This is a genomic window from Vibrio parahaemolyticus (assembly GCF_900460535.1).
GTDB lineage: Bacteria > Pseudomonadota > Gammaproteobacteria > Enterobacterales > Vibrionaceae > Vibrio > Vibrio parahaemolyticus.
Genome location: NZ_UHIL01000001.1, coordinates 2,594,675 through 2,710,017 on the forward strand (window position 1 = coordinate 2,594,675; position 115,343 = coordinate 2,710,017).

A 115,343-nucleotide genomic window follows, 5' to 3' on the forward strand; every position below is an offset into this window, starting at 1 on the left:
ACCAAGAAAAGTACGGTATCGACATTCCATCTATCCCAAACAAACCAGTGCTGACGTTGGTCGATCCGAAAGAACAACTGGATCTCGCTATCGCTGCTGATTACGCGGGCATCGGGGTAAAAGAGCTGCAAAGCTACAACCCTGCCTACAACCAATGGTCCACCGCACCAGAAGGGCCTCATCAGCTTCTTATTCCTGTGGAGAAGAAGGATGCGTTCTTAACTCAAGTTGAGAGCAATCGCGGTAAAGGCATGAAAGTCGCGCGTTACAAAGTCAAATCTGGCGACTCGTTGAGTATGTTGGCGAAGAAATACGGTACGACCTCAAAAGTGATTCGTCGTGCTAACGGCCTGTCGAACAACAACATTCGCATTGGTCAGTACTTACTTATTCCGACGTCAACCAAAGACGATTCAAAGTACGCACTTACAGCGCAAAACCGTTTGAACAAAACGCAATCGCAAGCTCGTGGCCAACTGAAACTGTCACACGTTGTGCAATCGGGTGAAAGTTTGTGGTCTATCGCTCGTGACAACAAGGTTTCACACAAATCGCTAGCAAAATGGAACGGCATGGGACCAAAAGATACCCTGCGCGTCGGTCAAAAGCTGGTGATTTGGAAAAAATCAGACCAAGGCGCCGTGATTCGTACCGTGTTCTACAACGTTCGCTCTGGCGACACCATCAGTGGCATCGCAAGCAAATTCAAGGTGAAGAGCAACGACATCGTAAAATGGAACTCGCTGCATAAGCAGAAGTACCTAAAACCGGGTCAAAAACTTAAGCTGTACGTAGATGTAACTAAGGTAAGTGTATGAACCCGTCAAGTAACCCACTCGTAATGTTGTTAGATATATTCCGTTCTCCAACCTCTTGTTTTCTTGCGCTTTATCAGCGTGGTGGTTGGGGATGGCAACCTTTCATCTTTTTGATGCTAAGCCCATTCCTATTTTGGGGCGCGTACTTTTCGAACGTTGATTTTACGTGGTTAAGTGACCAACTCACTGTACAGTTCCAACAAATCGACCCACAGCAGATTGAGCTATTGGAACCAAACACGTTGATGGCAAGTGCGATCATTAATGACGTGTTCAATCGCTTTGCGACGCTTTTGTTGCTTGCGTTTTGGTTCTTCCTTGCGACTAAAGCAAGTAAACAACAATACGGTTATTGGAAATGGTTTGCGGCATCGTGCGCCATTTTGTTTCCAGCGGTATTGGGCGACATTGCAAGCTACGCAAGCTTACTATTGAAACATGGTCAGGTAATGACCTATGCGGCGGATCTCAACAGTCTCAATGGCTTACTGAAGTTGCCACTCACCAATGAATGGTCTCACTTTGCTAGCTCACTGCCACTTCTGTTGCCTTGGTACATTGTTCTAGGTTACGGCGTGGTATTAACGTGGACTGAATTTGAACACGGACAGGCTCTGGTGATTTCGAGCCTGCCTTGGATCGCGTTTTACGTGATTTGGGCGTTGTACATCGTTATCGCTTAAGCTGACTAACGCTAATCGTTAAGCGTAAACGACACCAGTAATGGATTATGATCGGAAGCGTCGCTCTGCGGCGCTTTCGCATTTTTCAGCGTTAATCCGCGGTAGAACACATGGTCTAGCGGCAAGCCCGTAATAAACTGCGTACGATGATCTGGCGAGAATTGTACTTCTCTCAAATTTGCTTCCCTCAGGGCCTGCTTCATGGCCGTAATCCGATATTCGCTCCAACTATTAAAATCACCAGCAAATACGATTGGCCCGCTGTGTTGTTTAAGTAGCGTCTCAAGCGCAGAAAGTTGCGAAGTATATTCTTCCGTTCCAACGGTAAAGTTGATCGCATGCACATTGATAACGGCCAAGCTCTCACCATTACTTAAACGATACTGGCTGTACAACGCCGATTTTGGCAAACGCAACCACGGTTCTTTTGATGTGTACGCGCATGCTTTAACTGGCTGCTTTTGAGCAATACTAATCACGCCAGCTCCGCTGCCTAACGCTTTAAACGCGCTGACTTGGTTGCTGACCCAGCTGCCATCTACCAACCATTGTTTAAAACTGTCTGTCATGCTGGCTTCTTGCAGCAATAACAATTGCTTATCTGCCGAGAACAACTCCAGCTCAGATTGCCAGTTAGCGCGATTTTGCTTGTAGATGTTCCAAACTAAAAGGTTGAGTTCACCGTTATCGTCCAGAGCTTTTGCTCCGCTAAACTCTATACATCGAATATCTTCGGTAATTTCAGAACCAGTTTGTGTGATGATCTGTGGGTGTTCTGGCACGGTAAAGATGACTTGAAAACTCACTACCGCAGCCATGATTAGAAAGGCTAAAGAGAGAACAAAACGCTTAAACATGAGAGCGTACCTGAATGCATGAAATAAAAAAGGAGCCTTATTGGGCTCCCTTTTAGCTTAATCAAAAATGCAATTGTAGTGAAATCTTAAATCGCGTCTTCGTCTTCTTCACCAGTACGGATACGAACCACACGCTCAACATCCGTTACGAAAATTTTACCATCGCCAATCTTACCTGTTTGCGCGGTTTCGATGATGGTTTCTACGCATTTGTCTGCTACATCTTCAGTAACAACAATTTCCAGTTTCACTTTCGGTAGGAAGTCCACCATGTATTCCGCACCGCGGTATAGCTCAGTGTGGCCTTTCTGACGACCAAAACCTTTCACTTCAGAAACCGTCATCCCTGTGATGCCTACTTCAGCAAGTGCTTCTCGAACATCATCCAATTTAAATGGCTTGATAATCGCTTCAATCTTTTTCATGTTCATCCCTTGAGCTTCAATCGTTTGCGCATATTATCGTTTAGCGTCTCATAACATTCAATGTTTGTCTCTGCTTCATCGGCTAAAATCCTGAGCTCAATAAGGTTTATTAACTCGAGATAAAACAAAACCAGAGCAATGCTCTGGTTTTGTAGAAATAAGATAACGACGTGTTAATGCACTTTTTACTTACTTCAAACTTGAGTAGTAAGCGGCAAGGTTTGCAATATCGTCATCAGAAAGCAGCGACGCTTGAGCCTGCATTACCGCAGCAAGACCACCGTTACGTTCTTTGTTTTTGTAAGCTTTGATTGAGCTCACGATGTACTGCTCGTTTTGCCCTTTCAAATTTGGGTAGCCTGGAATCGTTGCGTTACCGTCTGCGCCATGACATGCCGCACATACTGCAGCTTTAGCTTGTCCCGCAGCGGCATCACCCGCCAGAGCTTGGCCACTCAACATGGTTAGTGCAGCCACTGCACCGATCATTACTCTCTTCATTGCTTCACCTAATCGTTTTTTATTTGAGATAGTTATGGTCGATATTGTGACATGAATTACAAAGGCTTGCGCCAAATGAGTTCACAGTCTTGGCCACTAAATGTTTGATCCACAAACAAGTCTGCGACTGCAACAACTTGGTCTTTGTACATCAAAATCGGGATCTGACGACGTAACCAGCTTGGCACATTGTATTCTTGGAATAACTTTTTCAGTTTACGACTGCGACTACGTGTTGTGGGGTGTGCCGACAAACCTTCGGGATTGAAAGTAACCCTCAATAACTCGGGGTGTGATGGCAGCGAAATATTTGGCTGATGAGAACCCGAACTAAGCGTTAACGTCCCCAGACTCTCTGGTAAAATCAGTGGCTCATCGATTTGGATATGGCCTTGCCAACTCGTCACATCGGCATGAGGCGTAACCCAGTACAATTTGTTTTGGAAGCGTCGGATCTCTCCTTGTTTGAGTTTAAGCTTTGGATTGGCATCTTGTTGCGCCAATGCCACTTCTTGCCAAATCAAGCGCAATTGAGTTTGACTCGGCATATTGGCATTCAATTTACTCAACCACATACGAATCAAACGCGCTTGAGCTAATTCACTATGGATAGCTAACTCATCAATACTTAAGCTCAAATCCGCCTGTAGAGCACGCGCAAACACCGAACCTAGGAGCTCATCCAATAACGCTTCTTGCTGAGCACATAAGCTTGCGCTTCGTTGCACCGCTTGATGAATACTCGGCCAACGCTCAGACAACTCAGGGACGATACGATGACGTAAAAAATTTCGATCGTAGCGCGTGTCTTGGTTACTTTCGTCTTCTACCCATTCCAAACCAATGTTCTTCGCCGTCGCTTCTATCTGCTCGCGCTTGATGTTAAGTAGCGGACGAACTAATGTGCCACCAGCAAACGGCATAGTTTCTGCCATCGAAGATAAACCCTTAGGTCCACTTCCACGTTTCAACGCGAGTAAAAAGGTTTCGACTTGGTCGTCGGCATGCTGACCTGTTAGCAATAAGTCGCCACGATTGATATGACGAGCCAGAGCTTCATAGCGCGCTTCACGTGCCAGCGATTCAATGCTCTCACCACTATTGGTATCTAGGTTCACACGCTCTACCGAGCACGAAATACCTGCTTGTTTCGCCCATACTTGACACTTATCGGCCCAAATGTCCGCATTTTCACTCAAACCATGATGAACATAAACCGCGTGGCAAGAGAGGGAGTTTTCTTCTCGATAACGGCGAAGTAACTCAAGTAACAAGCGCGAGTCCACACCACCACTAAACGCGACAACGACCTTCGTTTGAGGTTGATAATAGGTGTTCAATACATGAGAAAACTGCTGGTAAAGCGATTCCATAAGCGATCCGATAGGTACAAAAAAGGGTTAGACATATGTCCAACCCTTTCTATTTTATCCGTTATCTCGCGAGATATCAGCAGTAACCGTAGTTCATTAGACGTTGGTAACGGCGTTCACGTAGCGATTCTTCATCTAGCTGCTCAAGCTCTTCTAGCTGACGAAGTAGCGTCGCTTTCATGTTTTCAGCCATTTTAACGTGATCGCGGTGCGCGCCACCTAGTGGCTCTTCGATGATCTCATCAATTAGCTCAAGTTCTTTAAGGCGAGGAGCAGTTAGACCCATTGCTTCTGCTGCTTGAGGCGCTTTGTCAGAATCACGCCATAGGATTGAAGCACAACCTTCTGGAGAAATTACTGAGTACGTAGAGTACTGAAGCATGTTCACGTAGTCGCCTACACCAATAGCTAGTGCACCGCCTGAACCACCTTCACCTACAACGTTACAGATTACTGGAACTTTAAGGCCAGACATCACTTTTAGGTTTTTCGCGATAGCTTCAGATTGACCACGCTCTTCTGCACCAACACCTGGGTATGCCCCAGCTGTGTCGATGAATGTGATGATTGGCATGTTGAAACGCTCGGCCATTTCCATCAAACGTAGTGCTTTGCGGTAACCTTCTGGCTTTGGCATGCCAAAGTTACGTCGTACTTTTTCTTTTGTCTCACGGCCTTTTTGGTGACCAATGATCATCACAGGACGACCTTCAAGACGTGCAATACCACCGACAATCGCTTTGTCGTCTGCGAATGCGCGGTCACCCGCGAGTTCGTCAAACTCTTCAAATACGTGTTGAACGTAATCAAGCGTGTACGGACGTAGTGGGTGACGAGCCAGTTGAGCTGTTTCCCATGCACCTAGGTCGCTGAAGATCTTCTTCTTAAGTTCTAGGCTCTTCTTCTCAAGCTGTTCGATTTCTTTATCCAGGTCAATTGCAGAATCACCACCATGACGTGATACGTCACGTAGTGCTTCGATTTTCGCTTCTAGTTCTGCAATTGGCTTTTCAAATTCAAGAAAGTTTAGGCTCATCTATGAATCCTTGTTGACTCAGCGTCTGACATATTGCGCTGAATTTTTTAGTTAAATTCGAGTTCTACCTGGCTTTTGCCAAGCAACTGTTTTAAATCGTCTATTAATGTATCACTTGGCGTTACTCGCCATTCGGTGCCCAATGTTAACCGCGCTCTGGCGTCGGCACGCTGGTAGTATACATTGACGGGTACGGTTCCGGCTTTGTGCGGTTCTAAAATACGACTAAACTGCTCAAAGAATTGATCATTGATCTGGTTCGCATCAATTGATACCGACAGACCACGTGCGTATTTTTCGCGCGCGCTGCCGAGATCCATAACTTCACGCGCCGACATTTTAAGGCCACCGTTGAAGTCATCAAAGCTGACCTGTCCCGAAACCACCAAAATTCTGTCTTTTTCGAGAAGTTCAGCATACCGATCAAGTGCATCGGAGAACAGCATTACTTCCATTCGACCACTTCGGTCGTCCAACGTCATGATACCAATGCGAGTACCTCGCTTGGTTGTCATCACTCGCGCAGCAATAACTAAACCTGCTACCGTTACCGATTGATCGCGACGTGTTGGGGTCGCGTCCTTTAGTCGACAACTGGTGTATTTGTTTAGTTCCTTTAAATACGCGTTAATGGGGTGCCCGGTCAAATATAAACCGAGAGTTTCGCGCTCCCCTTCTAGCCAAACCTTTTCTGGCCATGGTGGCACTTGCGTGTATTTATTCTCAACTTCTTCTGGTGCATCGGTCAACACACCAAACATATCGCCTTGGCCAAAGGCCTCTGCTTGGTGATGTTGGCTGGCCGCTTTAACGGCATCGTTCAGTGAAGCCATCATCGCCGCTCGATGAGGGCCAAGTCGGTCAAGTGCACCTGCATAAATCAGCTTTTCGATGACGCGCTTGTTAACACGTTTGAGATCGATACGAGCACAGAAATCAAATAGATCTTTAAAGTGACCACCTTTGTTTCGCGCTTCTAGTATCGCATCGATAGGGCCTTCACCCACACCTTTGATTGCGCCGATACCGTATACAATCGCACCGTTTTCATCAACGTTGAAACGGTATAAACCGGAGTTGATGTCTGGCGGCAACACGGTGAGTTTCATGCGGAAACATTCGTCCACCAGACCAACTACTTTTTCGGTGTTATCCATATCGGCAGTCATTACCGCCGCCATGAATTCAGCTGGATAGTGCGTTTTAAGCCACAACGTTTGGTAAGACACCAGTGCGTAAGCCGCTGAGTGCGATTTGTTAAAACCGTAACCTGCGAACTTTTCTACCAAGTCGAAGATTTTCATCGCCAACTCGCCATCAACACCGTTCTTCACTGCCCCTTCTTCGAAGGTTGCACGCTGCTTGGCCATTTCTTCCGGCTTTTTCTTACCCATCGCACGACGCAGCATGTCCGCACCACCAAGGGTGTAGCCAGACAAAACCTGCGCAATCTGCATTACCTGTTCTTGATACAGAATGATGCCGTACGTCGGATCGAGGATTTCTTTTAGTGACTCGTGTTGCCACTTTTCATCGGGGTAAGAGATCGCTTCTCGGCCATGTTTACGGTCGATAAAGTTATCTACCATGCCCGATTGCAACGGACCCGGACGGAACAAGGCCACCAATGCGATGATGTCTTCAAAACAGTCAGGCTGAAGTCGTTTGATCAGCTCTTTCATACCACGCGATTCAAGCTGGAATACCGCAGTGGTCTCTGAGTTTTGGAGTAAGCGAAACGAAGCCGGATCTTCCAAAGGTATCGACTCGATACGAACAGGAGGTTTACCTTCCTTCTCCAAGCGCGGGTTAATCAACCCTAATGCCCAGTCGATAATGGTTAGAGTACGTAGGCCCAAGAAGTCAAACTTAACCAGACCAGCAGTTTCTACGTCGTTCTTATCAAACTGAGTTACGGGGAAATGCCCTTCCGCATCCGCATAAATTGGCGCAAAGTCTGTAATCGTGGTTGGTGAAATTACAACACCACCCGCGTGCTTACCGGCGTTACGTGTACAACCTTCTAATAGGCGACACATATCGATGAGTTCTTTAACTTCCTCATCGGCCTCATAAAGCTCAGGCAGAGCAGGCTCGGCTTTAAACGCTTTTTCTAGCGTCATACCTGGATCTGGCGGAACCAGTTTCGAAATACGGTCAACGAAACCAAATGGGTGACCAAGAACACGACCAACGTCACGGATTACCGCTTTCGCCGCCATCGTACCGAATGTGATGATCTGAGATACGGCATCGCGACCGTACATTTCGGCAACGTGATCAATCACTTGGTCACGCTTATCCATACAAAAGTCGACGTCGAAATCGGGCATGGATACACGTTCTGGGTTCAAGAAACGTTCGAAGAGCAAGTCATATTCAAGCGGATCAAGATCGGTGATTTTCAGCGCGTAGGCCACCAAAGAACCGGCACCCGAACCACGACCAGGACCGACTGGAATCGCGTTGTCTTTCGACCACTGGATGAACTCCATTACGATCAAGAAGTAGCCTGGGAACCCCATTTGGTTGATTACGTCGAGTTCGATTTGTAAACGCTCGTCGTATTCTGGACGGCGCTTTTTGCGTTCTTCTTCATTAGGGAATAGGAACTCTAGACGCTCTTCCAAACCTTCTCGCGACTTCATGACCAAGAATTCAGTTTCTTCCATCCCTTCTGTTGGGAAGGCTGGCAAGAAGTATTCACCCAAACGAACGGTCACGTTACAACGCTTGGCGATCTCGACACTGTTTTCTAGCGCTTCTGGAATATCAGCAAACAGCTCACACATTTCCTCTTCAGTGCGAAGGTACTGCTGCGGGCTGTAATTTTTTGGTCGGCGTGGGTCTTCTAGTGTGTAACCATCATGAATCGCAACACGAATCTCGTGCGCATCGAAAAGGTGTGCACTTAGGAAAACCACTTCGTTTGTCGCGACCACGGGCAAGTCATGTTGCTCAGCGAGATCGATGGCAAAGTGCAAGTACGTCTCTTCATCAGGACGGCCTGTACGAATCAATTCTAGATAGAAACGGTCCGGGAAATGCTGTTTGTAAAACTCTACACAGCTTTCAACCAGTTTACGGTTACCTTTAAGCAGCGCTTTGCCGATATCGCCATTTTTAGCGCCAGAGAGAACGATTAAGCCTTCTGACATCTCGGCCAGCCACGCCCTATCAATCACAGGTTGGTGCTGAACGTGGCCACGTAAATACGCTTTGGAAATCAGTAACGTGAGGTTCTTGTAACCTGCATTGTCGGCAGCAAGTACTGTCAGCTGGGTCAGTTCTTCACCAAATTCATCAGATTGCATTTTGAAATCTGCACCGATGATCGGTTTAACGCCGGAGCCATGCGCTGTGCCATAAAACTTCACCAAACCACATAAGTTGGTGAAGTCAGTCAAAGCCATGGCAGGCATACCAAGCTCGGCGACTTTCTTGACTATCGGTGGAACTTTATTGATACCATCCACCATCGAGAAATCACTGTGAATACGAAGGTGGACGAACTTGGGATCTGACATTAACAGGTACCGTGTAACTCTATTTTGTTTGGGATTCTAACCTAAAGGGGGCTGGGTTTATAACACCAATCCACCCAATTTATTAATCTAAGCCTAAAGCTTTCTTTACTGGTTTGAAGCTCTTACGGTGCTCGCTTATCACACCATGTTGCTCAATTGCTTCAAAGTGCGCTTTGGTTGGATAACCTTTGTGCTTCGCAAAGCCGAATTGCGGATATTGTTTATCCAGCTCTTCCATCTCTTGGTCGCGCACAACTTTAGCAATGATGGAAGCGGCACTGATTTCAGCCACTCTTAAATCGCCTTTCACCACAGCTTGAGAATCCATCGGTAGCTCAGGGCAACGATTACCATCGATCAGCACTAAATCTGGCTGTACCTTCAGTCCAGCAATCGCACGTTGCATAGCAACCATGGTAGCTTGCAGAATATTCAGTTCATCAATCTCTTCGGGAGAGCAACGGCCTACCGCCCACGCTAGCGCTTTTTCTTTGATTTCAGGAAGCAGTGCCAGACGCTTTTTCTCGCTCAGCTTCTTAGAGTCATTCAAGCCTTCGATTGGGTTATTGGGATCGAGGATAACTGCAGCGGTGACGACATCTCCAACCAAAGGGCCGCGTCCAACTTCATCGACTCCGGCGATCACTTGGTAACCTTGAGGGTATTCAAACGGAAGGAGCTCTACTTTTGCTTTTGTCGTTTTTGCTTTCGCGACCATGGTACTTCTCTATTTTTCAATCAATTTCAATACTGCATTCGCAGCTTGTTGATCCGCGTCTTTACGAATCCAATGATGCATTTCGGTGAACTTATCAAGCATTGGCTTATTATCACTCTCTAGCAAACGAGAAACTTCATTGAACAAGTTGTCTGGTGTGCAATCGTCTTGAAGATACTCTTTAACCAGTTCGTCATCTGCGAGAATATTGGGTAGTGACACGTACTTAGTTTTCAATAGGCGCTTGGCCAGAAAGGCGGTAAAGGCATTGACGCGATAGCCAACAACCATAGGACGTTTAAGCAACATGCACTCTAACGCTACCGTTCCAGATGCTAGCATTACCGCATCAGAGGCTGTAATAACATTGCGAGCCGTATCATCCACCAATTTGAAATCAAGCTCGGGCGCATGCTCTTTCCACGCTTGCTCAAATTGCTCTCGACGTTTTTGATTAACTAGCGCAACTACAAAGCCCAAACCTGGGTATTTTTGGTGCAGAAGCTTGCACGTCTCAATGAATGGTTGAGAGAGCATCTTGAGCTCACTACCACGGCTACCCGGTAAAACTGCTAACCATTTTTTGTCTTGTTCAAGTCCTAGCAGATCTCGCGCAGGCGCTTGCTCAGATTGCAAAGGAATAGCATCCGCTAAGGTGTGGCCGATAAACTCACAAGGCACGTTAAATTTATCGTAAAACGCCTTTTCAAACGGTAGAAAAGCCAGTACCAGGTTGGTCGCAGCCTCAATTTTGAAGATACGCTTTTGACGCCACGCCCATACTGAAGGGCTCACGTAGTGCACGGTTTTAATGCCTGCTTGCTTTAAATCTAACTCTAGACGCAAGTTAAAATCTGGCGCATCAATACCGACAAAAACATCTGGCGGGTTCTGAGTGAAGTACTTAACAAGCTCAGCTTTTACTTTTAACAAACGAGGTAATCGTCCAAGCACTTCAACTAAACCCATTACAGCTAACTCTTCCATATCAAAAAGAGATTCACAGCCTTGCGCGATCATCTTTGGCCCACCGATGCCAACGAACTCTGCATTCGGGTATCGTTCTTTCACTGCCTTGATAAAGCCTTCCCCTAGCGTATCACCAGATAACTCGCCAGCAATGATGCCAATACGTAATGGTTTTTCCATATCGATTCCGCCCTATGTACTATGGATAAGGGATTCCTTATCCATAAAACACAAAAAGACCGCAGCCCTAATTGGGCGCGATCTTTTCCACTTATTGATTCATTCACGAATTAACGAATGATACCACGTTCCGTTGTTTCTAGAATGTCAGAAAAACGCTTCACTGCTGGCCATTCTTGTGCCATTTCTGCAAGAATCGGTTTCACTTCTTCTAGCGTTTTACCAGAGCGGTAAATTTCTTTGTACGCTTTTTGTAGTGCTCGAATTTCTGGTTTCTCAAAACCATTACGCTTCAAGCCAACTAGGTTCAAACCAAACGGCGTAGCATGGTTACCTTGAGCAAGTACGTAAGCAGGAACGTCCTGAACAACCGCAGAGCAACCACCAACGTATGCATAAGCGCCTACCGTACAGAATGGGTGAATAGCAGAAAGTGCCATTACACCAGCGTGATCTTCTACTGTTACGTGACCACCCAGAATCGCATTGTTACCAATGTGAGTGTGGTTTCCTACTACGACGTCATGCGCGATGTGCGCATTCACGCACAGTAGGTTGTCGTCGCCAATCACTGTTGTCGCTTTGTCTTGCACAGTACCACGATGAACCTGAACCGCTTCGCGAATCACATTACGGTCACCGATAACCACGGTTGTATCTTCGCCACCATACTTCTTGTCTTGGTTTTCTTCACCAATCACTGCATGTGGGAAAATACGGTTATCTTTACCAATTTTGGTATGGCCTTTGATTACTACGTGAGACATGACTTCAGTACCTTCACCAATCTCCACCGTTGAGGTGATGTAGGTAAAAGGACCAACCGTCACGTTAGCGCCAATTTTTGCGCCTTCTTCTACCACCGCTGCTGGGTGGATTTTAGCGGTTTCATGAATCATATTAAAACTCTCGACGAGCACACTTCAGCTCTGCTGAACACACTACTTCGCCGTCAACTTTTGCTACACCGCTAAATGCAGCAATGCCACGACGCTCTTTTAGAAATTCAACTTCAATAACCATTTGGTCACCAGGAACCACAGGTTTACGGAATTTCGCGCCGTCTACACTCGCAAAGTAGTACAACTCGTTTTCTGTCGGTGCACCAAATGATTTAAATGCTAGTAGGCCAGTAGCCTGAGCCATAGCTTCCAGAATCAACACACCTGGGAATACTGGTAGTTGAGGAAAGTGACCTGTGAACTGAGGTTCGTTAACCGACACATTTTTAATTGCGTGAAGGTACTTCGCTTCTTGGAAGTCAATCACTCGGTCGATCAATAAGAATGGGTAGCGATGAGGTAGTAGCTCTTGAATTTCAGAGATGTTCATCGTTTTCTTTTCAGTAGTCAAAGTCGTCTTCCTATATCAATTCTCTTAACCAAGATGGCAAGGCAGCGGCAAAGGCCGCAAACTGGGAAATGCCTGCAAAGTGTATACCAGCTTGATAATAAATCTACTAATAGCGCGTCATTATAGAAGAAAAAGACCCGCATTTCGCGAGTCTTTGTTCAGAATATGGAACTAAGATTCTTCTTTCTGCTCCAGCTGTTTTTCAACAGCTTTCAAGCGTTTGTTCATCTCGTCAATACGGTGAACACGAGTGGCCGTCTTGCGCCATTCTCGGTTCGTCTGTAATGGGATACCTGATGAATAAAGACCCTTTTCTTCGATACTGCGCATTACCATGCCCATACCGGTGATGGCAACACCATCTGCGATAGTGATGTGGCCATTTAGAACCGACGCGCCGCCGATCTGACAGTACTTACCAATTTTAGTACTGCCGGCGACAATAGTACCACCTGGCATCACGGTACCATATCCGATCTGCACGTTATGTGCGATTTGAAGTTGGTTATCAAGAATTACATTGTCTTCAATAATGGTGTCTTCAAGTGCGCCACGGTCAATCGTAGTACATGCACCAATCTCGACGCGGTTACCAATGCGCACAGAACCAAGCTGAGGGATTTTAATCCACTCGCCTTTATCGTTCGCATAACCAAAACCGTCAGAGCCAATGACTGTGCCAGATTGAACCAGACAGTCATCGCCTAATGATACTTCATGATAAATTGTCACATTAGCCCAAAGCTTGGTGTTGTTCCCCAGCTTCGCGTTTTTACCGATAAAGCAACCTGCGCCGATAACAACGTTATCACCCAGTTCAACTCCCGTTTCAATAACCGCGTTTGCGCCAATTGCAACGTTTTCACCCATCTTCACATCGGATGCAATCACTGCACTCGGTGCAATGTCTTCAGCAGGTTTTGGTGTGGTATCCATAGCCTGAACAACACGAGCGAATGCAACATAAGGGTCAGCAACGACGAGTGCATTACCAGCACACTGGTCCTTATGCTCTGCCTTCACCATCACCACTGTTGCTTTACATTCAGGTAGATGCTTTGCGTATTTTGGGTTAGACAAGAAAGTCACATCACCTTCTTGCGCTTTATCCATTGGAGCTACACGGCCAACGACGAGTGACTCGTCACCAAATAGCTCACCCCCGGTAATTGTCGCCAACTCGGCTAATGTCAATTTTTTCATAACTTCTTATTTTAGAGCTTTAATTACGTCTTCTGAGATATTGTATTCTGGTTTGCCATATTGCAGTGCAGAAATATCAATAACTAGGTCGTAACCTTTTTTGTCTGCTACTTTCTTCACAGCATCTTGGATTGTTTTGAATAGCTTCGCTTTCTCTTCTGCTTCACGACGAGCGCTTGCTTTCTCTAGAGCTTGAGCTTTTACTTTGTATTCGCTGTCTAGCTTCGCGATGTCGATACGCAATTTCTCAATTTCTTCCTGACCTAGAAGCTCACCATCACGTTGTAGTTTTTCAATCTTGGTTTTAGCTTGCGCTTGAATTGATTTCAGTTCATCAGCTTTGCTCTTAAAGTCTTTCTGCATTTTTTGTAGAACGACTTCACGTTGAGGAAGAGCTTGGAAAACTTGAGCAGTGTTTACGTAAGCGATTTTCTGTGCAGCTTCGGCTGCGTTTGCAAACATTGAAGAGCTCAGTACAAGAAGGCCAATCCCAGCCGCTTTGATCATTTTATTCAAAATATTTTCCTCTTTAGAAAGTTCTACCGATAGTGAATGTGAAGAACTCTTCATCATCGCCATCAAATTTCTTAATTGGTTTCGCTAGTGAGAAGACTAGAGGCCCCATTGGAGACATCCACTGCAACGCCGCACCATAAGATGAACGGTAGTTGGTTGGATCTGAGTAATCGTAGTAGTAACGGTCACCATATTCTGCACCAGAGTCGCGATAGTCAAACTCGGTATCCCAAATACTTGCCATATCGAAGAAAATACTGGTTCGAATTTGGTTGCGAACTTCGTCCGACGCAAATGGTGTAGGAACAATAAGCTCGATACTTGCTAGCGCTACTGCGTTACCACCAACAGAATCGTCTGTAGCAGTATCAGCACCATTGTTCGAGCCAGAGTAATCACGATAAACCGCTTTCGGACCTACGCTGTTAGAGCCGAAGCCACGTAGTGTCGTAAAGCCACCTGCGTAATAGTTTTCGTAGAATGGGAACAAGTTATCGTTGCCATCCGTCTGACCGTAACCGTTACCATAACCTAAGCGACCACGGAACAAGAGCGTGAACTCATGCTTCTTAGTCAAAGGCACGTACTGACGCACATCGTACTGCATTTTGAAGTATTGAACGTCAGAGCCAGGTACGGTCATCTTGTAGAATGCACGTTGGTGGTTACCCGCTGTCGGGAAATAACCGCGGTTCAGGTTGTTACGAGTCCAAGAGATATTGAAATCAAAGTCGTTGGTGTTTAACGCACCGCTTGAGTCGATATTGTCTGCTTGAGCTTGCAAGAATTGCTCTACCTGCAAGTAAGGTGACAAGTTACCGATCTTGTTGTGGGTATAACCAACGCCGAATTCAAAACGGTTCAGTTCATCAAATGGGAAACCCCATGTCAAACTTGCACCATAACTTTGGTTGGTATAGTCAACGATACCCGCTTCCGATGCTTCAAATTCATCGTAGAAAATCTTACCGCCCAAGCTTACACCATCAAGGTTCCAGTATGGGTCGCGGTAGTCTAAGCTCACGTTCTTTTGATAGTCGTTCATCATCGCGTTGATACCAACGCGGTTACCGCTACCTAAGAAGTTGTCTTGTTGCAGACCAACTTGGAAGCTGACGCCCGATTCGGTACCGTAGCCAACACCAAAGTTTACACTGCCTGAGTTCGCTTCTTTAACCGAGTAAACCAGATCAACTTGATCATCACTACCTGGTACACGAACCGTTTGTACTTCTACGTTTTCAAAATAGCCAAGACGGTTAAGTCGTGTCTTACCAGTTTCAATCGACTTGGAGTTTAGCCAGCTACCTTCCATTTGGCGCATTTCACGACGCAGCACTTCATCTTTCGTTGAGTTATTACCAGTAAAACGAATGTCGCGAACGTAAATTCGATTACCTGGATCAACATTCACAACCAAGGAGACTTGTTTGTTTTCATCGTCAAATTCAGGGATGGTGTTTACTTGAGGGTAAGCGTAGCCAGATTCACCAAGCACACGCTTGATGCCTTCTTCCATCGAAGTCACAAGAGAGCCGTTGTACGTTTCATTGTCTTCGAATGGAACGAGTCGTTCGAAGGTCGCTTCTTCACCAATCAGGTCACCGCGGAATTTTACATCTTTAACGGTGTACACTTCGCCCTCTTCCAAGCCAAGAGTAATGTATACCCCTTTCTTGTCAGGAGAGATCGCAACTTGTGTAGAATCAACGTTAAATTTCAGGTAGCCGCGGTCAAGATAGAATGACTTCAGCGCTTCGATATCACCAGCAAGCACTTGCTTTTGGTATTTTTCGTCCGCGAGGAAATTCCACCAAGGCACATCAACGTTCAAGTTGAAACGAGAAAGAAGTTCTTCATCCGAAAAGACTTCATTACCGATAAAGTTGATTTGCTGAATTTTTGCCGACACGCCTTCCGTGAAGACAAATTTCAAGTCAGAACGGTTACGTGGCAATGGAGTCACAACCGCTTTCACTGTTGCGTTGTACTTACCAACACTGTAGTAAAAATCTTCCAAGCCTTTTTCGATGTTACTTAGCGTAGTACGATCAAGCGCTTCACCTTCACGAACGCCAGATGCGTTCAGGTTTTCTTGTAGCTGCTCGTCCTTGATCGCTTTGTTGCCTGAGAACGAAATGCTTGCGATAGTTGGACGCTCTTTCACTTGAACCATCAACACGCCACCATCACGCAGCACTTTTACATCTTCGAAGTTACCAGATGCGTACAGTGCGCGGATAATCTCTGCAACATCGCCTTGGTCAATGGTATCACCGACACGTACAGGCATTTTTAGCAACGCCGCACCAAGTGCTACACGTTGCAATCCATCGATTTCAATATCTTGAACTACGAAGTTCTCTGCTCCGTTTGCAGATACACTGGTCGCCAGTAAACTTGCAAACAGAATTCGCTTAATCGCCATACTTGTTCTAATTATTCCTTGCTACTGCTTTTGTCTCTGAACTATCACAGACGAGTAAAATCATTAAATAGCGCTAACGCCATGAGCGAGAAGATGATTGCACCACCAATTCTAAAGCCCATTTCCTGTACTTTTTCTGGGACTGGGCGTCGGATAACGGCTTCAATTGCGAAGAACAATAAATGACCACCATCCAACATAGGTAACGGAACGAGGTTAATAATACCTAGGTTAACACTAATTAGAGCGAGAAAACCTAAAAAGTAAACTAGACCGTAGTCCGCCGTCGCACCCGCACCTTTTGCAATCGAAATTGGGCCGCTCAGATTGTTAAGACCGACATCACCAACAATCAGTTTTTTCAACATGCTGACGGTCAAACCAATCACTTGGCCTGTCTTATCAACCGCTTTACCAATTGATTCGAATACACCAAACTGCAGCTCGAAGCGATAACTTTCTGGCCATTCTGCGACTTCAGGTGCGATACCTGCAAAGCCAACCACTTGTTTGTTAGCCAGCTCACGACTGTCTGGTGTTAATGTTAGTGATTGCTCAATGCCTCGGCGTAATACCGTCAACTCGATTGGAGTATTTGGATTTGAGCGTACAGCATCTACGACTTGTTTCCAGTCATTGATAGGCTCACCACCAATCGCGATGATTTCATCTTCTGGAAGCACACCTGCTTTCGCGGCTGCACCGTCTTCAGAAACTTGCTTAATAACGCGATAGATTTCTGGTGTATATGGAGCAAAACCAAGTGAATGCATCGCAGATTCGGTTTCTGGATCAAATTTCCAGTCACGAAGGTCCAGCGTTTTCGTCACTTCAGCGCCAACTTCTGAGTCTGACGTCAGTGTTAGCGTCATAGCGTCATCACCAATATGAGAAATTAATCCCATATTAACTGATTCCCAATCCGGAGTTTTGATGCCTGATACTGCTTTTAGTTCCATTCCAGATTCAATTCCTGCCTCAGCAACAATCGAATTGGGCGTAACTTCACCAATTACGGGTTTTACCGCTGGTACACCAATCAGGAAAACCAACCAATAAGCAAAAATAGCAAATAAGAAATTAAAGATAGGGCCAGCTGCAACAATAGACGTTCGTTTCCAAAGCGGCTTTTGATCAAAGGCTAAATGTTTTTCACTTTCTGGCACATCGTCAACACGGCTATCTACCATTTTGACGTATCCACCAAGAGGAATCATTGAGATAGTGTATTCGGTTCCGTCTTGACCAACTTTTCGCCAAATAGACTTACCAAAACCGATGGAAAATCTTTCAACCTTCACGCCACAACGACGAGCAACCCAAAAGTGCCCAAACTCGTGCACGGCAACGAGAATGCCCAGTGCAACGATAAAAGAAACAAGATTCCACAAAATACCAGTCATTAGCTACGCTCGCGTATAATTTCTAGGGCGATAGTTCGAGACATTCTATCTAGCTCTAGCAAGCTTTCCAAGCTATTCGCATTCTCAGGTTTGCAGCTTGCGGTGATTTTATGCAAAACCAATTCATTGATGCGAGCGATATCTGTAAAACCAAGGCGATTATTTAGAAACGCATCAACAGCAACTTCATTGGCTGCATTTAGAGCAGTAGTCGCATGTTGCCCTTCGTAACACGCGTCAATCGCAAGTTTCAAACAAGGATAACGAGCAAAGTCTGGTTGCAAGAATGTCAATTCACCTACTTGAGTAAAGTCTAGCGGTTTTACACCGGCATCAACACGAGAAGGATAAGACATTGTCAGCGCAATTGGTGTTGCCATATCTGGCTCTCCCATTTGCGCCAGTACCGAACCATCACGATACTGAACCATTGAATGGATCACGGATTGCGGGTGAATAATCACTTTTAACTGGTCACGAGCCGCATTGAATAGCCATTTTGCTTCAATGTACTCAAGACCTTTATTCATCATAGTCGCAGAATCGACCGAAATCTTTGGCCCCATAGACCAGTTAGGGTGCGCGATTGCCTGTGCTGGCGTTACACTGTCGAGATCGGCAATGTCAGCGTAACGGAATGGACCGCCAGATCCGGTTAACAGAATACTAGAAATGCCATGCTCATCTAAGTTACAGCGGCCAAGATTGGTTTGAACTTGCTGTGGTAGGCACTGGAAAATAGCATTATGTTCACTGTCTACTGGCAGCAACTCTGCCCCATATTGTTCAACGGCATCAATAAACAACTGTCCAGACATGACAAGCGCTTCTTTATTCGCCAGCAATACGCGCTTACCCGCTTTAACGGCCGCCATGGTTGGCAACAAACCCGCTGCACCAACGATGGCTGCCATTACGCTATCTACTTCTTCTAATGAAGCCACATGACAAAGTGCATCAACACCACCTAACACTTCTGTATTTGGTGAAATGGTGTGGATTTCTGATTGCAGAGCAACAGCCGCAGCCTTATCCGCCATTACTGCGAATTTAGGCTGCCATTGGCGACAAAGTGCCACCATCTTTTCAACGTTAGTGCCAGCCGCTAGTGCGACCACAGAAAACAGCTCTGGGTTTTGTTCAACCACTTTTAAGGTGCTTGCACCTATTGAGCCTGTTGCACCAAGAATCGTTAACTTTTGCATGATGTAAGACCGTTAGAAAAATTCAGGAGCGATGAAGCCGCTCCCGATAAATTAGAATACGTAGTATAGAAGAGCAAAGACTGGAAATGCAGCAGTCAGGCTATCGATGCGATCTAATACGCCACCGTGGCCTGGAATGATGTTACTGCTGTCTTTGATGCCAGAAACACGCTTAAACATGCTTTCGACTAAATCACCTAATACAGAAATCACGACCGTGATCAACGTAATGATGATCATATGAATTGGGCTCGTGAACTGGATATTGAACCAATCGGCAAACAACCAGCCAACAATCAGTGCCGCGATGATACCGCCAATAAGACCTTCAATCGTTTTGTTTGGGCTAACATGTGGTGCCATCTTGCGCTTGCCTAAACTTTTACCAGCGAAGTAAGCACCGCTGTCTGCAGCCCATACCAAGAAGCAAACGTACATTACGAGCTTTGCACCGTGGTATGGATCTACCGAAATGTCTGAGGCTCTTAGAATGATTACACTCCAAAGAAAAGGGAGTAATGTCAGAAAACCAAAAACATGTCGTAAAACAAGATTGCCTTGCCAAGATTTTGTGGTTTTCGGGTAAGTAATTGCCATCAAGCTCGCAATAATCCACCACACAAAACCAAGCCCTAACACAACATAATGAGGTGTACTTAAATGGTTTAAGCTATGTGCGTCAGGTGAGATAAAGAGAAAACTAAGTCCGGTAACAACGGCTGCCGGAATCAGTGCAGCAATGCGAGAATTGCTTTCTGTAAATTGTGTCCACTCCCAAAAGCCTAACAGTGTTATCGCCGTCAACGCGATAATAAAGCCCATTAGGGGTAACTTAAAAATGCCTAAAATAACCAGGGGAGCTAAAATTAGTGCTGTTATTATTCTCTGTTTCAAACTAATTAGTCCTTATTGAGCCGTCATCAATGCCTTTACTTGTTCACCAGTACAGCCAAAACGACGCTCACGGTTAATAAACCACGTCACAGCTTCAACTAAGCTGTCTTCGTCAAACTCTGGCCAAAACTCTGGCGTAAAGTACATTTCAGCATAAGCCATTTGCCACAGCATGAAGTTGCTGATGCGGCATTCGCCACTAGTACGGATCAAAAGATCCACCTCTGGTAGGTCTGCCATGGTCAAATGCTCAGTGATTAACTGCTCATTAATATCCTCTACACGAATTTCACCGTTACGAGCTTTAAGCGCTAGTGCTTTAGCCGCTTCTGTGATGTCCCATTTACCACCATAATTGGCCGCAATGTTAATCACCATACCAGTGTTGCTTGCCGTTAGATTTTCCGCTTCTACAATTTTCTTTTGTAGGCGCTCACTAAAGCGGCTTGTGTCACCAATAACACGTAACTGTAAGTTGTTTTTATGTAGCTTTTTTACTTCACTAGACAGGACTGTGATGAACAGTTCCATCAAAAGACCAACTTCTTCCTCCGGACGACGCCAGTTTTCACTACTAAAAGCAAATAATGTCATCGCTTTAATGCCAAGTTTGGAAGCCGCAGCAACGGTCTTACGAACGGCATTAACGCCTTTTTTATGGCCAAATACGCGAGGTTTTCCTTTGGACTTAGCCCAGCGACCATTACCGTCCATGATGATGGCAATATGCTTAGGGAGGGAGTCAGAGAAGGCTTGAGAATTTTGCATAGGGAGTTAATTGAGTTCCATCAGTTGGATAGATTAACACAAAAAAACGCTGCACTGTGAGCACAGCGTTTTCCAACAGTGATGTAGGTGGGAGTATTAAACTTCCATCAACTCTTTTTCTTTTGCAGCAAGAACTTCGTCGATCTTCTTAACTGCTACGTCAGTCAGCTTTTGGATCTCTTCTTGTGCTTTACGATCTTCGTCTTCAGAGATTTCTTTATCTTTTAGAAGCGCTTTTAGATCGTTGTTTGCGTCACGACGGATGTTACGTACTGCAACACGACCACCTTCAGCTTCACCACGAACGATCTTAACTAGGTCTTTACGACGCTCTTCTGTTAGCGGTGGAAGTGGAACGCGAATGATAGTACCAGCAGACATTGGGTTTAGACCAAGGTCAGACATCATGATCGCTTTTTCAACTTTTTGAGTTAGTTCTTTGTCGAAAACTGTGATTGCTAGTGTACGTGCGTCTTCAGCTACAACGTTCGCTACTTGGTTAAGAGGAGTAGCAGCACCGTAGTACTCAACAGAGATACCAGATAGTAGGCTTGGGTGTGCACGACCAGTACGAACTTTAGAAAGGTTGTTCTTTAGCGCTTCAACGCTTTTGTCCATGCGCTCTTGCGCGTCTTTTTTGATTTCGTTAATCACGGTTTCACCTTAAAAATGTCATCTTTCCTGAAGAAAGCTTAAAAGGGTTGAGCAAAGCGAAACGCCATCCAACGTTGCTTGGATGGCGTATTAGAATTATGCGTCAGAGTTGATCAGCGTGCCTTCTGCTTCGCCCATCACCACGCGACGTAGTGCGCCTGGCTTGTTCATGTTAAATACGCGGATAGGCATTTTGTGGTCACGAGCAAGTGTGAACGCAGCCAAATCCATTACTTTAAGCTCTTTATCCAGAACTTCTGCGTAAGATAGCTTATCATACAGCTCTGCGTCTGGGTTTGCTACTGGGTCAGCAGTAAATACGCCATCAACTTTCGTTGCTTTTAGAACTACGTCAGCTTCGATTTCGATACCACGTAGACACGCAGCAGAGTCTGTTGTGAAGAATGGGTTACCAGTACCTGCTGAGAAGATTACAACGCGGCCTTGACGAAGTTCGCGAATTGCATCAGCCCAATTGTAGTCGTCACATACGCCTTTAAGAGGAATTGCAGACATTACGCGCGCATTTACGTATGCACGGTGAAGAGCGTCACGCATCGCAAGGCCGTTCATTACTGTAGCAAGCATACCCATGTGGTCACCCACTACACGGTTCATACCAGCTTCTGCAAGACCAGCGCCACGGAACAGGTTACCGCCACCGATAACTACACCAACCTGAACACCCAGTTCAACAAGTTCTTTAACTTCTTGTGCCATACGATCAAGGATCGCAGGATCAATACCAAAACCGTCTTCACCTTGAAGAGCTTCACCACTCAGTTTTAATAGAATACGTTGATACGCTGGTTTAGGGTTCGTAGTCATGGAGTTTACCTTCCAAAGAGAGTTGTTGATTAACAGTCATGAATAATCACAAGCTTGCTTATGGTTATTCATCACGGCTAATCGTCTACTGCTCATAAAAAGACCGCAGCCAAGGCCACGGTCTAATCTTTGCACAAGTCTCTAAGGATTAACCTTTTTGAGCTAGTGCTACTTCTTCAGCGAAGCTTAGGCCTTCTGCTTTCTCGATACCTTCACCAACTTCTAGGCGAACGAATGTAGCAACTGAAGCACCTTTTTCTTTCAGCATTTCACCTACAGTTTTCTTAGGTTCCATGATGAACGCTTGACCAGTTAGAGAGATTTCGCCTGTGAATTTCTTCATGCGGCCAACAACCATCTTCTCAGCGATCTCAGCTGGCTTGCCTTCGTTCATAGCGATTTCAACTTGAACTTCTTTCTCTTTAGCAACTACGTCAGCTGGTACGTCTTCTGGGTTTACGTACTCTGGCTTAGAAGCAGCAACGTGCATTGCTACGTGCTTAAGAGTTTCAGCGTCGCCTTCACCAGCAACAACTACACCGATTTTCTCACCGTGACGGTAAGAAGCGATAGCAGTACCTTCAACGTATTGTACGCGACGGATGTTGATGTTTTCGCCGATTTTAGCAACTAGAGCAACGCGAGCTTCTTCGAATTGCGCTTGTAGCTCTTCAACTGTAGCTTTTGAAGCTAGAGCTGCAGCTGCAACTTCTTGTGCAAACGCAGTGAAGTTACCGTCTTTAGCAACGAAGTCAGTTTGGCAGTTAACTTCAAGAAGAACAGCTGAACCGTTTTCTTCTTTGATGATGATCGCACCTTCAGCTGCAACGTTACCAGCTTTCTTAGCTGCTTTCGCTGCGCCAGATTTACGCATGTTTTCAATTGCTAGTTCGATGTCAGCGTTTGCTTCTACAAGCGCTTTCTTACATTCCATCATGCCAGCGCCAGTGCGCTCGCGAAGTTCTTTAACTAGAGCAGCAGTTACAGTTGCCATTCTCTATTCCTCGTTTGATTCGAAATAAGGTAAAAAACAGGGGCCTACATTGTCGGCCCCCGATGCTAACTATAACTCAGTCTATGCTACAACAAGGTTTCACATAAACTAAGTGTGACACAGAGCCGCTATTATTCAGCTTCTACGAAGCCGTCTTTTTCAGCAACTACTGCAACGTCTTTGTTGCGACCTTCAGTTACTGCAGATGCAGCAGCGTTTAGGTATAGTTGAACTGCGCGGATCGCGTCGTCGTTACCTGGGATGATGTAGTCAACGCCGTCTGGGTTAGAGTTAGTATCTACCACAGCGTATACTGGAATACCTAGGTTGTTAGCTTCTTTGATTGCAATGTGTTCGTGATCAGCGTCGATTACGAATAGAGCGTCTGGTAGGCCGCCCATGTCTTTGATACCACCAAGAGATTTCTCTAGCTTCTCCATTTCACGAGTGCGCATTAGAGCTTCTTTCTTAGTTAGTTTGTCGAAAGTACCGTCTTGAGATTGAATCTCAAGTTCTTTTAGACGCTTGATTGACTGACGAACAGTTTTGTAGTTCGTTAGCATACCGCCCAACCAACGGTTGTTCACGTAGAACTGGTTGCTAGCGATTGCAGCTTCTTTAACAGCTTCAGATGCAGCGCGCTTAGTACCTACGAATAGAACTTTACCTTTTTTCTCGCCAACTTTAGCTAGTTCAGCTAGAGCTTCGTTGAACATTGGTACAGTTTTTTCTAGGTTGATGATGTGAACGCGGTTACGAGCACCAAAGATGAATGGCTTCATTTTTGGGTTCCAGTAACGAGTTTGGTGACCGAAGTGAACACCAGCTTTCAGCATATCGCGCATTGATACAGTTGCCATTTTAAAATCCTCTATGGGGTTAGGCCTCCACATCCCCCATAATTCCGACCAAGCTTCTGCTCAGCACCCCGGAACATGTGACGGAATGTGTGTGATTTAAAGATAAAAAGGTTAATCGGATGAAGCTTGCTTCGCCGCTTAGCTTTTGCAGAGCGAAGAGAACAGTCCTCTATTCCGGCGCGCTTTATATCATATTTTAGCTCAAGATGGCTAGTAAAAATTGTTTCTTATACTTGTCACATTAGCAGGAATGCTACCCTACTCTCGGCCAGATTCTATTACTACACTTCAAGTAAGAATGACTCATATTCTTAACTGGCTTGGGTTAACCGCCAGATGTCTGATAGAATGCGGCCATTCGCACGTTTACGTGCTTACGAATAAGTAGAGAAAGCCAATGTCAATCAAGATTAAAACTGCTGAAGAAATCGAACGCATGCGCATTGCGGGCAAGCTGGCCGCAGAAATTCTAGAAATGATCGAACCACATATTCAGGTGGGAGTTACGACAGATGAACTGAACAAAATCTGTCATGAATACGCTCTAGAAAAAGGCGCATACTCTGCACCGCTTGATTACCATGGTTTCCCTAAGTCGATTTGTACGTCTATCAACCATATTGTTTGTCACGGTATTCCTGCTGAAAAAGACGAGATTGGTAGCAACGGCCAAATGAAGCCGGCGGTACTAAAAGATGGCGACATTCTTAACGTTGATATCACTGTAATCATCCCGAACGATGAGAATGCAGACCTAAGCGTACGCCCTCAAGGCTACCACGGTGACACATCTAAAATGTTCCTAGTCGGTGATGTTTCACCAGCAAACAAACGTCTATGTATGGTTGCTCAAGAAGCACTTTATGTCGGTATGCGTACCGTTAAACCAGGTTCAACTGTTGGTGATATCGGTACAGCTATCGAGAAATACATCAAAGAAAACAATAAGAACAACCCTCGCAACAAGTTCTCTATTGTTAAAGACTTCTGTGGTCACGGTATCGGTGATGAGTTCCACGAAGAACCACAAGTGGTTCACTACAAGAACAAAGACCGCCGCGTACTTAAAGAAGGCATGTGTTTCACTATTGAACCAATGATCAACGCAGGTAAATTCGGTTGTACTGTTGACGCACAAGACGACTGGACTGTATACACAGGTGACGGTAAAAACTCAGCGCAATGGGAACACACTATCGTGGTAACCAAAGATGGTTGTGAAGTATTAACGCTACGCAGTGATGATACGATTCCTCGCCTAATGAAAAATGCGTAACCAAGAATGACTTCAATATCCCCGCTCATGCGGGGATATTTTTTATCTCCGCGAGATTTGTTAAATTAGAAAGGTTTGTAGATCTTTACTTTTAGCTTGCACGGATAGCAAATATGCCACTTCAGTCCCCTCTTACGTTTTCCGACGAACAAATCAATATCGGCGAACTAAAACAAGAGTTAGAAAAATTCAGCTCAACCCAAAAACAAGAGTTTCTTAATCATCACCCTGTGACCAGCTTAGTATTGGCTCGCGCAGAGTACATGGACTTGTTGCTGACGCGTTTATGGCAATACTTCGGTTTTAATGACATTTACAACATCTCATTAGTGGCCGTGGGCGGATATGGTCGCGGTGAACTGCATCCGTTGTCCGACATAGACATTCTCGTTCTTTCTAACAACAAACTGCCGACTGCGTTAGAAGCGAAAATCAGCGAATTTATTACCTTACTATGGGACTTAAAACTGGAAGTTGGCCATGCGGTTCGCACTGTCAATGAATGTGCACAAATCGGTCGTGACGATCTAACGGTTGCCACTAACCTACAAGAAGCACGTCTGCTTTGTGGCAGCGAAGACACATTCCAAGCTCTAAAAAAGGTCGTGCTATCCGACTCTTTCTGGCCGAGCGAAACCTTCTACCGCGCAAAAATCCAAGAACAACGCGAACGTCATGCTCGCTACCACGATACGACCTATAACTTAGAGCCCGACATCAAATCGACCCCAGGAGGTCTTCGCGATATTCACACTTTGAGCTGGGTAGCGCGCCGTCACTTTGGCGCCACATCTCTGCTAGAGATGAGCCGTTACGGCTTTCTTACCGATGCGGAATACCGCGAACTGGTGGAGTGTCAGGACTTCTTGTGGCGTGTCCGCTTTGCGCTGCACATTGAACTTCGCCGATACGACAACCGTTTGACCTTCGCACATCAAGCACAAGTGGCCGAAAACCTCGGTTATGTTGGTGAAGGCAATCGCGGCGTCGAGATGATGATGAAAGAGTTTTATCGCACACTTCGTCGCGTCGCAGAATTAAACAAAATGCTGCTCAAACTGTTTGATCAAGCCATCATCAATGGTGGTGCAACTGAAAACTCAGAAATTTTGGATGCAGATTTTCAACGTCGTGGGTCGTTAATTGAAGCCAGAAAACCTGCGCTATTCCAAGCCAGACCTGAAACTATTCTTGATATGTTTTTGCATATCGCAAACGACTCAACCATTGAGGGGGTAAGCCCTCCAACCCTGCGACAACTGCGTACTGCACGTCGCCGCTTAAACAAGTTTTTACACACGATTCCAGCGGCTCGTGAAAAATTCTTAGCGTTATGTCGACACCCAAATGCACTTCATAAAGCATTCAGTTTGATGCACAGACTTGGGGTAATGGCCGCATATTTACCGCAATGGAGCCAGATTGTTGGTCAGATGCAGTTCGACCTGTTCCACGCCTACACGGTTGACGAGCACAGCATTCGCCTACTCAAACACATCAATACCTTTAACAATCCAGACAACCATGCGAAGCATCCGATTTGTTGCGACATATACCCGCGCATGCAAAAGAAAGAACTGCTGATCATTGCAGCAATCTTCCATGATATTGGTAAAGGTCGCGGTGGTGATCACTCAGTGATTGGTGAAGGTGAAGCGTACGATTTCTGTATTGAACACGGGCTGTCGAAGCCAGAAGCTAAGTTAGTGGGCTGGCTGGTGAGGCATCACCTTCTCATGTCAGTCACCGCACAACGACGCGATATTTACGATCCTGACGTCATTACAGAGTTTGCGAAACAAGTTCGTGACGAAGAATCTCTTGAGTATTTGGTGTGTCTCACGGTTGCGGATATTTGCGCAACCAATCCAGAGCTGTGGAATGCTTGGAAACGCACGCTGCTTGCCGAACTCTTCTACTCAACGCAACGCGCACTACGTCGCGGATTAGAAAATCCGGTTGATGTGCGTGAGCGTATTCGCCATAACCAACAAATGGCTTCCGCATTGCTGCGCAAAGAAGGGTTTTCTGCACGCCAAATTGAAGTGTTGTGGCAACGATTCAAAGCCGACTATTTCTTGCGCCATACTCACACTCAAATCGCTTGGCATTGTGCGCATTTGCTGCGTATGGATGATCCAAAAAAGCCGCTGGTACTTATCAGCAAAAAGGCTACGCGCGGTGGAACAGAAGTGTTCGTCTACACCAAAGATCAACCAGCGTTGTTTGCTACCGTGGTGGCGGAGCTCGACCGTCGTAACTTTAACGTTCATGACGCACAAATCATGACCAGCAAAGACGGCCACGTGATTGATACCTTCATGGTGCTCGACCAACATGGAGAAGCCATTGACGAATCTCGCCATGCTGCCGTGATTAAACACCTCACTCACGTACTGGAAGCGGGTCGTCCGACGAAGATTAAAACGCGCCGCACCCCAAATAAACTTCAACACTTCAATGTGAAAACCAAAGTCGATTTCTTACCAACAAAAGGGAAGAAACACACCTTGATGGAGTTTGTAGCACTCGATACTCCGGGACTACTAGCCAAAGTCGGACGTACTTTTGCCGATTTGAATATCAACCTTCACGGCGCAAAGATCACGACTATCGGCGAACGTGCAGAGGACTTATTTATTCTCACTAGCGAAGCTGGCGGTAGACTCAGCGAAGAACAGCAAAATGAATTGAGAGACAAACTGATCGAGAAGTTATCTGACGCCATCACTGCCTAATTCGAAACTGCCAAAACATCCGGTTCAGAGTGAGGGCGATCTTGTCCACAAGTTGAGCAATTTGACTAAATATCAGCTATCTAGCTCATACATAGGCTGCTACAGTTATATCAATATCAATTAGATGTAACAGAGGTAGCCTATGTATCCCCACCTCACTGGTTTGGGTATTCATGATCCCAAGCAGATTGAACGTTATTCCCTACGTCAAGAAGCACATAAAGACGTGCTCAAAATCTACTTCCATAAGCAAAAAGGCGAGTTCTTTGCCAAAAGCGTCAAATTCAAATACCCACGCCAAGTAAAAAATGTCTTAGTTGATAGCGGTAGTCATAAATACAAGGAAGTGACGGAAATCAACCGCAACCTTACTTTGGTTATCGACGAACTCAACAAGATCACAAAACCAACGAAAGTGTCTGAATTGGATGTAAAACAAAAGATTCTTTCTGATCTTCGCCATTTAGAAAAAGTCGTTTCTAGCAAGATCGCCGAGATCGAAGCGGATCTAGAAAAACTCAAATAGCCTTTGAGAATCGGTAAACAACAAAAAGGGTTGGTAAACATGCCAACCCTTTTCTATTTCTCTTCGCTAGAGCAAAGCCTCTTTACTTAACGAGTTCTTCGTCCCACTCAAATCGAGTAAACAATTGCTGCCACGTATCGTCGATACTCGCTTTCATCACTAGCTCTTCATTTGTAAACGGATGCACAAAACGCAGCTCCGAAGCATGTAACAGCAAGCGGTGTGAATCAAATTCGTTACGGAACAATTTGTTGTGTTTACCATCACCGTGCGATGTGTCCCCCACAATTGGGTGACGTAGGTGGGCCATGTGACGACGCAATTGGTGCTTGCGACCAGTCTTGGGCTTCATTTCCATCAAACCGTAGCGCGTTGTTGGGAACTTGCCCGTCGAATAAGGCACTTCCACTTTCGCCAGTGGTTTGTAAGCGGTTACGGCCTCTTGAGCTTCTTTTTCTTGTGAGGCGAACTTATCTGCAATTTTGTCTAATTCGACTTTTAACGCGTAATCTAAAACGCCCTCTTCCTCAATCCAACCACGGACAATCGCGTAATAGGTCTTTTCCATTTTGTGCTCAGCAAACATTGGCATCACTTGAGAAGCCACTTCACTGGAGAGCGCAAACACCAAAACGCCAGAAGTCGGACGATCCAAGCGATGCAATGGAAAGACATGCTGACCAATTTGGTCTCGCAGAGTCTGCATGACAAACTGAGTTTCGTGTTTATCTAGCCAACTGCGATGAACCAACATGCCGGCGGGCTTGTTCACCGCAACAAAATACTCATCTTGATAAACAATCTCCAACTCTACTGGAGCCACGGTTTGTGATGTTTCTTGTTCTGACATTGAAGTTACTTACATAGTTCGTCGATAGTTCGAATCGTGTTCAAAAGCTCTGCGTACTGCGGCTCTTGCTTCCACGCTTCTGCAAAATAAGGTTCAATAGAGAAACCTCTTGGCAAAGGTTGGCTACTTTCTACTAAAGCGTGCATTCGAGCAATAAAAATCCACTGCAACCATTCATGTGGATCAAGCGTATCTATCGCGAAAGGCTCCACACTTTGCAACGCTTCTGGCGACGGCATGGTTTGTTGCCATAGCTCGTGCTTTTGAAGTTGTGCTTCAAGTTGGTACAGTAATTCCACCAGTTTTGTGCTTGTAGTCATTAACTTTTACATCTCGAACCTTGAATTAGCCGAGAATGATACCATTTCTTGTCAAAAGAACGTTAGGACGTCGTATTTAATGGAAAACATTCAAACCCTCACCCAGTTACTGAAAAACAGTCATTGTGAATATCAAATCTTCGACCTTGGCCGACGCATCAAAACGATCGATTCGCAATTGTTCGCCGATGTTGAAAAAGGTCAGTGCCCTTACCCATATCCAATGCAGCGTAAAGCACATTTAGCGATTGCTTATTGGAATGAACAAAAACAACCTTGGATTTGGTTTTTAAAGTTTGAACTGGATGAGCGCGGCTTACTCAAGCAATCTGATATTGGCAACTTCATTAAATACGTAGTTGAAGCCATGGGCACTCGTCTAAGCGAAGAGATGTCTGAAGAGCAACAACAAAAACTCTCCAATAATCCATACACGTTCAAACCTTCTGAAGACAAAATGGCGGTATTCCACAGCCAAGTTCGTGCAAATTTGGATCTACCCACCAGCCAATATTACGAACATACACAGCACTACTTCACAGGCGGTCTAGGCTGGGAAAACTGGCAGACGGTTGGCCTGCAAGGAATCACCGATATCGCCGCACGCCTTGGTAAAGAGCAAAATGCGGTCACTCTGCGTAAAGCTCTTAATCATTTACCTAACGAGCCTCTATACGCACTGCTTGGTGCTCTTGAGCATGTCGACTTACAAGAACGACTAGCGCAGCGTATCGCAGAAAAAGCGCAGCAAGAGATTCACAGCCCTGAACCAGATTTGTTCTTGCTATCGGCATTAACTCGCGCGTTAGCAGGCGCTCCAACTGAAATCTCTTTGCCAGTACTAGAAGCGATTTTGCAAAGCCCTCGTTTAAGTCACCAAGAAGTACTGATCGGCATTGCGGGACGAGCATGGCATCTTCTTTCTGATGCAAAAATCGCTGAACAATTTTTGCTGCGACTCGCACAAACAGGTAATCAAACCCTGTTCAATCAATTATTTGCCGATTTAGTTATGCTGCCAGAACTAAGAATGGTATTGCTACCTTTGCTGCACTCTAGCCCATCGGAAGAGCTAGCCACTGCACTCATCAAATTGCAGCAAGCCACAAAGGGATAAGAAAGGATTAAGGATGATAGGAGATCTACTGGCAATACTTGGACTGTGCTTTTTCTGTTTTCTATTTTGGCAACAACGACGTCAATCTGAGTTAGCCAAAGTTGCCATCTCACGAAAATGCGAGCAATTAGATCTTCAGCTCGTTAGCATCGCTTTTGGAGCACACAAACTGAAAACGCCAGACGGAGTCTGGCGTTGGCATACAGTGTATCAATTTGAGTTTTCATCTCTTGGCGATGACTGCTATCAAGGCCAATTGACTATGGTTGGATTCAGGCCGCAGAGCTTTCACCTACCGCCACATCGCTTGTAAATTCCATTTCAAAGTAAGGGCCGAATAAGTCCTTACTTTCTCTTGTTTTAACAAATCCCAGTTTTTCCAATACCGCCATTGATGCTTGGTGATTGCTGTTTACATTCGCTTTCACCTTATGTAGTTCCAATTCGCGGCACGCTTTAGGGAAAAACGCTTTTAGCGCTTCTGTCGCTAACCCTTTACCCCAATACGCCTTATCAAAAATAAAACCTAATTCGGGTTCGGAATCGAGATGGGAAATGAATACATGCCCCATATAGTCACGGCTCGTACTCTCAAGTACCGCCATACTATAAATATTTTCGTCATCCAGTATTTTCTCAAACAATTGTTTGGCAGAGGCTACTGTATGAGGACCATTCATTTCGGCACGGTTTTTCGCACAGCAATTAAGCATAACGAATTCTAGTTGCAACGACTCATTGTAGGGTAGAAGAAGCATTCTTCTGGTTACTATGGCCACATCTGTTCCTTGATTACAGCAAACTTAATTAATCCGCATATCACAAGCTAAGCGAAGCTGAGCCTGCCAAGTGACTGCGGGAGATAACGCCTTGTAGAGAAGCCGAAAGTTAAACCAACTGATTGGAAAGGATATTGATCTGGATTGTTTTTTATTAAGTGTTATTAGGATTTTATAAATTTTGTGACATTGACGGTTTTACCATCGAAAATAAGAAAGACCCCGACACGAATGTATCGGGGTCATGGTCTTACTCGCAGCAGTCCGGCTACTAAATAGTGCTCCATGCATCATCCATAATAGTGGCTGATTCCGTCAGCTCAGTCCTTACGTCGCCGTCCTAGCGGTGTCCTTATCATCCTGATAGCTAACATTCCCCGTTAGCGCACATCACTTGTTCCTTGAGCGGTGTCCCTTGCATCTTCCTGATGCTGTCCATAACCTCAATCCTATGAGGGGTCCATTGTCTATCCTTAGTCATCAACATCCTATTGATGATTGCTTCCTTACAATGTCCTGCGCTCCATGCTTGATCAATCATCCTGATTAACCAAATCGTCTTCCTGACGATAACCAAATCCTTGGTGCTTTCCTGTTCCGTGTCTGCTTCCTGCCGACAAGGTTAAATTTACGCTTTTCCTTAGCTTTCACAATCTACCCTAAAACAATTTTTTTTATTCGCAGCGGTTAATAATATGTTAAATCATTATTTATCAAAACCTTACGAGCAAGCTTTTCTTTAAAACTGATGACGAAATCGTTTTCTCTTACACGCTATGTAAGAGATCTCTCACAACCCACTACCGAAATTGCTATTCGCTAAATCCCACCTCTCAAAGTATGATGACAACTATATCGTTATTAAGGATTGAAAATGTTAACTCAAGACGTCACGAAAGAGCTGGAAACTGTGATGGAGCAGCTGCAACGAGAAGGGAAAGAGCCAACGGTTGCACTAGTGAAAGCACGTATGAAGACACCAGTCCCAATGCCTGCACTCATTACTGTTATCAAAAGCTGGAAGAGCGCGAATCACGTTCCAAAAGTAGAAGTCACTGTGCCACTATCGAAAGAAGAAGATCGCCTGACGGCACTTGAAAACACAGTCGCAAAATTAACCGCTCGTATTGAAGAGCTAGAAGCAAAACTGGGTGAGAAATAAGAATGAAGTTATGGGTAGATGCAGACGCTTGTCCTAAAGTGATCCGTGAGACCATCGTGCGTGCCGCAGAACGAACCGGCGTAGAGTGCACCTTTGTCGCTAATCACGTTGTACCAGTGCCAAAAAGAGCCAACATTCACTCACTTCAAGTCCCTGCAGGTTTTGATATTGCTGACAACGAAATTGTTCGTCGTGTAGAGCCAAATGATTTGGTCATCACATCCGATATCCCACTTGCCGATGAAGTCATCACTAAAGGCGCTCTAGCGTTGAGCTCTCGTGGCGAGCTTTACACCAAAGACACCATCAAAGCGCGTCTTAATATTCGTGACTTTATGGAAACCATGCGCTCAAGCGGTATTCAAACTGGCGGGCCTGCGGCACTTTCGCAAACCGAACGCCGAGAATTTGCAAACCATCTGGATAGAATCCTCGCGAAGCGATAAAGGGCTTTCTTTCAAACATTGAAATGACCCATCTCTGAAATAAGACTCAACAGAGTTCGTACTTCAAACATGCAAAAAAAGCCTGCGAATATCGCAGGCTTTTTTTGGAGCTGTGTGAGGTGCCCTAAGTATTACGGCGTGTAATACGTTGCAGCGCCCGGGCCGACTGGTAGACCAAATACGAATACCCATAGGTAGAACAGCAAACTCCAACCTACGATAAAGCAGATTGAGTAAGGCAGCATGGTCGCGATCAGCGTACCGATACCTAGATTCTTCATGTAGCGAGTCGCTACCGCCAAAATCAAACCAAAGTAGCTCATCATCGGTGTGATGATGTTCGTGGTTGAATCACCGATACGGTAAGCCGCTTGAATGGTTTCTGGAGCATAACCCACTAGCATTAGCATTGGCACGAAGATAGGAGCTGTCACGGCCCACTGCGCCGATGCAGAACCGATCATCAGGTTAATGAAGCCACACATCAGAATGAATGCGAAGAACAACATAGGGCCAGTCAGACCGATGCTTTGCAGGAAGTCAGCACCTGCAACGGCAAATACTTGGCCAAAGTTCGTCCACTTAAAGAAAGCAACAAACTGCGCAGCGAAGAACACCAACACGATGTACATGCCCATCGAAGACATTGATTTAGACATCGCATCGATAACATCGCGGTCGGTTTTCATCGTGCCAACGACTTTACCGTATACAAAGCCAGGGATAGCAAAGAATATGAAGATGAAAGCGACGATACTTTTCAGGAATGGGGATCCTGCGACAGTGCCAGCGTCTGAACGTAGGATGCCGTCTTCTGGAACAATCGTCCAAGCCAACAAAGCAGACACAACCAACACAGCAAGACCAGCAACTTTCAGACCTTTCTTCTCAAGGTCAGTTAGGTTGCCCATTTTGTCGTTAGACAAATCTTCAGCCGCTTCTTCTTCGTTGTACTTGCCAAGTTTCGGCTCAACGATTTTCTCTGTAACGAATGCACCCATACCCGCGATGAAGAACGTCGACACAAACATGAAGTACCAGTTTACTTCTGGTCCAACAGTGTAAGTCGGGTCAATCATTTGAGCTGCTGTCTCAGTAATACCTGAAAGCAGTGGGTCAACTGTACCAATTAGAAGGTTTGCTGAGTAACCGCCCGATACACCGGCAAATGCTGCCGCAAGACCAGCAAGAGGATGACGACCAAGGGAATGGAAAAGCATTGCAGCAAGTGGGATAAGAACCACGTAGCCAAGCTCAGAAGCGGTGTTTGAAATGATACCAGCAAAAACAACCGTAACCGTCACCATACGTTGTGACGCACCCATTACTAGACCACGCATTGCTGCTGAAAGTAGGCCCGAGTATTCCGCAATTGCAACACCAAGCATCGCAACCAATACCGTGCCTAACGGTGCGAAACCAACAAAGTTTTTCACTAGATTGGTAACAATAAGCTCTAGACCGTCAGCGTTAAGTAAGCTGACCACTTGAATCATGCCGTCTGCAGCACGACCTTTTGCTCCCTCAGGACGAGGATCGACAACCGATACTTCGAAGTAACCAGCTATACCCGACATCACCAAAATGGCTAAACAGAAAATGGCAAATAGTGTGATCGGGTGGGGCAACAGGTTCCCCAAATATTCGACAGTATCCAAAAAGCGCGTAAACAACGGCTTCTTAGGTGAGTTTTGTTTAATTGAAGCAGATGAACTCATCTGTTCCCTCCTTGTTTTTATTCCTATGCAATTGTGAAAAAAATGTCACAAAGCGAGCGAAGGGTACTTGAGTAAAGAGTCAATTAAAAGCCAAAAACGTTACAAATTGTAAATCAATGGCAAATTTATAACCAGTTTTTTGCATAAATGTAGATATTTCATCCATATAAAACAAATTAACCAATATTATAAATTAAACAAAGATATAACCATTAGATATGCAGGAATGCCTAATCCCTATATAAAGTCCGAATGCAAAGATAGTGTATGGTGTAAGCTCAAAGAGCCGAGCAGTCTGCAAACGTTCAATTTTGACTTGAATAACGACGAAGTCGTGCCAGTAAAAACCATGCCAAGCACGAGCGAATAAACGTTGGCACTTGGCGAGTATTAGGTGGGCGTGTAGATTCATAGCTGCTGAGGCAATCATCCGTTGTCATGGACGAAAATACCTTCAATTTCGCTACACACCCCTTTGTTGTTCGTTTCTACTGTTATTTTTGTACAGCTTTGAACCTCGGATTTGTCTTACAAATAACGTACAAGCGCCCTCTTCTTTTCACTATCTGACAGTCAGGATGACGGCTCTTCGCGCTTTTAAGTGATTTCACAACTTTCATGACTTATTCCTTCTCACTAGTAAATTGACCAAAACGACGGTTGAAGTTCGCAATACGCCCTTCCGCTTGAACCACTCGTTGCTTACCTGTGTAAAACGGATGAGAAGACGACGACACGTCCAATGTGAAGTACGGGTATGTTTTTCCGTCTTTCCACTCAATGGTGCGATCGGTTTTCAATGTTGAGCCGACAACAAAGTATTCATCCACACTTGTGTCATGAAACACCACTGGACGATAGTCAGGATGGATTCCTGGTTTCATTTCAATTTCCTTTAAACTAAATTGTTATGTTATAACATTTTAATTAATAATCATTCCCAATAAGAAATGCAAGAGAAATTTGTGATACTTTTTCACTTAAATGAATCTTGAAGAAATTTGCTATGTATTCGATTGAGCCGATTGGCATCATTGAAACCCCTTACAAAGAGAAGTTTGCCGTCCCTCGCCAACCGCGCCTAGTTCCAGCCGCTAAAGCGCGAGTAAAACTGTTAGGCGAGGCAAATAGCCCAGAAGCGGTGCGCGGATTAGAACAGTTCTCTCACGTCTGGTTATTGTTTCTGTTTGACCAAAATTTGGAGGCAGGATGGAAACCAACCGTACGGCCTCCTCGTTTGGGTGGAAATGAGCGTATTGGCGTGTTTGCTTCGCGCTCTACCTTTCGACCAAATGGCATTGGAATGTCGGCAGTCGAAGTGAAAGGCATCACGAAGAAAGGTGATCAAATATATATTGATCTTGGCAGTGTTGATTTGGTCGATGGCACACCGATTGTCGACATCAAACCTTATATTCCTTACTCAGATGCCATTCCTGAAGCGATTGGCGGCTACGCTGGTGAAGAGCCTGAAAAATCGAACGTCACCTTTTCGTCTCAAGCATTGGCGATGCTAGCAAAGCGATCCGATACTCAATATGTACAATCGGTGATCGAACAAGTTCTAGCTCAGGATCCTCGTCCTGCATACAAGAAGAACAAACCGGATACCAAGGAATATGCGGTAAATTTGTTCGATCTGAACGTTAAGTTCAGCGTGAATAGCAACTTAATAACAGTTACGGCGATTGAAAGCTTTTGACAAAGCCAATTGGCTGATATTATAAACGGCTAACAATTTTCCCTTCTTGGGACCTTCATACTCCTGTCCATTCTGGCTTGAGTAACTAACTTTAATAAACGGATAAATTTAATGCGTACCAGTAATTATCTTCTTTCTACTCTGAAGGAGACTCCAAACGACGCAGAAGTAGTGAGCCACCAGCTCATGCTACGTGCAGGTATGATCCGTAAGCTGGCTTCAGGTCTTTACACCTGGCTGCCTACTGGTCTACGTGTGCTGCGTAAAGTCGAAAACATCGTTCGTCAAGAAATCGACAATGCAGGTGCAGTCGAAACTTTGATGCCCGTTGTTCAGCCGTTTGAACTATGGGAAGAGACAGGCCGCAGCGAGAAGATGGGTCCTGAGCTACTTCGCTTTACTGACCGTCATGTTCGTCCGTTTGTACTTAGCCCAACAGCTGAAGAAGTGATCACTAGCCTTGTGCGTAATGAAGTGAGCTCTTACAAACAGCTTCCGCTAAACCTGTACCAAATCCAAACTAAATTCCGTGACGAACGTCGTCCACGTTTCGGCGTAATGCGTGCACGCGAATTCTGCATGATGGATGCATACAGCTTCGACATCGACAAAGCAGGTCTAGAGAAATCTTACCAAGCAATGCACGATGCTTACTGTAAAGCATTTGACCGTATGGGTCTTGAGTACCGTCCAGTACTTGCTGACTCAGGCGCTATCGGTGGTAGCGGCTCTCAAGAGTTCCACGTACTTGCAGACAGCGGCGAAGACCTAATTGCATTCTCTACTGAGTCTGATTACGCAGCGAACATCGAAAAAGCAGAAGCGTTAGCGCCTGCGGTAGAACGCGCAGAACCAACTCAAGAAATGACACTAGTTGATACTCCAAACGCGAAAACAATCGCAGAGTTGGTTGAGCAACACGGTCTACCTATCGAGAAAACCGTTAAAACGCTATTTGTTAAGGCGTCTGACGAAATCGATGCACCAATCATTGCGTTGATCGTTCGTGGTGACCACGAGCTAAACGAAGTGAAAGCAGAAAACCTACCTCAAGTGGCTTCTCCACTAGAGATGGCATCAGAAGAAGAAATTCGTGAACTGATCGGTGCTGGCCCTGGTTCTCTTGGCCCTGTAGGCCTAGAACTGCCATTCATCGTTGACCGCAGCGTAGCAGTCATGAGCGACTTTGGCGCTGGCGCAAACATCGACGGTAAACACTACTTCGGTATTAACTGGGGTCGTGACGTTGAACTGGGTCAAGTAGAAGATCTACGTAACGTAGTAGAAGGCGATCCAAGCCCATGTGGTAAAGGTACGCTAATGCTGAAACGTGGTATCGAAGTTGGTCATATCTTCCAACTTGGTAACGTTTACTCAGAAGCAATGAACTGTAGCGTTCTTGGCCCTGACGGTAAAAACGTAATCCTAGAGATGGGTTGTTACGGCATCGGTGTATCGCGTGTTGTTGCTTCTGCGATTGAACAGAACCACGACAAATACGGCATCATTTGGCCAGACGCAATTGCACCTTTCCAAGTAGCAATCGTGCCAATGAACATGCACAAATCTGAGCGCGTAAAAGAAGCAGCAGAGAAGCTATACGCGGAACTAACTGCTATGGGCATCGAAGTTCTATTTGATGACCGTAAAGAACGCCCAGGTGTAATGTTCTCTGACATCGAGTTGATCGGTATCCCTCACACTATCGTGATTGGCGATCGCAGCATGGATGAAGGTAACTTCGAATACAAAAACCGTCGTACTGGCGAGAAAACTCCAGTAGCGATGGCGGATATTGTTGAGCACGTTAAATCTCAACTTAAATAAACGCCTAAAAGGTTTCGATTAAATAAAAGGGTTGGCTTCGGTCAACCCTTTTCTATTGTCCTCAGAAATGACACTGACCCTAATTTCTTTACTATTCATTTCGTTAATCTTTGGTTCAGCTTGTTGTTTGTACACTGATCTCAACATTTACAGGAGGTCAGTCATGGATTTAAAAAGTCTTCTAAACCAAGCGCTCAACTCTGATTTACTCAAACAAGGTGCTGGCGCCCTGGGTAAGCAAACTCAAAACATCAAATCATCATCCAGCTCTAGCCAGTTCAAAACTCTCGGCGCAGGAGCCATCGGTGGTGGATTGATTGGCATGCTTATGGGCTCAAAGAAAAGCAAAAAGATGGCGAAGAAAATGGGTTCTGGCGCGCTTAAAGTCGGTGGAGCGGCAGCACTCGGTGCACTTGCCTACAAAGTGTATAACGATTGGCAAGCTAAGCAGAGTGATCAAGGCGTCCATGAACCCTTCGATCCACAAGATAGCAAACACAGCGTATTAATTTTAAAAGCCATGATTGGTGCAGCCAAAGCCGATGGTCATGTCGATGATGTGGAAATGGCCCGAATTGAACAAGCCCTTACAGAAATGGGGGCAGATGAACACGTTCGTCAGTTGGTTCAGCAAGAGTTGCATAAGCCACTTGATCCAGAAGAAATTGCAAGCCAAGCGTCGACACCACAGCAAGCTTCTGAGATCTATTTAGCGTCACTCATTGTTGCCGATGAACAAAACTTCATGGAAAAAGCTTACTTACAAGAACTGGCTAAGCAGCTTCAGCTTTCTCCGGAAGTGACGTATCAATTAGAAGCGCAGATGCAGTGATTAAAGCTTGTCCAAGATGCACCTCAACTTGAGCCAAAACAACTCTCAGCTTTGAGTTTCAAATCCGCTATGTGTATATTGAGATAAGTTATCATTTAGTGGAAAGAAAACATGCAAGTATACGGCTGTTGTGAATTAGTTCGTGAGCTTTATGCTCAAATTGGTAGCGGCGATCAAGCCTACATCCCTCAAGCAATTTCTTGTGCAGTAAAAGCGCTAAACGATGTTGCGGCGGATGAATCTTTGCCAAAAGAAGTACGTGAGAAAGCGGCGTTTGCGGCTGCAAACCTACTGATTTCAGATTTTGAGGACAAGTAATGAACTTAGCGAACTTTGAATCGATGGACCCAGTCATGCTGATGAGCATCGTCAACATGAAGCTACGTGACGACTTCGGCGGTGATCTGGATAAGCTGGTTGCTTTTTTTGATATAGACCGCGCGGCACTTGAAGCAAAATTGGCTACGGCAGGGTTTGATTTCTTACCCGAAGCAGGTCAGTTCCGTTAATCACGACGGCAACCCCAACGACAATAATGAAAAGGGCTTGATGAATACATCAAGCCCTTTTCGTTTATGCTGTATCTTTGCTTGTTAACCGAATGATGCCCAGATCACCGTCGCAACTAATACAGGGCACACAAACTTCACATACGCAGGCCACAATTTACCAAACCAGCCTTGTGTGAATTCAGGGCAACCCTGCTCAAGCTCTTTAATTTTAGAGTTACGATTCCATACCCAACCACCAAACAAGCAGAACAGTAGTGCCGCCGTTGGCTGTAAATACTGAGTTGCAACCGTTGCAACCATGCCAAACAACGCGCCAAAGTTGTACACAATCACTACGCTGAACAGAGCAATAAAACCACCTAGCACCCAGCTAGTCGCACTGCGCTTAGTATTGAAACGTTCACTCACTAACGCCACCGGACACTCTAACATTGAGATGGAAGACGTAAGCGCCGCAATCGTCAGCAATAAGAAAAACACGATTGAGAACAGTTGGCCAAGTAAACCTAAGCTATCAAACATCAGTGGCAATACGGTAAATACCAAGGTGTCTGAGCTCAATAGAGAACCGTCTTCAGCGTAGATTTGGACACCTTTTTGCATCGCAACAAACATCGCTGGCATCACCACTAGTCCTGCAATAAAGGCAACAGCCGTATCGACCAAGGTCACATTCATTGCCATCTTTGGAAGGTTCTCTTTCTTGCTCAAGTAAGAGCCGTAGATCAGCATTGAACAACCACCAATCGTCAGTGAGAAGAAGCCCTGCCCCATTGCAGCAAGAATTAGTTTACGGTCCCATACTTTCTCGAAATCAGGCACCAAGTAATGCTTCAGACCTTCCATCGCGCCGTTTTGAGTCATGATGTAAACAAACAGCAAACCGAATAACACGAACAACGCAGGCATTAGACGTGTTGACCATTTCTCAATGCCTTGTTTAACGCCACCTTGCACGATCAAAATGGTAAGTACATAAAATGTAATCGTACCGAACAAGTTGCGCTCTACACTAAAACCTTTTAACCATTGAGTCGCCGCTTCCATTCCCATGATGTCGGTAACCGCACCTAGCAAAAAGCAGATCAACCAACCGCCAACAATGGAATAAAACGCTAAGACTGCACTTGGTACACTCAAACCAATCCAGCCCACAATACCGCCAAGCTTTTTGCCTGTCGGGTGGTTGGTTAATGCACGCATGCTATCTACTGGGTTGGCTTGACCATGACGACCAATCGCCATTTCAACCACCAGCATAGGAAAAGCAACGATAAGAATCATCACTAAATAAACCAGCAAGAAGGCTCCACCACCATTACTTGCTGCTTGTGTTGGGAAGCCCCAAATATTACCCAGACCAACCGCAGCGCCGGCGGCTGCTAAGATGAATCCGAGACGAGAGCCAAAATGCTCGCGAGGCTGAGAAGAAGTTTGTTGTGTCATACCACTCACACAAAATATCAATGAACTAGCTAACTAGTACACTATAGCAATATTAACTAATCAACAAGAGCAAGCAGGTCAAATACTCGACAAACGATGCAAATGGCAGACATTCAGTTTGTAAATTTTTACATACATCTCATATTCATCATCCCGTCATCAAACCGTTATTTGCCATCAAATCGACTGTATCACCACGCAAAAACCACTGATTCATTCATCGTGAAGTGAGCCGAAAAATAATGAGCTCGACTGTAAGAGGCGAATAGTTCCTCGTGATATTGTGTCGAAAAGCAGAATATTGTTCTTCGCTTTTTCCCCCTTATGTCTATTTATCAGCTAGTTATTACTCTGTTCTCATTTATATCCATGACTCAAGGAGAGGAAAATGAAGGTCACTCTACTTCACGGAGCGGTGGTAGCTGCACTCAGTGTTAGCTATCAAGCTCAAGCCTACAACTGTCAAAGCCTGCCTGATTGGGATAGCACTGCGATCTACACCTCAGGCACTCAAGTGAAAACTCAAGGTGCAGCCTATGAGGCCGCTTATTGGACACAAGGTAACGACCCCGTCACCAACTCAGGTTCATGGGAAGCGTGGAAGGCATTAGGTCAATGCGATGGCGGAAACAGTAATCTGTCACCAACGGTGTCCTTCTCTTCTCCAACGAACAACGCGCACATTCCTGAAGGCAGCGCCATTACTCTGTTAGCCAATGCGTCCGACGAGGACGGACAGGTCACACAAGTGGAGTTTTTAGCGGGTGACCAAACCGTTGCTATCGTCACCCAAGCGCCATTTGAGGCTTCTTGGACCGCAGCCCAAGGCGTTTCTCAACTCACCGCGATTGCGACAGACAATGAAGGCGCAGTAACCTCCACAACGGTTGCTATCGTCGTTCAGCCTCAAGTAGAGCTGCCACCACCTAGCATTACTCTCACTAGTCCAACAGGTACGGAAACACTGAGTGTGGGGGATAACCTAACCGTCACTGCTCAAGCTGATGACTTTGATGGCGTAGTTACTCAAGTTGAGTTCTTCGTTAACAACCAATCTGTCACCATTGATACCAGTGCACCTTACGAATACCAATGGACAGCGAGTGTTGGCACGCACTCATTTAAAGCTCAAGCGACAGATGACTCTAATCTCTCTACCATGAGTCAAGAAGTGGCGCTGGTCGTCGCGAATTCAGAAACAGGCAATGGTGGGTGTGCTGATGCTCTACCTTACGTTGCTGGCACACGTTATGAAGTAGGTGCTCTGGTATCTAACCTTAACCAAAAATATCGTTGTGACGTTGCGGGTTGGTGTTCGTCCGATGCAACATGGGCCTACGAGCCAGGTGAAGGCCTGTACTGGAAAGACGCTTGGACTGGCCTAGGAGCGTGCTCAACACCACCTCAAGTTACCATTACCGCCCCAACTGATGGGCAAGTCGTGCTCGCAGGCAGCAACAACGAAATCGCAGCCAACGCAAGCGACTTAGATGGCACGGTTACGCAAGTGGAGTTTTACGCGAATAACGTTCGCTTAGGTGTCGTTACTCAAGCGCCATATTCCGTAACTTGGAACGCCACACTTATTGGCGCTAACCAGCTTAAAGCCGTTGCAACCGATAACGACAACAATACGTCAGAATCTGTTGTGAACGTAAATGTCAGTGATAAAGATTTAGTCATCTCTCTTACTTCGCCTAGCGCAGGTCAAACGGTTGGCTTAGGCAAAAATCTCGCATTAAGCGCCGATGCAACGTCTTTAACTTCAGGCATTAAGCAAGTTGACTTTATGGTCAACGGCGCCGTTGTCGCCACAGATACGACTGCACCTTACTCTGCGAACTGGACACCAGCCGCAATCGGACAGTTTACCGTAAGCGCTCAAGCCGTCGATCTTGCCGGAAGCACCGCATTATCTGACGCGGCAGCGGTGACAGTTGTAGAGCAGACAGAAAAACGTCATAAACTGATTGGTTACTGGCACAACTTCGTGAACGGTGCGGGTTGCCCAATCAGACTGGCAGACATGGCTGACGCTTGGGATGTGATTGATATTGCCTTTGCTGAAAACGACCGAAACAGCGATGGCACAGTGCACTTCAACCTGTATTCTGGCGATATTTACAGTGATTGTCCTGCACTCGACCCAACGCAATTCAAACAAGATATGGCTGCATTGCAAGCGAAAGGTAAGAAGTTCGTTCTATCTCTTGGAGGCGCTGAAGGCACTATCACTCTAAACACTGACCAAGACGAAGCGAACTTTGTTTCTAGTCTAACTGGCCTTATCGCTGAATGGGGCTTTGATGGTCTCGATGTGGATTTAGAGAGTGGATCTAACCTAGTACACGGTTCACAAATTCAAGCTCGTCTTGGTCGTGCTTTGCTGCAAATTGAGCAAAACATGGGGGGCGATATGTACCTAACCATGGCACCTGAACACCCTTATGTTCAAGGCGGTTACGTCGCTTACAGCGGAATTTGGGGAGCGTACATTCCAGTGATCAACGATACTCGCAGCACGCTCGACTTGCTTCATGTTCAGCTATACAACAACGGCGGTCTACCAAACCCGTACCTACCAGGTTCTGCACCAGAAGGCTCTGTTGATATGATGGTCGCTCAATCTAAGATGCTTATCGAAGGTTTTGAACTAGCCGACGGCACTCAGTTTGCGCCATTGCGTGATGATCAAGTCGCGATCGGTTTACCTTCAGGCCCAAGCTCGGCAAACTCAGGTCAGGCTCCGACACAAAATATTCTTAGTGCGCTAGACTGTTTAACAAAAGGCACATCCTGTGGCACCGTTAAACCAGCGTTCAACTACCCGAATTATGCTGGCGTAATGACGTGGTCTATCAACTGGGATCAGCATGATGGCTTTAACTTCTCAAAACCTGTTGGTGATAAGTTAACTCAGATGAACGCGCAATAAGCGCCTTTAAGCCGGTTAGGTGCGTTTGGTCAAACCCTCGCAACTCGACCAAAAGATGGAACCACTAAAACGAAAAGAGAGCGCCACACGGCGCTCTCTTTCTTTGTATTTTTAGATGTTGTTTCTACGCGAAGCGATTCATCAAATGGTAAAGACTCGATAGTCTTTCAACTCAGGAATTTTCTTCAACAAATCGTCTTCTTGCCCTGCCATACTGTCCAGAGATTCACATAAGTCTTCCGCTTGTTGCTCCACCTCTTTCGAATGTTCAGCCAGACGCTGCTCAACTTTCGCACTTAATTCTGCCATGCTTTCAGAGAGTGCTGTTAGGTTTAAACCACCCTCTTCTTTCATTTTTTTCGATAAAGCATCGAACGCGCTAGCCAGAAACTCTTTATTAAAAATCTCCTGCGCTTTTTCAAAATCTTTCGTCCAGCCCTGCGTCATCGATTCAAAGCTGTCTGCAGGCAAAATAAAATCACCATCTTTGTAATAACGAGATTGCACATCAGCAAAGAAGTCTTTAACTGCAACTTTTACGTTATCAAACGCGCCCGGCGCATCCAAACTCGCTGCCACATCATCAATGATGTCATTGGCAAGTTCCAAGCCATCACTCGCTAGCTGCTTAGCTTGAGGGATATAGGCATTCATTTTTTCGCGATATGCTTCAATCGCGGCTTTCTGCTCTGCATCGAGTTCAATCAACTCACCTTTGATGAACAAGTTGTTGTCTTCGTCCACGACGGCTTTATCACCAGAAGTCTGGCGAATTTCCAAACTCTGTCCATCCATACGAACTTCATTATGGATGTCCACACGACATTGCGCTGCATAACCTGTTGCACTAACCATCAGCAATGAAAGTGTAAGAAGTTTCTTCATGTCATTCTCTTATCTTCAAAATAACTTCTGTTAAACATAACACTCTGTTATACATTTGATGTCAGGACACCGTCACGACTTCGTAACAAGTTGTTTTATCGCCAATTTTCATCTCAAACTCTTCACCTTCCTCTTTGCCAAGTAACGCTCGTCCCAATGGTGATTTCGCTGTTAAGACAAAGACTTCCTGATCTTGCCAAGCCACCGTTAGTCCACCAGAGCACGGACCGATGAAAAAGCGTTTTTCGATATTATTCTCATCGACGAGAACCACATACGCGCCTACACCTATTGGCGCATCCGTAAAGTCGCGAATAACCATTGAGCGATACTGACGCAGTTCGTCCTCACTCTCTTGTACTCGCATTGCTTGGCCATGAGCAAGATAGGAAGCCTCTAATGCAAGCGTGTCGTACTTATGCTCGGGCACTGTTTCTTCGTCCGTTGCGGCATCGATGGCTCTTTGGGTGGAAGCGTGTGCAATTCGAAGTTTTTCTTCCAATTGATGAATGATGATTTGGATTAACTCAGCTTTGTTCATACTTTTTGAAGGCGCGCTCAGTAGGCAGGATATGTTAATGTACTCTAGTCTATCACCGAAGAAAGGTTTCCCTAACATGCAAAGTACCCAGTTACTACAAACGCTTCAATCCGTGTTTGGTTTTGACTCATTACGCCAAGGCCAACAACCAGTTATTGAATCGGTCATGAATGGTTACTCTGCAGCAGCAATATTTCCAACGGGCTCGGGCAAATCTCTTTGTTATCAACTCCCCGCCACCATGCTGCCAAACCTCACTTTAGTGATCTCGCCATTACTGGCACTAATGAAAGATCAGCTGAGCTTTTTGCAAAGCAAAGGGATCGCCGCCGCTTCTATTGATAGCAGCCAAAGCAGAGAAGAAGCGCAACGCGTAATGGTTGGAGTCAAAAACGGTGAAATCAAAATTTTGATGATTTCTGTCGAACGCCTCAAAAACGAACGCTTTCGCGAGTTCATTCGTCAGGTGCCAATCTCTTTGATGGTGGTCGATGAAGCGCACTGTATCTCTGAGTGGGGGCATAACTTCCGTCCGGATTACCTCAAGTTGCCGCAATATCAGCGAGAACTGAATATTCCCCAAACCTTGTTGCTGACCGCCACAGCAACACCTGCCGTTATTGAGGACATGAAAAATAAATTCGATATTGCGAGTGACCACATTACTGTAACTGGCTTTTACCGTTCGAACCTCGATATTTCAGTCATCCCTTGCGAAGAGTCCGAAAAGCAAACGCAACTCAACACGATTGTCGCCGCAGCCCCTAAACTGCCAACTATCGTTTACGTAACGCAACAGCAAACTGCAGAGCAAGTGGCTAAGTCATTGATCCACATTGGCGTTAACGCTCATGCGTATCATGCAGGAATGAAAAGTGAAGTTCGTGAGCAAATACAACAGCAATTTATGGCGAGCCAAATTGACTGCATTGTGGCCACGATTGCCTTTGGGATGGGTGTCGACAAATCAGACATTCGCCGAGTAATTCACTTTGATCTACCTAAATCCATTGAAAACTATGCACAAGAAATAGGTCGAGCAGGACGCGACGGACAACGCTCTGAATGCATTCTGCTTGGCAATACTTCTGGGCTAACTGTATTAGAAAACTTTGTGTTTGGCGACACGCCTGAGCGCTCTTCGATTAGTTATGTATTGGGTCAAATCAAAGAGCACCAACCTCAGTGGGAAGTCGTGCCACTACGTTTGTCTCGCGAGAGCAATATCCGCCAGTTACCACTCAAGACGCTGTTGGTGTATTTAGAGCTTGCGAAAGTGATCGAAGCTAAGTTTAGCTACTTTGCCGAATATCGATTCAAATTCCTACAAGATCAGCAATTCATCGTTAACCAATTCCAAGGAGAACGACGCGAGTTTGTAGAAGCCATTTTCACTTGTTCGACCAAAGCGAAAGTATGGTGCCAAGTCGATCTCGATGCTCTTTGGATGCATTATCACTCGGAACGTAGCCGCGTTGTCGCTGCACTGGATTACTTTCATCAGAATGGTTGGGTTGAACTGGAAAGCAAGCAGCTAACCGATGTGTATTCCGTCTTACCTGAGACACAGAATATCGAAGACATCACGCAGCATCTGTACGAGCTGTTCCAGTCTAAAGAGCGCAAAGACATCGACCGAATTCACGCCATGCTGGGGTTATTCCAATCGTCAGATTGTTTAAGTCATCAATTAGCGAGTTACTTTGCCGACCACAACGCCCCGGCTCACTGCGGTCATTGTTCTGTGTGTCGAGGACAGAGAGCGGCGTTCCCACCTCGGATTTACGATCAACCTGAACCAACAGTCGCCTCCGCCTGGATTGTAGAGTTTGTCCAACTTTCCCCTTCTGCAATCAGTAACGAAGCCATCGCCCGATTCTTATGCGGCATCAGCACGCCGTTGATCAGCCAACTTAAAGCCTCAAAGCTATCTGGGTATGGTGCATTGGCTAATGTGTCCTTCGAACAGGTACTACAATTGGTTGAAAGTGTGCGGGAATAGATTAAAAGAAGCTAAGTTGACGAGCTTGCTCTTCTGGCTTGAGCACAACGCTCAAGCCTAAGAGGCGAATTTCACGACCATTTTGACGCTTTAGAATGTCTTTTAGCAGCAACTTAAAGTCCTCAAGTTCTAACTGAGGATGAATGTGTTCAATGGTAGTGAGCTGGAAGTCCGCGAACTTTACCTTAATGCCTTGCTTAATGATCGATTTGTCTGGACTGGCACGCTCCAGTCGCTTTTCCAGTTCAGGATAAAGTTTCTCTTCGATCACTTGCCAGCACTCATCATAAGTAGAGATGTTTTGGCTAAACGTTCGCTCAACACCAACCGACTTTCTCTCACGCTCGACCACAACTTCTCGATCATCGATACCGTGACTGCGTTTCCACAATGATGCGCCTTGGCGACCGAATTGGCGTAACAGTTCTCGATAGTCGCTATTTTTAATGTCTTCACACAGATAAAAGCCCGCTTGATGTAACTTTTCTAGACTGACCTTACCAACTCCAGGGATTTTTTCTAGTGGTAGCTTATCGACCACTTCTTGAACTTTCTCAGGAGGAATAACAAACTGTCCATTGGGTTTGTTCATATCCGAAGCAACTTTAGCGAGAAACTTAATCGGCGCGATTCCAGCTGATGCCGTCAGGCCCAACTCGTTTCGAATATCATTACGGATAGACTCCGCAATCAGGGTTGCTGAGCCCCTGCAAGCTGTCGCATCGGTAACATCTAGGTAGGCCTCATCAAGAGAAAGAGGTTCAATTAAGGAAGTATAACGTTCGAAGATAGCTCGAATTTGCAGTGAGACTTGTTTGTAGATATGCATTCGACCGGGAACAACGAGCAAATGCGGGCAAAGCTGCAACGCACGAGCGGTAGGCATGGCACTACGTACACCAAACTTGCGTGCTTCGTAGTTACACGTGCTAATGACGCCGCGCTGTTTTTCATGCCCGCCAACCGCAAGCGCTATATCTCGATAATTTGGGTTATCTCGCATCTCGACGGCAGCATAAAAACAATCCATATCGACATGAATAATCTTTCTGATTCGCTCTGACATACCCGACAAAACACTGGTTAAAAATACAGTATAATTCAATTAACGAAGCAAGAAAATGAAAGATTAAAACCACCGCACAGAGAACTTTCTAATGGGTTGAGTTATCTTTTTTTATCGTGGTTCAATCACGCAACATTACATCGAGCTGATCCACAAGCTCAGCCCAATCAGCATCTTCTTCAATAGCTTGTTTTAAAAATGCGGCCTGAGAAAGTGTCCAGAAACTCGCTTCGTGTAAAGGTGCTGATTCACGTTTATGTCGATGCGTATTGACGAAATCTTTAATTTCTTTGGAAGAGCTCCCTAACCCGAGCTGATTGAAAAGATCAGCCATGCCATGTTGATGTAATTCCATTGTGTCCTCCGACTCGAATGAACCTTTATTTGAGTATATACCTCACCCAATTATGCGCCCGTGAAAGTACTAATATTTCACTCTCTATGTAGAAAGCACGGCGCTTTGATACATGCAAAAAATAACCCAGCCGAAGCTGGGTTATAGAAAAATGATAAGCACTCTATGCTTGCGCGTTACGCGATACGGTCTTTTTCCCACGCAGCTAGCTTTTCAGCACGAGCAGCTTCGCGAGCTTCACGCTTCTTGCGCGCGTCACATGGCTCTGGGCAGTTACATACTTTCTCTATGCCGACTGCGCCAAGACCACCACAGCTGCCTTTCACTACTTTCTTCTGGAAGATGTAGCCAACGGCCATCGCTGCGATCACCGCAACAAACACTGCAAATGTAATTAGAAATGTACTCATAAGAACATGCTCACTTCTGATGTTATTTGTTCATGAATGGCTTGTATGCTTCCGAAGCCAGCTCTTTAAAACCATCTTCCGTTTTCACAATCATGAAAACAGGAATGTTATTTTCGTTCGCGATTTCCATGCCTTTTTCTTCGCCTAGCACCATAAGACCCGTTGCTAGACCATCAGCAGTCATCGACGATTTATCCAATACTGTCACAGACACCACTTTATGATGGATTGGTTTGCCTGTTTGCGGATTGATAATGTGAGAGTATCGCACACCATTGCTCTCAAAGTAATTACGGTAGTCACCACTTGTTGCAATTGCCATGTCACCTGGTTCGATGATCTCTTGAATAGATCGCTCATCAACCGTTGGTTTCTCAATCGCGATTCGCCATGGCACACCTTCTCGGTTAATACCTTTCAAACGCATTTCGCCACCAACTTCGACCATGTAGTTTTTGATCCCTACCGATTGTAGGTAATCAGCAACCACATCAACCCCCCAACCTTTTGCAATCGTTGATAGGTCAACATACAAATTAGGAATGTCCTTTGACAGTTTATTGCCATCAACGGTCAGGTGGTGAATCCCAGTGTTTGCCTTACGAGCCGCTAACTCTTCATCAGAAGGCACTACGTCAGGGCGAGCTTCTGGGCCAAAGCCCCAAAGGTTAACCAGAGGACCAACCGTTACATCGAGCGCACCTAAAGTTAGGCCATTGAGACGAACCGCTTCTTTTACTACGGTTGCCGTTTGCGCTGACACTTCGAAAGGCTCACTTGTTTGATGCTGGTTAAAACGACTCAGCTCTGAGTCTTCACGGTAAGTCGACATTTGATCGTTGACTTCTTCAAGCAGTCGATCGATTTCCGTTTGCAGAGCCTTCGGCGTCGGAATGCCGTCTTGCTCAATGTATTTAATGTTGTAAGAAGTCCCCATTGTAGGACCGCTTAGATGAATTTGATCAGCAGGCTGTTCACAACCAGCCAAAATCAATAGAGAAGCGAATGCAACAAGCCACTTTTTCACTTGTTTACTCCCATTGTTGTTGAATTGATATGGGAAATAGGACCATGTCCGTCAATCCAATTTCCTATAGCAACTGTTGAATATGGTTTTGTATTTCAGAAAAAATAATGGCTAGCCCTTAGAGAGCTAGCCATAAATACAATCACTTGGAGGGATTAACCACCGAAGTCATCTAGTAGGATGTTCTCATCCTCTACACCTAGGTCTTTCAGCATGCCGATAACAGCCGCGTTCATCATAGGTGGACCACACATGTAGTACTCACAGTCTTCTGGAGCTTCGTGATCACGTAAGTAGTTCTCGTAAAGAACGTTGTGAATGAAGCCTGTGTAACCATCCCAGTTATCTTCTGGAAGTGGATCTGACAGTGCACAGTGCCATACGAAGTTGTCGTTCTCAGCCGCTAGGCCATCGAAGTCTTCAACGTAGAACATTTCACGTTTAGAACGTGCACCGTACCAGAATGACATCTTGCGCTTAGAGTGCAGACGTTTTAGCTGGTCGAAGATATGAGAACGCATTGGAGCCATACCTGCACCACCACCAATGAATACCATTTCTGCGTCAGTGTCTTTCGCGAAGAACTCACCAAATGGGCCAGAGATAGTACACTTGTCGCCTTCTTTCAAAGACCAGATGTACGAAGACATGATGCCCGGTGGTACGTCTGGGTTGTTCGGCGGCGGAGTTGCGATACGAACGTTAAGCATGATGATACCGTGCTCTTCAGGGTAGTTAGCCATTGAGTATGCACGAATTGTTTCTTCATTAACTTTAGACTCGTAACGGAAAAGATTGAACTTCTCCCAGTCCTCACGGTATTCCTGAGGAATATCGTAGTCTGCGTATTTAACGTGGTGAGCTGGCGCTTCAATCTGGATGTAACCACCAGCACGGAAAGGTACTGATTCGCCATCTGGAATTTGTAGCTTAAGCTCTTTGATGAATGTCGCTTTGTTATCGTTAGAGATAACCGTACATTCCCACTTCTTAACGCCGAAGATTTCTTCTGGTAGTTCGATGTCCATGTCAGTTTTCACTGCCACCTGACACGCTAGACGCTCACCTTCACGAGCTTCACCTTTCGTGATGTGATCAAGCTCAGTTGGTAGGATGTCGCCACCGCCAGATTTAACTTTTACGCGGCACTGACCACAAGAGCCACCGCCACCACAAGCAGAAGATACGAATACGCCAGCACCAGCTAGAGCACTCAGTAACTTACCGCCTGGTTGTGTAACGATCGCTTTATCAGCGTCACCGTTCACAGAAATTGTAATGTCACCTGTTGGTACAAGCTTAGACTTAGCGAAAAGAATCACTAGTACTAGCGCAAGTACGATCAGAGTAAACATCACTACACCAAGAATAATGTCCATTGACTATTCCTTAATTGTTGCGGTTTACCCGACTTACAGTTGAACACCAGAGAAAGACATAAAGCCTAACGCCATAAGACCTACAGTGATGAATGTGATGCCAAGACCACGTAGACCTGGAGGTACGTCAGAGTACTTCATCTTCTCACGGATACCTGCAAGAGCAACGATTGCTAGCATCCAACCCACACCAGAACCGAAACCGTAAACAACAGATTCAGCAAAGTTGTAGTCACGTTGTACCATGAAAGATACACCACCGAAGATCGCACAGTTTACTGTGATCAACGGTAGGAAGATGCCTAGCGCGTTGTACAAAGGTGGGAAGAAACGGTCAAGAACCATCTCTAGGATCTGTACAAGTGCTGCAATTACACCGATAAAGGTGATGAAGTTTAGGAAGCTAAGGTCCACGCCCTCAACTAACGCATTTTCTTTCAGAACTAGGTTGTAAACTAGGTTGTTCACAGGAACAGCGATAGTCAAAACTACCACAACTGCAACACCTAGACCGAAAGAGGTCTTAACTTTCTTAGATACGGCAAGGAAAGTACACATACCTAGGAAGAAAGACAGTGCCATGTTCTCGATGAAAATCGATTTAACTAACAGACTGATGTAATGTTCCATGACGCCCTTACTCCTTCGCTTCTACTTGTTCTGGTTTAAACACACGGATTACCCAGATCAGGAAGCCGATTAGGAAGAATGCAGATGGTGCTAGTAGCATTAGACCGTTAGGCTGGTACCAACCACCGTTGCTCACTAGAGGTAGTACTTCCATACCAAATAGTTTGCCTGAGCCGAATAGCTCACGGAAGAAACCAACAGTGATAAGAACGAAACCGTAACCTAGACCGTTACCAATACCGTCGATTAGAGAAGGTACTGGCGCAGACTTCATTGCGAATGCTTCAGCACGACCCATTACGATACAGTTTGTGATGATCAGGCCAACGAATACTGATAGCTGTTTAGAGATATCGTATAGGTAAGCTTTTAGCACCTGGTCTACCACGATTACTAGAGATGCGATGATCGCCATTTGAACGATGATACGCACACTGTTAGGAATGTGGTTACGGATCAGAGAAACAGAGAAGTTAGACAGAGCAGTTACGAATGTTACCGCTAGTGTCATTACAAACGCCGTTTCTAGTTTAGTTGTTACTGCAAGAGCAGAACATACACCAAGAACTTGTAGCGCGATCGGGTTGTTATCCAACACCGGCGCCATAATGCTCTTTTTAATGTTTTGTGCGCTAGACATTAGTTCAGACCTCCGTCACGAACTTTTGCTAGGAAAGGACCAAAGCCCATGTCACCTAACCAGAAGTCGAATGTACCTTGAACACCGTTACCAGTTAGTGTCGCACCAGATAGGCCATCAACGCCGTGTTCAGAACCTGCTGGCGCACCACCTTTAACAACCTTGATTGCTGGTTTGTGGTTTTCGTCGAACAGTTTCTTACCAACCCATTGAGCACGCCATGATGGGTTCTCAACTTCACCACCAAGTCCAGGAGTTTCACCTTGCTCGTAGTAAGTGATACCAGACACAGTGTTACCGTCAGTTTCAACTGCAACGAATGCGTACATCATCGACCATAGACCGTTACCGTGAACTGGGATGATAACTTTAGAAACGTCATCACCGTTTTTCACTAGGTATACGATACCCGTGTTAGCACGACGAATGATCTTAGCTTTGTCTTGCTCAGCTGTAAGCTTAATAGACGTCGCATTGTCTTTCGCTGCTTTACGTTGATCGTAGTTAGCTGCTTTAGAACCATCAGCCGCTTCTTCAACGAATTCGCCTGTTGCGAAATCAACCAAGCGAGGCTCGATGTATTCAGCATATAGCTCAGGTACTTTCTTACCATTTGCTTCAATGCCAGCAACTTCAACAATCTTTGATTGTTTATCTAGGACAGCGTTAGCTTTTTGCTTATCACGCAGACCTACTGCTGCTGTTGATACGATGATTGAACAAACAAGGCTCAACCCGATAACAACACCCAGCGTCTTTTTAATGCTGTCGTTATTACTTGCCATAGCGTGCTAGTCTCCGCTTGATGTTCTTCTCAATTACTACATGGTCGAACAGAGGTGCGAATAGGTTCGCGAATAGAATCGCCAGCATCATACCTTCTGGGTACGCTGGGTTAACTACACGGATCATCACACACATTGCACCGATTAGGATGCCGTACCACCATTTACCTTTGTTAGTAAATGAAGCTGATACTGGGTCTGTAGCCATGAAGAACATACCGAATGCAAAACCACCTAGAACTAGGTGCCAGTGCCATGGCATGTTGAACATTGGGTTGGTGTCAGAACCGACCACGTTAAACAGTGTCGATACTGCAATCATACCGATCATTACACCCGCAATGATGCGCCATGAAGCGATTCGCATGTAAACGATCATCGCTGCACCGATCATTAGAGCAAGAGTCGATACTTCACCAATTGAACCAGGGATGTTGCCGATGAAAGCATCCATCCAAGTGATAGGAGCGCCAGTGATGTTGTTGATCAACGCGCCGCTACCGCCGTGAGCCCATTGGCTAAGAGCAGTTGCACCAGAGAAGCCGTCAGCTGCAGTCCAAACTACGTCACCCGAGATTTGCGCTGGGTAAGCAAAGAATAGGAAAGCACGACCTGCAAGTGCAGGGTTAAGGAAGTTGCGACCTGTACCACCGAAGATCTCTTTAGCAACAACAACACCAAATGTAATACCTAGTGCCGCTTGCCATAGAGGTAGCGTTGGTGGAACGATAAGTGCGAAAAGAATAGAAGTTACAAAGAAACCTTCGTTAACTTCGTGCTTACGCACCATACAGAAAAGCACTTCCCAGAAACCACCAACAAGGAATACTGTTGCGTAGATTGGTAGGAAGTACGTCGCACCTAGTAGCATCTTACTGCCGACGCCTGCATCAGCAGAAATCGATCCGCCTAGCATCTCAGTCAGCCAGTAGTGCCAGTTACCTGCGATAACTGTCGCTAGTTGATCACCAGCGTACATGTGGTTTAGAGCTGCAATAGCTTGGCCACCTGCGTTGTACATACCCCAGAACATTGCTGGGAATACCGCAAACCAAACCATGATCATGATACGTTTTAGGTCAACGCTATCACGAACGTGTGAGCTTTTCTTTGTTACTAGACCTGGCGTGTAGAAAACTGTAGCGACAGCTTCGTACAGGGCAAACCATTTTTCATGTTTACCACCAGGCTCAAAGTGATGCTCGATGTCTTCAAGAAACTTTTTAAGAGCCATGGAAATTACCCTTCCTTCTCGATCTTATCTAGGCATTCACGAAGTAGTTGACCGTACTCGTACTTACCAGGACAAACAAAGGTACACAATGCCAAATCTTCTTCGTCTAGCTCTAGAGCGCCCAGTGCTTGAGCACTGTCACTATCGCCCGCGCATAGATCGCGAAGTAGCAAAGTAGGTTCCATATCTAATGGCATTACGCGTTCGTAGCTGCCGATTGGAACCATTGAACGGTCACTACCATTAGTCGATGTTGTCATGTTGAACAACTGACCTTTGAATAGGTGACCAAGGAATGAGCGAGTTACTGAGAACTTGTTCTTACCAGGCATAGCCCAGCCGAGCAGTTCTTTTTCACGGCCTTCGCGTAATACAGAAACCTGCTGATGGTAACGGCCAAGGTACGCGTGTGGACCTGTAGCGTGAGTACCAGTTAGTACTGAGCCAGAGATCACACGAACTTCGCCAGGCATCAGTTCGCTATCTGTTAGGTCGTCAAGGCTAGCACCCATTACGGTACGAACCAGACGTGGGTTATTCACCACTGGGCCCGCTAGAGAGATAACACGGTCTGTGTATAGCTCACCTGTTAGGAACAGCTTACCGAACGCGATAACGTCTTGGTAGTTGATGCTCCAAGCCACGTTTTCTGCATTTACTGGGTATAGGAAATGCATGTGGGTGCCAGCAAGACCTGCTGGGTGAGGGCCATCGAAGACGTGTTCTTCTACGTTAGACTGAGAAGAGCGTGGCAAGCTAGTGCCAGATTTACATACGTAAACCTTGCCTTCTGTCAGGGCTGAAAGAATGTCTAGACCGGCAATGAATGCTTCTTGTTGTTCGTTAATGATCAACTCAGGCTTAGCTGCAAGAGGATTAGTATCCATTGCAGTTACGAAAATAGCCTTAGTAGCAGACTCGATTGCTGGAACCTTGCTAAACGGACGAGTACGTAAAGCGGTCCAAAGGCCAGATTCAACCAGTTGAGTCTTGATCACTTCGCGATCTAGACCAGATAGTTGAGCGGCTTCGAACTTATCGAATGTCACCTGCTCTTCACCTGCCACTTCAATCACTACAGATTGAAGGACACGTTTAGCGCCACGGTTAACTTCGATCACTTTACCGGCTGCTGGTGCAGTAAATTTCACGCCAGGGTTCTTCTTGTCTTCAAAAAGAATTTGCGCTTTTTTCACTTCATCACCAACGCGGACATGCATGGTAGGACGCATGCCAACGTACTCTTCGCCAAGCAAGGCGACTTTTTTGATGGTCTTACCATCATTAATCACCTGGGATGGAGTTCCTGCGATAGGAAGATCCAAGCCCTTCTTTATTGTAATCATACGCACTTGCACTACTTTTATCGGGAAAAAGATTCTTTTGATTGCGTAACTTTTAGACACGACATCAGTGTCCGGTTTTGATGTTGTTTAAAACACCAAAATCGCAACATCCTATTAAAAACCTCGTCACATGAAATATGAGAGATTTATCAGGTGCGGTAGTCTAGCATTTTTTAGGAACTTGATGCCATGACCAATCATCAGAATAGAGGGGTAATTTCGATAGAATCAGGTCTAAAAGGTCAAATATTAGTCATAAGTTTGACCGAACGCACAAATGACATATTCCACACATATCTTATGGAAATGAAATATTCACAGCCTGAAATATGCTTTAATTTATATTCATTTGTTGAAACGCTGTTAACACATTTTTTAACCAACATTTGTGCCACATTTTTGTCCCACACAAAATGTAAAACAAAAAAAGATGGCCTAAGCCATCTTTCTAAAAACGTCTGGGTTGAAAGGGGGTTAACGCCCTCCTCCCATACACATTGGACTGTCTGGTGCACCATTTTGCTCACGTTTCCACTCTTCCTCTGTGTAAGTATGGATCGCAAGCGCGTGAATATGATTGTCTAGCTCATCGGCAAGAATTTGATGAACTTGACGGTGACGGCCAATCAATCTCTGACCGGCAAATAAGTCACTCACAACAATGACTTTAAAGTGACTTTCCGAGCCAGGCGGCACATTGTGCATGTAACTTTCGTTGATAACTTTTAAGTAGCTTGGTTGCAGCTCACTATGTAACTTCTTCTCTATGATTTCTTGGATCATATTCTTTCCTCAATGATGCAAATGCCATAAGTATATACCCAACTCATAAAGAGGTGGAGACTTGATACTCTTTCCATTTTGCGACTTTGTTTCGCGTTAATACTAGCAAAGGTTCAGCCCATTCAGCACTGATGCGTTTAAAGCACGAGCCACAAGCTTGCCACTTTACGCTATTTCGGCGAGTTAAATAGAAAATTTGACAGCTTTTTGTATCTACGTAAGCCATCATTTGCGACAATAATCACTAGTTTATTGAATCAACCTACGTTTACTTATGAAAACCGAATTGAATCTTCACGGTAGAAGCCTCACGCTTCATCGTTTTCCTAAGCGTTCTAACGAAACGCTTCAAGCTTGGGATGCGGGTGATGAGTACCTGATCAATCACGTCGAAGAAATGGCATTACCCGACCATCAAAACATCGTTGTTATCAATGACAACTTTGGTGCCCTCGCTTGCTGGTTTTCTGAAAAACATCATGTCACTTTTATGAGCGATTCTTTCGTCTCTCACAAAGGTGCTCAAAAAAATCTTGAAGACAATCAATGTAATAAAGTGGCATTTCTGACCACAATGGACAGTATTCCTGCGAATACAGATCTTGTGTTAGTCCAGCTACCTAAAAGTAATCGTCATCTTGTTTGGATCTTGAGCCAACTTCGCAAGATGCTTCCAACCGCTTGCCCTGTTATTGCTGTAAACAAAGCCAAAGAAATCCATACGTCTACATTAAAATTGTTCGAAAAATACCTTGGAGAGACTAAAACGTCACTGGCGTGGAAAAAGCATCGACTGGTCTTTTCTCAGGCCAATGCAGAACCAAGAATTGAAGTAGATCCAATCACGGCTTGGGATGTCGAAGGTGAACACATTCAGCTTAAAAACCTGCCAAATGTCTATTCAGGAGAAAGCTTAGATTTAGGTGCGCGTTTTATGCTGCAACATATTCCTCAAGACGCCTCAATCAACCACATTATCGATTTGGGATGCGGTAACGGCGTCTTATCGGTAAAAGCAGGTCAACTCAATCCAAATGTAAGACTGACTTGCGTTGATGAAAGCTTCATGGCGCTTGAATCTGCCAAGCAGAACTTATTGGATAACTTGGGCGAAGGTCGCGACATTCAGTGCGTGGCCAATAACTGTTTGGATGGATTCAAACCTGACAGTTGCGATTTAATCATGTGTAACCCACCGTTCCATCAGCAACAAGCCATTACCGATCATATAGCATGGCAAATGTTCTGTGATGCAAAACAAATTTTGAACCAAAATGGCAAGTTACTCGTCATAGGAAACCGTCACCTCGGCTACGATGCCAAGTTGAAACGTCTGTTTGGTGATAAGAATGTGAAACTCATCGCTTCTAACAATAAGTTCGTGATTTTACAGGCAACAAAAAATCCTGCTAAATTAAGCGCAAAACAATAGAGCTCTCCGAGCAAAATGTTTACAAGGAACAATAAAATGAAAAAACTGTTACTCGCGGCTTCGGTTGCATTGCTTACTGCATGTTCAGCGCCACAACAACCGCAACTGAACCTAATGCCTGAAAGCACCTTGAGCACCAATCCTATCGTACAAGGCAAAACATACAGCTTGACCAGCAAAGACGTGCGCGCAGCGCAGTACGTAGCTTTGGTTGATAACGGTCGTTCAAACATTCTACCACTTCATGCGAAACAAAACTTACGCATTGCATTAGAAGAAGCTTTAGAGAAACAGTTCTCATCTCAAGGTTTCCACTCTGATTTAAACAGCAACAACGCAATTGAACTGAATGTTCAAGAAGCGCTAGTGAACGTCAAACATTCCGTAATGGAAAACCAAATGGATGCCAAAGTGATACTAGAGATCACAGCAGAAACACCACAAGGCAAATTGGTGAAAACCTATACAGGTACTGCAAAACGCTCTGGCACTTTAAGCGCTTCAGATTCTGATATTGAAGAAACACTGAATGATGTAGTGACGTTAACGCTTAAAGAAATTGCTAACGACCCAGAGCTTCGTCAGTACATGCAGGAGCGTTTCTAATGTTACGCAAAGCGATTCTTTCTTTAGCATTACTTAGCTGCAGTGTTTGGGCAGGGCCAAAAGTGGCGTTTGAAACAACGTTAGGTTCATTTACCGTCGAGCTGAATGAAGAAAAAGCGCCAATCACAGTAGCTAACTTTCTGAAATATGTAGAAGACGGCAGCTACGAAGGTACGATTTTCCATCGTATTATCCCAGGATTCATGGCACAAGGTGGCGGCTTTAACCAAGACATGCAGATGGTGAAAACATACGCGCCAATCAAAAACGAAGGAAGTAATGGTCTGAACAATGACCGTGCAACCATCGCAATGGCACGCACCAATGCACCAGACTCTGCAACTCGCCAATTCTTCGTCAACCTCGTCGACAATGACTTCCTAAACTATGGCGCTCGCCCACCGGGTTATGCGGTATTTGGTGAGGTGACTGAAGGATTCGACGTTATCGAAAAAATGGCACAGCAGCCGACCACTACAGTAGGTCGAATGCGTGATGTACCAGAGACGCAAATCGTAATTACTAAAGCAACGCTACTCAAATAGCCAAATCCATAAGCCCTTTGAATATTCGAAGGGCCTTCTCGTTCCATGGCTTCATTTTATTGGATTGATTTATGTCTTCATTACCTTCCATCACTTGGTTGGAAACGGTAAAAAGTTACCTTGATAAGCGACTCATGTGGGTTTTCATGTTGGGCTGTTCTAGCGGTTTTCCATGGGTACTTATCGGCTCAAACATGTCTGGTTGGCTAAAAGACGCCGGCTTGACCCTTTCCGCAATCGGCTATTTTGGTAGTGTCTTTGCGGTCTATGCGATCAACTTTCTGTGGGCTCCCTTGGTCGACCGAGTGAAGTTACCGCTGTTATATCCTCTGCTTGGACAAAGACGCAGTTGGATCTTTTTCTGTCAAAGCATTGTGCTGGTTGCCACATTATTCATTGCAGGGGTCAATCCTGCGGAAAATCTCATTTTCGCCTCTCTGCTCGCCTTGTGTATTGCAACGGCATCGGCAACACAAGACATCGCCATCGACGCTTTCCGAATTGATACTTTTCCAAAATCGGAAGAATCTAAGTTGCCACAAGCTTCGGCTATGGCAGTCATCGGATGGTGGACAGGCTACTCATTGCCAGGATACTTGGCGTTTGTTAACGCCGATACTATCGGCTGGAACGGTGTGTATTACGGTATGGCAGCCGTTGTTGTGGTACTCATGGTGTTCACTTTGTTAGTGGGCGAGCCAGTCACACAACGTGAAAAGCTCCAATCCGAAGCGGAACAAAGACACAAAGAAGTCGTCGGTTCAAAACTTGTGGCGTGGTTTACGGTCACCGTTGTTGAGCCTTTCCTCGATTTCTTCAACCGAAATGGTGTTCGCGTCGCGATAACCCTGTTGCTGTTTGTCTTCTTGTTTAAGATTGGCGAAGCATTTCTGGGCCGCATGTCGATTGCTTTCTACAAAGACATTGGCTTTAGCAACGAACAAATTGGCTACTACTCGAAGTTGATCGGATGGGGAGCCACCATCTTCTTTACTCTCGTTGGCAGTATGTTCAATGTGAAGTTTGGTATCGTGCGCGGTTTGATGATTGGCGGCATTGCTATGTCAGCGAGTAACTTGATGTTTGCTTGGATAGCATCTGTTGGCCCTAACGAGCATCTGTATTTAGCGACCATCATCGTTGATAACTTTACGACGGCATTTTCCACCGTGGCCTTTGTCTCGTTTCTGACTCTATTAACCGGGCAAGCGTTCTCTGCCACTCAATATGCATTGCTTGCGTCGCTAGGAAACTTTGGACGAACCACGCTAGCGTCATTCAGCGGTGAATTGGTTGACTACCTAAATGACTGGAGCACGTTTTTCATTCTCACGGCCGTAATGGTGATCCCGAGCTTGATCATGTTGTATTCACTGCGTCATTACTTTACGGATCTTTTGGAAAAAGCGCGGCATAAGCACTAACGACCGCAAATTTGCTCAAAAGTAAGAATAAAAAACCACTGCACAATACGGTGGTTTTTTTCTATACAAAACGCGGCGTTTTAAGCTTACGGGTAAAGCCCTTTGCCGAACAAGTTGAAGATTCGTGCAACACCTTGCGTGAAAATCATTGGCTCAGTGAGTACCGTTAAACACAAACAGTCTTCACCTTCCTGAGTAAAGGGGCTGTGTTTGACTGAGGCATCACGTATCATCAAGTCGCCTTCTTCATACTGCCCGTCTTCATCGCTAAATCCACCATGCAGAACCAGTGTGGATTCCAACCCTCTGTGCGTGTGTTGCGGGATTTGTACATTTTCGCCGATGTACATCAGGCTCACTCGAGCATCTTCACCCAAATCAATTTGTGCACTGAAAACTTTCCCACCGTAGCTTCGCCACGATCCCACCAAATCAGAAAAGCGCACTAACGTTTTTGGAAGCTCGAAGCTTTTACCTGCGACATTGACGAAAGCTGTATCTTGAATCACCACATTGTCGTTCACAGGTTCTGCGTTAATAATGTCGTTCAACATGTCATCAAACTCAGGTGAATACTCTGATGGACTTTCGCTCACTGTATTTGCTTGACTTGCTTCTACTTGGTTTACATACGCTCGGCACTTTGAGCACGTCTCTAAATGTGTGGCGACCACAAGACCAGAAACCGCATCAATGCTGCCCGAAGCGTATGCTTCTAACAAGTTGTTATCTGGATGTTTGTTCATAGTTGCTCCGTATGCATTGAGTGCCTTAACTTTTCTACGGCAAGTCTTAACCGAGACTTCACCGTGCCTAGTGGTATGTCAAAAAGTTCCGCTACTTGCTGATGTGGCAGTTCTTCGAGATAAACCGCTTGCAATACGTCTCTCTGATTTTTGGGCAAAATATCAAGAAACTTCACCACCTGTTCCTTCAACATGTCTTGTTCTGGAGAATAATGATCAACCAAATCTGGCGGATAATATTCCGATGGCCAAATGTCATCAGAATGGATGTGAAGCTCTTTACCCTTTTGTTTTCTGAGTAAGTCAAAACACAAGTTGCGGATAATCGTGTATATCCACGTCGATAACGCACTCTTCTTTCCATCGTAAAGATGAGCTTTTTGCCAGACCGTTGCCATGGTTTCTTGAACCATCTCCATAGCAACTTGCTCATTACCAACGTGCTTGTAGGCAAACTGTTTTAGCTTGGGTGCATAAAAACGGAATACGAACGCAAAAGCCTCTCTATCTTTGGCTTTTACTTTATCCATGTAAGCGTTCCATTCATTTCGCCCCAATTTTTGTGGGCTATCACTCATCATAATCAGCCTTTACTATAGGGAGGCTCTCACCTCCCTTCTTCCTAATCGGTGATGTCATCAACGAGAAGATTGAAGCCACCATTGTTTCCGTCATCAATAGCAACCACTTGGTAGACAACACCATTCATTAAGTCTACTGGTAGCGAATCGATCGCGACCGCGTCAGGGTTGCCTGCGACGGTGACAGTTACGTAGTAAGTGCCTGCCGCAACATACAATCCTTTCGCACTTTCTTTATACGCAAAGTTTGTGATGGTTGGATCACTGCCCTCTATCCCTACTGACGTTGTGAGGTAGATATCAACCATCTCTGCTACTGGGTTGGCTGCCGCATGAGTCACGTTTAACGTCGCACTGGTTGCCACCGCTCTTCTCATGTCTTCACCATTAAAGACTCTATCGCAATAAAAGGGCTTACAACTCCGACAGCATATACGCTGTCATATTTCCCGCCATCAACCCTTAGTCCATCAACATCAATTATCGGATGACTCGTAGTGCCATCGACAAGATGCCCTACTCGAACTTAGCTTGGTTTCCTGTGATTTCAATTATAGAAGAGGAGGAACCATCAGGAACGAGGTGCTTAACTGGTAAAGAGCTACTTGAATCACCAGTATTAATAGCTGCAATGGTCAAATTGGAGTTCGCAGAAAGCGTGACTGCACCCGAATCAAAAACAACGGAGTCGCCCACGATTAATCTAACTTGATAGTCTCCTGCTGGAATGTTCGATTGTGTCAGTGTCTGATGAACCACAAGCGGCTAAACCTAAAGCCATTGCCAATATTGCAGCGACTCAGCTCAATCCTTTCATATCCTTGCCTCTTTGTTTGAAGGGGCTTCGATTGCTTGGTTAAGAAATCGCAATGCAGGACGGCAATCTTGAGCGCCGACTAAGCTTTCAAACAAATGACTGTCTAGGGGCAACAACTCTAACCATCGTTGCGTGACCCAAATTGGATCATCGTAAAAGCGATGCTGATACAACGTTCCGAGTTGGGGAAACTGTTCATATACTTGGGCGAGTTGTTGACTCAAATACCCAAAGTCGAGCTGTTGAGAAGGCGTTTGCCAATTATCCAACCAATCGACTTCGGCGTGTCGTAATCCATCAGCGTCAGCGCGTACACGTTTCACTGTAAAACGTTTTTCGCCGACGACGGTGATACCAAGAAGCCCATCACTAAGCGTTTCGAAATCAACCATCTTGACCAAAGTGCCGATCGAAGAAACATTTCCCACCGCTTTTGGATCACCATCACTGCCCACAAGGCAAACACCAAACCCCACATTTTGCAAACTACACTCTTTCACCATGCGCTTATATCTAGGTTCAAAAATACGCAGATTCATCTTGCCTTCGGGTAGTACAACCGAGGTGAGCGGGAATAACATGACTTCTTTCATTCAAACGTCCTCTTTGGTTCTCCGATTCATACGAACGCCTTATTACTCGGATCACTAACGATTTGTGTTGGTTAATCGACTGGCTTAAAAAGTCATAAAATCGCTTACGCAAACGATCTAAATCACATATTTATTGCAAGATAATGCAACAAACAAAAAGTTCCGTAAATAAAGATAAGTTCGTGACACACCTCACTAAAAACGTTCATTTTTGCACCCTTTATCACTTTCATTTGCGATTTTTATCGCTATTATTCCCGCCAATTGGAAAGCGCAGCACAGATTGCGTGTTCTGAATCATTACAAACATAGAGAGTCCCCTTATGCGTAAATCACTTTTAGCTCTTAGCCTTCTAGCGGCTACATCAGCTCCAGTATTAGCTGCAGATTACTCTGACGGCGATATCCACAAAAACGATTACAAGTGGATGCAATTTAACCTAATGGGTGCATTCAACGAACTTCCTGGTTTCCCTGATGGTTCGAACCACGACTACCTAGAAATGGAATTCGGCGGCCGCTCTGGTATTTTCGACCTTTACGGTTACGTTGACGTATTCAACCTAGCTTCTGACCCAGGCAGCGACAAATCTGGCAAAGAAAAAATCTTCATGAAGTTTGCTCCACGTATGTCTCTAGATGCTGTAACTGGTAAAGACTTGTCTTTCGGCCCAGTTCAAGAACTATACGTTTCTACTCTAATGGAGTGGGGCGGTGCTTCTGAAGTTAACTCACAAAAAATCGGTCTAGGTTCTGACGTGATGGTACCTTGGTTAGGTAAAATCGGTCTAAACCTATACGGTACTTACGATAGCAACAAGAAAGATTGGAACGGTTACCAAATCTCGACTAACTGGTTCAAACCATTCTACTTCTTCGAGAACGGTTCATTCATTTCTTACCAAGGTTACATCGACTGGCAATTTGGTATGAAAGATGAGTACTCTTCATCTAGCTACGGCGGTGCTATGTTCAACGGTATCTACTGGCACTCTGATCGCTTTGCTGTTGGTTACGGTCTAAAAGGCTACAAAAACATCTACGGTATCAAAGAAGTTAATGGTGTAGATTCAACTGGCTTCGGTCACTACATCGCAGTAACTTACAAGTTCTAATTGAACCGATAAGTTTCCTCAAAAATGGCGCCAATTGGCGCCATTTTTATTTGCTTTCCTCTCTCCCCTCATTATCCTTGCAGCAAACCTTTTTACTGAGAGCGTTTGGTGAATATTCTCATTTTAGGTCCGGGGGCCATTGGCTCACTCTGGGCGACCAAATTCCAACTTGCCGGACACAATGTTTCCTTGTGGGGAAGAACCTCAGATAGTAAGCAACTGCTTCAGCTTGATGACTCACCTGCAATGGAGTTTCCTAACCAACATATTCCCTCTTTACAACAAGCGGATTTGATTTTGGTCACGGTGAAAGCGTGGCAAGTGATCACTGCACTCAAACCTCTTATTGAGCACATTCATCGCGATGCCATTGTTATGCTTATGCACAATGGTATGGGTACGGCCGAGCAGGTAGAAGAGATGCTATCCGGAAATCCCGTCGTTATCGCAACCACAACCCATGGTGCTTATAAGCCGAATAAAGAACTCGTAATGCACACGGGGCAAGGCATCACTCAAGTTGGCGGCTTTAATGTATCTGGCGCTCAATGCCAGTTTTTGCAAGATGTTATGCAGCACGCTTTACCAGAAGTTGTTTGGAACCCAAACATCAATGCCGCATTGTGGACCAAACTCGCCATAAACTGTGCAATCAACCCGCTTACAGCATTGCATCAATGTAAAAATGGCGACCTTGCACACGGTGATTTTCAAGACACCTTGAAAATCATCACGAAAGAACTTGTCGAAGTGATGAATAAGGAAGACATTGCGACGCAGTTCGACGTACTTTTCGAGACCATTATGCAAGTGGTGCGGGCAACGTCTGAGAACTATTCTTCAATGAGGCAAGATGTGTTTCATCAGCGCCCGACCGAAATTGATTTTATCACTGGGTACTTGCTAAAAGCGGCAGAGAAACATCGCATCAACACGCCTGAGAATTTAGAACTTTACCAACGCATCAAAAAAATAGAACAAAGCTGGACAGAAGAATGAGTAAGAAAATCTTAGTGCCAATCGCTCCGGGCACCGAAGAAATGGAAGCCGTCACCGTTATCGACTTGATGGTTCGAGCAGGCTATGACGTAACGGTCGCAAGCGCAGATTTCGATGGTTCACTGACTATGAAAGCCTCTCGCGGTGTAACACTGACCGCGGATTGCAAGCTGGTCGATATTGCTGACGACGAATTTGATGCCATTGTATTATCTGGCGGCGTCGGCGGAGCAGAAACTTTCCGCGACAGTACCGTCATGATTGAAATCCTCAAACAGCACATGTACGAGGGTAAACTGGTGGCGGCAATTTGTGCAGCTCCTGCTTTGGTTTTGCAACACCACAACCTGTATCCAGATGCGTTGATGACATGTCATCCAAGCTTCCAATCTCATATTCCTGAAGACAAATGGCGAGCTAAACGTGTCACCATGGATCTGAATCACAACCTACTGACAAGTCAGGGACCAGGAACCGCACTTGAGTTCGCAATGGAAATCATTATCAAACTTTCCGGTAAAGAGCATGGATGGATGGTCGCAGAACCGCTAGTCACTATCCCAACACTGCATTATCACGAATTTGGTGAAGAGTAATGTTTGACATAAACGCTGTACGCGAACAGTTCCCGGCCCTAAATCAAGACGTAAATCAATCGCCTTTAGTTTACCTTGATAGCGCAGCAACAACACAAAAGCCACAGTGCGTGATCGATGTGATTAGCCGTTACTACAGTGCACAAAATGCTAACGTGCATCGTGGTAGCCACAGTTTGACAGCAAACGCCACTAGCCAGTTTGAAGCCGCTCGCGAAGCCGTAGCAACGTTTATTGGTGCAAACAGCTCTAAAGAAATCATTTGGACGCGAGGCGCAACCGAAGCACTTAACTTAATTGCACAAACTTACGCTCGCAGCACCTTACAACCGGGCGATGAGATCTTGATTAGCGAGATGGAACACCACGCCAACATCGTGCCGTGGCAAATTGTGGCAGAACAAACTGGCGCGAAAATCGTGAAAGTGCCAATGACACCCGAGTGCCAGTTTGACTTGCAGGCGTTTGAACAGAAGCTCTCTGAACGATGCAAAATCGTCGCGTGCGCACAAATAACCAACGTGACAGGCACACGCCAACCTATCGAAAAGATCACCGAGCTAGCGCACAGCGTTGGTGCGGTAGTTGTAGTTGATGGCGCACAAGGCATCGTGCACGAGCAGCTAGATTTGTCGGCATCAGATATCGATTTTTACGTTTTCTCAGGTCACAAGCTTTATGCGCCAGCAGGTATTGGCGTTCTATACGGCAAACTAGAGTTGTTAGAAGCTATGCCACCATGGCACGGCGGCGGCAAAATGGTTGAACGCGTTTCTTTCGAGAAAACGACCTTTTCAGCACTTCCTGGCAAATTTGAAGCGGGCACACCAAACGTAGCGGGCGCGATTGCTTTAGCGAAAGCCATTGAGTGGTACCAAGGTTTTGACCATCACGAAGTCGAGGATCATCTCCATGCGCTTCAGGATAAGGCCTACCAAGCACTAAACGCGTTGGATGACATCCATATTCTAGGCTATCAACCGAATGCCTCTGTACTGACGTTCGTAATGGACGGCGTTCATCACCAAGACATGGCGACGCTGCTCGATCAACAAGGCATTGCGGTACGAGCAGGACACCATTGCGCTCACCCATTGATGGATGCGCTAAACGTCAAAGGAACGGTACGCGTTTCTTTTGGTATTTATAACACGGCAGAAGATGTGGATAGGCTCATCGCCGCCGTAGAGAAAGCCGTCGACATGTTATAACGCCAACCTTTCGACTTGGAGTAACCAACAAGGTTACTCCATCTGCCTATCCAGAGTCGCCACGCAATTTCTGCCATTTCTTTTCGCAGCATAAAGCGCTTTATCTGCATGCGCATACAAGCGTTTGGTGGTTTCATTTCTGCCTATTTTGACCACACCCACGCTCACCGTGACCGGAATTTCAATCTTTTCAAATTCAAACTGGCAATTTTGAATATGGGAACGTACTTCCTCTCCCACTTCTTTCGCCGCCGATAGAGAGGTTTCTGGCAGGATAATCGCAAACTCCTCCCCTCCGACTCTTGCAAAAATCTCGTCTTTAACCAACAAGTGTGAAACCAAATCGGCTAATGTCTCTAAGACATAATCTCCCGCATCGTGGCCACGTTTATCATTGATAACTTTAAAAAAATCCAAATCAAACAATAATAGAGCAGATTGGTAGTCAGGAGTTTGGGATTTAATGACTTCTTCTGTGAGCTTTTCGAAAAAAACACGTCGATTGTAGATATTTGTGAGAGCGTCAATTTGGCTTTGGTGGCGAAGAAGGGTTTCGACTCGGTGGCGGTTGGAAATGTTGCGGGTAAGAATGAGAACAACGCGACGACCTTGATAGTTTATAGTGAGCGGACAGATTTTCCCTTCATAATAGAGGTCGCCTTTTGGCCCACTGTTCGCATCTATTCCCTGAATGCTGTCGGCACACATCTTGTACTCGATCGTCACAATACTGTCTTGATTGAGTGACCGATTGATCTGTTCGATAAACCAGTCGGCTTGCTCTTTCTCAAGTACACTGTGCAGCGTCTTACCTATCAAATTGCTTCCATCGTGATAGGCTTTTTTGTCTGTTCCTCCAAAAACATCAATATAGATACCATCTTCACTCAAAATAAAAGTGGGGTCAGGCATTCCGGATAACACGTCTTGCGCATGTTCCAAGGTGAATTGCATACAGGGAGGTTCCTAGCGTTTGTATCTAAGTAACCCAATCGCCTCCAAATGTGTTTCAACATTGGGGAATAGAAGCGAATGGGGCATATGTCTATTATCTAATATAGACAAATTTTAAATACAATTGAGTCTATAAAAACCAAGTGGGCAATATAATGAATCTGGATCAATAGAAAGGTCAATTAAAGTCAAAATAGTCGACTATTTGCATATTTTTTATTCACACACGAAAAACGTCTCAACTCAGATACAAAAAACGCCAAACAGCTAAGCTATTCGGCGTTTTTTAAAAATTGGGAAAATGGCTCATTACACGGCAGTGTGCTTAATCTGCTCAACAATAGCTTTCAGGCCATTACCACGTGATGGGCTTAAATGCGCGATGAGTCCCAGCTGCTCAAAATAATCATCAATATCAAACGCTTGAATTTGATCGGCCGTTTTACCGTCATAAGCCGCCATCACCAACGCAATTAATCCGCGTACAATACGCGCATCGGAGTCTGCACAAAAATGCCACACGCCATTTTGCACTTGGCTCACTAACCACACCAAGCTTTCGCAACCCGATACTGTAACTTGTTCTGATTTCAGCTCTTCTGGCATTTGTGGCAGCTTTTTACCCCACTGAATGACCTGACGGTAACGATCTTCCCAGCCTTTAAATTGCTGCATCGTTGCGACAATATCTTCGCTGGTGATTTCTGTTCCAAATGGAGATGCAGGAAAATCGATCATAATGTGCCCTTCTGTTTGATGCTTTTTGGCTGAACTACTTCTTGTGTTTTTGAATCAGCTTCTCAACAATTCGCGATACCGCAACAAAACCAAACGTCGCGGTTACGACAGTTGCCGCACCAAATCCGCTAGCACAATCCATACGTTTTGGACCTTCCGCTGTCGACTTCACACCGCACACTGAACCGTCTGCTTGAGGATACTTCAGCTGCTCGGTTGAAAACACGCAATCAATACCAAACTTACGAGCCGGATTCTTAGGGAAGTTATGATGACGACGCAAAGTGTCTTTGATTTTCTTCGCTAAAGGATCTTGAATCGTTTTCGTTAAATCAGCGACCATGATCTGCGTTGGATCGACCTGACCACCAGCGCCACCCGTGGTGATCACTTTGATCTTGTTGCTGCGGCAATACGCCAGCAAAGATGCTTTCGCTTTTACGCTATCAATCGCATCCAACACGTAATCAAACTCTTTGCTTAAGTACTCATGTTGATTGTCGGGCGTAATGAAATCATCAATCAGATTAACTTTACACTCCGGGTTGATCAACTTGACGCGCTCAGCCATCACTTCAATTTTGCTTTGACCAACGGTACCCGTCATCGCATGAATTTGGCGGTTAATGTTCGTGACACAAACATCGTCCATATCTATCAGAGTCAGCTCACCGATCCCCGAACGAGCCAGCGCTTCCACCGCCCATGAACCTACACCACCAATACCAATCACACAAACGTGTGCAGCGCGAAGAATGTCCACTTCACTATTGCCGTAAAGACGACGTGTGCCGCCAAAGCGTTGGTTGTAGCTGTCAGATGCAGGGGTATCGAGTTCACGCATATTGAAGTCCAGATGATCGATAGAAAAACAAAGAGTGCGATTTATACGCACTCTTTGATGAAATGTCTAGATAAGAGGGGTTCCTCTTTCTTGGATGGTTATTGTAGCTTTTCTGGCGGTAAAGCCCAAGGCGCTTGAGTTGGTGAGTTTTCCAACCCAAGTTTCCACACTCGACCAAAATGCTTGTAATGCCCAGCTTCTGTCCCTGCTCTCGCACCAATGCCATGATACAGATCCAAATGGTTTTGTTTTACCGCACCACCTGTGTCTAACACGATCAGCATGCGCAGTTGGTGAGCGCCGCTCCACGTACCATCGGCATTCAACAACGGCACTTCCGCCAAGATTGGCGTGCCCATTGGTAAGATAGAACGATCGCCTGCGACAGCGGCCATTGGCAACAACGGAATACCAGCCGAGCCTGTTACAGGCGCTTCCGCTTTTGGTGCAAAGAAAACGTAAGAAGGATTTTGCTCCAACAACTCGCGCACTGTTGCATCGTCGTTGTCCATCACCCACTCTTTAATCGCTTTGAGGGACATTTTTTCACGCGGCACTTCACCACGTTCAATCAAAATGCGGCCAATGCTGACGTAAGCTTTGTTGTTTTTCCCTGCGTACGCAAAGTACTCCAACGTATCATCATCTTCAAAATGCACATAGCCACTGCCCTGCACTTCCATCATAAACGGGTCAATACGATTTGGCGCATAACCAAGCACTAAACCTTGGCTATCTAATGCCCCATTGTAGATCTCCGCGCGAGTAGGACAATCTGATGTGCAGTTCGGCTTACCGTAAACTGGGTACTTAAAAATGTCGTTTGGTGTATGACGAAGCTCCATCACGGGAGAAAAGTATCCGGTAAACAACACATTACCTTTTTTATCACCACCACCCAATTGCGCGGCTTGAATGCCAAACGCACTCAACGCGCTGGTGTCTCCGCTTTGCTGCGCCCACTCACTCAGTCTTTGGTAAAGCGGTTGGTAAATCTTCGCCATGGATGGTGACTTCATCACCACTTGCTCAGCTTGCTTATTAAACTCAGTAAAATCGCGTGGTTTGTTGGATTCAACTACATCCACTTTATTTAGTATCTGAGGGAACTCACCATCGAGAAATTGCTGAGCGCGATCATTTTGTTGAGCACAACCAAATAGCAGACTCAAAGAAATAATAGGAAGGAGTTTTTTTAACACGTGATTTTTCCGTAAAAAAGAATAGCAAAAGGATGGCAAACAAATGCAAACGACGCAATTGAAAAGCGACGACAAAATGTTTCAACACTAAGCCAATCCGTTTACTTGTTGTTAAATCATCCATTTCGGGACGAACAACATGATAACAGGAGAATATTTACGAAATTGTCCAGACAATGTCTGAACTGATGTGGATATAAAAAAGATAGGAATGTTGAGCACTCGCGCAATGGCGAATGCTCAAATAGAAAACACAATATTTAACGAATGGCGATGCCAGCGTGCCCTTCAAGACGAAAGACCGGAAGATAGTGCGCCCGCGCATCCAACTTCATTTCTGTATGTTGTTTTCCGACAAAATCAAAATGGCGCACGGTCGAACCGACTTTGTATGAGAACGAATCGCCATCAAATTCAAAATCGGTCGCAATCGTCGAGCCATTAACGGTCACGCCCCTTTCACTAAGCACAAACTCTTCCCTCGAGTAAGGCGCTACATCTTGCTCAACCCAGCGGCCATAAATTATTGATTTAGAGATGGGAGGGTTAATGTACCGAGTGATCAAATCGCCATACAGCATACAAACAATGACAGTACCCAGCACTGCCATTAGCATGAGAGAACGTTCCGCCCACTTGCGAAGTGACGATTTTGTGGATGAATTAGACTCGTTTTGAGCAGTGATCGCAGCATTCTTATTTACAACTGAAGACATGAGGTTCACTTATTTGAAATAGACGCGCGTATTGTAACCTCCATAACCAAACTGGACAAAGTACCGTACTCCAGATGTTTGTGCTTTATTCCAAAAAATTGCCTTGCCATTAATTGAATAAAAAGACATTATTTAAGCATAAATAAACACAAGGAATGGCTGTAGTGAAAATTCGTAGTACCGCTCTCGTAAAAGGATTCCGCCAATCAACCCCTTACGTCAACGCTCACCGTGGGAAAACCATGGTGATCATGCTGGGAGGTGAAGCGGTCGCCCATAATAACTTTGGCAATATAATCAATGATATTGCTTTGATGCACAGTTTAGGCATCAAAGTCGTTGTCGTTTATGGCGCTCGTCCGCAAATCAATCAATTACTTGAAAAACAAGATCTTACTACGCCATACCACAAAAACATCCGAATTACCGACGAAGCGGCACTATCGGTAGTTATGCAAGCTGCGGGGCAGCTTCAACTTGCCATTACCGCACGCCTTTCAATGAGCTTAAACAACACCCCAATGGCTGGCACACAACTGAATGTAGTCAGTGGCAACTTTGTCATTGCACAGCCACTTGGCGTAGATGACGGTGTCGATTACTGCCACAGTGGACGCATTCGCCGCATTGACACCGACGCGATTAATCGCACGCTCGACCAAGGTTCTATTGTGCTACTTGGCCCCATTGCGAGCTCCGTGACTGGTGAGTGTTTTAACTTACTTTCTGAAGAAGTCGCGACGCAACTGGCGATCAAATTAGGCGCAGACAAACTGATTGGTTTCTGCTCAGAACAAGGCGTGATTGACGACAATGGCAATGCCGTCGCAGAGTTGCTGCCTATCGAGGCAGAGCACGTCATTAAAACGCTTTCAGAAAACCACGCTTCAGATTCCGATTACAACACGGGCACTTTGCGTTTCCTTAAAGGTTCCATCGCCGCTTGTCGCGCTGGCGTCCCACGTAGCCATCTCATCAGCTACAAAGTAGATGGAGCTTTGATTCAGGAGTTGTTCTCGTTTGACGGTATCGGAACTCAAGTCGTCATGGCGAGCGCAGAGCAAGTTCGTCAAGCTGGTATTGATGACATCGGCGGCATTTTGGAATTGATTCATCCATTGGAAGAACAAGGCATTTTGGTCAGGCGTTCGAGAGAACAGCTAGAGCAAGAGATTGGTAAATTCACCATCATTGAAAAAGATGGCTTAATCATCGGATGTGCGGCTTTATACCCATATTCTGAAGAACGAAAAGCTGAAATGGCCTGTGTTGCTATTCACCCAGACTATCGGGATGGCAACCGAGGTTTGTTGCTGCTGAACTACATGAAGCATCGTTCAAAATCAGAAAACATCAACCAGATTTTTGTCCTTACCACCCACAGTCTACATTGGTTTAGAGAGCAAGGATTCTACGAAGTTGGAGTCGATTACTTGCCAGGAGCCAAACAAGGTTTGTACAACTTTCAGCGTAAGTCAAAAATCTTAGCGTTAGACTTATAAACAAACTCAACATCATTAACAGGTGCGTTCTGAATCCTCAATCCGAGGTTTGGAACGCCATGCTCCGACTCTCTCAACAATAAAGCCATGAATCATAAGCAGTAACATCATTAATTTAGATATGCAAAGCATTACATTGATTTTAGTTCCATTTTTACCTTTTCAATATACACACTGTTGGCTATACTCTGCACGCTAGTGATTGGTTTTTAACCAATACAAATGGATCTAGGTGATGATACGTAGCCTTCACCCTAAAATGCTGGGCAGTCGATAACTAGTTAGCCCGCATTGCACACCAAGGACAGTTGTTAATCTGACTTTCAATAAGCCGAGACGAGCACTGTTATGAGAACAATCATTTGTAATTCGCTTCAAAGTTTCTGGGATATGGCTGACAATCAGTTTTTAGAAGGCCTAGATGTTCACTGTGTTTTTCCGGTGAATGACGCCATTCGAGACTTTATCCTTACTTATCAACAGCAATACAAAATACGCAGCGTATCGTTTACCGATGCCTTTGCACAACGTACATAAAAGAAGACCGAGCCATAAGCTCGGTCTTCTTGTTTTAGTTAGTAAGCCGCTGTACTAGCCCACTCGCGCGAGTGGTTTTCACCTTAATGCCTCGCTTCAGAACATTGAGTTCGGCGTAAAGAGCTAAACGCTTTTTCGCGCGGGTAATGCCTGTGTAAATCAACTCACGGGTTAATATCGGGCTAAAGTCTGGTGGCAAAATCATCAGGGTGTAATCAAATTCACTGCCTTGCGATTTATGGATGGTCATGGCGTAAGCCGTTTCATGTTCAGGTACTCGGCTTGGCAAGACCGATTTCACACTGCCGTCAGGTAACTCGAAAAAGACTTTCAAACGCGGTTCTTCTTCACTGTCATCTCGCATACAAATACCAATATCACCGTTATACAAACCTAAACCGTGATCATTACGCGTAACCATGACGGGTCTGCCGTGATACCAAATTTCATCCTGAACTTGAATGAACTTGCGCGCCGCGAGCGCTTTCTCGATGCGTTGGTTTAGCCCAGCCACACCAAAGTCACCTTCACGGATCGCGCACAGCAGTCGGCATTGGTTGAAGGTATCTAACACCGCTTTGGCTTTGTGCGTTAGCGACTCTGGCTCTCCGGTTTTAGGATCGATTTCTTGTTGTCCAATGCGTTTGAGGTAACGACCGTATTCCTGCACCAATGTCTGCATCATTTGGTTGTAATGTTGACTACTTAGTGCGAAATGTTCGATATCAGAAAAGTCACGCGCCCAGACGTTATCTACGCTCGCAGCAGAACCGGAATTAACCGATTTTGCCAACTGACCAATGCCTGAGCGAGCATCAAATCGGTAACTCTTTTGCAGCATACATAAACTATCAGCAATGCTAGATGCACTGTTACCCGTATGCGCTAAAGTATCGAACCCCGTCAGTTTTGCGATGGCTGACGCCTGCTCTTTGCCATAACCCAATGCATGGAACGAACAGATATCTCCCAACACAGCCCCTGCTTCAACTGAGGCAAGTTGGTCTTTATCACCTAACAAAATCAGCCGCGCATGCTTCGGTAAGGCATCGACCACTTTGTACATCATTGGTAAATCGACCATCGACGCTTCGTCGATAACCAAAATATCCAAATGCAGTGGATTTTGCTTGTTGTGACGAAATTCTGCGCTATTAGGAATCGCGCCCAGCAATCGATGCAAGGTGCTCGATTCAGTCGGAATTTTGGCTTTTAGCTCCGGAGAAACTGGCAGTTCTTGCACTGCTTTACCAATGGACTCGGTTAATCGCGCCGCCGCTTTCCCCGTCGGGGCCACCAGCTTGATGGTTAGATTTTTCTCGTGCGTCGCCTGTTCAATCAAAGCAGCAAGCAATTTGGTTACTGTCGTCGTTTTACCCGTACCTGGGCCACCAGAAATCACAGCAAATCGACGAGTTAACGCAACCGCCGCCGCGACTTTTTGCCAGTTCACACAAGCTGAGAGTGGCACAAGTTCATTCAGTGTTTGCAAGTCCTGAACCTTGCGCGCATTGCTAAGCACGGCATCAATCGCGGGCCAATCCAACGATTCGCTTGCGACCACATCAAGGTGATCACATACCAATTGCTGGCGCAACACTTGGTTGCTGCTTCCCGCTTCTACTGCTTTGCCTAACGCGTTAAACAGAAAATGGTATTGGCGTGCAAACAAATGGTTGAGCAACTCCGATAATCGCACAAACTCTTGTGGTTGCAAGTTAACTGCGGCGCCCAACTGATTGAGCTTTTCCGCCAGTGTCACTTCATAATGCCAATAGCGGTGCAGATACAGACGCTCGCCATCGAACATCAGCGGTAAGGCTTCTCCTTGCGCGCCGACCACGGTGGAATTTTTTAATACTTGAATCCAGTCTATGCCTTGCAACTGTGTGTTGAGCGCCAATGCCGACTCACCAAACAGCCCTAGCTTACTGGCTAAATCCGTAGATTGCCCTTGTGCATCGAACAGAGACAGACAGATATGTCCTTTGCCAAGCTCACTACTGACAACACCAGCGATAAACGCCAATGCTTGACTGTCCGACTGTTCATCATGCGTTTGAGAATCAATAAAACAGGCGAATTGGTAGTCGAGCTGACGAATAGCGCCTTTGTGCGCCAAGCGTTCCAGCACTACCAATAGACTATCTTGGCCAGAATGAAGATTGTGATTTGTCGTCATTAAAGTAGCTCCATCTGCCCGGCTTGAGTTGAGCGCGTTTCAAGTACTTGACCATCAATCAAACGATCCATCTCTTGTAAGAAGTCTAAGGTTGGTTTCGCGGCAAAAATGCCGTGGTCACTCTGCCCATCCATACCGCGCAAGAACAAGTAATACACACCACCGAAGTGCTGCTCATATTGATAATTCGCCAATCGGCTGCGTAGGAAACGATGCAGTGCTAACGCATAAATCTGGTACTGCAAATCGTAGCGGTGATCAGCCATCGCCGATTTCAGAGCCTCACCATGGTAGTGCGTCACATCGTCGCCAAGATGATTCGATTTCCAGTCAAGCACGTAGTATTTACCTTGATGTTCAAACACCAAGTCGATAAAACCTTTGAGCATACCTTGCACGGTTTGGAAACCTAAATCCCCCGCTTTCGCCGACAACGGATCGTGACGTTGAATGACTCGGTTTAACGCCGGCGCAGACAAAACTTCAATCGGCAACAAAAATTCCATCTCGACCAAACGTTGCGACGGTGCTTTTTGATTCAGCAGCAAAGACTTACCATCCAACGGCGTTGCGAGTACGGTATCAATCAATTGCTGTAAAATGGGTAACCACTCTTCATCGAGCTGTTCGCTTTCCATCAAACCAAGGATGATTTGTGTATTCTCTTCCGTCGTGGCTGGCTGAGTAAATTCAATTTCCTCAAACAGGCTGTGCAGGAACGTACCCGGACGCGCACCACGAGGGAAGGTAAAAATAGAACGCTCTGGCTCCACCAAATCCGCTTCGTCTTGTTCTTCAGATGAGTCGATATCAAAACCCGTAATCTCAATCGTGGCATCATGCTCGACGTGATGAGAGCCTTGCTTGACCAAGCCAGAATAACTGGTGATGCGCCAGTTTCTATCGATAGGGTTTTGCAGCTCTTTCGCGCTAAGATCGTATATTTCTTCTTGTGGCGCTACGTACTTCTCTTCGAGTTGCTGCGGCGGATCGGCCACAACGACACAATCAAGCTCGTCTTGTTGCTGTGTTAAACCTTGGTGCAAATCGTTAATGCCACCTTCTTGACCATTCTGAATCAAATAGCCAATCGCACTGCGGTGTACGCCAGTTGGCTCTTTGGTCGAACGACCATTGCGCAAAGGCGAGGCTCCAATAAAACACGCATACACAGCACGCGTTAGTGCCACGTATATCAAGCGTAAGTCTTCCGCCAAACGCTCTTTATCCGCTTGCTTCATGGACGCATCGTTGCCAGTGATATCCAGTACCGTGCGGTCACTGGCTGCATCGTAATATTTGGCTTCGCTGGCTTCTCGATAGCTGAACACAAACGGCAGAAATACGAGGTCATACTCCAAGCCTTTTGATTTGTGAATAGTTACGATCTGCACTAAGTTACGTTCCGATTCTAAACGTTGGATTTGGTCATCACTGCCACCCAAACCGTTTTCCGCATCACTGATAGACTGAGCGAGCCAACGCAGCAGACCGTGGTCGCTATCCAGTTCATTACTGGCTTGTTGAAGCAGTTCACCGATGTGCATTAAATCGGTAAGTACTCGCTCACCATTCTCACCCTGTGAACTAGCACCTTCTTCTAGTAATCGCTCGGCAATATGGCGTTTGCTGATCACAGCGCGCAACATCGGCAGCACACCACGTTGAACCCAAAGTTTGCGATATTCTTTGAATTCGTTTACGGCGTTTTCCCACACCACTTCATCGTTATTAAGTGCATCCAAACTTGCTGCGTCGAGGGCAAACAGCTCAGAAGCAAGACTTGCACGCAGCGCACGGTCATTTTCTGGAGTCAGCACCGCTTGCAGCAAACGCTGTAAATCCTGCGCCACTGAACTGGTAAACACACTGTCTCGGTTAGACAGGTACACGCTGGCAATGCCTTGTTCAGCCAGCGCTTGTTTGATCATTCGACCTTCACTACCTGTTCGAACCAACACCGCGATATCGCCCGCTTGAACCGCTTTCTGTTTTTCGCCATTCACCAGACACGCTTGCCCCTGTTGAGCCTGCGTCAAAATGGTTTGGATTTGGCTTGCGGTCGCCTCTGCCATTCGAGTCAAATACTCGCCTTTTGGTAGCGGTTTATCGTCCGCTTCTTGCAACCAATAAGTCAGCGCCGGTTGCTTTTGGCCACCCATAGTCCAAATGCGTTTTTCGGCATTGGGACTGTACTTAACGGGTAAGAACGGAATATCTGAATCATAGATAAATGGACTGTCTGGCAAAGCAAATACTTGGTTTACCGCCTGCACCATATCTGCGCTAGAACGCCAGTTGGTTCCTAACGTATAGTGGGCACTTACTTGGTTACGCGCTTTGATATAAGTGAAAATGTCTGCGCCACGAAAGCCATAAATCGCCTGCTTGGGATCCCCGATCATAAACAAACCACATTCCGGGTTGTTCAGATAAATACGGCTGAAAATACTGTATTGAAGCGGATCGGTATCTTGGAACTCGTCAATCATTGCGACAGGGTACAAAGTACGAATACGCGCCGCTAAAAGCTCGCTTTCGTCCGTATCGATAGAAGCAGAAAGTTGCGTCAGCAAATCATCGAAAGAGAGCCACTGTTTTTGATTTTTCGCGTTGGCCAGCATCACACGACAATGCTCAATCGCATGAGCAAGCAGTGGCGCTTTTAAGCTGATTGGATTGGCAAGAAATGTTTCAATGGCTTCAAATACCGCATGCTGAGGCGCGCTGCCTTTCGGTGTTTTTTCCAACAAAACGTTTTGCGCGAATTTCTCCAGCTTGTCTGGATAATCGTAACCTGTAGTTTCCGTTGCTGCCCAAGCGTTTACCGCCTCCAACCACGTCGGCAGAGACTTTTTGGTGTAGCTGCGTTTGTTAATATCTGAATCTGAAATCAGCGTAAAGAAGTCATCTTGGCTTTCTCGCCACTGTGCTTTTAATTCATCAATTTTTTTCAAATTTTCAGTATGAAGATCAGCCAAACTGCCTTTCATTGCAGGAACAGAAAGGCTTAACGGCGCACCGGTTAAGTAATTGCTGATGTCAGACAACAACGCAGATGGAGAGCTCCATAGCTGGCGAATTTCTCCAGCCAAGGTAAATGGCAACGGGTAGAAATTGCGACGCCAGTAATCGGCTACAACTTGCGATTTTAGGTGACTTTCATCGGTCACAAACTCGTTATTAAATCGGCTGCCAGATTCAAACGCATTTTGCGTTAGCATACGTTGGCAAAAACCGTGAATCGTGTAGACCGCCGCCTCGTCCATCTGACGCTCTGCCTGCAATAAAATTTCTGCGGCTTGCTTGTGATCGTCAAACTCATTAAGCAAAGGTTGGATCACCGGATCGGAACTCTGTCCACGCGCAAACGCGATTCGCGCGTCATGGATCCTTGCCCTGATACGATCGCGTAATTCCGCAGTTGCCGCTTCGGTAAAGGTTACGACCAGAATTTGGTCGACCGTAAGCGGTACGCGATGTCGAGTTTCCGCGCTGCCGTGACCAAGCAAAAGGCGCAGATATAAGCCTGCAATAGTGAAGGTTTTACCTGTACCTGCTGATGCCTCGATTAACCTCGCACCATGCAGAGGAAACGTCATCGGTTCTAGTGGCGTTGGTTGAGGTTGCTCTGTGCGGTCTAACGTATGTAGAGGGCACTCTGCACCTGACATTTGATCCATAACGCTGAATCTCTCCGGATTATTTACTAGGACGTATCACCTAATAAATGTGATCTATAGTTAAAAATTCTATTAATATGTTTAACAAGTTGGATAATTTAGAGCTTTGTGAGATCTTTCTCACGGTTATCCATAAGACGTACCGTTAGTATGCGCCCCACGAGATAAGCCAAACCTTTTTGGCGGCACAACTCAAATGAATTAAATAAAAGTATCATGGTCCCTCTGACCTTGTGGCCGTACAGCGAACGCCCTACAAAAAATAATGATTTTCTGGCGGCCACCCTACTCTTCCTTCTCTTTATCCAACTGTCTTTATTACGCTTTTACGTCATCAGCGTCTTGAACCGCTAAGCGCGCACCTTGCAAAACTAATGCTGTCAGCAAACGAACTTCTGAGGCCAACTCATCATTCCAAGCAGGCCAAATTCGAGAGATGTACGCATTATTGCCTTCGCCCGGGCTCATGAAGCCATCATTGAATGCGTCAGCCATTTTCTTCAAAGATTTCTCTTCGTCATCGACCCACTGACCACGGCTAAAGCCCGCTTCAACACAAGCCAACGCCGTTTTAGGGAAATAAGGCAAAGGCTTAGTCATGCCTTCGAAGAACAAGCGAACTAATTCAGTCAGTAGCTGTTTGGCATACTGCGCATCGGCAGTGTCTGGGTAGATCAAATGCAGCGCGCCTTCTTTACGATCGTAGCCAATCAGATGAGTTTTCTTGGCATAACCCGACGCCGACATGGCAAGGTGATCGATCCACGCTGCAAGGTAATCCTGCGAGCGAATCTTACCGCTTCGGTAACGAATCAACCCAGATTGGTAACACTGAGTTAGCCAACCTGTTAGGCGAACGTTTTTCTCTTCGCCTTCATTTCGCTCAAACAAGGAATCAAACGTCAGGTCGATTTCCAAATCGTCTTGAGGCGCACCAGATAAAAACGCCAGTTTGTCCACCAGCTCTTCCGCCTGAACTCGGTTGGTTTCAAACTCGATATCACCAAACGCCCCCACCGGCAGTTTGCCTTGTGCGCGCTGTTGACTCATAAAGTGTTTAAGCACCTCTGTTTTTTTCTCTGGCTGCATCAATGTCGTTTCAAGCAAGGTTTCTAACAGCTCATCACGCATTTGATAACTTTCCAAACCACCTAAAACAAAGGGTTCGTCGTCTTCCATCACCGGCAGTGGCGGCTCAAAGATTACTTTTAAGCGACGATTGAAAAAATACTGCACCGGTAAGCGCCAGAAACGTTGCAACTCGACTAAGTCGAGCTCAAGTGGGAACGTCGCTCCTAACAGATAGTCGTCTAATGCACGATTAAAATCACGACGAACATAGCCTTGCGATTGACTACTTTGAGTCAATACCGCTGGAATCCACTCTTTCGCGTAGCTGGCGTGCGTGCCTTGGAACGCACTTGGGCTAAACGGCACCATGGCGTGGGTATTCACCAACGCATTTAATAAGTTGTCGCCAGACTCATCAACGGGCAACGCTTCATCACCACTTAAACAATAGTTTTGGTGGCAGTATTCCATCAGCTCAGAAACCAGAACCGAAGGCACTCGCTCGGTGTTGTCTTGGATTGAACGGCCAACATAACTGATGTAGAGCGTTTGCTGTGCAGACAACATCGCTTCGAGGAATAGGTAACGGTCATCATCTCGGCGCGAACGGTCGCCCGGCTTGGTTCTTCCCGTCATCAAGTCAAAGCCTTCTGGCGGCATGGAGCGTGGGTACACGCCGTCATTCATCCCCAGTAGACAAACGGTTCTAAACGGAATAGAGCGCATCGGCATCAGGGTACAAAAGTTCACTTGACCAGCCAGGAAGCGCTGGCTGACTCGTGTGCCAGATAATTTGTTTTGAAGGTATTGGCTGATGATCGACGGCGACAACGCATCATCAAATGCGGCATCAGCTAATTGCTCTTTGAGTTGGCTGAGCGTATCGCGAATGGATTTGAGCGCCATTTCGCCCTCTAACTCAACTGAGAAGAAGTCATCCAGCAGTGAAACCAAAGTCTCTCGCCAACCATCAATAGTCTGAACATGAGAAAGTTTGCTTCGATAAGTGCTAATTTGTTGGATAAAGTGTGCCAACTTGCCCGCAAGCTCTGCGCCCATGCCTTGCACTTCGTTGTACGGAGATAAACTGCCTTGCTCGGTTTCAAACAAACCTGCGGATTCTGGCATCGCGTAGCCAAGCAACATGCGTTGAATACCAAATTGCCACGTGTTTTGACGGGTTTCCGGCAGTTCAAATTCGCTTCCGGTATTGGCATCCAATCCCCAGCGAATTCCCGATTCCTCAACCCATTGTTTGGCTTGTAAGAAATCATCTTCGCTGAGTTCAAAACGCTTTAATATCGCCGGAGTTTCCAGAAGTTCGAGCAGTTCTGATGCCAAACAGCGCGTATTGGGTAAGTTCACCAACTGCATAAATGCGGCCAGAATTGGGCTCTCTTGATCGGCGGTTCGGTCAGAAATCGAATAGGGAATAAAACGCTCACCCGGTGCGTTACCAAAGACCGCCTGAATCGCAGGGCTGTAAGCGTTGATGTCCGCGACCATCACGATAATATCGCGCGGTTTTAACGTTGGGTCAGCATCGAACATCGCCAATAGTTGATCATGCAGCACTTCCACTTCACGCATCGGGCTGTGACAAGCGTGTAGGCTCAGTGATTTATCACCCAAGCTAACCACTTGTTTGTGATGACTGTTTTCAATCTGTTGGTCATCTTGATGTTCTTCAAGATTGAGAATATCCGCTTGCAATTGATGGAGCAGACTGTCGCGCTCAACATCAACAAACGCTTCAATTTCATGAGACTCCAGCTGAGACAACAGATACATATTGTCGCGCCCGAGTTTACCCATGGATGCCAACAGACTGTTTCCGACCACATCGGTGTGCAGCTCATCGATCACATTATCTTCCAATGAGCCTTTCAGTTGCTCAGTTTCACCTTGCACTTCCGAGTGATCGTCCTGCCACACAACGTGCTGACGATGTCTCGCCGCCAAACGAGCCAGATATTTGCGATCTCGAACTTCACCCCAGTAATAACGACAAGGGTTGGTGAACATCAGATGCACATCGATGTGCTCACCAATTGCTTTTAGCGCATCCATATAGCGTGGCGGCAACGAGGAAATACCAAAAACAAATAAACGCTTGGGTAAATGGTCAAAATTGCCGTTAAAATTCGCTAATGTGTCGATAAAGTGCTCATAAAGGTTAGCGCGGTGATAAGGGGACTGCCCAAGCGACACAGTGTGATCGTACAACGCTTGCCATAAGATCGGCTGCCACGGATGCTCATCTTCCAGCTCTGCCACACTCTGCCCAGCTTCCCAACTTGCGATCCATTCCGGACGATACACCAAGTAACCATCGAAAATATCGGCAATTTTCTCAGCCAGCTGATACAGCTTAGAGTGGTCACTGTCATCTTTGAGGTACTGCGCTAACGGCGAAAACACGTCTTGGTTGAGAAGCCCAGGAAGCAGATGCATCAACTTCCACGTCATCGCTTCTTTGTTAAACGCACTGCGTTTTGGCACGTCTGGCAACACCTGCGTAAACATTTCCCAAATGAAGGTTGCAGGGAGCGGAAAATCAATGTTCGCGGCAACACCAAACTCTTTGGCCAATTCCATTTTTAGCCATTGGGACATGCCCGGACTTTGAACCAGAATTTGTTCTTTTTCGAACGGGTTTTCCAGCGGACTGATTCGAATCAGTTCGACAAGGAGTGATTTAAGAACATCAACTTGGTTGGAGTGATAAACAGTAAACAAATTGGGAATACCGAGCGCCGATTGAAACTGTTAGCTAGCTTAGCACAGCCCTATTTAAACCCGCAGTGATCTCGTGTTCTGAAAAAAGTAAAAGGTTACATATCGCTCAAAATGGACAGAAAACATCACCTTTTCAAGGCGTAAGCAAAATCTTACACAGCCATACAAAATGTGACATTACTCGCAACTATTCCATAATAAAAAACACTGTTTTATACTCTTGCTACCTATAATTTATAAATATATAAAAAGTATGTTTCGCAAACTGTCTTCCAACAGCGCTTGGCTGATTGCTTTTTTTGCTTGCTTTGCAGTGTATCTGTCGATCGCTTGTTATCCTTTTGTGTTGTCTAACAATCAGAATGAACCGCTAACCTTGTTGCAAGGTTACTATTTGGCTTCGACTCAATATGGCTGGCTGGGCTTGATCGCTCTTCCATTTATGTTGTTGAGTTTATTGCTCTCTTTTCTACCGACTCGAGCATTCAAAGGCATCGTGATCGCTATCGCGATCTGTCTATTGATCATGTTTAAAGTCGATATCCTCGTTTTTCAGCAATACAAACTTCACATCAACGCCCTATTAATCCGTATGTTTTTCGAAGGAGGTGGTGATGTCTTCGATATTTCGTGGATGAGTTGGCTTATCTTCGTCAGTGAAGTTGCCGTTCTGGTGATCGGGCTCGCCTGTACCGTTTGGGTAAGTAATAAACTGGCACAAAGCCGAGCTAAGTTCGTTTTGATCAGCGTCTGGTTTGCTGTATTGCTCAGCACACAGATGATTCATGCGTACAAAAACGCGCTTTACGACGATGAAGTCAGTCAGTTTTCGAATAACTGGCCACTTTACTACCCGCTGACGGCTCGTAAATTTATTTACAAACACGACCTAGTGGATGAGAACATTGCATCCAAGAACCGCGTAGAGTTAACCAACATTGAACGTAGCTCACTCAACTACCCGCTTGCACCCATTCAAGTGCAAAGCAAAGAGAAACAGCCCAATGTTTTGTTTATCTTGGTTGACGCGTGGCGCTACAGTGATGCGACGCCGGAAGTCATGCCAAATGTCAGCAAGTTCGCCGAAAAAACGGTGAATTTCACACAACATATGAGCGGCGGCAACTCAACTCAAGCCGGTATTTTCAGCCTGTTTTACAGCTTGCCAGCGACCTACTGGGAAAGCTTTTACGCAAGCCAACGCTCTCCTGTTTTTATGGATACGCTGCAAGCAGAAGGCTACCGCATGGGCATTTTTGGCTCGGCACCGCTCACCAGCCCGCCACTTTCTCGCACGGTATTCAAAAAAGTGTCGGACTTGACCCTGAAACAAACTGGGGAAACAGCTGTCGAGCGCGATCAGCAGATCACAGACAAGTTCATCGAGTTCCAAAAGCAAGACAGCGACAAGCCGTACTTTGGGTTTCTGTTCTACGATGCCGCCCACGGCACAGTATTTCCCGAACCTGAATTTGCGAAATTCAAACCATACTGGGAACGCGTTGACCACATTTTGCTCAACAACGATTTTGACGCTTCGCTTTACCACAATCGATACAAGAACTCGTTGTACTACATCGATAGCTTGATTGGTGATGTGCTGAAAAACGTCGACTTAGACAACACCATTGTGGTGATTTCATCTGATCATGGTGAAGAGTTTAACGACCATAAGATGAACTATTGGGGCCACACGGGTAACTACAGTGACGTTCAAGTACATGTTCCTCTTTACGTGTACATGCCAAATCGTCAACCAGAGCAAATTAATTACCGCACGACCCATTTTGACGTCGTGCCAACCATGATGAATACGCTGTTTGACGTTCAAGGCACAACAAGTTCATACAGTGTTGGTCATAACTTGTTTGATAACTCTGCCCCTCGCGATTGGTATATTGCTGGCAGCTACTACAACTATGCATTGGTCGGCAAAGAACTGATGCTTGTGGTCAATCCTGGCGGGCACTCTCAGCAACTGAATCGCCAGTTAAAAGTCGAGAAAGAACAGAAAGTTCCTGTCGATATCATTCGTCATTCTCTGGATGAGATGTCGCGATTTTACAAAAAAGGCTAGTGTCCAACATCGACGCCGATTGAAATAAAAAAGCCTCTTGGTTGTAAGACCAAGAGGCTTTTTCCTATCTGCTATTTAAGCGTGATGCGCGTGCATCAAGCGTGGCTGAATCAATAAGTTGTTGATGTACTGTAAAGCCACATAAGAGACAACAAATGTTGCCACAATCAACTCAAGACCAGCTAAGCCTCGCACTTGTTGAACATAGTGCACAGCCAATCCTTGCAACTCCATCCAATTCGCCATTTTAAACAGCGCCGTCGCACCGATCACCATCGGGAAAGTAAACGCCGCATAGCCTGGGCTAAATGGCAGTCTAAGCAATTTAAAGAATGCGAGGTAAATGATGGCTGTCATCAATACCGCGATACCAAATAGCATAGCGATGATCACTGGTGATGGTGTCGCAGTGACTGTTAAGTACCCTGCCAATGATAAACTTGCTGGCGCTGCCATGATTGCCATTGTTGGTTTCGCTGCATCCGGAATTTCATGGGTAAACATGAAACGGTAAATCATCATCGGCAACATGATCGCGTACGCCACCATACCAAACATCAATGCACCTTGTGCCACTGGTGCTAACATCGGGTTGCCAGAGAAAGACACATCCGCAACGATGATACCCACTGGCGGTACAAACCAACTAGGAACCATGTGGTGCAATTCAAAATCTTTGGCGCGATGGTAAACAAAGCTCACCAAGAACACGATGTGCAGAACCACTGCAATCAGCCAAAGTACATCACCAGCCAATGGGTAAAAATGGCCGAGAGAGTTCGATACCACCATAGTGCCCATCGCAAATGTCGGAACCACGCTGCCCACAACCGGATGAGCAAGATCTTGTCTCAATAGATGGTTATGTAGCAAAAACTTGGTTGCCAATATAGCCAACAATACGCTCGCGATACCCGCACTAATCCACTGTCCGTAGCCATGTAATTCGGCGAAGTTTTCCCAACTCCAGCCTAAGCTTGCAATACCAAGAGCCAAACCCGCCATCGGAGTTGGTGCTCCCATTACTTTTGCTTTTGTTCTTTGAATCATGATGACCTCAACCAGACTCACTCTTTATGGAGCGTATAATACGCTTGCACTTCGTTCCGATATATCTAATTATTTAAAACAAACGTTCAGAATTACTTAACGGTGGGGTATGGCAAGTCACATTTCTCTTAAACAACTGAAAGTGTTTACGACGATCACGCAGCACAAAACGCTCACAGCAGCTTCTGATAGTCTCTTTTTATCAAAAGCCGCTGTGAGCATGGCACTCTCAGAATTAGAAAAGCAGATCGGCCATCACTTGTTTGATCGTGTTAATAACCGACTGATTTTGAACCAAGAAGGTCAAAAGCTACTGCCACTGGCGGATGAATTACTCAACCGAGCCAAGGACATCGAGAGCATTTTCGATGGTGACCAAGCGCTATCGGGCCAACTTCGCATTGGTGCCAGCGACACCATTGGCAACCAAGTCGCGCCCTATTTGCTTAGCGAATTTCGTCAGCAAACGAACCATCGTTCTCAAAGCCTGTTCATTTCTAACTCCGCACAAATCTGCGACATGCTGACCGATTACGAGTTAGACATAGCCCTCATTGAAGGCAAAACACTTCACCCTGAATTGCAGTCTACCCAGTTTAGCGAAGATGAAATGTGCGTGATTTGCGCGCCCGATTACCCAGCCGCGCACGAAGGGCCAGTAAACTTAACCGAGCTAGAAAACAGTGAATGGATATTGCGAGAGGCGGGATCTGGTTCACGCGAATTTTTTATGCGCGTTGTCGCGCCGCGCTTGGAACATTGGCATGAAGCTTTTCAGCTCAATACCACCGAAGCGTTGATCAACTCAGTATCTGCTGGGCTGGGCTTAGGCTGCTTGTCACGCTTGTCTGCAGAACCTGCTATTCGTGACGGTCGTGTAAAACTGCTCGACATGCCTTTAGATATGAAACGCCGCTTCTGGTTACTGGTTCATAAAGAGAAATATCAAAGCCCATTGCTCAAAACGTTTATCGAATTTTGCCAAGATTGGGAACGACCAACCAACCTTCCTTTGGGGAATAAATCCGCAAAGTGAAACCAAGATAGTTTAAATGCTAGTCAGTTAGTTGTACGTGTCTCCCATTCTGAGGCTTGTCGCTAGACTTGATTGGTCAAAAACTGTATAAAAAGCCAGTATCAATACACCAAATTAGGGGACCAACCATGGCTGTAATCGTCAAGTACGTGGTAGAACGCAATGGAGAAGAGAAAATGACTTTTACCTCTAAAGCGGAAGCTGACGCATACGACAAAATGCTGGATATGGCAGATGAACTATTCACACTGCTAGGTAAAAGTGAACTTCTAGAAGACGAAGGCAAGCAAGAAGATCTTGCGATGTTCCTTGCGCAAAACAAAGAAGAGTTGCTTTACGCAATCGGTGCAAAACGTAAACCTGCACCAAAGAAAGCAAAAAAGCTTGAAGCTGCAGAAGAAGAACAGCAAGAAGACGCAGCATAATCCAATGACTGCCCTTCAAATAACGCCGCATCTTGTGGCGTTTTTTTATGCCTGAAAGCTTAGAGCATAATGAAAGAACGCCCTTTCTTTCTAGACCCGAGACAAGAAACTGCCTTTTCTTAATTTCAGCAAAACTCTCCCAATAGACCACCTCGTAGCCACATTTCTCATCAGACAGACATATCTCCCAAAAGACAAAAGGTATCCATCTACAGACTTTCTCCATTTCCCCCCTTTAAACTCCCCAATACTCTCTTTATGATGGCTGACAACGTAATTATTTCTTGTCAGTGAACAGACGAGACACAAGACTCAACACATGGAGATCAACTATGGCTTTCTTTTCTCTAGCCTTTGGTACGGCAACTAAAAACCGCGACGGTAAAATCATCGAAGCGTTTTTCCCAAACCCAGTTCTTAACCCAAGCGACACACTTGTTAACGCACTGGCTGCAGTAGCAGGTTACGAGCAAGGCAACCAAGCTATCGAGATCTCTGCGGCACAAAGTGCAGAACTTGCGGCAGCATTCGAAGCAAACGGCGATGCAGCAAACGCATCTTTCGCAACCAAAGCAGCAGAATCAGCACAACCACTTGTACTGGTTATCCTAGCTACGGATGAACAGCCACAATCTGTTGCTGAAGGCTTCCTAAAACTTCAACTTATCTCTAACCGTCTAGTTAAGCCACACGGAACGGTACTGGATGGCATCTTCGGTCTACTACACAACATCGCATGGACAAACGAAGGCCCAATCGACCTACCTGAGCTGGCTGAGCGTCAAATCGAAGCTCGCCTAGCTGGCCGTACGCTAAGCGTAGATTGCGTAGACAAGTTCCCTAAGATGGTGGACTACGTGGTACCAACTGGTGTTCGTATCGCAGACACTTCTCGCGTACGTCTTGGCGCACACGTTGGCGAAGGCACAACTGTTATGCACGAAGGCTTCATCAACTTCAACGCGGGTACAACTGGCGTGAGCATGGTTGAAGGCCGTATCTCTGCTGGCGTGGTTGTTGGTAACGGTTCAGACATCGGTGGCGGTGCATCGATCATGGGTACGCTATCTGGCGGCGGTAAAGTTGTGGTTTCTATTGGTGAAAACTCACTACTAGGCGCGAACGCAGGCCTTGGTTTCCCAATGGGTGACCGTTGTACTATCGAATCAGGTTTGTACGTCACTGCTGGTTCTAAAGTGCGCATGCTAGATTCTGCAGGTCAAGAAGTCGAAGTGGTGAAAGCACGCGACCTTGCTGGTGTTTCTGACCTACTGTTCCGTCGTAACTCTGTGACAGGTCAAATCGAGTGTCTTGCAAACAAGAGCGCGGTTGAACTGAACAGCGAACTGCATAAAAACAACTAATAAGAATACGAAAATCCCCCAGCAGGAAACTGTTGGGGGATTTTTTTAGCTTAAAGCAAAATGTGTGAGTGCTGATTACTGATTTAAAAAACTGACTGCTTTATCTGGGAAGTCAGTAAACAAACCATCCACTTTCACTTGGTTGTAGTACACATCCATCATGCCTTCAAAGCTGTCCGTGTACGCAGGAATACGTCCTGGATCGGCACGGAACGTGTATGGATGAACTTGCAAGCCAGCGTCTTTTGCAGCCTTCATCAACGGCTTGATGATGATATTGTCTTTGGTTGACTTATCATCCACCAGCATCGGCTTCCAAGGTCCAATACCTTCGGCGTAACTCGCCACTTTTTTCATGCCATCGGCTTCGAACATCCAATCATAGCTGTATGGCATTGCTGTATCGCCTTTGTACACCATAGTTTCGTTCCAATCGGTGTAAGCCATGAGCTGAACGAGCTTTAAATCCATGTCCATTGCGGGCATCAACTCACTGTTAATGCGTTGCAGTTCATTCGCATCAAAACACTGCAGGTAGACTTTGTCGTCTTGCGAGTCGTAACCGTACTGCTTCAAGACTTTAAGCACCGCTTTGGAAATATCCTTGCCTTCGTGACGATGGAACCAAGGCGCTTTAATTTCCGGGTAAATACCGATGTCGTAACCCAACGTCTTGTTAAGGCCTTGGATCAGTTCAATCTCTTCAGCAAACGTCGGTACGGTGAAATCAGATTTCCACATTGGGAATCGGGTTGGATAACCGGCGACTTTTTTGCCGTTTTCGTCGATATTGAACCCTTCGGTGACTCGCAGAGATTTGATTTCTGCCAGAGTAAAGTCAATCGCGTAATAACGACCATCTTCGCGTGCGCGATCAGGAAAACGCTCCGCTACATCCGTGACGCGATCCAAGTAATGGTCATGCAACACCACTAACTGGTCGTCTTTCGTCATCACGACATCCTGCTCGATGTAATCTGGTTTCATTGCATAAGCCAAAGCTTTGGCTTCTAAAGTATGCTCTGGTAAATAACCAGAAGCGCCGCGGTGAGCGATAACAAGCGGCTTTGCAATTGCGCCAGCAGATAGGCTAAGCGCTAAAAATGTGAGACATACTGACTTGGTTTTCATTGTTATATCCTTGATAAAGCGAAGAGGCAGTATTCCACTGCCTCTTTAAATAAATATTACGCTAGCGCTTCTTGTTCCTTTTCGCGCTCTTTTTGCTCGTGGTGTGCGCGTTCGCCTAGAAGCGCATACGTCAAACACACGATAGAAGTAATACATGAACCAATTAGAATGATGAAACCGCCATCCCAACCGAAATGGTCCACGGTGTAACCAAGAACCGCATTCGCAGCCACCGCACCGCCTAAGTAACCAAACAAGCCAGTTAGACCAGCAGCAGTACCCGCAGCTTTTTTCGGTGCTAATTCAAGTGCATACAAACCAATCAGCATGACAGGGCCGTAAATCAAGAAGCCAATCGCGATAAGAGCCATCATATCGATAGTTGGGTTGCCCGCAGGGTTGAACCAGTAAACCAATACCGCCAACGTTACCAATACCATGAACAAGATGCCTGCAGGTGCACGACGGCCTTTGAACAGTTTGTCCGAAATCCAACCACACAATAACGTGCCAGGAATACCTGCCCACTCGTATAGGAAGTAAGCCCAAGACGATTTATCTACCGAGAAGTCCTTCGCTTCTTTTAGATAAACGGGTGCCCAGTCCAACACACCGTAACGGATCAAGTAAACAAACGCGTTTGCAATTGCAATCGACCACAACAGTTTATTGTTGAATACGTACTTGAAGAAAATTTCCTTCGCCGTCATTTCTTGTTCATGCGACTTGTCGTAGTCATCTGGGTAGTCATCTTTGTACTCTTCAATCGGCGGTAGACCACAAGACTGAGGCGTATCTCGAACCGTCATCCAAATGAACACCGCAACCAAAGTGGCGAAAAATGCAGGTACATAAAATGCGGTGCGCCAATCATCGTTAAATGCCCACAGACCCAAAATGAATAGTGGACCAATCAAACCGCCACCCACGTTGTGCGCCACGTTCCAAACCGAAACGATCTCACCACGCTCTTTACGTGACCACCAGTGCACCATGGTTCGCCCACAGGCCGGCCACCCCATACCTTGGAACCAACCGTTCAAAAATAGAAGAATAAACATCGCCGTGATGCTGCCTGTTGCCCATGGCATAAAGCCAAAGCAGAACATAACCAGAGCAGACATCAACAAACCACCACTGAGGAAATAGCGCGGGTTAGAACGGTCAGACACGCTGCCCATTAAGAATTTTGAAAGGCCATAAGCGATTGAAACAGCGGCCAAAGCAACACCAAGGTCACCACGGCTGTAACCCTCCTCGATGAGGTACGGCATCGCTAAACTGAAGTTTTTACGAACCAAATAGTAGCCAGCGTAGCCAACAAAAATACCGATGAACAGTTGCCAACGGAGGCGAGAATAGGTGCTATCAATGCTATCTGGGGATAGACGATCAATGTGCGCCTTAGGTTTGAATATTCCAAACATAGGAACCTCATTATGTATATGCGATGGTAAAGAACCCAAAAGGAGCGAACGAAACAAAATTAACATTCGTTCGAAAGTTTCTGCATTGTATGAGGTTAGGATTTAATTTCTGTGATAAATGTTGCATAGGAATTAATTATTAGTAAATACAGCAAATTAGCCACCATTAATTAGACAGCCGTTCAACTTTACTCAGAATTCGTTAATATCTTTTCTTGATCAAAAAAGAACATTTAATCACTCACATTCGAAACTAAACAAAATAAAGGCTCGAATAGGAACACAAATTCGAGATAAATGGTGCTGCATGACGCATTAAGCTAAGGAAAAATCAGTAATAACAAAAGTGAAGGAAAAGTTTGGTGTTTAGTTTCAAACGAAATAAAGAGTCCAAAAACAACCAAGTTCTACTGAGGTGCACATTTCGTACGCTTAGCGCGATGAAAACAATTTTGGAAGGCAAAATCCATATCGTACTCTCGTTCTACGCGAGTCCGATTTTATCGTCATGCGTTCTAGTTATTTTCTTTCAGGATCTCCCCCCAAGCCTTTGCTGTATCTGGCTTTAACTACCTCTTAGGGATTACTTTTTACACAAACTATTGAACAATAATCCACCATTGACGAACCAGCTTCACAAAACTCCTCTTACCAGTTGTGCATTTGTTTTCACATCGGTAATTTGAGCGCAGAAAATGACTCACTCATCCCTATAAAGAGATTTCTATCAGTTTCCTTTCTGGTTAAAAGATGCGCCATTTAACAAAAACGAAGAGTTTGGTTAACAAATTCATGCTCAAACGCTCATTTTTAATGCTCGTTTGTTTTCGCAAACGTTTATATGTGCACAATACTATCGTGCTAGATAAGCAAAAATAACTATAGGACTCTTAACATGACAACCAACAAACACCCCTCTCTGCTCGGAGAATGTTTGGCCGAGTTCATCGGTACAGGACTACTCATCTTCTTCGGCGTTGGCTGCGTCGCAGCCTTAGTATTAACAGGCGCATCTTTTGGACAATGGGAAATCAGTATTGTATGGGGCTTAGGTGTCTCCATCGCGATCTACTGTACTGCCGGCGTTTCAGGCGCACACATCAACCCAGCCGTGACCATTGCATTAGCGATGTTTCATGGTTTCGATAAAGCGAAAGTGGTTCCGTACATCATCGCTCAGATGTTAGGTGCATTTTTCTCTGCCGCTTTGGTTTACAGCTTGTACAGCAACCTTTTCACCGATTACGAAATCGCACACAACTTTGTACGTAGCAGCCAAGACGCCCTTGCAACGGCTGGTATTTTCTCAACTTACCCACACGCTTCTCTTTCTTTCTTTGGCGCATTTGCTGTGGAATTCGTCATTACAGCTGTATTAATGTTTGCCATTTTGGCTCTGGGTGATGAAAACAACGGTGCCGCTCGTGGCGCGATGAACCCATTATTGATTGGTATTCTGATCGCGGTTATTGGTGGTTCTCTTGGTCCACTGACTGGCTTTGCGATGAACCCAGCTCGTGACTTTGGCCCTAAACTGTTCGCGTACTTTGCAGGTTGGGATTACGCACTGACCGGCGCTAAAGACATCCCTTACTTTATCGTTCCCCTTCTTGCTCCGATTGCGGGTGCTTGCTTTGGTGGTTGGTTATATCCAAAAGCGATCGCGGCATACCTCCCTCGCCAAGGTCACGGTTGTACCATTCCAAACCAATGTGATACTGAAGAAGAAACAGAAGAAGCTCGAGCTTAACCGCTTGCCAATTACTAAAATATAAATAACGAAACAAAAGGATTCTTACCATGACTGAGCAAAAATACATTGTTGCCCTCGACCAAGGTACGACAAGCTCTCGCGCTGTTATTCTTGATCACGACGCCAATATCGTAAGCGTCGCTCAGCGAGAGTTTACTCAGATTTATCCACAAGCAGGTTGGGTTGAGCACGATCCAATGGAAATCTGGGCAACACAAAGCTCTACATTAGTTGAAGCTTTGGCTAAGTCAGGCATCCGAAGCGACCAATTAGCTGCCATTGGTATTACGAACCAACGTGAAACCACCATCGTCTGGAACAAAGAAACAGGCAAACCCGTCTACAACGCAATCGTATGGCAATGTCGTCGTACCGCAGACATTTGTGAAGACCTAAAAAGCCGCGGCTTAGAAGATTACGTTCGCGACAACACCGGCTTGGTGCTTGACCCTTACTTCTCTGGCACTAAAGTTAAGTGGATTCTGGATAACGTAGAAGGCGCACGCGAAGATGCAGAAGCAGGTAAACTGCTGTTTGGTACCGTCGATACGTGGTTAGTATGGAAGATGACTCAAGGCCGCGTTCACGTTACTGACTACACCAACGCATCACGTACCATGCTGTTTAACATCAACGACCTATGTTGGGACCAAAAGCTGTTGGATGAGATGGGCATTCCGGCGTCAATGATGCCAGAAGTAAAACGCTCTTCGGAAATTTACGGCAAAACGAACATCGGTGGTAAAGGCGGTACTCGAATTCCTATCGCAGGTATTGCAGGTGACCAACAAGCGGCGCTATACGGCCAAATGTGTGTGGAAGCTGGCCAAGCGAAAAACACATACGGCACAGGTTGTTTCTTGCTGATGAACACTGGCCAAGAGAAAGTCACCTCGAAGAATGGTCTGCTTACCACTCTAGCTTGTGGTCCGAAAGGCGAGCCAGCTTACGCACTTGAAGGTGCTGTGTTCATGGGTGGTGCCTCTATCCAGTGGCTACGTGATGAACTGAAAATCCTAAACGGCGCAGAAGATTCTGAATACTTCGCAACAAAAGTGGACACATCGAACGGCGTTTATGTAGTACCAGCCTTTACTGGCCTTGGCGCTCCATACTGGGATGCTTACGCACGTGGCACCATTGTTGGCCTTACTCGCGGTGTGAACTCAAACCACATTATCCGAGCGACTCTGGAAGGCATCGCTTACCAAACTCGTGACGTATTGGATGCGATGCAAGCTGACTCTGGCATCAAGCTCGCAAACTTGCGTGTTGATGGCGGTGCGGTAGCAAACAACTTCCTAATGCAATTCCAATCGGATGTATTAAACACAGAAGTGCACCGTCCACAAGTGACTGAAGTAACGGCTCTTGGTGCTGCATACCTGGCAGGTTTAGCGGTTGGTTACTGGAACAGCATTGATGAGCTGCAAGATAAAGCAGTGCTTGATCGTACGTTCGAACCGCATGATGACGAAGAAAAACGCAACCGTCGTTACAAAGGTTGGAAACGCGCTGTGAAATGTGCGCAAACTTGGTCTGAACTGCACGACGAAGACGATTAATTTTTCTCCCAAACGAACAAAGAGCGCCATTTGAGCGCTCTTTTTTGCGTCTTATCCCCGATTCCTACCTGCCTTTACTTCTCACAACGCGCAAATTCGAGCACAATAGCGCTTCGAATTTGAAGCATTGGCCGTTACCAATGCACAAGGGAGTGGTAAGTGAAGCAAATACCTAGACACCAGCAGATTGTTGAACTGGTGAAAAAACAAGGCTATGTCAGCACGGATGAGTTGGTAGAAAGATTCAATGTCAGCCCACAAACCATCCGACGCGATCTCAACGAACTCGCAGACGACAACAAAATTCGTCGTTATCACGGTGGTGCCACCATCCCTCTCAGTTCTGAAAACACATCTTACAACACGCGTAAAGCGCTTAACTTCAATGAAAAAGATGTCATTGCAGAAGAGGTGGTGAAACACATTCCTGACGGCGCGACGCTATTTATTGATATCGGCACAACACCAGAAGCCGTCGCACGTGCGCTCACTAAGAGCCACAAGTAGCTACGCGTCGTCACCAACAACATCAACGTGGCAACCATTCTCTTCCCCAACCCAGAGATTAAGGTCATCTTAGCGGGTGGTGAAGTCCGCAGCCGCGATGGCGGTATCGTAGGCGAAGCAACGCTCGATTTCGTGAAACAGTTCCGTCTCGATTTTGGCATTCTCGGCATCAGTGGCATCGATTTTGATGGTTCCCTATTGGACTTTGATTACCACGAAGTACGCGTGAAGCAAGCGATCATCGACAACAGCCGCAGCGTATTTCTCGCCGTCGACCACACCAAGTTTGGTCGCAATGCCATGGTGAAACTGGGCAACATCGCGCAACTGAACATGATATTTACTAACAAACAGCCACCAGAAGAAATTCTCGCGATCTTAAAAGACGCCGCAATTCCCCTCGAAGTGGTCGAAGCGAATGTAACATCAGCAGACGCCGAATAGATAAATCGCTCAAATTTGAACCTCAAAATGACCTCTGTCTTAATTAGACAGAGGTTTTTTTTATGCCCAAATCACACAAAACGCTCACAAACGAAAATAATAGATGATTACAAACGAAACCTGAGCTAGGATTAAATCATGTTCTAAAATGCTCGTTCGCTCACCAAGAGGTCAAATTCATGAGTATACAAAAAAATACTTCCACAACTAGCTCATCCACTCTTTTAGACTTGATCGTTATCGGTGGCGGCATTAACGGGGCTGGCATTGCAGCTGATGCAGCTGGCCGCGGTTTGAGTGTCGGTTTATATGAAGCTAACGATTTTGCATCAGCAACGTCTTCAGCAAGTTCTAAACTTATTCACGGTGGATTACGCTACCTTGAACACTACGAGTTTCGTTTGGTTTCGGAAGCGCTCGCAGAGCGTGAAGTGATTCTACGTAAAGCACCACACGTCGCTCTACCAATGCGTTTCCGTTTGCCTCATCGCCCATTCCTACGCCCAGCTTGGATGATCCGCTGTGGCCTGTTCCTTTACGATAACTTGGGCAAACGCACAACTCTACCAGGCAGTAAAACCGTCAACCTTGCAAAATCTGGCTTGCTAAAACCAGAAATGAAAACCGGTTTCGAATACTCAGACTGCTGGGTTGATGACGCTCGTTTAGTCTTGCTGAACGTTATGGCGGCTCGTGAAAACCACGCCGAAGTACGTAACTACTGTCGCGTTGAAAAAGCGCACCGTGAAAACGGCGTATGGCATGTGACTATCCATGATGTAACGACAGACCAACGCTTCGAGCGCAAAGCGAAAGCTCTGGTTAACGCTGCTGGTCCATGGGTGAAACAGTTCTTTGATGAAGGATTGGAGCAAACCTCCCCTCGCAACATTCGTTTGATCAAAGGCTCGCACATCGTTGTTCCTCGTATCCACAACGAACCGCAAGCCTACATTCTTCAAAACAAAGATAACCGCATCGTATTTATGATTCCTTATCTAGATAAGTTCTCAATCATCGGTACGACAGATGTGGAATACAAAGGTGACCCACGTGAAGTGGCGATCTCGGATGACGAAGTTGATTACCTCATCGACATCGTGAACCAACACTTTGTCCACCAGCTTACTCGTGAAGACGTGGTTTGGACTTACAGTGGTGTACGTCCTCTGTGTGATGATGAGTCTGACTCACCGCAAGCGATCACACGAGACTACACGCTAGAGCTCGATGCAGAGTACGACCAAGCACCATTGTTGTCAGTATTCGGTGGCAAGCTAACGACTTACCGTAAACTCGGTGAAGCGGCGATGAAGAAACTGGAACCGTACCTACCTCAAATGGGCGGTAACTGGACAGCAAATCAAACGCTACCAGGTGGTAACTTTAGCTGCACCCGTGAACAGTTAGCGAAACAAATTCACGCGAAATACTCATGGGCACCGCAAGCGCTGATTCTGCGCTATGTGACTCAGTTTGGTACGCAAACGTGGGATTTGATGGAAGGCGCATCCAGTGAAGCCGATCTTGGCCAAGCGTTCTCAGAGCAAGCAGGCGGCGTATACCAACGCGAGATCGATTACTTGATGAATCATGAAATGGCGCTAACCGACGAAGACATTTTATGGCGTCGTACTAAACTTGGCCTTTACATGAACGACGAAGAAAAACAGGCACTTGCCGACTACCTGAAAGAAAAGTTGCAACAAAAAGTGGTCAACCTTTCTCAGGTTAGCTAAAAAGCTCCTCCCCCTCACCTATGACAAAGCCTGCCTCGTTGCAGGCTTTTTGTTTCCCCTTGTTACGGTGCGGTTCTTATTGCTTCATTTGCTTACCAATAAGAACAATTATTCATAGACATTTGGCGTAAAATGCAATCATACTCATTTGAATAATTATCCCCCATGACTTCAATGTGAAGGAGTGAGAACGTTACGGCGTGTAGTGCGCTCAGTCATTCTCGCTAAGTTAAGCATCTGGAGATTATTGGGGTATAGGCTCATACAAGGAAAAGAAAATGGGTTTTATGATTGAACATTGGGATTTCTCAACCCCAATGGCGACTCAAGAAACAACAGCGGCGGAACACATTCAACCGAATCATTGGTACCACTGTGAAAGGCTTCATCCCGATATTCGTGGCTGGCTAGAGGACAATCACGTACCACGTGCGACGGTCGATCATCTGTTAGCCGACGAGAGCCGACCATCTTTCCATCCTTTGGATGACGATAACTTCATGCTGATCTTACGAGGCATCAACATGAACGAGAATGCGTCGCCGGAAGACATGCTCAGTATCCGTATTCTCTATTTTCAGGGCGCACTGATCTCGACTCGTAAGATCCCATCACGTGCAATCATGGAAATTCGCCAAGCATTAGCAGAGCACAAAGGGCCGAAAAGCCTGGCGAGCTTACTGAATCAAATCATCGAAGGGCTGAACGGCAAAATCGACTTGTATCTCGACACCATCGAAGAAACGTTAAACGAGTTTGACGTCAATGATGAGTCAACGTACAACCACATTGCGGCACAAAAGGCGCTTATTTCCATCAAACGTTTTATTCGCCCTCAGCAATATGCGATTCGTGATTTGATCGAGTCAGAGTCAGAATTGGTAACATCAAGACCTCACCAATATCGCTTCGCGCATAACAACATTACTCGCATCAACGAAACGATTGAATTTTACCTTGGCGAAGTAGCGCTTTTCCAAGACGAAATCAAACACAACCGAGACGAGAAGACCAATAAAAACAGTTACCTGTTTACTTTAGTTGCCACCATTTTCTTACCAACCAGCTTCCTAACAGGACTACTTGGTATCAACATTGGTGGCATGCCGGGCGTAGAATCCTCCATGGCGTTCACTTGGTTCTGCATCGCTTTGATTGTGATCTTTGGCCTAGAGTGGTTGCTGTTCAAACGCTTAGGGTTCACGAACAAAACGGATGATGAATAAGCGATAAAACCGTAAAGCGCAGAAACCAAAAGAGGAGCGACACGCTCCTCTTTTTTATCACTCAAGTCTAAACGCTTTATCCCGGATGACCATCCACACGAGGGGTCACGAGCATCATACCAAAGTGCCACACAAACAGCCCAAACGCGACAATCCACAATCCGCCGCTGATATCAATCCACAGCATCATGTTCGCTGGGTCAAAGATCACGGCGAAACTGCGAACCAAAGCAGCCGCGGTAATCGCCGCAAACGCAAGGCCCATGTTTGGCCCTTTGTAGATCATGCGACCGGTGTGCCCCATCGTCACGCGCGCGATCATCGCCAAAATCAAACCGCCTAACGCACCTATCGCAAACAGGTGAATGAGGTTATGGCTGGCAAATGCATCTCCCCAAGCGCTTCGCAAAATTAAGCTTAGTGGCAAACACAAATACGCTGCATGCAGCGACCACACTAAAGGCTCGCTGAGGGTTAACCAAGGTTTCCAGCGAACAAAACGCACCAACTGAGCAACACCTGCAAACAGCATCAACGGATTGCCTAGTTCTGCAAACGTCACGGGGAAAAAGCTCAGCACAAATAGCATTACCAACGGCAAGTTCGCGAACCAATCTAACCACGGCAGTGGTTGTGCTTTTTCGAAATTAAATCGACGAGCAGTAAAAAATGGAATCACACGTCCACCCATCACCGACAATAACAACGTAAACCACCACAACATCGCCTGCCACACAGCAGAAGAAGTAAACGGCGGCATGCCTTTTATCGTCGCGTAGCTTGCAAAGTTCGCAAAGATGGCCAAAAGGAACAGAGGCACAAAAAATAAATTACGCCACCCTTTGGCTCGATAAACACGAATGCCTACCTCATAGGCAACAAACAGTAAAAATACCGCTTCAATGCTGCTGGTTAACCACAAGGGTACTGGCGTCCAAAGCAATATTCTAGGTGCTAACCACAAGCCAAATATGACCAAAAGCGTGTAATGCTTGGTGCCATTAATACCCGTCCAGTTTTGTACAGCAGTCAATACAAAACCAACCACAATCGCCATCGAAAAACCAAATAACATTTCATGCACGTGCCACCACAATGCCGGTACAGCTAATGCGTTTGGCTGTCCGGTTTGGAACATCCACACCCACAACGCAATCGCAACAATGGCGTAAATCGACCCAAACAGAAAAAACGGCCGAAAGCCTAATCGCAGCCATGCGGGGATTTTTTCTTCCACTTTTTTATCGGTGATGTTCAGCATTATCTTGCCCTCAAGCGTCTCTCGATGCTGGTTAACTCAACTACGATGTTGATGCTACCATAAACATGCATAAAAAATACATGTTAAAAATAAGATTATACTTAAGGGGTAAAGTTTGAGCTTCATGGGCTGGTTAGGTATAAACAGTCCAAGACACAAAAAATGAGTTAAGGGATGCAACGAAGATGTACATATTTGGCTATGGCAGTTTAATCAATTCCGCGTCGCGCAAGTTAACAGGACAAACGGGAGAGGCCATTCCCGTCATTGCTCATGGACTGGTTCGCTACTGGGGAAAGATTGATGACAGCTACACTCTGTCTCCACTGGTTGTGAACCAAGGCAATGGACAGGTCAATGGCGTTTTACTCGAAGTGAATGAAGAAGCTCTCGCAGAATTCGATCGCCGTGAACGTGGCTATCATCGTATTCAAATTCAGCCAGATCAAATCGAAACGGACGCGAACTTTAACCAAGGACATGAGATTTGGGTTTACGTAAAAGACGAGCCACTACCACCGTGCGCAAACAGCCCAATCATGCAAAGCTATGTTGATACCGTGCTAGCAGGTTGCTTGGAGGTATCCCATGCATTTGCGGAGCATTTTGTGCGTCACACCATTGGCTGGCACCACGCGAAAGAAAATGACCGCCACCAACCCAAATACGGCAACCTTGCAGGCGTGCAAGAGCACCATTACGAGTTGATTGATAATCTGATTGCCCAAAATTCGTAGCTCAATCCCATCTATAAAAACAGCTCTAAACTAAGAGCTGTTTTCACAATAGAGCGACCAATGAACTGATTAAACAATTCTCACCCCGGTCGGCATCGCTCTTTCTGGCGTTAGTAACACACTTTCGGATTCATCATCCGTTTCTGCGCATAACAACATACATTCTGAGGTTTCGCCGCGCATTTTGACTTTGGCAAGATTACACAACACGACCACTTGTTTGCCCATCAACTCTTCCTCGGTGTAATAAGGCACTAAGCTGGTTACGGTTTGCAGTGTTTTTTCACCAATATCAATTTGCACAATATACAGCTTGTCTGCATTGTGATGACGAGCCACTTCAATGATTTTTCCGGTACGAATTTCCAGTTTGGCAAAATCAGAGTAAGCGATAGTTTCCATAATTAAAACCCCAGTAAAGTTTTACTAAAAAGATAACGTTTACACTATCAGTAAGCTTAATAAATACAAGTGGTAAAGATCTCATTTCCGAAAGCAAATCTTCTATCAAATTGCACTTATTACACAATGGGTGTTTAATACTTTCAGTCAAAATTTTTAGCCACTAAAGGTTCTATATGGCAACGATCAAGGATGTCGCGAAAGAAGCAGGTGTTTCGGTCGCAACGGTTTCTCGCGTGATCAACAAGTCCCCAAAAGCCAGTCAATCATCGGTAGAGTCGGTCACCAAAGCAATGAGCAAATTGGGTTACAGACCCAATGCCGCAGCTCGCGCACTGGTGAGTCAAAGCACAAATACCATGGGTGTGTTGGTGAGTGATGTGTCCGATCCTTTCTTCGGCACGCTGGTCAAATCCGTCGATAATGTCGCGCGCGAAAATGGCAAACATATCTTGATTGGCAACGGTTACCATAATCCAGAAGATGAGCGTCAAGCCCTAGAATTACTGATCAACAGCCGTTGCGATGCAATAGTCATCCACTCGAAAGGCTTATCTGATGAGGAGCTAATTGGCTACGCCCAAGAAGTGAAAGGTATGGTGCTTATCAATCGTCATATCCCAGAACTGGCCGAACGTTGTATTTCCCTTGATAACCGTAAAGGAGCATTCCTCGCGACAGAATATTTAATTCGTCACGGGCATCGCAAAATCGCTTGTATTGCCTCATCCCACGATATCGAAGATACCGATGAGCGATTGCAAGGTTACCAAGCCGCATTGAAAGAACATGGTATTGAGCTCTCCAAAAGCTACATCGAATACGGTGAACCCAACAGTGATGGTGGCGAAGTTGCGATGACCAACCTGTTAACCAAATCTTTGGAGATTACTGGAGTGGTGGCCTACAACGACTACATGGCCGCTGGCGCACTCGCAGCGTTAGATCAAAATGGCATTGACGTACCAAGTAAGGTTTCTATGGTCGGGTTCGATGATGGCTTGATCGCCCGCTTTGTTCACCCTAGCTTGACTACTATTCGCTACCCAATCGAGATGATGGCAGAACGCGCCGCCCGTTTGGCTTTGGCGCTGTCTCGTGACGAAAAAGTTGAAGATGAAACCATTATTTTTAGCCCAACGTTAGTACGAAGAAATTCTGTTGAGCGTTGTTGATACATGCGTAAAATGTTAGCGCGAAGCATTCACTAAAACATGTAATGGCGCAGATGAAAGGCCAAACAAGCAATTAATCTGTGCTAGATATAGTTCGGCAGTCGCTATCGCATCATTTAGTGCGTTATGGGCTTGATATGTTGGTAGGTTGAGTTCCTTTCGAATTGAACTTAACCGCCAGTCAGACCGAGTAGGTCTCAGTTGGGTGCGATATTGCTCGATTTTTAATGTATCTAACCATATTAATGGCAACTTCAAATTCTGGTACTTCATCTTGATGTATTGCTCTAAAAACCTCTGCTCCATAATGCAGCCATGTGCAACAAGAATTTTACCAGCAATTACATCCAGCAACTGAGTGAAAGCAGCTTGTTCTGAAATCCCCGATATATGCAACGTTTCAGGCCTAATATGGTGAACTTTGACTGACTCATGACAAATATCAATTGCATGATTAATGAAGACATGACGTGCACTATTTAGACGAATATTGCTGTTTCGAATTTCGACCCATCCAATACTGATTACTCTATCTACTTCAGGATTAAATCCTGTCGTTTCAAAGTCCAAGACTAACGTGTCTAACTCTCTAGCATCCGATAAAGCGCCAGGTAAAGGCGTATTTCCTATAGAGTTAAATACATCTGGCAAGCTAGATTTTTCTAGTTCTCTGCGCACGTGTTCTAGATGTTCAATTGACTGGAATGAGTAGCCAAACATACTAAGAGCCAAATTTCATTTTTAACGTGTCTTGATAACCGCGTATTATGCGAAAAGCATCTTTGAGGTGTTGTCTTTCAAAGCTGCCAAAATGCTCAGGAAATATAGCATTCGTTACTGGCTTTCCACCTTGTAAGCATTGCAGATGATGTGAGTAACGTAATTGCGTTACATAACGATAAGTCCCTATCAAGTCTTGATGTGAAGTGCTATTAATCAATCCTGTATCATACGCAAAATCGAATCTTTCTTCCGTTGACAACATTCCTCCGCCTTTATGAAGAGCATAAATTCTAGCGATATCGACCAACAGACCAATCGCAGACTTTTTAATATTCAGCGATTTTTCGTTGTGACCATTATTTTCTAACACTAAGTTATTGAATATCCCTAGTGGTGGACGGTGTGATATTAAATTTCTAACTAAGGCTGCGATTAAATGAGGGTTATTTTTGGTACACCGCTCGCGTTCCCTATTTAGTTCATCAAATAGTGACCTATCCCCGGAAATAAAGCGCACTTCAAGAAAGACATTAAGATTTAGTAACATATTGTATTCTGGATTGTTTGCCCATTTTCTGTAGAGCTGCTTCCAGATGAATAATGGCTGATTCCACTTTGGTGTAGCCGCCATAAAACGCCCATTACACAAAGGATACCCGCATTCCGCTAATCCTTTACATATATACATAGCAAAATGTCGAAAATAAATTCGGTCACTTTCTGTTGCTGAGTCATCAAGTACTAAAGCGTTATCTTGATCAGAACCTAAGTGAACCTCTCCTCTCGCATGCGAACCCGCCGCTAGCCAAGCATAATTACAAGGAGGTAAACCCACGTTTCTTTCTGCTAATTTAATCAATCGACAGGTAAAGGCATCATAAATCATCATTAAAACTTGCCCAATTACATTGGCTGGCAAATGCGATTCTATCATCGCCTCAAATACTGCCTGACGTTCTTTTACTAACAATGAAAGCGATTCTAAACTATTACACTTACTGATTTTTTCAATCAAAAAAACAGCCTGGATGCCATGCCTCTGAACTAACTCTTGAGGGCTAATCAAACCTAAAACCTGTTTATTTTTGTCAAGAACAGGGATATTACGAATATTGTGTTTCATCATCAGATTGAGCGCAGAAATAACGGGCTCATTTTGGTCAACACTCTGAGGATGGGCGTTCATAATATCCTCAACAGGTCTATAGATATTAAACGCCTCAGCAACCACTCTACTTGTCATGTCAGTCTCGGTAACCACTCCAACCAATGCATTGTCATTGGTAACCAAGGCACAAGTGCAGCCTTTTTTACTCATGATTTGTGCCACTTGCTGGATACTTTGGTTTGTATGCACCACCACAACATTATGATTGGCTAAATCTTTAGCCCTTTTAAAAAACAGGCTTTTTTCTACTTGTGAATACTGTGCATTAATACTTGAAGTGAGACGTTGACTTGCACGGATTGCAACCTGGTTAACAACATTTTCAAAATTCGAAACTTCTTTTAGTAAAAACGCATAATTAATTTTATATATTAAACAATTTTCAATGGTTTTTACTTTATATTTATCCTGTTCTAAATTAAATCCAAATACATCATTTTCGCCTAATCTAGCTCTTAATTCACCATTAGGAAATCTCTGTTCGATAACTCCAGCTCGAATAATATATAAATTTTTTCCTTCAGGCATAACTAAGGAGACACTCTCTCCCTTTCCCCAATAAACAATATCTGTGTTCGTAGCGATAGCATCAAGAACATGGTCAGGAAGTAAATGAAATGGCTCTATCGTTTTAAAAAAAGAAACGACATTTGGCAGCAAGGTTGAATCCATATGACACTCTTTTAATTAGAAAAACTCCGCTCAAAAAAGAGCGGAGTATAATAAAGAATGGTTTTACCAGAACAATGTATATAACACTGCCAAAACAATCATTATGCCGTAAGCAGCGATATTAAAGCTTCGATCTGTTACAAACATCGATGATGTAACACTAATACCTTTAGGATCATCATCATTAATTGATGTGCTCAAACTTGTAAATGCGATAACAACCATTGTAAACAATAATGTGTATAGCATTTGATCCATAAATGGCATGGAAAGTGGCATAAATTTCAAGAACAAGGCAAATGGTATTGATGCTACTACACCAATAATAGCCCCTTTACTGGTTGTTTTCTTCCAGAATAAGCCAAGTAAGAATACAGCCAAAATGCCAGGACTAACTAAACCTGTATATTCTTGGATGTATTGGAATGCTTGGCCAATACCACCTAACATTGGGGCAATTAGGCAAGCAATAATTAGTGCCACCACAGCTGCAGTACGCCCAATATTCACCAACTTGTGGTCACCTGAGTCAGGAGAGATATACTCTTTGTAAATATCCATAGTGAAGATAGTGGCTGTTGAGTTAAGCATTGATGCTAGTGAAGAAACAATTGCAGCAGCAAGAGCTGCAAAAACAACACCTTTAACGCCAACAGGCAAGAACTGAGTTAGCCAAGGGTATGCTTTATCCGCATTAGCAGCACTTGGAAGGTTTGTTGCTGCAATATCACCAAGGCTTGCCATTAGTTGTGGGTCAGAAGTAATAACGTAAGCGGCAATACCTGGCAATACCACGAGAAACGGAACGATAAGTTTCAAGAACGCTGCAAAAACAATACCTTTCTGAGCTTCCGATACTGATTTTGCAGCAAGCGTTCTTTGAATAATGTACTGGTTAAAGCCCCAGTAATATAAGTTTGCTACCCAAAGACCACCAATTAATACGGCAATACCAGGAAGGTTCATGTATTGTGGATTACTTTGATCCAAGATCATCTCAAAGTGGCCTGGAGCGGCATCGACCATTTTAGACAACCCAGCGAACCAACCGTCCGTACCACCAATAAAACTCACTGCCATGTAGGTAGTCATAAAACCACCCAAAACTAAGAAGAACACTTGGATGACATCGGTCCATACTACTGCCGATAAACCACCGTAAATTGAGTACACCAACGCAAACAGCGCAAGACCTAGAATTGAGTACATCAACGGAATACCCAAAATGGTTTCGAGAGCCAAACCACCTAAATACAGTACTGAAGTTAGGTTTACAAAAATGTACAAGGAAATCCAAAAAACGGCCAAAATTGTTTTTAGTTTTTTATTGAAGCGTTTTTCAACAAATTCAGGAATGGTATAGATTCCTTTTTCAATGAAAATAGGTAGAAAGTACTTACCAACAATAATCAATGTTATTGCCGACATCCATTCATAAGATGCGATAGCCAAGCCGATTGAATAGCCTGAACCAGACATTCCTATAAATTGTTCCGCAGAAATATTTGCAGCAATTAGCGAAGCACCGACAGCCCACCAAGGCAAAGATTTTCCCGCCAAGAAATAGTCTTCCGTACTTTTCTGAGTGCCTTTTTTATCACGAGATACCCAAAGTCCGACCCCAATGATAATTGCGACATAAATGGCGAAGACCATTATGTCGATAAAGCTTAGACCATGTTCTATATTCGACATCAGTTTCATCCTGTAGTTTTGTTTACGCCGCAAAGTGTAAACGTTACCACTCAAATGAAATGTAACTCAAATCACACATATTGATACATATTACGCTAAAAACCTTATAACGAGCTAAAGATCACAAATATTAAGAGAAGTGTCATTTAATTAAAACTCTCTAAAATCAACAAAAATGTAAACGATAACAATAAAGGTAAAACGAAGAGTAATAAGTAGGAAATTACGGGGATCATCCACCGTACAGTATTGTGTCGAAAGTGAGGTAAGTGATTTAAACTTCCTAGTAAAAATACATATCAAAAACAAAAAAGGTGGGCATGTAGCCCACCATAACACCCAAAGTCGTTGGAGTTGCAGCATCGCTGCCGCTGCAAGTTCAAAGGGTAGAAGTGCTATCTAAAATTCAAACTGATAAGTAGTTTGATGCTGATAGCAATCCCCAGAGCTCAACACCCCATTGTTGAGTCCCCATTCTGGTTTGTTTGGCCCGTCTGGAAAGTACTGCGTTTCCAACGCAAGGCCGTCATAGCGTTCGCAAGTTTTACTTGCACCGGGCGTACCGGCTAAGAAATTACCTGAATAAAACTGGATGGCAGGCTTGGTGGTTTTCACCTTCATCACCACATCTTCTTTTGGTGCAATTAAAACCGCAGCGACAGATACGCCATCGGTCACTTCAGGCGTGAATACAAAGGCATGATCGTAGCCACCTGCGATTTTCTGATCTTGCTCTGCAAGAAATTCTTGGCCAATCGATTTTGGCTCGGTAAAGTCGAAACTGGTACCCGAAACTGGCTTTTGTTCACCGGAAGGAATTAACCCCGCATCTGTTGGCAAGTAATACCCAGCGTTAAGCTGTAAAGTATGATCCAAACTTTTTGCGCGGCTCGCCTCACCAGCCAAGTTAAAGTAGGCGTGATTGGTTAAATTCACTGGAGATGTTTTGTCGGTCTTAGCATCATAGGCGATAGCTAGTTCATTCTCGTCAGTGAGCGTGTACGTCACCTTCACATCGAGATTTCCCGGATAGCCTTGGTCACCGTCCGGGGAGCGAAGTGAAAAAGTGACCTGTTGATCATTTTGCTCTTCAACCTTCCAGCGGCGTTTATCAAACCCTTCTAGGCCACCGTGCAGTGAGTTTTCACCGTTATTGATACCAAGTTGATACTTCTCTCCGTCTATCTCAAACTGCCCCTTCGCAATTCGGTTAGCAAAGCGGCCAACAATGGAACCGAAGTAAGCGTCTTGCTTCATGTGTTCAGCCATATTTGGTGAGCGCAACAACACTTCACGGTTTTCACCATTTACCGGTAATGTGCAACTCAACCACGTCGCACCGATATCCATAAACGACGCCGTCATACCATTCGCGTTGGTCAAATGAATCAGATTCGCAGTTTGGCCATCAAACGACGGCGTTTGCGCCATCGCTTGTTCTAGTTGTTGAAAATAGGCTTTCATCATCATTCCTTACAGCACTTCAACCAAACCCGCACCATTTTTGGCTTGGCAAACATAAATCGACTCTTTTAAGCACGTAGCCGCTTGGTACTTCGCTTCAACTGCCGCTTTCACGTCATCAACCAGTGCTGGCGGTACAAGTGCCACGATGCAACCACCAAAGCCACCGCCAGTCATGCGCACGCCGCCTTGATCGCCGATCACCTCTTTGACTATCTCCACCAGCGTATCGATTTCTTTTACCGTAATTTCGAAATCATCGCGCATCGAGGCATGAGACTCGGCCATCAGCTCGCCCATACGCTTCATGTCGTGTGCTCGCAGCGCTTGCGCCGCTTCCACAGTACGATCGTTTTCTGTGATGACATGACGGGCACGCTTGGCCACCATTTCATCCAGCTCAGCAACTTTCTCGTTGAACTGCTCAATTGTCACATCACGCAGCGCTTTCACACCGAAAATACGCGCCGCTTCTTCACATTGCTGACGACGAGTGTTGTATTCGCTGTCGACTAAACCACGTTTTTTATTCGAGTTTATGATCACGACTGCCATGTCTTCTGGCATAGAGACTGCTTCAGTTTCAAGGCTACGGCAATCTAATAGCATCGCATGATTTTCACGCCCTTCCGCTGAAATCATTTGATCCATGATGCCGCAGTTGCAACCGACGAATTCGTTCTCAGCTTGCTGACCGTTTAACGCAATTTCGGCTTGGCTGATCTCAAGATTGAACAGCACTTTGAACGTCTGGCCAATCACCACTTCCAACGCCGCCGATGAGCTCAAACCCGCGCCTTGAGGTACGTTGCCGCTGACTGAAATATCCGCCCCAGTAAACTGGTAGCCGCGCGCCAGAAGACACTTCACCACGCCGCGAATGTAGTTCGCCCACATTTTGTCTTGCTCGAAGGTAATGGCTTGCGTGATATCGAATTCGTCCACTGCGTTACCGTAATCGACCGACACCACACGCACGATATTGTCTTCACGCTTTGCCGCCGCCACGACCGTTTGGTAGTTAATGGCACACGGTAGGACAAAACCATCGTTGTAATCGGTGTGCTCACCAATCAAGTTCACACGACCAGGCGCTTGAATAATATGGCTAGGTGCGTAGCCCAACACTTGCTCAAATGACGCTTTCACATTTTGGATAAGTTCAGACATAGGGACGTTCTCTTAAAATAGTAATTTGTGTGGGATAGCGCGTTGAGCCTAACTTTCTATCTGTAAAGTCGCGCTATCCCGTTATTCGTAATCAGTCCAATTTAAAGACTTAGCATTCTTTGTAGTGGACATCACTCACATCACGCAGACGTTGCGCCGCTTGCTCTGCGGTAAGGTCACGTTGGCTTTCTGCCAGCATTTCGTAGCCCACCATGAACTTACGAACCGTGGCACTGCGCAGCAGTGGCGGATAAAAAAGTGCATGAAGCTGCCAATGGTCGATGTCTGTGCCCTGCTCAAAAAACGGCGCGTAGTGCCAGCCCATCGAGTAAGGGAAAGAGCATTGGAATAAATTATCGTAACGGCTGGTCAGCTTCTTAATCGCTAGCGCTAAATCGTCTCGTTGCTCATCGCTGAGTTCGCTCATGCGACGAATGTGCGTTTTCGGCAACAACATGGTTTCGAACGGCCAAGCAGCCCAGTAAGGCACCACCGCCAGCCAGTGTTCGGTTTCCACCACGATGCGTGAGCCGTCTTTGAGTTCCGCTTGTACGTAATCCACCAGCAAGTTGCTGCCGTGTTCTTGGTAGTAGACTTTTAGGTTGTGCTCTTTACGCTCGATTTCATTTGGTAAGAAGCTGTTCGCCCAGATTTGACCGTGCGGATGAGGCTGAGAACAGCCCATGGTTTCGCCTTTGTTTTCGAACGCCTGAACCCAAACGTACTCTTTGCCGAGCTCTTCAATTTGCTCATTCCATGTATCAATCACGCCGCGAATTTTATCCACTGGTAGTTCCGGTAAGGTTTTGCTGTGATCTGGCGAGAAGCAAATCACTCGGCTCAAACCACGCACACCTTGCGTTTTGAATAGCGGGTTGTTTGACTCCGGTGCATCTGGTGAATCCACCATCAGCGCAGCAAAATCGTTATTGAACACATAGGTGCCTTGGTAGTCTGGATTAACATCGCCAGAGATACGTTCGTTGGTTGGACAAAGGAAACATTTACCGTCATAGCTTGGTAGCTCATCCAATGCGGGCTTTTCATCTGCGCCGCTCCAAGGGCGTTTAGCACGGTGAGGTGAAACCAAAATCCATTGCCCAGTCAGAGGGTTGTAACGGCGGTGTGGATGATCCACTGGGTTAAATTCGACATTCGACATGTTACTTACTCAACTCTTTAAAATTCTTCAAACTCAGCTTCCCAAAACCGTGAGAAGCGCAGATGGCAACGCGCGACTACAATTACTCCGGGGAATAGCCACTAGGGTTATTTGACTGCCAGTTCCACGTATCAGCGGTCATTTCAGCCACCGTGCGTATTGCTTTCCAGCCTAGTTCACGCTCAGCTTTTTCCGTGCTTGCCCAACATTCAGCAATATCCCCAGGACGACGCGGGCATAACTCGTAAGGCACTGGTTTACCGCAAGCGGTCGCGAACGCATCCACCATCTCAAGTACGCTCGATCCTTTACCTGTACCTAAGTTGTAAATGTGCAAACCCGATTTCTCACCCACCGATTTCAAAGCCGCAATATGGCCATCGGCCAGATCCATCACATGGATGTAATCGCGCACGCCAGTGCCATCAGGTGTTGGGTAATCGCTACCGAATACCGCGAGTTTTTCTCGGCGGCCAACAGCGACTTGGGCGATAAATGGCATCAGGTTATTGGGAATGCCTTGTGGGTCTTCCCCCATGCAGCCCGATGGGTGCGCGCCAACTGGGTTGAAGTAACGCAGTAAGGTGATGCTCCAGTCGTTTTCAGCATGGAACAGATCGCTTAAGCATTGCTCCACCATATATTTGCTGCGTCCGTATGGGTTGGTGGTTGCGCCTGTTGGTGAATCTTCCGTAATCGGCACTATTTCTGGGTCACCGTAAACCGTTGCCGATGAACTGAATACGATGCTTTTCACGCCCGCTTTACGCATGCTGCGCGCTAACACCAATGAGCCATTGACGTTGTTGTCGTAGTACTCAAGTGGTTTTGCCACCGATTCGCCAACCGCTTTGAGGCCAGCAAAGTGGATCACGGCTTGGATGTCGTGCTGCGCGAATACCGTATCCAAAAAGGCTTCGTCACGGATGTCACCTTGGTGGAACGCAGGCTGTTTGCCAGTCAGCGCTTCAATACGGTTTAACACGTCCAGTTTGGCGTTACACAAGTTGTCGACGATGATAGGTTCCATTCCCGCTTCAATCATCTGAACGCAAGTGTGACTACCGATGTATCCCATACCGCCTGTGACAAGAACTTTCACTTTTGCTTCTCCACGTTTGCTGCTTTCTGTTCATACCTCACTCTGATGCGCTAAAAGCCAATCGCCATTGCATCGAATCGGTACGCCCATTTCTTAACTGGCTAAAAGTCTAGCAACCAATCTCGATCCAGATCCGTGATCGAATTCAAATTGTGTAAACGTTTCCACAAAATTACACAAAAGCTTTATTTTAGATGCTAACTTTAGTTAAATTAAACCAAGAAGATGATGAGCTGTGAAGATGAGTCGAGCAGATACCGCTCTCTTTCGTGGATCGCACGATTTTACTAAAAGTTTGTGCATCCCTAAGTAGCTGTTTACAATAGCCAGATTATTGAGTTCTCACTTGGACTGTGAGCAATGCCAACGGGAAATGTACATGGCAACACTAAAAGATATCGCCACTGAAGCGGGCGTCTCACTTGCAACCGTATCGAGAGTTTTGAATGACGATCCGACGTTGAGCGTTAAAGAAGAAACCAAACGCCGCATTTTAGAAATCGCAGAAAAGCTGGAGTACCGCACCAGCAGCTCGAAGAAAGCCACCAAAGAAGCCAAGCAAAAACATCACTTTTTGGCCTTGTACAATTACAAACAAGAAGCAGAAGTGAATGACCCGTACTACTTGTCGATTCGTCATGGGATTGAAACTCAGTGCGACAAACTCGGCATTACGCTAACCAATTGCTACAACAGCGAAATTGATGTTGAAACGCAAAAGATTACGGGTGTCCTTTTAGTCGGGAAAGTCGACCAAAAGGTGGTCAATAAGTTACCTAAACGCCTAGCCGATAGCATCTGTTACATCGACTTTTCAGATCCAACTAGCCCTTACGATTGCGTTGATATCGACCTTGTAAGAATCAGCAAGCAAGTGGTTGATTTCTTTGTACAACAAGGCTACGAACGCATCGGCTTTATTGGTGGACAAGACGAGCCCAACACCGCAGACATTCGTGAAAATGCGTTTGTGGACTACGGCAGTCTAAAAGGTGTGGTTTCTGAAGACGACATTTATCGTGGCGATTTCTCTAGCTTGTCCGGTTATGACTTAGCGAAAGAGATGCTGGCCAAAGGCGATTTCCCAAAAGCGATGTTCATTGCTTCGGACTCCATTGCGATTGGTGTGTTACGAGCAGTGCATGAGTTTGGTTTAAACATTCCTGATGATATTGCGCTGATCAGCGTGAACGACATTCCTACCGCGCGCTTTACCTTCCCTCCTCTATCTACCGTTCGTATTCATTCTGAAATGATGGGGATTCAAGGCGTGAACTTGTTAGTAGAAAAATACCGTGACGGACGCGCACTGCCCCTTCAAGTGTACGTTCCAAGCAAGCTCAAGCTACGCGGCACAACTCGATAAAAACACCCTCAAAACTGCTCAAATAAAGCACTGAATTTTCAGTGCTTTTTATTTCTTCTTTTATTTTCTACCGAATTTTTACTGTTTTTACTTTCCAAAACAATCTAGAACGCATTCCTTTACTCTGATCACATCTTGCTCAATATTGGTCATTTAAAACGTGACCAAGTTAAAGTAAAACGTTTTCACTGATTTATTTTAGTAAAACTTTTACTAATATCTTTCTCAGATTATTCATAAGCATTTTTCACAATACATCGGCCGTTGTTTTTGCACTGATGTTGAGCCGCGATGAAACCAATCCGCACTCCAACATAAGCGCACCAAGCCGAGGGGAGATCAAAACGTGAACAATTGGGAAAACTTCCAACACTTACACGAGAATCGTATGGCACCGCGTGCGTACTTTTTCTCCTACGACTCTGTTCAGAGCGCACAAACCTTTCAACGTGAACTAAGTCGCCGCTTTATGTTGCTCAGCGGCCAATGGGCATTTCGTTATTTCACCAACCCAATGTTGGTGCCTGATGAGTTTTACTCACAAACAATGAACGACTGGGGACACATTACTGTCCCAAACATGTGGCAAATGGAAGGCCACGGCGATCTGCAATACACCGATGAAGGCTTCCCATTCCCGATCGACGTCCCGTTTGTACCAACCGACAACCCAACGGGCGCTTATCAACGCACATTTGCACTTGGTCCACAGTGGGATAACCAACAAACCATCATCAAGTTCGATGGCGTGGAAACCTACTTTGAAGTGTACGTAAACGGCGAGTACGTCGGCTTTAGTAAAGGCAGCCGACTCACAGCGGAATTCGACATTTCCAAGTTCGTCCAACAAGGCGAAAACTTACTCTCTGTACGCGTAATGCAGTGGGCCGATTCCACTTACATTGAAGACCAAGACATGTGGTGGACGGCGGGGATATTCCGTGATGTTTACCTAATCGGAAAAGAGAACATTCACGTCCAAGACCTAACAATTCGCACCGATTTCGCCGACGATTACCAAAGTGCGACGCTCAGTGCTCAAATCGAATTGGAAAACCTTTCCACCGCTATCACGTCTGGCTACACGCTGGAATACGCGCTGCATGACAAAGGCACTGTCGTAGCCAGTGGTCAATGCGATTCACTGACTATCCAAAAACACCACTCAACAAGCTTTGCGATTGATATGGTGAATCCAACGCATTGG

General features: G+C 45.6%; 102 protein-coding genes and 2 pseudogenes (2 of these 104 running past the window's edge). 39 read left to right on the forward strand and 65 right to left on the reverse strand.

The features are described from left to right. Both DYB02_RS13345 and DYB02_RS13350 read left to right on the forward strand, forming a co-directional pair. Positions 1-818, forward strand: the 3' portion of a protein-coding gene (locus tag DYB02_RS13345) for a lytic transglycosylase (protein ID WP_029803834.1). It extends 769 nt beyond the left edge of the window; 818 of the gene's 1,587 nt are visible here — the last part of the coding sequence; its start codon lies off the left edge, out of view; the stop codon is at positions 816-818. Then, entirely contained in the window at positions 815-1,501 is a 687-nt protein-coding gene (locus DYB02_RS13350) for a YIP1 family protein (RefSeq protein ID WP_029803836.1), read from the forward strand. Before DYB02_RS13345 ends, DYB02_RS13350 begins: the two co-directional genes overlap by 4 nt. An 11-nt stretch (positions 1,502-1,512) precedes the next feature. Here the strand turns inward: DYB02_RS13350 and DYB02_RS13355 are convergent, their stop codons facing one another. The 21 genes from DYB02_RS13355 to rpsB all read right to left on the reverse strand — a co-directional run bounded on the left by DYB02_RS13355 (position 1,513) and on the right by rpsB (position 24,193). After that, positions 1,513-2,358: an endonuclease/exonuclease/phosphatase family protein gene (locus DYB02_RS13355; protein ID WP_021486826.1), complete on the reverse strand. Its 846-nt coding sequence runs from the start codon at positions 2,356-2,358 to the stop codon at positions 1,513-1,515. Between the two features lie 86 nt (positions 2,359-2,444). Next, positions 2,445-2,783 (reverse strand): nitrogen regulatory protein P-II, encoded by a 339-nt coding sequence (glnB, locus tag DYB02_RS13360; protein WP_005436810.1) that lies wholly within the window; start codon positions 2,781-2,783, stop codon positions 2,445-2,447. Positions 2,784-2,972: 189 nt separating this feature from the next. Then, entirely contained in the window at positions 2,973-3,284 is a 312-nt protein-coding gene (locus DYB02_RS13365) for a c-type cytochrome (RefSeq protein WP_020838641.1), read from the reverse strand. Between the two features lie 56 nt (positions 3,285-3,340). Next, positions 3,341-4,657, reverse strand: coding sequence for a tRNA lysidine(34) synthetase TilS (tilS, locus tag DYB02_RS13370; RefSeq protein WP_021449923.1), 1,317 nt, complete (start codon positions 4,655-4,657; stop codon positions 3,341-3,343). A gap of 76 nt (positions 4,658-4,733) precedes the next feature. Further along, positions 4,734-5,693, reverse strand: a complete 960-nt coding sequence (accA, locus tag DYB02_RS13375; protein WP_029803838.1) for an acetyl-CoA carboxylase carboxyl transferase subunit alpha — start codon at positions 5,691-5,693, stop codon at positions 4,734-4,736. Positions 5,694-5,740: 47 nt separating this feature from the next. After that, positions 5,741-9,220: a DNA polymerase III subunit alpha gene (dnaE, locus tag DYB02_RS13380; RefSeq protein ID WP_029803840.1), complete on the reverse strand. Its 3,480-nt coding sequence runs from the start codon at positions 9,218-9,220 to the stop codon at positions 5,741-5,743. An 82-nt stretch (positions 9,221-9,302) separates the two neighbouring features. Beyond that, positions 9,303-9,938, reverse strand: coding sequence for a ribonuclease HII (gene rnhB, locus DYB02_RS25745; RefSeq protein ID WP_029803841.1), 636 nt, complete (start codon positions 9,936-9,938; stop codon positions 9,303-9,305). Positions 9,939-9,947: 9 nt separating this feature from the next. Next, the gene (lpxB, locus tag DYB02_RS25750) at positions 9,948-11,087 is read right to left on the reverse strand and encodes a lipid-A-disaccharide synthase (protein WP_005456712.1); all 1,140 of its coding nucleotides are present in this window, start codon (positions 11,085-11,087) and stop codon (positions 9,948-9,950) included. A 110-nt stretch (positions 11,088-11,197) separates the two neighbouring features. Then, on the reverse strand, positions 11,198-11,986 hold the full coding sequence (gene lpxA, locus DYB02_RS13390; RefSeq protein ID WP_005456706.1) for an acyl-ACP--UDP-N-acetylglucosamine O-acyltransferase: 789 nt from the start codon (positions 11,984-11,986) through the stop codon (positions 11,198-11,200). A gap of 1 nt (position 11,987) precedes the next feature. After that, entirely contained in the window at positions 11,988-12,440 is a 453-nt protein-coding gene (gene fabZ / locus DYB02_RS13395; protein ID WP_005456699.1) for a 3-hydroxyacyl-ACP dehydratase FabZ, read from the reverse strand. 171 nt (positions 12,441-12,611) lie between these two features. Beyond that, positions 12,612-13,643 carry a UDP-3-O-(3-hydroxymyristoyl)glucosamine N-acyltransferase gene (gene lpxD, locus DYB02_RS13400; RefSeq protein WP_029803844.1) on the reverse strand — a complete coding sequence of 344 codons (1,032 nt, stop codon included), beginning with the start codon at positions 13,641-13,643 and terminating at the stop codon, positions 12,612-12,614. A gap of 6 nt (positions 13,644-13,649) precedes the next feature. Further along, the gene (locus tag DYB02_RS13405; protein ID WP_005456715.1) at positions 13,650-14,159 is read right to left on the reverse strand and encodes an OmpH family outer membrane protein; all 510 of its coding nucleotides are present in this window, start codon (positions 14,157-14,159) and stop codon (positions 13,650-13,652) included. 13 nt (positions 14,160-14,172) lie between these two features. After that, positions 14,173-16,587, reverse strand: coding sequence for an outer membrane protein assembly factor BamA (gene bamA, locus DYB02_RS13410; RefSeq protein ID WP_005456717.1), 2,415 nt, complete (start codon positions 16,585-16,587; stop codon positions 14,173-14,175). Positions 16,588-16,631: 44 nt separating this feature from the next. After that, positions 16,632-17,990: a sigma E protease regulator RseP gene (gene rseP, locus DYB02_RS13415; RefSeq protein ID WP_005456697.1), complete on the reverse strand. Its 1,359-nt coding sequence runs from the start codon at positions 17,988-17,990 to the stop codon at positions 16,632-16,634. Beyond that, the gene (gene ispC / locus DYB02_RS13420; RefSeq protein ID WP_005456710.1) at positions 17,990-19,195 is read right to left on the reverse strand and encodes a 1-deoxy-D-xylulose-5-phosphate reductoisomerase; all 1,206 of its coding nucleotides are present in this window, start codon (positions 19,193-19,195) and stop codon (positions 17,990-17,992) included. Before ispC ends, rseP begins: the two co-directional genes overlap by 1 nt. Before the next feature lie 51 nt (positions 19,196-19,246). Beyond that, positions 19,247-20,089, reverse strand: coding sequence for a phosphatidate cytidylyltransferase (locus DYB02_RS13425; protein ID WP_005480977.1), 843 nt, complete (start codon positions 20,087-20,089; stop codon positions 19,247-19,249). 12 nt (positions 20,090-20,101) lie between these two features. Continuing rightward, positions 20,102-20,857, reverse strand: coding sequence for an undecaprenyl pyrophosphate synthase (gene uppS / locus DYB02_RS13430; RefSeq protein ID WP_005480970.1), 756 nt, complete (start codon positions 20,855-20,857; stop codon positions 20,102-20,104). Between the two features lie 96 nt (positions 20,858-20,953). Next, positions 20,954-21,511, reverse strand: coding sequence for a ribosome recycling factor (frr, locus tag DYB02_RS13435; protein ID WP_005456723.1), 558 nt, complete (start codon positions 21,509-21,511; stop codon positions 20,954-20,956). A gap of 96 nt (positions 21,512-21,607) precedes the next feature. Then, on the reverse strand, positions 21,608-22,339 hold the full coding sequence (pyrH, locus tag DYB02_RS13440) for a UMP kinase (RefSeq protein WP_005484104.1): 732 nt from the start codon (positions 22,337-22,339) through the stop codon (positions 21,608-21,610). 148 nt (positions 22,340-22,487) lie between these two features. Continuing rightward, positions 22,488-23,333, reverse strand: coding sequence for a translation elongation factor Ts (gene tsf, locus DYB02_RS13445; protein ID WP_005456729.1), 846 nt, complete (start codon positions 23,331-23,333; stop codon positions 22,488-22,490). 131 nt (positions 23,334-23,464) lie between these two features. Continuing rightward, positions 23,465-24,193 (reverse strand): 30S ribosomal protein S2, encoded by a 729-nt coding sequence (gene rpsB / locus DYB02_RS13450; RefSeq protein ID WP_005456727.1) that lies wholly within the window; start codon positions 24,191-24,193, stop codon positions 23,465-23,467. A 397-nt stretch (positions 24,194-24,590) separates the two neighbouring features. Here rpsB and map point away from each other — a divergent pair, with 397 nt between their 5' ends. From map to DYB02_RS13465, 3 genes are all read left to right on the forward strand, one after another. After that, entirely contained in the window at positions 24,591-25,469 is an 879-nt protein-coding gene (gene map, locus DYB02_RS13455) for a type I methionyl aminopeptidase (protein ID WP_005456732.1), read from the forward strand. A gap of 113 nt (positions 25,470-25,582) precedes the next feature. After that, positions 25,583-28,207 (forward strand): bifunctional uridylyltransferase/uridylyl-removing protein GlnD, encoded by a 2,625-nt coding sequence (gene glnD / locus DYB02_RS13460; protein ID WP_029803846.1) that lies wholly within the window; start codon positions 25,583-25,585, stop codon positions 28,205-28,207. A gap of 142 nt (positions 28,208-28,349) precedes the next feature. Further along, positions 28,350-28,733 carry a DUF3461 family protein gene (locus DYB02_RS13465; RefSeq protein ID WP_029803848.1) on the forward strand — a complete coding sequence of 128 codons (384 nt, stop codon included), beginning with the start codon at positions 28,350-28,352 and terminating at the stop codon, positions 28,731-28,733. 82 nt (positions 28,734-28,815) lie between these two features. Here the strand turns inward: DYB02_RS13465 and truC are convergent, their stop codons facing one another. Further along, entirely contained in the window at positions 28,816-29,583 is a 768-nt protein-coding gene (gene truC / locus DYB02_RS13470) for a tRNA pseudouridine(65) synthase TruC (RefSeq protein ID WP_029803849.1), read from the reverse strand. Between the two features lie 5 nt (positions 29,584-29,588). Continuing rightward, positions 29,589-29,903, reverse strand: a complete 315-nt coding sequence (locus DYB02_RS13475; protein ID WP_023584124.1) for a YqcC family protein — start codon at positions 29,901-29,903, stop codon at positions 29,589-29,591. Positions 29,904-29,982: 79 nt separating this feature from the next. On the opposite strand from DYB02_RS13475, the gene DYB02_RS13480 reads away from it, so the two are divergent. Next, positions 29,983-31,020, forward strand: a complete 1,038-nt coding sequence (locus DYB02_RS13480; protein WP_005479038.1) for a DUF3549 family protein — start codon at positions 29,983-29,985, stop codon at positions 31,018-31,020. A 13-nt stretch (positions 31,021-31,033) separates the two neighbouring features. Next, positions 31,034-31,333, forward strand: a complete 300-nt coding sequence (locus tag DYB02_RS13485) for a DUF3301 domain-containing protein (protein ID WP_005494258.1) — start codon at positions 31,034-31,036, stop codon at positions 31,331-31,333. Here the strand turns inward: DYB02_RS13485 and DYB02_RS13490 are convergent. Beyond that, on the reverse strand, positions 31,293-31,778 hold the full coding sequence (locus tag DYB02_RS13490; protein ID WP_021452994.1) for a GNAT family N-acetyltransferase: 486 nt from the start codon (positions 31,776-31,778) through the stop codon (positions 31,293-31,295). The two genes, DYB02_RS13485 and DYB02_RS13490, sit on opposite strands and share 41 nt — an antisense overlap. Before the next feature lie 895 nt (positions 31,779-32,673). On the opposite strand from DYB02_RS13490, the gene DYB02_RS13495 reads away from it, so the two are divergent. Next, positions 32,674-32,961, forward strand: coding sequence for a hypothetical protein (locus DYB02_RS13495; protein WP_029807120.1), 288 nt, complete (start codon positions 32,674-32,676; stop codon positions 32,959-32,961). Positions 32,962-32,963: 2 nt separating this feature from the next. Beyond that, positions 32,964-33,407, forward strand: a complete 444-nt coding sequence (locus DYB02_RS13500) for a YaiI/YqxD family protein (protein WP_005456606.1) — start codon at positions 32,964-32,966, stop codon at positions 33,405-33,407. A gap of 131 nt (positions 33,408-33,538) precedes the next feature. Here the strand turns inward: DYB02_RS13500 and DYB02_RS13505 are convergent, their stop codons facing one another. The 3 genes from DYB02_RS13505 to DYB02_RS13520 all read right to left on the reverse strand — a co-directional run bounded on the left by DYB02_RS13505 (position 33,539) and on the right by DYB02_RS13520 (position 36,009). Then, on the reverse strand, positions 33,539-35,125 hold the full coding sequence (locus tag DYB02_RS13505; RefSeq protein ID WP_029806236.1) for an AbgT family transporter: 1,587 nt from the start codon (positions 35,123-35,125) through the stop codon (positions 33,539-33,541). Between the two features lie 494 nt (positions 35,126-35,619). After that, positions 35,620-35,745, reverse strand: a complete 126-nt coding sequence (gene ykgO / locus DYB02_RS13515) for a type B 50S ribosomal protein L36 (RefSeq protein ID WP_005380299.1) — start codon at positions 35,743-35,745, stop codon at positions 35,620-35,622. Positions 35,746-35,748: 3 nt separating this feature from the next. Continuing rightward, the gene (locus DYB02_RS13520; RefSeq protein WP_005479047.1) at positions 35,749-36,009 is read right to left on the reverse strand and encodes a type B 50S ribosomal protein L31; all 261 of its coding nucleotides are present in this window, start codon (positions 36,007-36,009) and stop codon (positions 35,749-35,751) included. A 122-nt stretch (positions 36,010-36,131) separates the two neighbouring features. On the opposite strand from DYB02_RS13520, the gene tsaA reads away from it, so the two are divergent. The 5 genes from tsaA (at position 36,132) to DYB02_RS13545 (ending at position 39,995) form a co-directional block, all read left to right on the forward strand. After that, positions 36,132-36,827, forward strand: a complete 696-nt coding sequence (gene tsaA / locus DYB02_RS13525) for a tRNA (N6-threonylcarbamoyladenosine(37)-N6)-methyltransferase TrmO (protein ID WP_017447760.1) — start codon at positions 36,132-36,134, stop codon at positions 36,825-36,827. A 111-nt stretch (positions 36,828-36,938) separates the two neighbouring features. Further along, on the forward strand, positions 36,939-38,654 hold the full coding sequence (locus DYB02_RS13530; RefSeq protein ID WP_005479053.1) for a proline--tRNA ligase: 1,716 nt from the start codon (positions 36,939-36,941) through the stop codon (positions 38,652-38,654). Positions 38,655-38,817: 163 nt separating this feature from the next. Further along, positions 38,818-39,486, forward strand: a complete 669-nt coding sequence (locus DYB02_RS13535; protein ID WP_029795537.1) for a tellurite resistance TerB family protein — start codon at positions 38,818-38,820, stop codon at positions 39,484-39,486. 111 nt (positions 39,487-39,597) lie between these two features. Beyond that, positions 39,598-39,804: a YaeP family protein gene (locus DYB02_RS13540; protein ID WP_005391765.1), complete on the forward strand. Its 207-nt coding sequence runs from the start codon at positions 39,598-39,600 to the stop codon at positions 39,802-39,804. Then, on the forward strand, positions 39,804-39,995 hold the full coding sequence (locus DYB02_RS13545; RefSeq protein WP_005456636.1) for a DUF4250 domain-containing protein: 192 nt from the start codon (positions 39,804-39,806) through the stop codon (positions 39,993-39,995). The genes DYB02_RS13540 and DYB02_RS13545 overlap by 1 nt, the downstream gene beginning before the upstream one ends. An 84-nt stretch (positions 39,996-40,079) precedes the next feature. Here DYB02_RS13545 and DYB02_RS13550 read toward each other — a convergent pair whose 3' ends face one another. Then, entirely contained in the window at positions 40,080-41,444 is a 1,365-nt protein-coding gene (locus DYB02_RS13550; RefSeq protein ID WP_029806514.1) for a sodium-dependent transporter, read from the reverse strand. Between the two features lie 388 nt (positions 41,445-41,832). Between DYB02_RS13550 and DYB02_RS13555 the strand changes: the two genes are divergently transcribed. After that, on the forward strand, positions 41,833-44,379 hold the full coding sequence (locus DYB02_RS13555) for an Ig-like domain-containing protein (RefSeq protein ID WP_029806512.1): 2,547 nt from the start codon (positions 41,833-41,835) through the stop codon (positions 44,377-44,379). Positions 44,380-44,520: 141 nt separating this feature from the next. On the opposite strand, the gene DYB02_RS13560 is transcribed toward DYB02_RS13555, so the two are convergent. Together DYB02_RS13560 and DYB02_RS13565 are read right to left on the reverse strand one after the other, a co-directional pair. Further along, positions 44,521-45,264, reverse strand: a complete 744-nt coding sequence (locus DYB02_RS13560) for a YggN family protein (RefSeq protein ID WP_029805058.1) — start codon at positions 45,262-45,264, stop codon at positions 44,521-44,523. 61 nt (positions 45,265-45,325) lie between these two features. Continuing rightward, complete coding sequence (locus tag DYB02_RS13565; protein ID WP_015297155.1) at positions 45,326-45,805, reverse strand: GreA/GreB family elongation factor; 480 nt, start codon at positions 45,803-45,805, stop codon at positions 45,326-45,328. A 76-nt stretch (positions 45,806-45,881) separates the two neighbouring features. Here DYB02_RS13565 and DYB02_RS13570 point away from each other — a divergent pair, with 76 nt between their 5' ends. Beyond that, a complete protein-coding gene (locus DYB02_RS13570; RefSeq protein ID WP_025983323.1) occupies positions 45,882-47,807 on the forward strand; it encodes a RecQ family ATP-dependent DNA helicase in 1,926 nt (641 codons plus the stop codon). A gap of 1 nt (position 47,808) precedes the next feature. Here DYB02_RS13570 and dinB read toward each other — a convergent pair whose 3' ends face one another. The 11 genes from dinB to bolA form a co-directional block, all read right to left on the reverse strand. Beyond that, entirely contained in the window at positions 47,809-48,873 is a 1,065-nt protein-coding gene (gene dinB, locus DYB02_RS13575) for a DNA polymerase IV (protein ID WP_029805056.1), read from the reverse strand. 121 nt (positions 48,874-48,994) lie between these two features. Then, on the reverse strand, positions 48,995-49,228 hold the full coding sequence (locus DYB02_RS13580; RefSeq protein ID WP_025509231.1) for a DUF2789 domain-containing protein: 234 nt from the start codon (positions 49,226-49,228) through the stop codon (positions 48,995-48,997). Between the two features lie 176 nt (positions 49,229-49,404). After that, positions 49,405-49,638 (reverse strand): (Na+)-NQR maturation NqrM, encoded by a 234-nt coding sequence (nqrM, locus tag DYB02_RS13585; protein ID WP_005436655.1) that lies wholly within the window; start codon positions 49,636-49,638, stop codon positions 49,405-49,407. Between the two features lie 22 nt (positions 49,639-49,660). Then, positions 49,661-50,665, reverse strand: a complete 1,005-nt coding sequence (locus DYB02_RS13590; protein WP_005494217.1) for an FAD:protein FMN transferase — start codon at positions 50,663-50,665, stop codon at positions 49,661-49,663. Between the two features lie 155 nt (positions 50,666-50,820). Continuing rightward, complete coding sequence (gene nqrF / locus DYB02_RS13595) at positions 50,821-52,044, reverse strand: NADH:ubiquinone reductase (Na(+)-transporting) subunit F (RefSeq protein WP_005456545.1); 1,224 nt, start codon at positions 52,042-52,044, stop codon at positions 50,821-50,823. 33 nt (positions 52,045-52,077) lie between these two features. Beyond that, the gene (gene nqrE, locus DYB02_RS13600; protein ID WP_005436652.1) at positions 52,078-52,674 is read right to left on the reverse strand and encodes an NADH:ubiquinone reductase (Na(+)-transporting) subunit E; all 597 of its coding nucleotides are present in this window, start codon (positions 52,672-52,674) and stop codon (positions 52,078-52,080) included. Between the two features lie 7 nt (positions 52,675-52,681). After that, positions 52,682-53,314 (reverse strand): NADH:ubiquinone reductase (Na(+)-transporting) subunit D, encoded by a 633-nt coding sequence (locus tag DYB02_RS13605; protein WP_005456515.1) that lies wholly within the window; start codon positions 53,312-53,314, stop codon positions 52,682-52,684. Next, positions 53,314-54,099 carry a Na(+)-translocating NADH-quinone reductase subunit C gene (locus DYB02_RS13610; RefSeq protein WP_005456526.1) on the reverse strand — a complete coding sequence of 262 codons (786 nt, stop codon included), beginning with the start codon at positions 54,097-54,099 and terminating at the stop codon, positions 53,314-53,316. The genes DYB02_RS13605 and DYB02_RS13610 overlap by 1 nt, the downstream gene beginning before the upstream one ends. Continuing rightward, positions 54,089-55,333 carry an NADH:ubiquinone reductase (Na(+)-transporting) subunit B gene (locus DYB02_RS13615; protein WP_005456580.1) on the reverse strand — a complete coding sequence of 415 codons (1,245 nt, stop codon included), beginning with the start codon at positions 55,331-55,333 and terminating at the stop codon, positions 54,089-54,091. Before DYB02_RS13615 ends, DYB02_RS13610 begins: the two co-directional genes overlap by 11 nt. A 5-nt stretch (positions 55,334-55,338) precedes the next feature. Beyond that, positions 55,339-56,679, reverse strand: coding sequence for a Na(+)-translocating NADH-quinone reductase subunit A (locus tag DYB02_RS13620; RefSeq protein ID WP_005494215.1), 1,341 nt, complete (start codon positions 56,677-56,679; stop codon positions 55,339-55,341). Between the two features lie 474 nt (positions 56,680-57,153). Beyond that, positions 57,154-57,462: a transcriptional regulator BolA gene (gene bolA, locus DYB02_RS13625; protein ID WP_005456570.1), complete on the reverse strand. Its 309-nt coding sequence runs from the start codon at positions 57,460-57,462 to the stop codon at positions 57,154-57,156. 274 nt (positions 57,463-57,736) lie between these two features. Between bolA and DYB02_RS13630 the strand changes: the two genes are divergently transcribed. From DYB02_RS13630 to DYB02_RS13645, 4 genes are all read left to right on the forward strand, one after another. Further along, positions 57,737-58,894, forward strand: a complete 1,158-nt coding sequence (locus tag DYB02_RS13630) for a methyltransferase (RefSeq protein ID WP_015297176.1) — start codon at positions 57,737-57,739, stop codon at positions 58,892-58,894. Between the two features lie 36 nt (positions 58,895-58,930). After that, positions 58,931-59,500 carry a YajG family lipoprotein gene (locus DYB02_RS13635; protein ID WP_020841186.1) on the forward strand — a complete coding sequence of 190 codons (570 nt, stop codon included), beginning with the start codon at positions 58,931-58,933 and terminating at the stop codon, positions 59,498-59,500. Next, on the forward strand, positions 59,500-60,045 hold the full coding sequence (locus tag DYB02_RS13640; RefSeq protein WP_017447752.1) for a peptidylprolyl isomerase: 546 nt from the start codon (positions 59,500-59,502) through the stop codon (positions 60,043-60,045). The genes DYB02_RS13635 and DYB02_RS13640 overlap by 1 nt, the downstream gene beginning before the upstream one ends. 71 nt (positions 60,046-60,116) lie before the next feature. Continuing rightward, entirely contained in the window at positions 60,117-61,469 is a 1,353-nt protein-coding gene (locus tag DYB02_RS13645; RefSeq protein ID WP_005456555.1) for an AmpG family muropeptide MFS transporter, read from the forward strand. A gap of 86 nt (positions 61,470-61,555) precedes the next feature. On the opposite strand, the gene DYB02_RS13650 is transcribed toward DYB02_RS13645, so the two are convergent. The 4 genes and pseudogenes from DYB02_RS13650 to DYB02_RS13670 form a co-directional block, all read right to left on the reverse strand. After that, the gene (locus DYB02_RS13650) at positions 61,556-62,215 is read right to left on the reverse strand and encodes a ChrR family anti-sigma-E factor (protein WP_023584115.1); all 660 of its coding nucleotides are present in this window, start codon (positions 62,213-62,215) and stop codon (positions 61,556-61,558) included. After that, on the reverse strand, positions 62,212-62,796 hold the full coding sequence (locus tag DYB02_RS13655) for an RNA polymerase sigma factor (RefSeq protein ID WP_005456530.1): 585 nt from the start codon (positions 62,794-62,796) through the stop codon (positions 62,212-62,214). The genes DYB02_RS13650 and DYB02_RS13655 overlap by 4 nt, the downstream gene beginning before the upstream one ends. Before the next feature lie 41 nt (positions 62,797-62,837). Beyond that, positions 62,838-63,528 (reverse strand): annotated as a pseudogene (locus tag DYB02_RS25950) (DUF4397 domain-containing protein); the annotation flags it as partial. Between the two features lie 81 nt (positions 63,529-63,609). After that, positions 63,610-64,206, reverse strand: coding sequence for an LON peptidase substrate-binding domain-containing protein (locus tag DYB02_RS13670; protein WP_025588211.1), 597 nt, complete (start codon positions 64,204-64,206; stop codon positions 63,610-63,612). A gap of 323 nt (positions 64,207-64,529) precedes the next feature. Here DYB02_RS13670 and DYB02_RS13680 point away from each other — a divergent pair, with 323 nt between their 5' ends. From DYB02_RS13680 to csdA, 4 genes are all read left to right on the forward strand, one after another. Beyond that, the gene (locus DYB02_RS13680; RefSeq protein ID WP_021449946.1) at positions 64,530-65,321 is read left to right on the forward strand and encodes a nucleoside-specific channel-forming Tsx family protein; all 792 of its coding nucleotides are present in this window, start codon (positions 64,530-64,532) and stop codon (positions 65,319-65,321) included. 108 nt (positions 65,322-65,429) lie between these two features. After that, positions 65,430-66,320, forward strand: a complete 891-nt coding sequence (gene panE, locus DYB02_RS13685) for a 2-dehydropantoate 2-reductase (RefSeq protein WP_029806810.1) — start codon at positions 65,430-65,432, stop codon at positions 66,318-66,320. After that, positions 66,317-66,916 (forward strand): DJ-1 family glyoxalase III, encoded by a 600-nt coding sequence (locus DYB02_RS13690; RefSeq protein WP_024699363.1) that lies wholly within the window; start codon positions 66,317-66,319, stop codon positions 66,914-66,916. The genes panE and DYB02_RS13690 overlap by 4 nt, the downstream gene beginning before the upstream one ends. Further along, positions 66,916-68,127: a cysteine desulfurase CsdA gene (gene csdA, locus DYB02_RS13695; protein WP_029806809.1), complete on the forward strand. Its 1,212-nt coding sequence runs from the start codon at positions 66,916-66,918 to the stop codon at positions 68,125-68,127. The genes DYB02_RS13690 and csdA overlap by 1 nt, the downstream gene beginning before the upstream one ends. A gap of 33 nt (positions 68,128-68,160) precedes the next feature. Here csdA and DYB02_RS13700 read toward each other — a convergent pair whose 3' ends face one another. The 5 genes from DYB02_RS13700 to DYB02_RS13725 form a co-directional block, all read right to left on the reverse strand. Beyond that, positions 68,161-69,081 carry a sensor domain-containing diguanylate cyclase gene (locus DYB02_RS13700; RefSeq protein WP_005456666.1) on the reverse strand — a complete coding sequence of 307 codons (921 nt, stop codon included), beginning with the start codon at positions 69,079-69,081 and terminating at the stop codon, positions 68,161-68,163. A 309-nt stretch (positions 69,082-69,390) separates the two neighbouring features. Continuing rightward, positions 69,391-69,819 (reverse strand): cysteine desulfurase sulfur acceptor subunit CsdE, encoded by a 429-nt coding sequence (gene csdE, locus DYB02_RS13705; RefSeq protein WP_029806240.1) that lies wholly within the window; start codon positions 69,817-69,819, stop codon positions 69,391-69,393. A 34-nt stretch (positions 69,820-69,853) separates the two neighbouring features. Beyond that, a complete protein-coding gene (tcdA, locus tag DYB02_RS13710; RefSeq protein ID WP_029806242.1) occupies positions 69,854-70,663 on the reverse strand; it encodes a tRNA cyclic N6-threonylcarbamoyladenosine(37) synthase TcdA in 810 nt (269 codons plus the stop codon). A gap of 98 nt (positions 70,664-70,761) precedes the next feature. Then, a complete protein-coding gene (gene mltA / locus DYB02_RS13715) occupies positions 70,762-71,865 on the reverse strand; it encodes a murein transglycosylase A (protein ID WP_029806245.1) in 1,104 nt (367 codons plus the stop codon). A gap of 260 nt (positions 71,866-72,125) precedes the next feature. Next, the gene (locus tag DYB02_RS13725) at positions 72,126-72,581 is read right to left on the reverse strand and encodes a DUF2850 domain-containing protein (protein ID WP_029806246.1); all 456 of its coding nucleotides are present in this window, start codon (positions 72,579-72,581) and stop codon (positions 72,126-72,128) included. Between the two features lie 164 nt (positions 72,582-72,745). Here DYB02_RS13725 and argA point away from each other — a divergent pair, with 164 nt between their 5' ends. Together argA and DYB02_RS13735 are read left to right on the forward strand one after the other, a co-directional pair. Then, on the forward strand, positions 72,746-74,083 hold the full coding sequence (gene argA / locus DYB02_RS13730) for an amino-acid N-acetyltransferase (protein WP_005482311.1): 1,338 nt from the start codon (positions 72,746-72,748) through the stop codon (positions 74,081-74,083). 348 nt (positions 74,084-74,431) lie between these two features. After that, positions 74,432-74,620, forward strand: a complete 189-nt coding sequence (locus DYB02_RS13735; RefSeq protein ID WP_011106047.1) for a hypothetical protein — start codon at positions 74,432-74,434, stop codon at positions 74,618-74,620. A 34-nt stretch (positions 74,621-74,654) separates the two neighbouring features. Here the strand turns inward: DYB02_RS13735 and recD are convergent, their stop codons facing one another. From recD to recC, 3 genes are all read right to left on the reverse strand, one after another. Then, complete coding sequence (gene recD / locus DYB02_RS13740; RefSeq protein WP_029805366.1) at positions 74,655-76,802, reverse strand: exodeoxyribonuclease V subunit alpha; 2,148 nt, start codon at positions 76,800-76,802, stop codon at positions 74,655-74,657. Continuing rightward, on the reverse strand, positions 76,802-80,476 hold the full coding sequence (gene recB / locus DYB02_RS13745) for an exodeoxyribonuclease V subunit beta (RefSeq protein WP_047022959.1): 3,675 nt from the start codon (positions 80,474-80,476) through the stop codon (positions 76,802-76,804). The genes recD and recB overlap by 1 nt, the downstream gene beginning before the upstream one ends. 327 nt (positions 80,477-80,803) lie before the next feature. Further along, positions 80,804-84,295: an exodeoxyribonuclease V subunit gamma gene (gene recC, locus DYB02_RS13755; protein WP_029805370.1), complete on the reverse strand. Its 3,492-nt coding sequence runs from the start codon at positions 84,293-84,295 to the stop codon at positions 80,804-80,806. A gap of 253 nt (positions 84,296-84,548) precedes the next feature. Between recC and DYB02_RS13760 the strand changes: the two genes are divergently transcribed. After that, positions 84,549-86,372, forward strand: a complete 1,824-nt coding sequence (locus DYB02_RS13760; RefSeq protein ID WP_029805373.1) for a DUF3413 domain-containing protein — start codon at positions 84,549-84,551, stop codon at positions 86,370-86,372. A 75-nt stretch (positions 86,373-86,447) separates the two neighbouring features. On the opposite strand, the gene DYB02_RS13765 is transcribed toward DYB02_RS13760, so the two are convergent. Continuing rightward, positions 86,448-87,422, reverse strand: a complete 975-nt coding sequence (locus DYB02_RS13765) for a TDT family transporter (protein WP_025510007.1) — start codon at positions 87,420-87,422, stop codon at positions 86,448-86,450. A 109-nt stretch (positions 87,423-87,531) separates the two neighbouring features. Between DYB02_RS13765 and DYB02_RS13770 the strand changes: the two genes are divergently transcribed. The 3 genes from DYB02_RS13770 (at position 87,532) to dapD (ending at position 90,247) form a co-directional block, all read left to right on the forward strand. Then, on the forward strand, positions 87,532-88,458 hold the full coding sequence (locus DYB02_RS13770) for a LysR substrate-binding domain-containing protein (RefSeq protein ID WP_005482339.1): 927 nt from the start codon (positions 87,532-87,534) through the stop codon (positions 88,456-88,458). A gap of 128 nt (positions 88,459-88,586) precedes the next feature. Continuing rightward, a complete protein-coding gene (locus tag DYB02_RS13775; RefSeq protein WP_029805590.1) occupies positions 88,587-88,883 on the forward strand; it encodes a YebG family protein in 297 nt (98 codons plus the stop codon). Between the two features lie 332 nt (positions 88,884-89,215). After that, positions 89,216-90,247, forward strand: a complete 1,032-nt coding sequence (gene dapD / locus DYB02_RS13780; protein ID WP_005456577.1) for a 2,3,4,5-tetrahydropyridine-2,6-dicarboxylate N-succinyltransferase — start codon at positions 89,216-89,218, stop codon at positions 90,245-90,247. 75 nt (positions 90,248-90,322) lie between these two features. On the opposite strand, the gene glpQ is transcribed toward dapD, so the two are convergent. Further along, positions 90,323-91,378 (reverse strand): glycerophosphodiester phosphodiesterase, encoded by a 1,056-nt coding sequence (gene glpQ / locus DYB02_RS13785; protein WP_005484945.1) that lies wholly within the window; start codon positions 91,376-91,378, stop codon positions 90,323-90,325. Positions 91,379-91,434: 56 nt separating this feature from the next. Further along, positions 91,435-92,805: a glycerol-3-phosphate transporter gene (gene glpT, locus DYB02_RS13790; RefSeq protein WP_005456512.1), complete on the reverse strand. Its 1,371-nt coding sequence runs from the start codon at positions 92,803-92,805 to the stop codon at positions 91,435-91,437. Positions 92,806-93,700: 895 nt separating this feature from the next. Here glpT and DYB02_RS13805 point away from each other — a divergent pair. From DYB02_RS13805 to DYB02_RS13825, 5 genes and pseudogenes are all read left to right on the forward strand, one after another. Further along, positions 93,701-94,555 carry an MIP/aquaporin family protein gene (locus DYB02_RS13805; protein ID WP_005456607.1) on the forward strand — a complete coding sequence of 285 codons (855 nt, stop codon included), beginning with the start codon at positions 93,701-93,703 and terminating at the stop codon, positions 94,553-94,555. A gap of 50 nt (positions 94,556-94,605) precedes the next feature. Beyond that, positions 94,606-96,123 (forward strand): glycerol kinase GlpK, encoded by a 1,518-nt coding sequence (glpK, locus tag DYB02_RS13810; RefSeq protein ID WP_005456578.1) that lies wholly within the window; start codon positions 94,606-94,608, stop codon positions 96,121-96,123. A 159-nt stretch (positions 96,124-96,282) separates the two neighbouring features. Beyond that, positions 96,283-97,074: pseudogene (locus tag DYB02_RS13815) on the forward strand (DeoR/GlpR family transcriptional regulator). Between the two features lie 179 nt (positions 97,075-97,253). Further along, on the forward strand, positions 97,254-98,813 hold the full coding sequence (gene glpD, locus DYB02_RS13820) for a glycerol-3-phosphate dehydrogenase (RefSeq protein WP_005456665.1): 1,560 nt from the start codon (positions 97,254-97,256) through the stop codon (positions 98,811-98,813). A 278-nt stretch (positions 98,814-99,091) separates the two neighbouring features. After that, a complete protein-coding gene (locus tag DYB02_RS13825; RefSeq protein WP_005494158.1) occupies positions 99,092-100,039 on the forward strand; it encodes a magnesium transporter CorA family protein in 948 nt (315 codons plus the stop codon). A 76-nt stretch (positions 100,040-100,115) separates the two neighbouring features. Here the strand turns inward: DYB02_RS13825 and DYB02_RS13830 are convergent, their stop codons facing one another. Continuing rightward, the gene (locus DYB02_RS13830; RefSeq protein WP_025635277.1) at positions 100,116-101,300 is read right to left on the reverse strand and encodes an NnrS family protein; all 1,185 of its coding nucleotides are present in this window, start codon (positions 101,298-101,300) and stop codon (positions 100,116-100,118) included. Positions 101,301-101,485: 185 nt separating this feature from the next. Here DYB02_RS13830 and DYB02_RS13835 point away from each other — a divergent pair, with 185 nt between their 5' ends. After that, on the forward strand, positions 101,486-102,037 hold the full coding sequence (locus tag DYB02_RS13835; protein ID WP_025508445.1) for a gamma-glutamylcyclotransferase family protein: 552 nt from the start codon (positions 101,486-101,488) through the stop codon (positions 102,035-102,037). Positions 102,038-102,106: 69 nt separating this feature from the next. Here DYB02_RS13835 and DYB02_RS13840 read toward each other — a convergent pair whose 3' ends face one another. Then, positions 102,107-102,439 carry a tRNA-binding protein gene (locus DYB02_RS13840; RefSeq protein WP_025534311.1) on the reverse strand — a complete coding sequence of 111 codons (333 nt, stop codon included), beginning with the start codon at positions 102,437-102,439 and terminating at the stop codon, positions 102,107-102,109. A gap of 176 nt (positions 102,440-102,615) precedes the next feature. Here DYB02_RS13840 and DYB02_RS13845 point away from each other — a divergent pair, with 176 nt between their 5' ends. Continuing rightward, on the forward strand, positions 102,616-103,614 hold the full coding sequence (locus DYB02_RS13845) for a substrate-binding domain-containing protein (RefSeq protein WP_020835443.1): 999 nt from the start codon (positions 102,616-102,618) through the stop codon (positions 103,612-103,614). A gap of 15 nt (positions 103,615-103,629) precedes the next feature. Here the strand turns inward: DYB02_RS13845 and DYB02_RS13850 are convergent, their stop codons facing one another. From DYB02_RS13850 to galE, 7 genes are all read right to left on the reverse strand, one after another. After that, complete coding sequence (locus tag DYB02_RS13850) at positions 103,630-104,334, reverse strand: 3'-5' exonuclease (protein WP_025441497.1); 705 nt, start codon at positions 104,332-104,334, stop codon at positions 103,630-103,632. Position 104,335: 1 nt separating this feature from the next. Next, entirely contained in the window at positions 104,336-106,177 is a 1,842-nt protein-coding gene (locus tag DYB02_RS13855) for a DUF294 nucleotidyltransferase-like domain-containing protein (RefSeq protein ID WP_029805653.1), read from the reverse strand. A 63-nt stretch (positions 106,178-106,240) separates the two neighbouring features. Continuing rightward, complete coding sequence (locus DYB02_RS13860; RefSeq protein ID WP_256595189.1) at positions 106,241-107,926, reverse strand: sodium/sugar symporter; 1,686 nt, start codon at positions 107,924-107,926, stop codon at positions 106,241-106,243. 345 nt (positions 107,927-108,271) lie between these two features. Further along, positions 108,272-109,336: a galactose-1-epimerase gene (galM, locus tag DYB02_RS13865; RefSeq protein ID WP_029803955.1), complete on the reverse strand. Its 1,065-nt coding sequence runs from the start codon at positions 109,334-109,336 to the stop codon at positions 108,272-108,274. A gap of 9 nt (positions 109,337-109,345) precedes the next feature. Next, the gene (galK, locus tag DYB02_RS13870; RefSeq protein ID WP_029803957.1) at positions 109,346-110,506 is read right to left on the reverse strand and encodes a galactokinase; all 1,161 of its coding nucleotides are present in this window, start codon (positions 110,504-110,506) and stop codon (positions 109,346-109,348) included. Positions 110,507-110,615: 109 nt separating this feature from the next. After that, the gene (locus DYB02_RS13875) at positions 110,616-111,668 is read right to left on the reverse strand and encodes a UDP-glucose--hexose-1-phosphate uridylyltransferase (protein ID WP_029803959.1); all 1,053 of its coding nucleotides are present in this window, start codon (positions 111,666-111,668) and stop codon (positions 110,616-110,618) included. Between the two features lie 82 nt (positions 111,669-111,750). Next, positions 111,751-112,770, reverse strand: a complete 1,020-nt coding sequence (gene galE / locus DYB02_RS13880; protein WP_029803960.1) for a UDP-glucose 4-epimerase GalE — start codon at positions 112,768-112,770, stop codon at positions 111,751-111,753. Positions 112,771-113,149: 379 nt separating this feature from the next. On the opposite strand from galE, the gene ebgR reads away from it, so the two are divergent. Continuing rightward, complete coding sequence (gene ebgR, locus DYB02_RS13890) at positions 113,150-114,136, forward strand: transcriptional regulator EbgR (protein WP_005494135.1); 987 nt, start codon at positions 113,150-113,152, stop codon at positions 114,134-114,136. Positions 114,137-114,482: 346 nt separating this feature from the next. Further along, positions 114,483-115,343 carry the 5' end (the start) of a beta-galactosidase subunit alpha gene (ebgA, locus tag DYB02_RS13895; RefSeq protein ID WP_029803961.1) on the forward strand. 2,238 nt of this gene lie beyond the right edge of the window, so the window shows 861 of its 3,099 coding nt (coding positions 1-861); its start codon is at positions 114,483-114,485; the stop codon falls past the right edge of the window.

Bases quoted from the DNA above. Each gene is read 5' to 3' on its own strand.
- DYB02_RS13490 (WP_021452994.1), bottom strand. From the start codon at position 31,778: ATGCTTCTTCTACCCTACAATGAGTCGTTGCAACTAGAATTCGTTATG.
- DYB02_RS13765 (WP_025510007.1), bottom strand. From the start codon at position 87,422: ATGATTCAAAGAACAAAAGCAAAAGTAATGGGAGCACCAACTCCGATG.
- DYB02_RS13615 (WP_005456580.1), bottom strand. From the start codon at position 55,333: ATGGCTCTTAAAAAGTTTCTTGAAGACATCGAGCATCACTTTGAGCCT.
- nqrE (WP_005436652.1), bottom strand. From the start codon at position 52,674: ATGGAACATTACATCAGTCTGTTAGTTAAATCGATTTTCATCGAGAAC.
- glnB (WP_005436810.1), bottom strand. From the start codon at position 2,783: ATGAAAAAGATTGAAGCGATTATCAAGCCATTTAAATTGGATGATGTT.
- DYB02_RS13875 (WP_029803959.1), bottom strand. From the start codon at position 111,668: ATGTCGAATGTCGAATTTAACCCAGTGGATCATCCACACCGCCGTTAC.
- DYB02_RS13775 (WP_029805590.1), top strand. From the start codon at position 88,587: ATGGCTGTAATCGTCAAGTACGTGGTAGAACGCAATGGAGAAGAGAAA.
- tsaA (WP_017447760.1), top strand. From the start codon at position 36,132: ATGTATTCGATTGAGCCGATTGGCATCATTGAAACCCCTTACAAAGAG.
- DYB02_RS13580 (WP_025509231.1), bottom strand. From the start codon at position 49,228: ATGGAATTACATCAACATGGCATGGCTGATCTTTTCAATCAGCTCGGG.
- glpQ (WP_005484945.1), bottom strand. From the start codon at position 91,378: ATGAAAACCAAGTCAGTATGTCTCACATTTTTAGCGCTTAGCCTATCT.
- accA (WP_029803838.1), bottom strand. From the start codon at position 5,693: ATGAGCCTAAACTTTCTTGAATTTGAAAAGCCAATTGCAGAACTAGAA.
- bamA (WP_005456717.1), bottom strand. From the start codon at position 16,587: ATGGCGATTAAGCGAATTCTGTTTGCAAGTTTACTGGCGACCAGTGTA.
- DYB02_RS13570 (WP_025983323.1), top strand. From the start codon at position 45,882: ATGCAAAGTACCCAGTTACTACAAACGCTTCAATCCGTGTTTGGTTTT.
- dnaE (WP_029803840.1), bottom strand. From the start codon at position 9,220: ATGTCAGATCCCAAGTTCGTCCACCTTCGTATTCACAGTGATTTCTCG.
- glpT (WP_005456512.1), bottom strand. From the start codon at position 92,805: ATGTTTGGAATATTCAAACCTAAGGCGCACATTGATCGTCTATCCCCA.
- csdA (WP_029806809.1), top strand. From the start codon at position 66,916: ATGTTTGACATAAACGCTGTACGCGAACAGTTCCCGGCCCTAAATCAA.
- glpD (WP_005456665.1), top strand. From the start codon at position 97,254: ATGAGTATACAAAAAAATACTTCCACAACTAGCTCATCCACTCTTTTA.
- galM (WP_029803955.1), bottom strand. From the start codon at position 109,336: ATGAAAGCCTATTTTCAACAACTAGAACAAGCGATGGCGCAAACGCCG.
- glnD (WP_029803846.1), top strand. From the start codon at position 25,583: ATGCCACTTCAGTCCCCTCTTACGTTTTCCGACGAACAAATCAATATC.
- DYB02_RS13640 (WP_017447752.1), top strand. From the start codon at position 59,500: ATGTTACGCAAAGCGATTCTTTCTTTAGCATTACTTAGCTGCAGTGTT.
- DYB02_RS13635 (WP_020841186.1), top strand. From the start codon at position 58,931: ATGAAAAAACTGTTACTCGCGGCTTCGGTTGCATTGCTTACTGCATGT.
- DYB02_RS13825 (WP_005494158.1), top strand. From the start codon at position 99,092: ATGGGTTTTATGATTGAACATTGGGATTTCTCAACCCCAATGGCGACT.
- lpxD (WP_029803844.1), bottom strand. From the start codon at position 13,643: ATGAAAAAATTGACATTAGCCGAGTTGGCGACAATTACCGGGGGTGAG.
- DYB02_RS13365 (WP_020838641.1), bottom strand. From the start codon at position 3,284: ATGAAGAGAGTAATGATCGGTGCAGTGGCTGCACTAACCATGTTGAGT.
- nqrF (WP_005456545.1), bottom strand. From the start codon at position 52,044: ATGGACATTATTCTTGGTGTAGTGATGTTTACTCTGATCGTACTTGCG.
- DYB02_RS13845 (WP_020835443.1), top strand. From the start codon at position 102,616: ATGGCAACGATCAAGGATGTCGCGAAAGAAGCAGGTGTTTCGGTCGCA.
- DYB02_RS13355 (WP_021486826.1), bottom strand. From the start codon at position 2,358: ATGTTTAAGCGTTTTGTTCTCTCTTTAGCCTTTCTAATCATGGCTGCG.
- truC (WP_029803849.1), bottom strand. From the start codon at position 29,583: ATGTCAGAACAAGAAACATCACAAACCGTGGCTCCAGTAGAGTTGGAG.
- rpsB (WP_005456727.1), bottom strand. From the start codon at position 24,193: ATGGCAACTGTATCAATGCGCGATATGCTGAAAGCTGGTGTTCACTTC.
- ykgO (WP_005380299.1), bottom strand. From the start codon at position 35,745: ATGAAAGTTGTGAAATCACTTAAAAGCGCGAAGAGCCGTCATCCTGAC.
- DYB02_RS13555 (WP_029806512.1), top strand. From the start codon at position 41,833: ATGAAGGTCACTCTACTTCACGGAGCGGTGGTAGCTGCACTCAGTGTT.
- DYB02_RS13725 (WP_029806246.1), bottom strand. From the start codon at position 72,581: ATGTCTTCAGTTGTAAATAAGAATGCTGCGATCACTGCTCAAAACGAG.
- DYB02_RS13770 (WP_005482339.1), top strand. From the start codon at position 87,532: ATGGCAAGTCACATTTCTCTTAAACAACTGAAAGTGTTTACGACGATC.
- map (WP_005456732.1), top strand. From the start codon at position 24,591: ATGTCAATCAAGATTAAAACTGCTGAAGAAATCGAACGCATGCGCATT.
- bolA (WP_005456570.1), bottom strand. From the start codon at position 57,462: ATGATCCAAGAAATCATAGAGAAGAAGTTACATAGTGAGCTGCAACCA.
- DYB02_RS13480 (WP_005479038.1), top strand. From the start codon at position 29,983: ATGGAAAACATTCAAACCCTCACCCAGTTACTGAAAAACAGTCATTGT.
- ispC (WP_005456710.1), bottom strand. From the start codon at position 19,195: ATGCAAAAGTTAACGATTCTTGGTGCAACAGGCTCAATAGGTGCAAGC.
- lpxA (WP_005456706.1), bottom strand. From the start codon at position 11,986: ATGATTCATGAAACCGCTAAAATCCACCCAGCAGCGGTGGTAGAAGAA.
- DYB02_RS13645 (WP_005456555.1), top strand. From the start codon at position 60,117: ATGTCTTCATTACCTTCCATCACTTGGTTGGAAACGGTAAAAAGTTAC.
- csdE (WP_029806240.1), bottom strand. From the start codon at position 69,819: ATGATCGATTTTCCTGCATCTCCATTTGGAACAGAAATCACCAGCGAA.
- DYB02_RS13655 (WP_005456530.1), bottom strand. From the start codon at position 62,796: ATGATGAGTGATAGCCCACAAAAATTGGGGCGAAATGAATGGAACGCT.
- dinB (WP_029805056.1), bottom strand. From the start codon at position 48,873: ATGTCAGAGCGAATCAGAAAGATTATTCATGTCGATATGGATTGTTTT.
- DYB02_RS13485 (WP_005494258.1), top strand. From the start codon at position 31,034: ATGATAGGAGATCTACTGGCAATACTTGGACTGTGCTTTTTCTGTTTT.
- galK (WP_029803957.1), bottom strand. From the start codon at position 110,506: ATGTCTGAACTTATCCAAAATGTGAAAGCGTCATTTGAGCAAGTGTTG.
- DYB02_RS13350 (WP_029803836.1), top strand. From the start codon at position 815: ATGAACCCGTCAAGTAACCCACTCGTAATGTTGTTAGATATATTCCGT.
- pyrH (WP_005484104.1), bottom strand. From the start codon at position 22,339: ATGACTACGAACCCTAAACCAGCGTATCAACGTATTCTATTAAAACTG.
- DYB02_RS13650 (WP_023584115.1), bottom strand. From the start codon at position 62,215: ATGAACAAACATCCAGATAACAACTTGTTAGAAGCATACGCTTCGGGC.
- DYB02_RS13500 (WP_005456606.1), top strand. From the start codon at position 32,964: ATGAAGTTATGGGTAGATGCAGACGCTTGTCCTAAAGTGATCCGTGAG.
- DYB02_RS13530 (WP_005479053.1), top strand. From the start codon at position 36,939: ATGCGTACCAGTAATTATCTTCTTTCTACTCTGAAGGAGACTCCAAAC.
- tilS (WP_021449923.1), bottom strand. From the start codon at position 4,657: ATGGAATCGCTTTACCAGCAGTTTTCTCATGTATTGAACACCTATTAT.
- tsf (WP_005456729.1), bottom strand. From the start codon at position 23,333: ATGGCAACTGTAACTGCTGCTCTAGTTAAAGAACTTCGCGAGCGCACT.
- DYB02_RS13700 (WP_005456666.1), bottom strand. From the start codon at position 69,081: ATGCAATTCACCTTGGAACATGCGCAAGACGTGTTATCCGGAATGCCT.
- DYB02_RS13560 (WP_029805058.1), bottom strand. From the start codon at position 45,264: ATGAAGAAACTTCTTACACTTTCATTGCTGATGGTTAGTGCAACAGGT.
- recB (WP_047022959.1), bottom strand. From the start codon at position 80,476: ATGTCAGGTGCAGAGTGCCCTCTACATACGTTAGACCGCACAGAGCAA.
- DYB02_RS13535 (WP_029795537.1), top strand. From the start codon at position 38,818: ATGGATTTAAAAAGTCTTCTAAACCAAGCGCTCAACTCTGATTTACTC.
- DYB02_RS13760 (WP_029805373.1), top strand. From the start codon at position 84,549: ATGTTTCGCAAACTGTCTTCCAACAGCGCTTGGCTGATTGCTTTTTTT.
- DYB02_RS13850 (WP_025441497.1), bottom strand. From the start codon at position 104,334: ATGTTTGGCTACTCATTCCAGTCAATTGAACATCTAGAACACGTGCGC.
- DYB02_RS13505 (WP_029806236.1), bottom strand. From the start codon at position 35,125: ATGAGTTCATCTGCTTCAATTAAACAAAACTCACCTAAGAAGCCGTTG.
- rseP (WP_005456697.1), bottom strand. From the start codon at position 17,990: ATGACTGGTATTTTGTGGAATCTTGTTTCTTTTATCGTTGCACTGGGC.
- recD (WP_029805366.1), bottom strand. From the start codon at position 76,802: ATGACGACAAATCACAATCTTCATTCTGGCCAAGATAGTCTATTGGTA.
- DYB02_RS13835 (WP_025508445.1), top strand. From the start codon at position 101,486: ATGTACATATTTGGCTATGGCAGTTTAATCAATTCCGCGTCGCGCAAG.
- nqrM (WP_005436655.1), bottom strand. From the start codon at position 49,638: ATGAGTACATTTCTAATTACATTTGCAGTGTTTGTTGCGGTGATCGCA.
- DYB02_RS13680 (WP_021449946.1), top strand. From the start codon at position 64,530: ATGCGTAAATCACTTTTAGCTCTTAGCCTTCTAGCGGCTACATCAGCT.
- DYB02_RS13805 (WP_005456607.1), top strand. From the start codon at position 93,701: ATGACAACCAACAAACACCCCTCTCTGCTCGGAGAATGTTTGGCCGAG.
- DYB02_RS13735 (WP_011106047.1), top strand. From the start codon at position 74,432: ATGAGAACAATCATTTGTAATTCGCTTCAAAGTTTCTGGGATATGGCT.
- DYB02_RS13620 (WP_005494215.1), bottom strand. From the start codon at position 56,679: ATGATTACAATAAAGAAGGGCTTGGATCTTCCTATCGCAGGAACTCCA.
- DYB02_RS13465 (WP_029803848.1), top strand. From the start codon at position 28,350: ATGTATCCCCACCTCACTGGTTTGGGTATTCATGATCCCAAGCAGATT.
- DYB02_RS13605 (WP_005456515.1), bottom strand. From the start codon at position 53,314: ATGTCTAGCGCACAAAACATTAAAAAGAGCATTATGGCGCCGGTGTTG.
- tcdA (WP_029806242.1), bottom strand. From the start codon at position 70,663: ATGCGTGAACTCGATACCCCTGCATCTGACAGCTACAACCAACGCTTT.
- DYB02_RS13565 (WP_015297155.1), bottom strand. From the start codon at position 45,805: ATGAACAAAGCTGAGTTAATCCAAATCATCATTCATCAATTGGAAGAA.
- DYB02_RS13670 (WP_025588211.1), bottom strand. From the start codon at position 64,206: ATGAAAGAAGTCATGTTATTCCCGCTCACCTCGGTTGTACTACCCGAA.
- DYB02_RS13830 (WP_025635277.1), bottom strand. From the start codon at position 101,300: ATGCTGAACATCACCGATAAAAAAGTGGAAGAAAAAATCCCCGCATGG.
- DYB02_RS13840 (WP_025534311.1), bottom strand. From the start codon at position 102,439: ATGGAAACTATCGCTTACTCTGATTTTGCCAAACTGGAAATTCGTACC.
- DYB02_RS13690 (WP_024699363.1), top strand. From the start codon at position 66,317: ATGAGTAAGAAAATCTTAGTGCCAATCGCTCCGGGCACCGAAGAAATG.
- DYB02_RS13495 (WP_029807120.1), top strand. From the start codon at position 32,674: ATGTTAACTCAAGACGTCACGAAAGAGCTGGAAACTGTGATGGAGCAG.
- DYB02_RS13630 (WP_015297176.1), top strand. From the start codon at position 57,737: ATGAAAACCGAATTGAATCTTCACGGTAGAAGCCTCACGCTTCATCGT.
- DYB02_RS13540 (WP_005391765.1), top strand. From the start codon at position 39,598: ATGCAAGTATACGGCTGTTGTGAATTAGTTCGTGAGCTTTATGCTCAA.
- rnhB (WP_029803841.1), bottom strand. From the start codon at position 9,938: ATGGTCGCGAAAGCAAAAACGACAAAAGCAAAAGTAGAGCTCCTTCCG.
- DYB02_RS13520 (WP_005479047.1), bottom strand. From the start codon at position 36,009: ATGAAACCAGGAATCCATCCTGACTATCGTCCAGTGGTGTTTCATGAC.
- DYB02_RS13610 (WP_005456526.1), bottom strand. From the start codon at position 54,099: ATGGCAAGTAATAACGACAGCATTAAAAAGACGCTGGGTGTTGTTATC.
- DYB02_RS13550 (WP_029806514.1), bottom strand. From the start codon at position 41,444: ATGACACAACAAACTTCTTCTCAGCCTCGCGAGCATTTTGGCTCTCGT.
- dapD (WP_005456577.1), top strand. From the start codon at position 89,216: ATGGCTTTCTTTTCTCTAGCCTTTGGTACGGCAACTAAAAACCGCGAC.
- ebgR (WP_005494135.1), top strand. From the start codon at position 113,150: ATGGCAACACTAAAAGATATCGCCACTGAAGCGGGCGTCTCACTTGCA.
- uppS (WP_005480970.1), bottom strand. From the start codon at position 20,857: ATGCAAAATTCTCAAGCCTTCTCTGACTCCCTCCCTAAGCATATTGCC.
- DYB02_RS13545 (WP_005456636.1), top strand. From the start codon at position 39,804: ATGAACTTAGCGAACTTTGAATCGATGGACCCAGTCATGCTGATGAGC.
- lpxB (WP_005456712.1), bottom strand. From the start codon at position 11,087: ATGGAAAAACCATTACGTATTGGCATCATTGCTGGCGAGTTATCTGGT.
- DYB02_RS13855 (WP_029805653.1), bottom strand. From the start codon at position 106,177: ATGGATTCAACCTTGCTGCCAAATGTCGTTTCTTTTTTTAAAACGATA.
- DYB02_RS13475 (WP_023584124.1), bottom strand. From the start codon at position 29,903: ATGACTACAAGCACAAAACTGGTGGAATTACTGTACCAACTTGAAGCA.
- glpK (WP_005456578.1), top strand. From the start codon at position 94,606: ATGACTGAGCAAAAATACATTGTTGCCCTCGACCAAGGTACGACAAGC.